Here is a 110,855-nt window from a genome sequence, read left to right as displayed (position 1 = left end):
CGACCATGACGATGTCGTTGGTCGGGATGGCCTCGATGGCCGAGCCGCCGGGGCCGCAGACTTGAGGCTGATCCAGCAAGTCGCGCACGGCCTTGTCCGCCGTCGCATCCGCCACCGCCATCGGCCCGATCATGCAGGCCGCCATAGCCGTGCAGGCCATCAATCCGAAACGCATATTCCCTCTCCCGCCGTCGCCGGAAGAGTGCGCGCCAGCGCCTGAGGCCGCAAGCGGCCTCAGCGTCGCGGTTTAGATCAGACCGGCCAGCGGCGACGACGGATCGGCATAGAGGCGCTTCTTCATGCGCCCGGCCAGATAGGATTCCCGCCCGGCGATGACCGCGTGCTTCATGGCGCTGGCCATCAGCAGGGGGTCGCGCGCCTCGGCGATGGCGGTGTTCATCAGCACGCCGTCACAGCCCAGCTCCATGGCGATGGCGGCGTCCGAGGCCGTGCCCACGCCCGCGTCGACCAGGACCGGCACCTTGGACTGCTCGACGATCAGGCGGATGTTGATCGGGTTCTGCACCCCCAGGCCCGAGCCGATCGGCGCGCCCAGCGGCATGATGGCCACGGCGCCCGCGTCCTCCAGCTTGCGCGCATAGACGGGGTCGTCGGTGCAATAGACCATGACCTCAAAGCCCTCGGCGGTCAGCAGCTTCAGCGACCGCAGGGTTTCTTCCATGTCGGGGAAGAGGGTGCGCTGGTCCGCCAGAACCTCCAGCTTGACCAGGGTCCAGCCGCCGGCCTCGCGCGCCAGACGCAGGGTCCGCACCGCGTCCTCGCCGGTGAAGCAGCCCGCCGTATTGGGCAGATAGGTGTATTTCTTGGGCTCGAGGAAGTCCGTCAGCACCGGCTGGTTCGGATCGGTCAGGTTCACCCGGCGCACCGCCACGGTGACGATCTCAGCGCCCGAAGCCTCGGCCGCCGCCGCGTTCTGGGCGTAATCGCGGTACTTGCCGGTGCCCACGATCAGGCGCGAGTTGAAGGTGCGGCCGGCGACGGTCCAGCTGTCGGTGCGGGGGGCTGTATCGGTCATGCTCCTGACCTAGCGCCGCCATGCGCCGGGGGGAAGCGCCGTTGCGGGATTTGATAAGCCCCGCTCCCCTTCCCGTTCATCCCGGCGGACGCCGGGATCCAGTGAGAACCCCACACACAGCCAGAAAGCGCCGCGCCTGTCGCCAAAGGACTGGATCCCGGCGTCCGCCGGGATGAGCGGTGTTCAAGGACGCCTCAGCCGCCGCCCACGAACTGCACCAGCTCGATCTTGTCGCCCTCGGCCAGCGCCGTTTCGCCGTGCAGCGAGCGCGGCACGATCTCCAGATTGCGCTCGACCGCCACCTTCTTGGGGTCCAGCGACAGCTCCTGAACCAGGCCCAGAATGGTCGTGGCGGCGGTGTCCCGCGCCTCGCCGTTGACTTCGATACGCAAACTGTTCGCTCCAAGGGTGCGCGCGGAGGCCGAGCCTCTCTCAAGTGGCGCGGATAATGGGGGTTCAGGTCCGAGACATCAAATCCCAGAGCCAATATCCGCAATCGACCCAAAGTGGACGTTGGTGCGCGCTTTCGCTTTCGTCATCCTCCGGCGAGCGCAGCGAGACCGGGGGACCCAGCGGCGCGCGAGAGCGCGAACCTGTCGCGCAGATGATGGTCGACAGATCGCCTTCGGCGCCGCTGGGTCCCCCGGTCTGCGCCGCGAAGAGGCGGCTTGCCGGAGGATGACGAAAAGGGAGAAAACGCCGCTCTAGGGAGCTCCGCTTTCGACCCGTTGGCGACGTTCCAGAGGTCTGCTTATGGTGTGGCGAGCTCAGGAGTTTCTACCATGCGACCTCTACTGCCCGCATTCCTCGTTGCCGCCTGTGCTCTCGGCACTGCGACTGACGCTATGGCCTGCCGGATGAGAGTGCCGCGTGCCGATGAGTTGGCTCAACGGATGATTATCGTAGCAACAGTGAGCCATGCAGAGCGTGTTGAGGCGCCCGGCTGGAACACTTGGCGGGTCGTCGCAGAGATCACGCCGGAAGTGGAACGAACCGCAAGTCGACCGACATTCGAATTCACGACCACGCTGAGCAGCGATGGGTGCGGCCAGACCCCTTTGCCGTCCTCAGGCGAGCGATGGGTTCTGTATCTGGCCCAGGCCGACACGAGTGAGATTCTGGACGCCTTTCCACTCGACTATGTGAAAAACTACGACGCGCGGCTCGCTGATGTCCGCTAGCCACCCTTAGCCGCCATTCAAGCCGCCCGCTCCAACACTCTTCTCAGCCCCATCCGCCAACCCGCCCCTGCGTCAACCTTTTCAACCACCCGCTTTGCGCCGCGCCACACCTGAGCTACAACGCGCGCTCGATTCCGCGCGGCTGCGCGCCTGTTTTGCGAGCGAATGCCCGAAACCCTGACCCTCTATGTCCTGAACGGCCCCAACCTGAACCTTCTCGGGGTTCGGGAGCCGGACATCTATGGCCATGAGACCCTGGCTGACGTCCACGCGATGTGCGAAGCGGCGGCCGACGGCGCGCGCGTGGTGTTCAAGCAATCCAATCACGAAGGCCAGTTGGTCGACTGGATCCATGAGGCGCGCCTTGAGGCCGACGCCCTGGTGATCAATCCCGCCGCCTTCACCCACACCTCGGTCGCCCTGCTGGATGCGTTGAAGACGCTCAGCGCGCCCGTCGTCGAATGCCACCTGTCGAACCCCGCCGCGCGCGAGGACTTCCGGCGTCATTCCTATGTTTCGCTGGTTGCGACCGGCGTCATTTCGGGCTTCGGCCCCCACAGCTACGAACTGGCCGTCAAGGCCGCCCTTCGGCTTGCGCGGGAACGCGCCAAGGCCGGGGCTCGTTCGCCCAAGATCTAAAGAGAGACAGAACCATGTCCGACGACAAGCACAAGAACGAAGGCATCGACGCCGGCCTGATCCGCAGCCTGGCCGACATCCTGAACGAAACCGACCTGACGGAAATCGAGGTCGAGCGCGGCGAACTGCGTATCCGCGTCGCCCGTGAAGTCACCATGACGGCGGCTGCGCCGATCCAGTACGCCGCCGCCCCGGTCGCGCACGCCGCGCCCGCCGCTGCCGCCCCGGCCTCGATGCCGTCGGACCCGGCCACCATCGTCTCGCGCAAGGGCGAAGAGGTGAAGTCGCCGATGGTCGGCACCGCCTACCTGCAGCCCTCGCCGGAAGCCCCGCAGTTCGTGAAGCCGGGCGACAAGGTCAAGAAGGGCCAGACCCTGCTGATCGTAGAAGCCATGAAGACCATGAACCCGATCCAGGCCCCGCGTGACGGCGTGGTGTCGGAAATCCTGGTGGGCGACGCCCAGCCGGTCGAGTTCGGCGAAGCTCTGGTCCTGCTGGAAGCCTGAGACCGGATATGTTCACCAAGGTCCTGATCGCCAACCGCGGCGAAATCGCCCTGCGCATCCACCGGGCGTGCAAGGAGATGGGCATCTCCACCGTCGCCGTACACTCCGAAGCCGACCGCGGCGCCATGTGGGTGCGCCTGGCCGACGAAAGCGTCTGCATCGGCCCCGCGCCGGCGGCCAAGTCCTATCTGAACATCCCGCAGATCATCGCGGCGGCGGAAATCACCGGCGCCCAAGCGATCCACCCGGGCTATGGCTTCCTGTCGGAAAACGCCCGCTTCGCCGAGATCATCGAGGCCCACGGCCTGACCTTCATCGGTCCCAAGCCTGAGCACATCCGGGTCATGGGCGACAAGATCACCGCCAAGAAGACGGTCATGGAGGCGGGCATCCCCGTCGTCCCCGGCTCTGACGGCGAAGTGGAAACCGTCGAGGCCGCCATCGAGGCGTCCAAGACCATCGGCTTCCCCCTGATCGTCAAGGCCGCCGCCGGCGGCGGCGGTCGCGGCATGAAGGTCGCCCTGACCGCTGACGATCTGGTCGAGGCCGTGCAGACGGCCCAGACCGAGGCCAAGGCCGCCTTCGGCAACGGCGCCGTCTATATGGAGCGCTACCTCCAGAAGCCGCGCCACATCGAGATCCAGGTCATCGCCGACAGCCACGGCAACGTCGTCCACCTGGGCGAACGCGACTGCTCGCTGCAACGCCGCCACCAGAAGGTGCTGGAAGAGGCCCCCTCGCCCGCCCTTTCGGCCGAGGGTCGCAAGAAGATCGGCGAGACGGTCAACAAGGCCATCGCCGCCATCGGCTACCTGGGCGTCGGCACCATCGAGTTCCTGTGGGAAGACGGCGAGTTCTTCTTCATCGAGATGAACACCCGTCTGCAGGTCGAACATCCGGTCACGGAAATGATCACGGGCGTCGATCTGGTCCGCGAACAGGTGCGCATCGCCGCCGGCCTGCCGCTGTCCTTCACCCAGGACGACATCCATTTCGAAGGCCACGCCATCGAAGTGCGGATCAACGCCGAGAACGCCGAGACCTTCACCCCGTCGCCGGGCACGATCACCGACTTCCACGCCCCTGGCGGCCTGGGCGTGCGTCTGGATAGCGCCATCTACGCCGGCTATTCGATCCCGCCCTACTACGACAGCCTGATCGGCAAGCTGATCGTCCACGGTCGCGACCGCGAGGAAGCCCTGGCCCGCCTCAAGCGTTCGCTGGGCGAGATGGTCATCGGCGGCGTCGACACCACCATCCCCCTGTTCCAGAAGCTGTTGCAGGAACCCGACATCCTGTCGGGCGACTACGACATCCACTGGCTGGAAAAATGGGCCGCCGCCCAGAAGGCCAAGGCCTAACCTCTCTTGGACGAACCCGAGTTCAGCGCCAGCAGCCCCTCCAGCGTCTTCGGACCCGAGGAGTTGCTGGCCTGCTACGCTCGCGGCGTCTTTCCGATGGCCGAGGACCGCGACGATCCGCGTGTCTTTCTGGTCGAGCCGGACCAGCGGGGCGTCGTACCGCTGGATCGCTTCCACATTCCCACGCGCCTGCGCCGCACCGTTCGGGGCCAGTCGTTTCAGGTGCGCGTCGACACGGCCTTCGCCGCCGTCCTCGACGCCTGCGCCGCCCCCATGCCGGGGCGCGAGGACACCTGGATCAATGATCCGATCCGCCGCCTCTATCTGGAGCTTCACGCACGCGGCCACGCCCACAGCCTGGAATGCTGGCAGGACGAGGTCCTGGTCGGCGGGCTCTATGGGGTGACGCTGGGCGGCGCCTTCTTCGGCGAGAGCATGTTCAGCCGGGTGCGCGATGCGTCGAAGGTCGCCCTGGTGCATCTGGTGGCGCGACTGCGGAGGGGCGGATGGAGCCTGCTGGATGCCCAGTTCCTGACCGAGCACCTCAGCCAGTTCGGCGCGGTGGAGACGCCGCAGGCGGCCTATTTGCGGCTGCTCAAGCCCGCCCTGCGTCTGACGCCTGACAAATCAGCCCTGTCCGCGCCCCTGACGGGCGCACAGGCCGTGGCCTATGCCTTACAGCCGACCACCCAGGCGTCGTAGATCGGGTGTTGCAGGCCGCTGACGGCCGGCGATGAGGCGAACATCCAGCCCTTGAAGATCTGGCGCGCCTCGGTCGGCACGGCGATGCCCCGCGGCTGAACCCCGACCTCCAGATAGGCGATGGCGTCCTCGGTCTGCTCGTCAGAGGCCGAGACCTCGCAGGCGCGGACGCTGAAGATCAGAGTCTTGTTGAAGCGAACCGGACGACCGCCGACCTCGACCTCGAACCGCATGGATTCGGCCGTCACCTTGTCGATCGCCTGGATGACGGCCACCGGCCGACGCTGACGACGGCCAGGGACAGCAGCGGGCTCGGTCGCCGGCTTGGGCGCCTCGACCTCGGCCTCAAGCGGGGCGTCTTCTTGAACGGCGGCGATCTCGGCTTCGGGCGTCACGACCACGACGGGCGTGCCGGGGGCCGTGATCGGAGCCCCTGACGAAGGCGCAGCCCCCTGCGCGGGCGCAGGCGTCGGCGTTTGCGGCGGCGTCGCCTGCGGGTTCTGTAGCGGCGTGCGGTTGGTGTCGCGCAGCAGGTCCCCGACCGGGTCCTGAACCGGCACAGCGTCCTGCGGCAGGTCCATCAGGGCGCTGGCCATGCCGGCGCCCGCGACCGTCAGTCCCGCCACGGCCACGCCGATCAGCAGGACGCGTCGTTTCATTCCGGGCTCCAGGCCTGATAGTCGCCGGTGGCGGCGGGACGCTTGCCTTCGTTGGCCAGCGAGCCCTGCGGACGCCACGCCATCGGCGTGCCCGTCAGGTTGGGCAGGTGATCCTTTTCCCAGGAACGGCGCGGCAGCGGCTTCTCGACCGGGCTCTCGTCATAGGTGTAGCGCAGCCAGCCCTGCCATTCCGGCGGAACCTTCGACGCCTCGGCATAGCCGTCATAGATGACCCAGCGGCGCTTGCGGCCGTCATAGCTGACGTTATCGCGCGACTGGTAATAGCGGTTGCCGAACTCGTCCGTGCCGACCAGCTGGCCGCGTTTGCCGACGGTGAACAGGGTGCCGATCGTGGCGCCGTTCCACCAGGTGAAGATCTTGCTCAGCACGTCGTCGAACCTACTCGAATCCCGTCGCCCAGGGAGGTCCGGCGACGCAGGCTGATCATAGAAACCACAGCCGCCCGCGTCCAGTCCGAGACCGGTTTCCGGTATCGCTGCCGGACATCAACATCTTGGGGGTAACCCGCTCAAAGCCCCCAAGATTTATTGAAACGCCTTTAGAGGCGTCGTTAATGTCGCGATCAGGACACGCGCGGAGACGTCTGATGCGCATCAAGCCCCGTTTCGCCCCGCTCGCCGCCGCCGTGGCGCTGGAGCCCCGCCTGATCGAACGCCCCGGCGTCATGACGCCGACGCTGGCGCCCGCCGACTGGTCCGACGCACGGGTTGAAGCCTGGTTGGACTGGGCCGAAGGTCTGCCGGTCGACCTGCCCCAGGACGCCGCCGCTCTGGATGAAGATCACGCCGCCTTCGTGAACGGCGCGGCCGAGCGCTGGGCGCATCGGCTCAGCGCATGGGGCCGCGCCCTGGGCCTGCTCGATAGCGCGGCCGACGCAGCAACCTTCGCCGACGAACTCACGGCTGTCCTGCTGCTGGGCCTCGCCGCACCGGGCGCGAATGGCGACCGCGCGCCCACAGCCGTCGCCTACCTGTCCCTCAGCGATCCCGGCGCCGCGCGCCGTCTGGCCGACCTGGCCGCCGCCCGAAGGGGCGAACGCCTATCCGGTCGCGCCGCCGAGGCCCTGTCCGAAGCCTTGAAGGCCGTCGCCGAGGCCGTGAACCGCTGCGAAGGCCCGCATGAGGCCTGCGCCGATCCTACCGCCAACCCGGCCCTGGCTCGCGCCGCCCTGATCGCCCGGCGTTGCGGCGCAAACGACGCCGACATCATCCGCGCCGTCGAGGGCGAAAGCCTCGCCGTCGCCCTGCCCGTCCCCGTTGCACGAACCGTGACGCCCGTCCTGGCTGCGCGCGACAACATCGCTTCGGGCGGACCCGAAGCCCTGGCCGTGGCCGAAGCCGCGCTGGAAGGCGATCTGGCCCTGGCCTTCACGCCGCACGACGCTGAAGCCCTGGCCGACGCCGGGTTGGAAGCCCGAGCGGCCCTGCAACTTCCTCAACTGGCGACCCTGAGCGGGAACGCTTTCGACGACGCCCTGGAGGACCTGACCCGCCTGCTCGTCGTCGCGCTCGAGATCGAAACCTCTGTCGCCTTCTGTCCCGACGCCGCGTCCGCCCGGCGTCGTCAGGCCGTCCGTCCCATTGCGATCGGCCTGTCGGGCCTGGCCGACTGGTCCCTAGCCAGGGACGCCGAGAACGCCACGACCCATGCCGCCTCGGTCGGCGCTCGCGTCTCGGCCGTCGCCAGCGCCGCATCCAGCGAGATCGCCGCCCGCCTTGGCCCTTGCGCCGAATGGGACGCGGTCAAGGACGAGGCCGCGCACCTGGCTCGCGAGCGCGGCCAGGACGAAACCCTGCAGTCGCGCCATGGCCGCCGCCATGCCGCCATCAGCCTGTTCGTGCGCGACGCCGACCTAGACCTGCGCCTCGGCGCCTCGCCGTTTTCGGCCACGGACCTGTTCCAGACCGAGGATGGCGAGACTGAACCTCGCCTGCGCCCCGCCCTGGCCCGCGCCATCGCCCGCGCCGGCGGCGACGTGGAGGACGCCGAACGTCAGTTGTTCGGCCGTCGCACCCTGATGGGCGCACCAGGGATCAATCATTCAGCCCTGCGCGACCTCGGTTTCACCGATGTGGAACTGGAAGCCGTCGAACTCGCCCTGAGTCAAAGCGACCAGCTTGCCGCCGCCTTTGCCCCGCCCGTGCTGGATGCGGGCTTCATCGGGGACGTTCTGGGCCTTTCGGTCGAAGAAGGCGCCGACCTTCTTCCCCGCCTGGGCTTCGACCCGTCCGCCATACAGGCGGCGCGCGCCGCAGCCTTCGGCCACGCCGATCTGTCCGACTGGAAAGCAGCCCCCGAAGTGCTGCGCGGCCTTTTGGCCGCCGACCCAGCCGCCTTCGACGCCGAACTGCGCCGTGCGATCGAACCTTTCAGCGACGCTCCCGACGTCACGCCGAAATTGGTCGACTGGCGCGCCGGACCGCTTCAAGCCGCCCGCGCCCTGGGCCAGGCCGCTCGCGACGGTCGCCGTGCCGTCGTGCTGCATCGCGCCGCTGCCCCCGCCGACTTCCACCTGGATCTGCCCGAGCCCGACACTCCTGTTCAGCGCCGCGCCGAGCCGGAGGCCAGGACAGTCGAACGGGTCGTTGAAAAGGTCATCGAGCGCGACCGCACCCGGCGCAAACTGCCCGACCGCCGCAAGGGCTATATCCAGAAGGCGGCCGTCGGCGGTCACAAGGTCTATATCCACACCGGCGAATACGAAGACGGCGAACTGGGCGAGATCTTCATCGACATGCACAAGGAAGGCGCCGCCTTCCGCAGCCTGATGAACAACTTCGCCATCGCCATCTCGATCGGCCTGCAATACGGCGTGCCGCTGGACGAGTTCGTCGATGCCTTCGTCTTCACCCGGTTCGAGCCCGCCGGGCGCGTCACCGGCAATGATTCAATCCGCTCGGCGACTTCGATCCTCGACTACATCTTCCGCGAACTGGGCGTCTCCTATCTGGAGCGACAGGAACTGGCCAACGCCGAACCCGAGAACAACCCCGACGGCCTGGGTGCGACGGCGATGAACGACGCCGAGCCTGTGCCCGCCGCCCGGTTCATCTCCAAGGGCTTCGCCCGTGGCGCGGCGCCCGACAACCTCGTCGTCGTCCCATTTGGGCGCAAGGCGGAGACACCGCGCGACTCTGCCCCGACCGAGGCTGTAGCCTGCCCGGCCTGCGGCGATTTCAGCCTGCAGAATCGCGGCGGGGGCTGGATCTGCGACACCTGCGGCGCGGCCCCGCAGATGCAGGGTTGAGACAAACCTCCATTCGGCCCGCTTCTTGCTGGGCAGAGGCAAAGCCCCGGAGTCTTCGCATGAACCGTCTCGCTATCGCACTCGTCGCCTCGCTGGTCGCCGCTACGGCCCTGCCCGCCGTAGCTCAGAACGCCTCGCAGATCAGCCGCGTCCGCGGCGGCGCCAGCTGCCCCGGCTGCAACCTGTTCCAAGGCGACTTCTCGGGCATGGAGGTGCGCGGCCTCAACCTGGCCGGCGCCCGCCTGCGTCAGGCCGACCTCAGCCTGACCGTCATGAACCGGACCCGGTTCTCGCGCGCCGATATGCGCGATGTGGAAGCCTATGGCGGCGTCTTCTCCGGTTCGAACTTCGCCGGGGCGGACCTGACCAACGCCAGCTTCGTCGGCGCCTATCTGGACGGCTCCACCATGTCCGGCGCCAAGCTCAGCGGAACCAACCTGTCGGGCGCGCAACTGGCGCGGGCGGTCGGCCTGACCCAGGGTCAACTCAACCAGGCCTGCGGCGACGATGCGACCGTCCTGCCGTCGGGCCTGCGCATTCCAGCCTGCTGAAGGTCGCCATCGTTACCGCGATTTAAGTAGGGTTATTCGGGCGATGGGCGCATCTAGGTAGCGTGATGAAACGCCCGCTCGCCCTCCTCCGTCGCCTGGTTCCCGCAGCAGCAGCCGTGTCTGGCGTGCTGGCGGCCGCCCCCGCCTTCGCCGGTGTCGTGACCCTGTCGCAGATGCAGGACCGCGACGTCGCCCGCATGGTTTCTCTGGGCGGCAGTTGCAACCGCTGCGAACTGTCAGGCCGCGACCTGTCCGGCGCCACCTTCACCGGCGCCAGCTTCACCAACGCCACCCTGGTCGGCGCCACCCTGCGCGGGGCCGAATTGGTCGGCTCGAACTTCGCCGGCAGCGACTTCAGCCGCGCCGACATGCGCGGCGTCGAAATGGTCGGCGCCAACTTCCTCGGCAGCACCTTCACCAGCGCCAACCTGACCGGCGCGGAAGCCACCGGCGCCAACCTGATCAACACCAACTTCCAGGACGCCAACCTGTCCTCGGCCGAGTTGAACGGCGTCAACTTCAATCGCGCCGTCTTGATCCGCACCAAGTTCAACAGCAGCGAGATGTTTGGCGCCACCCTGGCCAATGTCCGCGCCGTCGGCGCCGACTTCACCAGCGCCGAAATCAACGCCTCGAACCTGACCAACGGCGTGTTCGACAGGGCCTCGTTCCGCGAAGCCTCCCTGGATAGCGCGCGCCTGACCGGCGCCAGCTTCGACGGCGCCAACTTCTCGGGCGCTTCGATGAGCCGAACTGATATTCGCGGCGCCGACCTGTCCGGCGCACGCGGCCTGACCCAGGACCAGATTCATGAGGCCTGCGGCGACGGCGCGACGCGTCTGCCGGGCGGCCTGACCGTGCGGTCATGCGGCGGCGGCCGCATCCGCGTCATTCGCACGCCGCCGGCTCCTCCTGCGCCTCCCATCCCGCCGCGTCAGCGCAATCTGGTCATCGCCTCCGGCAACTAGGCGCGAACATCCAAAACAAAAAAAGGGCGGCCCGCGAAGGCCGCCCTTTTCAATTCGACTAACGGTCGCCGCCTACTTGAGCGGCAGGGCCGTGCGGATCGACAGTTCCTTCAACTGCTTGTCGGCGGCCTCGGCGGGCGCGCTCATCAGCAGGTCCTGGCCCTGCTGGTTCAGCGGGAAGGCGATGACCTCGCGGATGGCCGTCTGGTTGGCCAGCAGCATGACGATGCGGTCGATGCCGGGGGCCAGGCCGCCGTGCGGCGGAGCGCCGAAGCGGAAGGCGTTCAGCATGCCGCCGAACTGCTCCTCGACCACCGAGGCGTCGTAGCCGGCGATCTCGAAGGCCTTCAGCATGATCTCGGCCTTGTGGTTCCGGATCGCGCCCGAGCACAGCTCATAGCCGTTGCAGACGATGTCGTACTGATAGGCGCGGATGGTCAGCGGGTCCTGGGTCTCCAGGGCCTCCATCCCGCCCTGCGGCATCGAGAAGGGGTTGTGGCTGAAGTCGACCTTCTTCTCTTCTTCCGACCATTCGAACATCGGGAAGTCGACGATCCAGCAGAACTTGAACTGCTCTTCGTCGACCAGCTTCAGCTCCGTGCCCACGCGGGTGCGGGCGAGACCGGCGAACTTGGCGAAGACGGCGGGGTCGCCGGCGGTGAAGAAGGCGGCGTCGCCCTTGCCCAGACCCAAGGAAGCCATCAGGGCCTCGGTCGGCTCCTGCCCCAGGTTCTTGGCGATAGGACCGCCCCAGGCCTGCTGATCGTCCGACCAGAAGATATAGCCCAGACCCGGCTGGCCCTCGCCCTGCGCCCACGAGTTCATACGGTCGCAGAAGGCGCGTGAGCCGCCGGTCGGCGCCGGGATGGCCCAGACCGCATTCTTGGCGTCAGCGCCCAGGATCTTGGCGAACAGACCGAAACCGCCTTCGCGGAAGTGGTCCGAGACGTCCTGCATCTTGATCGGGTTACGCAGGTCCGGCTTGTCCGAGCCATACCACTTCATCGACTGGGCATAGGTCAGGCGCTCGAAGCCCTTGTGCTCGAACGTGTCACCGAAGTCGTTGGTGAAGGTGTGGACGCCGTCGATTGGGGAAACCGGCTTGCCCTCGCCGAACTCGTTGAAGACGCCGTTCATCAGCGGCTCGATGGCGGCGAAGACGTCTTCTTGCGTGACGAAGCTCATCTCGACGTCGAGCTGGTAGAATTCCAGCGAACGGTCGGCGCGCAGGTCTTCATCGCGGAAGCAGGGCGCGATCTGGAAATAGCGGTCGAAGCCCGACACCATCAGCAGTTGCTTGAACTGCTGCGGGGCCTGCGGCAGGGCGTAGAACTTGCCCGGGTGCATGCGCGACGGCACCAGGAAGTCGCGCGCACCCTCGGGCGAGGAGGCCGTCAGGATCGGGGTCTGGTACTCAAGGAAGCCCTGCTCGACCATGCGCTGGCGGATCGAGTGGATCACCTTGGAGCGCAGGACGATGTTCTTGTGCAGGGTCTCGCGACGCAGGTCGAGGAAGCGGTTCTTGAGGCGGATTTCCTCAGGATATTCCGGCTCGCCAAAGACCGGCAGCGGCAGTTCGGCGGCTTCCGACAGGACCTCGACCGACAGGACGCGCACTTCGATCTCGCCGGTCGGCAGGTTGGCGTTGGTGGTTTCGGCCGAGCGGCTGACCACTTCGCCGTCGATCTTGATGACGCTTTCGGCGCGCAGACGCTCAACGGCTTCAAAGCCCGGCGTCTCCGGGTGCAGCACCAGTTGGGTCAGGCCGTAGTGGTCGCGCAGGTCGATGAACAGCAGGCCGCCGTGGTCGCGCTTGCGGTGAACCCAGCCCGACAGGCGAACATTCGAGCCAGCATCCGTCGAACGGAGGGCGCCGCAGGTATGGGTGCGATAGGCGTGCATGATCGGATTTCGTCTGAAAACGGCTGGAGAACAGCGTGAATTAGGAGGGGCGAAAGGCCCATCATCGCCCCGGAAAGTCAAGGCTGGCGGCTAAATCCACAGCGCCGCGCGGTTGTCCACCGCAGCAAGGAACCTGCCCACAGCGCATCCAGCGGCCTCTGCTATGGTTCAATCCATGACCGCACTCGGTTCCGACATCCAGCAACTGCGCCTGCCCCTGCGGCAGGAGGAATCCCAACGCGCGGCTGATTTCGTCGTATCCGAATCCAATTCGGCGGCGACTTCGGTGCTGGCGACCTGGCCCGAGACGCCCGGTTCGGTCCTGTCAATCTTTGGCCCGCGCGGCAGCGGCAAGAGCCATCTGGCCGCCGCCTGGGTCGAGCGCACCGGCGCCGTCGCCCTGCACGGGGCCGAGGCCGCATTGGTCGATCCGCTGGAGCTTGAAGGCCAGATCGTCCTGCTGGACCGCGCCCAGGACGCCGATGACGAGAGCCTGTTCCATCTGATCAACCTGACGCAGTCGGGCGGCGGCGCCCTGCTGCTGGTGTCACGCGACCCGCCGGCGGCCTGGGCCTGCGACCTGCCCGACCTGCGTTCGCGCCTGAACGCCATCCGCACGGTCGGGATCGAGGCGCCCGACGACGCCGTGCTGGGCGCCATGCTGAAACGCGCCTTCGCCACGCGTAACATCATGCCCGGCGACGAGGTCATCGACTATCTGGCCCGCCGTATAGATCGTTCAGCCGACGCGGTTGAACGCATCGTCGATCAACTGGACGCCTATCACCGCCCGGTCACGCGGGTTCTGGCCCGTCAGGTCCTGGGCGATAGCGACGAGATGTCTGACTGATTGCGTCACATCGCGGTTGCAGCCGTCACAGGGCCGCGCGACAACAGTCAAATGACTGAAATCGCGCCCATAGCCGTCGACACCACCGGCGAGGAGGTCCCCTCCTCTCGCGCCCCGCAGTTGGAGCTGTCCGAGGCGCTGATGACCTCGCCCGAGCGCTTCATCAACCGCGAGCTGTCGTGGCTGGCCTTCAACGGGCGCGTGCTGGAAGAAGCCGCCAACGAAGGCCATCCGTTGCTGGAGCGGGTCCGTTTCCTGTCCATCTCCGCCAACAACCTGGACGAGTTCTTCATGACCCGCGTGGCGGGCCTGAAGGGACAGGTGCGCGAGCGCGTCCGCGTCGTCTCGCCGGACGGCCTGACGCCCGCCGAACAGCTGGAACAGGTCAACGCCGCCGCCGGGGGCCTGATGGCCGAGCAGCAGCGCCGCTGGCGCGTCCTGCGCAAGGAAATGGCCGCCGCCGGGATCGAGGTGGTCGAAGGCTCCAAGATCACCCGCACCGAACGCGAGCGGCTGGAACCCGAGTTCCTCAATCAGTTGTTCGCCGTTCTGACGCCGATGGCCATCGACCCGGCCCACCCCTTCCCCTTCCTGCCCAACCTCGGCTTCTCGCTGGCGCTGAAGCTGCGCCGCAACAGCGACAATCGCGTCCTCTACGCCCTGGTGCCGGTGCCGACCCAGGTGCGCCGCTTCTGGGCTCTGGCGACGGACGGCCGCTCGGCGCCGGGGCGCAAGCGCTTCGTTTCGCTGGAAAACCTGCTGCTGCTCTTCATCGACCACCTCTTCCCGGGCTGCGAGATCCTGGAAAAGGGTCTGTTCCGCCTGATCCGCGACTCGGACATTGAGATCGAGGAAGAGGCCGAGGATCTGGTCATGGAGTTCGAGGAGGCGTTGAAGCAGCGCCGCATGGGCTCGGTCGTCCGCATCAAGATCCAAGCCTCCATGCCGGAGGACCTGCGCAACTTCATCATCGCCGAACTGCACGCCCAGCCGCAGGACGTGGTTCTGGTCGAGGGGATGCTGGGACTGGCGCAGCTGGCCGAACTGATCCCCGGCGGCCACCCTGACCTGAAGTTCAAGGGCTATGAGCCCCGCTATCCCGAGCGCGTGCGCGACAACGGCGGCGACATCTTCGCAGCGGTCCGCGAAAAGGACATGCTGATCCACCACCCGTTCGAAAGCTTCGACGTGGTGGTGCAGTTCCTGCGGCAGGCGGCGCGCGATCCCAACGTCATCGCCGTCAAGCAGACCCTGTACCGCACCTCCAAGGACAGCCCCATCGTCGCCGCCCTGATCGAGGCGGCCGAAAACGGCAAGAACGTCACCGCCCTGATCGAGTTGAAGGCGCGCTTTGACGAAGAGGCCAACCTGCGCTGGGCGCGGCAGATGGAACGGGCCGGCGTCCACGTCGTCTTCGGCTTCGTGGAGTACAAGACCCACGCCAAGCTGAGCGTGGTCGTACGGCGCGAGGGCGACGCCTTGCGCACCTACTGCCACTTCGGCACCGGCAACTATCACCCGACGACGGCCAAGATTTACACCGACCTCAGCCTGTTCACCTGCAACCCTGTCCTGGGACAGGATGCGACGCGGGTGTTCAACTACATCACCGGCTATGCCGAGCCCGACGAACTGGAAGCCCTGGTCGTCTCACCGCTGAACATGAAGACCTCCCTGCTGGAGATGATCGGCAAGGAGATGTCGGCCGCCGCCAAGGGCAAGCCCGCCGCCATCTGGGCCAAGATGAACGCCCTGGTCGATCCCGAGATCATCGACGCCCTGTATCGCGCCAGCCAATGGGGCGTGCGTATCGAACTGGTCATTCGCGGAATCTGCTGTCTGCGTCCCGGCGTGCCGGGCCTGTCCGAGAACATCCGGGTCAAGTCCATCGTCGGCCGCTTCCTGGAGCACAGCCGCATCATCGCCTTCGCCAACGGCCACGACCTGCCCAGCAACAAGGCGAGGCTCTACATCTCGTCCGCCGACTGGATGCCGCGCAATCTGGACCGCCGCGTCGAGCTGATGACGCCGATCCTGAACGCCACGGTCCATGATCAGGTCCTGGATCAGATCATGGTCGCCAACCTGAAGGACGACGCCCAGAGCTGGACCCTGGCCGCGGACGGAACCTATCACCGCGTCACGCCCTCCGGTCCTGAACGTCCCTTCTCGGCTCACAAGTATTTCATGACCAATCCCAGCCTGTCGGGCCGCGGCCGCAAGGTGAAGACCCTGCCCGGCGCCCTCTCCTACGCGGGTCTCAAGGCCCGGAAGCGCCGCTGATGGGCGTCGAGGCCGAATATCCGTCGCGTCAGATCGCCGTCATCGACATCGGTTCCAACTCAGTGCGTCTCGTGCTGTACCGGTTGGAAGGCCGGGCGGTCTGGACCATGTTCAACGAGAAGGTCCTGGCCGGGCTGGGGCGTGATCTGGCCGCGACGAAGCGCCTGTCCGTGCCGGGTGTCGCCTCGGCCATGACGGCCCTGCGCCGCTTCGCCGCCGTCATCGAGGGCGTCCAGCCGGACCAGACCATCATCGCCGCCACCGCCGCCGTGCGTGAAGCCGAAGACGGCGCCGAATTCTGCGCCCGGGTTGCGGCCGAAACCGGTCTTCAGGTCCGCGTCCTCAGCGGCGAGGAAGAAGCCCGCTATTCGGCGCTAGGCGTCTTGGCTGGCGCGCCGAGATCACACGGCGTGGCCGCCGACATGGGCGGCGCCAGCCTGGAGCTGACCCGTATCGGCAACGGCGGCCGTAGCCGCCCGCTGGACAAGGGCGTGACCCTGCCGCTGGGCCCGTTCGCCCTGATCGATCCCAAGGGGTTCGAGGTTGATCGCCTACGGTCACGTATCGCCAAGCGACTGGCTCCCGTGGCCGAGGCCTACGCGACAACCGATCTGCACGCCGTTGGCGGCGCCTGGCGCAGCCTGGCTCAGATGCACATGTCCATGACCGACCATCCGCTGAGGATCGTCCACGAATACGCCATGAGCGCCGCCGACGCGCGGGATCTGGCTCGTCTGGTGGCGCGTCAGTCCAAGGCCTCGCTGGAGAAGCTGCCGGGCGTGTCCAAGCGCCGGGCCGAGACCCTGCCCTACGCCGCCCTGGTGCTGGACGGCCTCATCGACGCGCTCGGCCTGAAATCCATCACCTTCTCGGCCTGGGGCGTGCGCGAGGGCCTGCTCTACGCCGGCCTGTCGCCCGAGATGGCGGCGGTGGACCCCCTGCTGGCCGGCTGTTCGGCCTGGGGCGGCCGTCAGGGCGTGGATCCGGCCCTGCCGCGCGCGCTGGACGGCTGGCTGCAACCCGTCGTCTCGGCCATGCCCGAGGCCTTTGGCGAGGAGCGCGACGCCCTGTTGACCGCCTCGGTCTGTCGTCTGGCCGACCTCGGCGCGCGACTGCACCCGGACCACCGCGTCGATCTGGTCTTTGATCAGGTGCTGCGCTCGCCCATTCCGGGCCAGACCCATGCCGAACGCGCCTTCCTGGCCGTGGCCATGAACGCCCGCTATGGCGGCGAGGCCAAGACGCCCTCGCCGAACGTGGTGGACCGCCTGCTGCCCCTATCAGGCCAGAAGCGCGCCCGCGCCCTGGGCCTGGCCATGCGACTGGCCTGCGACCTGTCGGGACGCTCGCCGCAACTCCTGGCCAACGCCGCCGCCACCGTCGAAAAAGGCGCGCTACGCATTACAGCGGCCGAGGGTTACGCCGACATGCTGCTGGGCGAACAGACCCGCCGTCGCGCCAAGGCCCTGGCTGAGGCCATGAACCTGACCCTGAAAATCTAGAGGAACGATCCCATGCCCGTGACCGGAATCGGCGGCTTCTTCTTCCGCTCCAAGGACACCAAGGCCCTGGCTGAGTGGTATCTGACGCATCTCGGCGTCGGCGCGCCTGAGGGCGTCTGGATCTGGAACCAGCAGGCGGGACCGACGGTCTTCGCCCCGTTCAAGGAAGACAGCGACTATTTCGCCGTCGACCACCGCTGGATGCTGAATCTGCGGGTCGAGGGTCTGGACGAGCTGATTGCCTCGCTGAAAGCGGCCGGGATCGAGGTCATCACCAAGGCCGAATGGGACGCTACCCCCGAGATCGGACGCTTTGCGCGCATCCATGACCCCGAGGGCAATCCGATCGAGCTGTGGGAGCCGGCGTCGCCGCCGGCCTAGCCCCGAACTAGCCTTCGATTTCGACGACTTCGACCCGCGAGCCGTTCAGCACCAGGGCGATCTCGCCCTTCTTCAGCTTCAGGGCGTCGTCGCCGAACAGCTGACGACGCCAGCCCTTCATGGCTTCGACGTCGGCGTTGTCGTCATTGGCGATCTTTTCCAGATCGGCCACGTTGGCGATCAGCTTGGTGGCCACGCCGGCGTTGTCGCTCTTGGCCTTCAGCAGCACCTTCAGCAGTTCCACCACCGAGGGCGGGGCCGGCTGGCTGTGGGCCGGGCGTTCCAGCTTGGGCGCGTGCGCCTCCGGGTCGGCCAGGACGCGCTTCAACTCGCCAGCCAGTTCCAGACCCAGGCGCGAACCGCCGAAGCCCTTGGGCACCGAGCGCAGACGATTGAAAGCCTCGGGGTCGGTCGGGGCCTGGACGGCGATCTCGTCGATGCCCTCGTCCTTCAGGATACGGCCGCGCGGCTGATCGCGTTCCTGCGCCGCGCGCTCGCGCCAGACGGCGGTGGCGACGAAGGCGGCCAGATATTTGGCGCTGAACTTCTTGGGCTTCAGACGCTTCCACGCATTCTCGGGCGTGGTGTCATAGAGGGCCGGATCGGTCAGGGCGCCCATTTCGGACATGACCCAGTCCAGACGGCCTTCCTTCTGCAGGCGATCGCGCAGCTTGGGATAGAGCGCAGCCAGATGGGTCACGTCGCCCAGGGCATAGACCAGTTGCGCCTCGCTGAGCGGACGACGCGCCCAGTCGGTGAAGCGACTGCCCTTGTCGAGTTCCTGGCGCAGCATCTGGCGCACCAGCTGCTCATAGCTGACCTGATCGCCGAAGCCGGCGGCCATGGCCGCGACCTGGGTGTCGAACATCGGCTTGGGCATGGCGCCCAGACGGTTGAAGATTTCCACGTCCTGTCGAGCCGCGTGGAAGACCTTGATGATCGATTCGTCGCGCAGCAGGGCGAGGAAGGGCTCCAGGTCCAGATCCTCGGCCATCGGGTCGATGATCGCGGCGTCCGTGGGCGAAGCGGCCTGGATCAGGCACAGCTTGGGCCAGTAGGTCGTCTCGCGCATGAATTCGGTGTCGACTGTGATGAACGGGGCCTTGGCCAGGCGTTCGCAGAAGTCGATTAGCGCGTCATTGGTGGTGATTGGCGTCATTCCGATGCTATAGCCCCGCGCGACGCCGTCGTGGCAAGAGCGCTGCGACAGATTTTCGCCCCCGATTTCGAGCCGTGACCGATGAGCGACACCCCCGAAGCCCTGAAAAACGGCCTCACCTACGCCGATGCGGGCGTGGATATCGACGCCGGAGAAATGTTGGTCGATGCGATCAAACCCCTCGCCAAGTCGACGCGCCGCCCCGGCGCCGAGGCTTCGCTGGGCGGATTCGGCGCCCTGTTCGACCTGAAGGCCGCCGGTTTTGAAGACCCGCTGATCGTCACCACCACGGACGGCGTGGGCACCAAGCTGAAAATCGCCATCGAAACCGGCCGTCATGACGGCGTGGGCGTCGACCTGGTCGCCATGTGCGTCAACGACCTGCTGGCGCAAGGCGCCGAGCCGCTGATGTTCCTGGACTACTACGCCACGGGCAAGCTGGACGTGGACGCCGCGCGCCGCGTCGTCGCCGGCATCGCCGAGGGCTGCCGTCAGTCGGGCAGCGCCCTGGTCGGCGGCGAGACGGCCGAAATGCCGGGTATGTATTCGGGTGGCGACTATGACCTGGCCGGCTTCTCGGTCGGCGCGGTCGAGCGCGGCCAGGTCCTGCCCTATCTGGACCAGCAGAAGGCCGGCGACATCATCATCGGCCTGGCCTCCTCGGGTCCGCACTCGAACGGCTATTCGCTGATCCGCAAGGTGGTCGAGAAGTCCGGCCTGGCCTGGGGCGACGACGCCCCCTTCGCCAAGGACTGCTCGCTGGCCCAGGCCCTGATGGAGCCGACCCGCATCTATGTGAAGCCGGTCCTGCCGCTGATGAAGGCCGGCCTGATCAAGGGCGCGGCCCACATCACGGGCGGCGGTCTGATCGAAAATCCGCCGCGCTGCATCGCCGAGGGCCTGCAGGCCGCCTTCGACTGGAACGCCTGGGCCATGCCGCCCGTCTTCCAATGGCTGGGTCAGGTCGGCGGCATTTCCGACCACGAACTGCGCCGCACCTTCAACTGCGGCGTCGGCTTCATGCTGATCGTCTCGCCCGAGAACGCCGAGCCGGTCCTGGCCGCCCTGCTGAACGCGGGCGAGGACGCCTTCGTCTGCGGCCAGCTCGAAGCCGCCTGAGCGCCTCGCGCCTGAAACGACAAAGGCCCCGGTCTCGCAACCGGGGCCTTTTTCTTTGACTGAATTTCCCTGCCTCTCCCCGCCGTCATTCCGGGGCGCGTAGCGAACCCGGAACCCAGGCGGTTGAACCTTCGCCGCCCTTGCCATTTGAAGCAGACGTCTGGGCCCCGGATCGCCCCTTCGGGGCGTCCGGGGTGACCGCAGAGGAAGCACCCGTCGGGATGAGCGGGAGAATAGATTTCTTACCGAACCCCGCCGTTCTGGGTCTCGTCGTAGAACTTGGCCAGATCGACGTGCAGTTGCTCCAGCGCCTTGCGGCTCGTGTACATCATGTGCCCGCCCTCATAGTAGGTGAACTCTAGGTTCTGGCGCAGCCTGGGTTCCAGCATCATCTGGGCCAGGTCGTATTCGGTCGAGAAGAAGGGCGTGGCGGCGTCGTAATAGCCGTTCAGCGCCAACACCTTCAGATGCGGGTTGCGCCGCATGGTCGTCGCCAGGTCCACCGCCGTGTTCGGCGTGGTCTGCGGACCGCCGACCGGCGGGCGGTGGCTCCAGTTCCAATTAAAGCCCGGCAGGCCGCGCGCCGACTGACGATAGTCCATGTCGGTGCGGTAGTTCAGCGTATTGGCGATGTAGTCGTTGAAGACGCCAAAATAGGCCCCAGTGATGGCGCTGCTGGACGGGTCTTCCTCGGGCGAACCGCCCACGGCATCGGCGTCCATGCCCAGATAGCGAGTGTCCAGGCGGCCGATGGTCTCGCGGCGGTCCCGCAGCAGCTCCTTGCGGAACGGCGACAGCTCGACCCGCAGGTTGGCGTTGTCGATGAAGGTCGGCGAGACGCCGATCAGTTCGCTCATCTGCTGGGCGATCTGGGCGCGCTCGGCGTCCGAGATCATGTGGCCCTTGGCCAGGGCCGCCGCATAGGGGCCCATGGCGAAGTCGCGCGCCCGTTGGACGTGCTCCTCAACCGTAGCCGGGCGGTTCGGCACCTTGTTGTGATACCAGGCCGTCGCCGCATAGGTCGGCAGCAGGGTGATGAAGTTCTGGGCATAGCCCGGCTGGCGCACGCCATAGTTCATGATCGACGACAGCAGGATGACGCCATTCAGCGACATGCCCCGGTCTTCCAGCTGATGCGCCACAGCGCCGGTGCGCAAGGTGCCGTAGCTTTCGCCCAGCACGTATTTGGGGCTGGACCAGCGGTTGAACTTGCTCGTGTAGCGCATGATGGCGCGGGTGAAGGCGTCCGCGTCCTGATCCACGCCCCAGAAAGCCGAACCGGGCGTCTCGGCCAGCGGACGCGAATAGCCGGCGCCAACCATGTCGATGAAGACCAGATCGGTCTTGTCCAGCAGGGTCATGTCATTGGGGCCGACATTGAACGGGGCCGGACGCTCGACCACCGGATCGTCCGTCAGCACCCGCACAGGGCCAAAGGCGCCCATGTGCAGCCAGACCGTCGGCGAGCCCGGTCCGCCGTTATAGAGATAGGTCACCGGACGCCGCCCGACCGGCTGACCGTCCAGGGTGTAGGCCACATAGAACAGGCTGGCTGTCGGCATCCCCGCGTCGTCACGGATCGTCAGGGTGCCTGCCGTCGCCTTGTAGCGCATGGCGCGGCCGTGGGCGGTGATCGAATGGCTGGTCGTCACCTCCTTCTCTTCCGGCGTGGCGCGCGCCCAGTTGCGCTCAACCTGCTCGGCGTTGGCGTTGCGCAGTCGATCCGAAGCCGAACGGATCGGGCCGGAGCCGCCGCTGGATGCTTCCTGGGCCACGGCGACCATCGGCGCGGCAAGCAGCGCCGTCGCGCAGACGGCGGTAAGCAGATGACGCATTGTGAACTCCCCCTCACGCACCGGACAGCCCGGCGCCGGGACGCTAACGCCAAGCCGGTCTATCCGGCAACGGACTTTGTAACGTTGCGGGCTTGCCAAGAGACGCCGACGGCCGCATCCCTCGCCTCCTCCCCGTCCGACACGCCCGAGCCGCCCTATGCCGACCGAAACCGCCCGACCCAGGACACGCGTCGCCGTGCTGATCTCCGGCTCCGGCACCAACATGGCCTCGCTGATCGCGGCGGGTCAGGCGGCGGATGCGCCCTATGAGGTCGTGGCCGTCATCTCCAACGTCGCTGACGTGGCGGGGCTGGAAAAGGCGCGGGCCGCCGGGGTCGAGGCCCTGACCGTCGCGCACAAGCCCTTCGGCAAGGACCGCGAGGCGCATGAGCGCGCCATCGACGCCATCTTGGTCGAGCGAAACGTCGAGGTCATCGCCCTGGCCGGCTATATGCGGTTGTTGACGCCCTGGCTGGTGCAGAAGTGGGCGGGGCGCATGCTGAATATCCACCCCTCGCTGCTGCCGCTCTATCCCGGCCTGAACACCCACGCCCGCGCCATCGAGGCTGGCGACCTTGAGGCAGGCTGCACCGTCCACGTCGTCACTGAAGGCGTCGATGAAGGCCCGATCCTGGGCCAGGCGCGCGTGCCAATCCTGCCCGGCGATGACGCCGGCACCCTGGCCGAACGGGTGAAGACGGCGGAGCACAGCCTCTATCCGCAGACCCTGGCGGCCTTCGTCGCGCGCTGAGGCCGCGCCTACCTTAACGATTTTTAATGCGACAGCCTGCCGCAGGCGGGAGCAGTTTCCCCGCGAACGATCGGACCAGCTCTGTTGGGACCGCTCGCCGTTTCCACATGGGAAGACCCGATGTCCAAGACCCGCCTGATGGGCGCCGCCGGCCTGGCGCTCGCTTTTGTGCTCTCCGCCCAAGCCGCTTCGGCCCAGAACGCCCACGCGGGCCATGCAGCCGCCCCGGCTGCCGATGCGCCACAAATCCATCCCTGGGGCTTTGATCTTAATGGTCGCGACCTGGCGGTGAAGCCGGGCGACGACTTCAACGAGTACGCCAACGGAACCTATCTGCGCGACACCGAGATTCCTTCGGACAAGGCCCGCTTCGGCCCGTTCGACGTCCTGTACGAAAACGCCCAGAGCCAGTTGAAGTCGATCATCGAAACCAGCGCCGCCAACCCGACCAACGCCAATGCGCAAAAGGTCGGAGCCCTCTACGCCAGCTTCATGGACGAGGCCCGCGTCAACCAGCTGGGTGCCCAGCCGCTGGCCGCCGATCTGGCCGCCGTCCGCGCTGTCACCGACCACAGCGGCATGGCCCGCTTGATGGGCGAAAGCCACGCCGGCTTCGGCGGCTCGCTGTTCGGCGTCGACGTGTTCGAGGACCTGCAGAACCCCGACCTGAACTCGGCCTACATGGGCCAGGGCGGCCTCGGCCTGCCCGACCGCGACTACTACCTGAAGGCCGACTTCGCGCCTCAACGTGAAGCCTATGTCGCCTATGTCACCCGCGCCCTGACGGCGGCCGGCTGGTCGAACCCGGCCCAGGCCGCCGCCGACATCCTGGCCTTCGAGACCAAGGTGGCCGAGAAGCACTGGACCACGGTCGAGCGTCGCCAGATCGACAAGATCTACAACCCGGCCCCCACCGCTGATCTGGCCAAGCTGGCCCCCGGCTTTGACTGGACCGCCTTCCTGCAAGGCGCCCAGATCGCCAACGTGCCGACCATCGTCCTGATGGAAAACACCGCCATCCCGGGCATCGCCCAGGTCTTCGCCGACACCTCGCTGGACACGCTGAAGGCGTGGGAAGCCTTCCAGATCGTCGATCAGGCCGGACCCTACCTGTCCGACGCCTTCGTCGACTCGCGCTTCGAGTTCCGCGGCAAGACCCTGCGCGGTCAGCCCGAGAACCGTCCGCGCTGGAACCGCGGCGTCGCCCTGGTCGACGGCCAGCTGGGCGAGGTTCTGGGCCAGGAATACGTCCGCCTGCACTTCCCCGCTTCGTCAAAGACCCAGATGGAGGCCCTGGTCGCCAACCTCAGCGCCGCCATGACCGAGCGCCTGAAAAACCTGGACTGGATGAGCGAGCCGACGCGCGAACAGGCCCTGCTCAAGATGTCCAAGTTCGGCGTCAAGATCGGCTATGCGGACAAGTGGCGCAGCTATGATGGCCTGGAACTGTCGGCCGGCGACCTCTACGGCAACGTCGAGCGCGCCTCGGCCTTCGACTGGGCCTGGAAGCGCGGCAAGATCGGCCAGCCGGTTGATCCGCTGGAATGGGGCATGACGCCCCAGACGGTGAACGCCTACTACAACCCGCCGCGCAACGAGATCGTCTTCCCCGCCGCCATCCTGCAGCCGCCGTTCTTCGACCCGAACGCCGATCCGGCGGTCAACTATGGCGGTATCGGCGCCGTCATCGGCCACGAGATCACCCACGGCTTCGACGACCAGGGCCGCAAGTCGGACGCCAATGGCGTCCTGCGCGACTGGTGGACGCCCGAAGACGCCGCCCGCTTCGAGGCGCGCGCCAAGGTCCTGGGCGCCATCTACGACGCTCAGGAGCCCATTCCCGGCACCCACATCAACGGCGAGCTGACCATGGGCGAGAACATCGCCGATCTGGGCGGCCTGCTGATGGCGCTGGACGCCTATCACCGCAGCCTGAACGGCCAGCCGGCCCCGGTCATCGACGGCCTGACCGGCGACCAGCGCGTCTTCCTCGGCTGGGCCCAGGTCTGGCGCGAGAAGTCGCGTGAGGCGGCCCTCAAGGAGCAACTGACGACAGACCCGCACTCGCCGGGCGCCGCCCGCGCCGCCACGCCGCCGCGCAACATCGACGCCTGGTACGCGGCCTTCGGCGTCACGCCCGATCAGGCCGAGTTCATCGCCCCGGAAAGCCGCGCCCGCATCTGGTAGGCGGCGCGTCCGATAGCAGACACGAAAACGGCGTCAGCTTCGCAGCTGACGCCGTTCTTGTTTCCGGGAATGCCCGAAGGAAGTCAGTTCGGCTTCTTGGGGGTCGTCACGGCGCCTGCAACCGCACCGATCGCGGCCCCGGCGACGGTCGCGCCCGTATTGCCGCCGATGGCCTGACCAGCGACCGCACCACCAATTGCGCCCGTGGCTGCGCGTTGCTCTGTAGTGGTGCCGCAGGCGGCCAGCAGGCCCACGACGCCGATAACCGGAGCCAGTTTGAGGATCGTCTTCATGGCGGTCTTCCTTGATGGCTGAACAGGTAACAGGACCGTGAAAACGAAACGGCCCGCCTCCGGTTCCGGAGACGGGCCGTCTTTATGCTCTCGCCAGGCTGCGTCGGGTCGAAAAGGCAGAGCCTTTTGACCGCAGCCCAACCAGAAAGTCCTTAGCCAACGATGTCGGCGTCGGTGAAGAACTGGGCGATTTCGATGCCGGCGTTTTCCAGCGAGTCCGAACCGTGGACCGAGTTCTCGCCGATCGACAGGGCGAACAGCTTGCGGATGGTGCCTTCAGCGGCGTCGTTCGGGTTGGTGGCGCCCATGACTTCGCGGTACTTGGCGACGGCGCCTTCGGCTTCCAGCACCTGCACGACGACCGGCTCAGCGATCATCTGGCCGACCAGTTCGCCGTAGAAGGGACGCTCGGCGTGCACTTCGTAGAACTTCTTGGCTTGGGCTTCGGTCAGCTTGATGCGGCGCTGGGCGACGATGCGCAGGCCAGCGGTTTCGATGACGGCGTTGATCGCGCCGGTCAGGTTGCGGCGCGTGGCGTCGGGTTTGATGATCGAGAAAGTGCGTTCGGTCATGGGAAGACTCTTTGCGGTTTGGTAGTTTGAGGGTCGCGGGCTTATAGCGGCGCCCTCCCCGCTTTCCAACCGCCACCTGAACGTCAGACGCTTTCCATGCTCCAGATCACAAACCTGACGTTCAACGCCTGGGGCCGCCAGTTCCTCGACGACGCCTCCGTCAGCCTGCCGCCGGGCTCGAAAGTCGGCCTGGTGGGCCGCAACGGCATCGGCAAGTCGACCCTGTTCAAGCTGATTCTGGGTGAACTGGCCGCCAACGGCGATGAGGTCAGCCTGCCCAAGACCGCCCGCGTCGGCTCGGTGGACCAGGAACACCCCGCCACGCCCGACAGCGTGCTGGACACCATTCTGGAAGCCGACGTCGAACGTCACGAGCTGATGAATCGGCTGGAAACCGCCCCACCCGAGGAGATGGGCGAGATCTGGGCGCGTCTGATCGACATCGACGCCGACTCGGCTCCCGCCCGCGCCGGTGAAATCCTGGCCGGTCTGGGCTTCAGCCAGGAGGACCAACAGCGTCCCATGTCCGAGTTCTCGGGCGGTTGGCGGATGCGCGTGGCCCTGGCGGCCGCATTATTCGCCGAGCCCGACATGCTGCTGCTCGACGAACCGACCAACTACCTCGATCTGGAAGGCGCTCTGTGGCTGGAAAGCCGGCTGCAGAAATACCCGCACACGGCCCTGATCATCAGCCACGACCGCGAACTGCTGAACAACAGCTGCACCCACATCCTGCACCTGGCGAACCGCAAGCTGGAGCTCTACACGGGCGGTTACGACATGTTCGAGAAGGCGCGCGCCGAGAAGGCCCGCCTGCAACTGTCGGCCAAGGCCAAGCAGGACGCCGAGCGCGCCCACTTGCAGGCCTTCGTGGACCGCTTCAAGGCCAAGGCCTCCAAGGCCGCCCAGGCCCAGTCGCGCATGAAGCGTCTGGCCAAGATGGAGCCGGTCTCGACCACGATCGAGGAGCGCGTCGCCCCCTTCACCCTGCCCTCGCCGCCGCGCCCGTTGGCGCCGCCGCTGATCCGTCTGGAACGCGCCAACGTCGGCTATGAGACCGGCAAGCCCATCCTGCGCAATCTGAACCTGCGCATGGACCTGGACGACCGCATCGGCCTGCTGGGCGTCAACGGCGCCGGCAAGTCGACCTTCGCCAAGATGATCGCCGGGGCGCTGAACGTCTCCGAGGGCGAACTGCACCGCGACAAGAAGATGCGCGTGGGCTGGTTCCACCAGCATCAGATCGAGGCCATGGACCCGACCGACACCCCGCTGGAAATCATCCGCCGGGCCATGCCGGACGCCAGCGAGAGCAGCCGCCGCTCCAAGCTGGCCCAGTTCGGCCTCGGCTACGAAAAGCAGGAAACCACGGTCGAAAGCCTGTCGGGCGGCGAACGCGCCCGCCTGCTGCTGAACATGGTGGCCATGGAGGCGCCCCACGTCCTGATCCTCGACGAACCGACCAACCACCTGGACATCGACAGCCGCCGCGCCCTGCTGGACGCGCTGAACGACTACAGCGGCGCCGTCATCCTGATCACCCACGACCGCTCGCTGATGGAGTTGGTCGCCGACCGCCTGTGGCTGGCGGCCGACGGCACGGTGAAGCCCTATGACGGCGACATGGACGACTATCAGAAATTCGTCCTCGACCGCGCCAAGGCCGCAGCCGTCAAGCCCAGCCAGATCAAGCAGGAGGCCGCAGCCGCAGCCCCCTCGCAAGGCGGCAAGAAGAAGAACGACAAAAAATCAGGCCCTTCGCCCTCGACCCTACGTCATGCAGTCAAGAAGGCCGAAGAGCGCATGGCCGCCCTGGCCGCCGAGGTCGCCCGCATCGACGACGACCTGGCTAACGCCGCCGTGTCCAATCCCAAGGCCCTGGAAGGCCTGACCCGCGCCCGCGCCAAGACCCAGACCGATCTGGAAGCCGCCGAGGCTGCCTGGGTCGAGGCGGAAGAAGCTTTGGCGGCGGTGTCCTGATGACCAAGCCGATCCAGTTCAGCAAGGACGAGCGCACCGCCATCGGCGGCCGCATCCGCGACTTCTTCAACAAGGAGCTGGATCAGGACATCAGCCAGCTTCAGGCCGAAATGGTGCTGGAATTCTTCGGTGGCCAGATCGGCGGCTGGTTCTACAATCGCGGTCTGGCCGACGCCCAGGCCGTGGTCACGGCCAAGGCCGAGGACATCGCCGACGCGATCTATGCCCTGGAACGCGAAAGCGGGGCGGGTCGCTAAACCCGCCCCGCTCCAGCGTCGATTCAGATTGCGCCCGCGTCAGCCACAGCTGACGCGCGTCACGACATTGGTCTGATCGTCGTAGGTGAAGGTCACGCGGTTTTCGCGGTAATCCATCGTGGCCGCGCAGCTGCTGCACAGGACGCGGAAGATGCGGCCGCGCGGGGCGTCAGCAGGAATGGTCGAGCGATTGCGACCGACATATTCCTGATAGTCGCTGGCCTTGCAGGCCACAGGCGTCGGCTCGACGCCCGGCGCGGACTCCTGGTTCGGCGCGCAGGCCGACAGCGCCACAGCGCCCGCGAAAGCCGTCAGCATCAGCATGGTCTTCATGGCGTCTCTCCGTTTCGGCCTAGCCGCAGCTCACGCGCTCGACGATGCCGGTTTGCTGATTATAGAAAATATTCAGGCGGTAAGGCGAATAGTCTTCGGTGACGGGACAGGTAGTGCACGCCACGCGACGGTTGACCACATCTACCGGAACGGGAATCTCGCTTCTGGGTTTCCCGACCAGCCACTGAAGCTCGCCCGCCTTGCACATATCGGCATCTACGGAACGCACGCCCGGCTCGGACAGATAGTGGCGCTCGGTCGAGGAGGTGCGCGGCGCGCTCGTCGGCTGGCTGGGTCGCGCCGGCGGCGGCGAAGCGCAGGCCGAAAGGGCGATCAAGCCCATGCCTAGAATCAGGCCGCCTTTTCCCAGCGTCCTTCGTCCGTCTGTTTCCAGTAGGCCAGGTTGGCGTTGGCCGCCTTCAGCGTGCGCCAGCGCTCGCGCGCCTGTTGCAGCGCCTGTTCGTTGCGACCGTCGAAAATGATGAAGCACCGCTCGTACCCTTCCGTGGCCCCCAGCTCTGACTCATCGACGATGAACAGCGCCTGAGCACCATTCAGGTTCTCGCCTGATTCGGACAGTAGGATGGGCTGGCGGGCGGCGTGGTCCTGCGACGCCAGGCCATGCGGCAGGAAGCTGTCAGGGCGATAGGTCCACAGGTGTTCGTCGATGTCGTCGAGGCGGTGCGAGACCGCCCCGCGCACCAAGGCGCGCCAGCCCCGCTGGAGGGTCTTCTCCAGCAGGCCCGGCAGCACCTGATCCAGCGTCGAGCGCTCCAGGTGGTAGAACCAGATTTCCGGCTTTGCGTCAGACACCTGGCCCTACCCTCTGAATGCGTCGGCTCAGGCTTCGTATTTGTCAGCGACCATGCGGTCCAGCATACGCACGCCATAGCCCACAGCGCCGTCCGGCACGGTCGGGTTGCGGCTGTCCTTAACCCAGGCGGTCGAGGCGATGTCGATGTGCGCCCACGGCGTGCCGTTGGTGAAGCGTTGCAGGAACAGGGCGGCGGTGATCGAACCGCCGGCGCGACCGTTGCCGGTGTTCTTCACATCAGCGATCGGGCTGTCGATATGACGCTCATAGGCCGCCGGGATCGGCAGACGCCAGACGTTCTCGCCGACCTTGGGACCGGCGGCCAGGATGCCGTCGGCCAGGTCGTCATTGTTCGAGAAGACGCCAGCGTATTCCAGGCCCAGCGAGATGATGATGGCGCCTGTCAGTGTGGCCAGGTCGATCATGAACTTCGGCTTGAAGCGCTCCTGCGTGTACCAAAGCGCGTCGGCCAGAACGAGGCGGCCTTCGGCGTCGGTGTTCAGCACTTCGATGGTTTGACCCGACATCGAGGTGACCACGTCGCCCGGACGCTGGGCGTTGCCGTCCGGCATGTTCTCAACAAGGCCTAGCACGCCAACGACGTTCACCTTGGCCTTGCGGCCCGCCAGGGCGTGCATCAGGCCCGCCACGGCAGCGGCGCCGCCCATGTCCCACTTCATTTCTTCCATGCCGTCAGCCGGCTTCAGCGAGATGCCGCCGGTGTCGAAGCAGACGCCCTTGCCGACGAAGGCGATGGGAGCCTCGCCTTCCTTGCCGCCGTTCCACTGGATGACGGCCATCTGGCTTTCGCGCACCGAGCCCTGCCCGACGCCGAGCAGCGAGCCCATGCCCAGCTTCTCCATCTCGGCCTCGCCCAGGATCTCGACCTTGGCGCCCAGGGCCTCCAGCTCCTTCACGCGGCGCGCGAACTCGGCCGGATACAGGATGTTGGCGGGCTCTGACACCAGGTCACGCGCGAACAGCACGGCGTCCGCCACGGCCGACAGCGGGCCAAAGGCGGCTTCGGCGGCGGCCACGTCCGAGGTGACGACGCGCACGGTCGTGACCGACGGAATCTTCTCAGCCTTCTGCTTGGTCAGATATTTGGCGAAGCGGTAGGCGGCCAGGCGCACGGCGAAACCGGCGCGCGCGGCCTGTTCGGCCGACAGATGCGCGGCGTCGATGGTCAGAACTTCCGCGCCCGACAGCTTGGCGGCGTGATAGGCGGCCGCGGCAGCGGTTTCCACCGCCAGATCGTCGAACTTGTCAGCCGCACCCGCGCCGACCAGCAGGACCGCGTTAGCGTCCACGCCGGCCGGAGCCGCAACGGTCAGGTGGCTGTTGGCGGCGCCGGTGAAGCGGCTGTTCGCCATGGCCTTGGTCAGAGCGCCGGAGGCGGCGGCGTCCAGGGCCGAGCCCGTACCAGCCAGCGCGCGGCCGTCGTGAACCAGAACGGCAAGGATTTGGGCGGCGCTGGGGGAAGCGACGAACTCGATTTTCATGAAACCTACTCCAGGCCGAGGTTCTGTGCCCCGGTCGTGCTTGAATCAGACATAACGCTGCGGCTGTTTCACCGTCGCGTTGGGATGTGTATTACATGGCCCGCATCGCTCGCGGCTGCAACTCGCTCGCTCCCGAAACACTTTCTTTCACGACCATGACGCTGATTCAGGGCTATCTTTTCCGCCAGATCGGTCTGCCCGTCCTGGCGGCGTGCGCGGCGCTGGCCGGAATCGGCCTGCTGAGCCAAAGCCTCGATCAGCTCGAGGTCATCGTCGAACGCGGCCAGAGCATATGGGTCATGGCCAAACTGACCCTGCTGGCCCTGCCCCAGTTGATCGCCGTCATCCTGCCCATCGGCCTGTTCGTCGGCGCCCTGATCGCCCTGACGCGTCTGCAGCGCGAACAGGAACTTACAGCAGCCTACGCCGCCGGCGTCAGCCGCTGGTCCCTGATCCGACCCGCCATCCGCATCGCCGTCATCGTCGCCGTGGTCGCCCTGATCACCAATGTCTTCGTCCAGCCCTGGGCCCAGCGCGAGGCGCGCCGTCAGGCCTTCGCCATCCGCACCGACCTGGCCGCCCTGCTGGTCGAAGAAGGCCGCTTCGTCCAGGGGCCGGGCGGTCTGACCGTCTATGTGCAGCAGATCGAGCAGAACGGCCTGCTCAAGAACCTGTTCGTCTATCTGGACAACGGCAAGACGGTCACCACCTGGGATGCCGAAACCGCCCGCTTCGGCCGCGTCGACGGCCTGCCGGTGCTAACCATGCAGAACGGGTCGATGCAGCGCTATTCGTCGCGCGATGTGCTGAACCAACTGTCGTTCGACCAGCAGGTGTTCGATCTGTCCCCCTATACCAAGACGACCGAGCGCATCCGCTTCAAGCCGTCCGATATGTGGCTGACGGAACTGTTCGACCCGACCCCGGCTCAGTTGGAAAGCGCCGGGACCCGCGGGGAACTTCTGGCCGAGGCCCATTCGCGTCTGGCCTCGCCCCTTTATGCCCTGGCGGCGATGGCCCTGGCGCTGACGGCCATTCTGGGCGGCTCATTCAGCCGCACCGGCTACAGCGGCCGGATCGCCAAGGCGGCCGGCGTCTTCCTGGTCGTGCGCGTGATCGGCTACGGATTGGTCGCCGCCAGCGCCTGGAACGGGGCGCTAAACCTGCTGCAATATCTGCTGCCGCTCGGCGTCAGCTTCGTCGCCCTGCGCCTGCTTTTCCGTGCGCTGAAGCCGCATCGTCGGCGTGTCTGGGCGCCCTATGAGCGTTTCAAGGCGAGGTTCGCATGAGGCTCCGTCTCGGCCGCATCGAGCGCTATGTCCTGGCCCAGCAGCTTCGCGCCCTGGCGGTCGCCCTGGCCATCATTTCCGCCCTGGTGATGTTGATCGACTTTGTCGAGGTGTCGCGCGGGCTGAACTCGTCCGGCGAACTGTCGAGCGCGCGCATCTTCGGCCTGGTGCTGTTGAAATCGCCCAGCGTCATCATCCAGTTGCTGCCTTTCGTCTTCCTGTTCGGCACGCTGGCGGCCTTCGTCGGGCTGAATCGACGCAGCGAATTGATCGCCATGCGCGCGGCGGGCATTTCGGCCTGGCGCTTCGTCCTGCCCGCGGCGGGCGCCGCCCTGGTGCTGGGCGTGCTCAGTGTCACCGTCTTCGGCCCCATGGCCGCCGCCGGCGATGGCCTGTGGCAACGCGAGCGCGGCCGCATCTCGGGCTCGACGCCCGGCTCCGACGCGCAACAGGCCGTCTGGCTACGCGAAGGCGACGCCGCGCGTCAGATGATCATTCGCGGCGCACGGCAGGACCCCGCCAGCGGCCGCCTGCTGGACGCCAGCTTCTTCATCTACACGACGACCCCGGACGGGCGGCGCAGCTTCACCGAGCGGATCGACGCGGCCACGGCCTCGCTGACCGCCGGACGCTGGCGCTTGACCGAGGCCACCGGCGCCCAGACCGGCCAGCGCGCAGTGCGCTACGCCACCCTGGATCTGCCCTCGAACCTGGCGGACAAGGAGGCCTTCCAGCGCTTCGCACGGCCCCAGTCAACGCCCTTCTGGTCGCTGCCGAACCAGATCCAGCGGATCGAGGACGCCGGTTTCGCCTCCACCGCCTATCGTCTGCGCCTGCAACAACTGCTGGCCACGCCGCTGATGTTCGCCGCCATGTCGATTCTGGCCGCCGCCTTCTCGCTGCGCCTGATGCGTCTGGGGGACCTGGCCCGGATGACCGTGGCCGCCGTGGTGCTGGGGTTCGCCTTCTTCTTCGTGAACCAGTTTTCGTCGGCCATGGGCTCGGCCGAGGTGGTGCCGCCCTTCCTGGCGGCCTGGCTGCCGCCTGTCTTGACGGCGCTCGCCGCCTTTACCTTGCTGTTCTATACCGAAGACGGCTAATCGGACGGTTTCCGGTCGCCCGGCAATGAGTGGATTCCGCATGAGTGATCGCCGCACATCCCGAGAGGGAGCCCTGCGCGCCCGGCTCCTGGCCGGTGCAGCCGTGATCGCGTGCATGCCTGCCCTGCCCGCGCTGGCCCAGGACGGAGCGTCTGCTGCGGCGACGGCCCCGATTCCAACCGCCGCCCTCCAGGCCGCCAACGCACCCGGCCCAGACGGCCTGACGCCCGGCAGTCTCTACGTGAACGCCGACGCCGCCAGCCGTGAAGGCGATGTCGTAACCGCCAGCGGGACGCCCGACGACCGCGTCTATGCCCGGACGCGTGACCACAGCATCCGCGCCGAAACTGTCACCTATGATCTGAAAAGCGGCGTCGCTACCGCCGCCGGTCATGCCGAACTGGCCGCGCCCGACGGCACGGTGGTTCACGCCAGCCGCATTGAACTGGATTCCGACTTCAAGGCCGGCGTGGCCACCGACCTGGCCATGCGCCTCGCCAACGGCGCCAGCCTGATGGCGGCGACCGCCGTTCGCCGCTCTGAGAATGTCAGCGAGTTGAACCGCGTCATCTTCACGCCCTGCCCGATCTGCGACGTCAACGGCCCCAAGCAGCCCAGCATTTCGATCCAGGCCGACAAGGCGGTTCAGGACCAGGATCTGCGCGCCATCCTGTATCGCAACGCCGTCTTCCGCGTCGGCGGCGTGCCGATCTTCTACCTGCCGGTTTTCGCTCACCCCGATCCCAGCGTGGACCGGGCCTCGGGCTTCCTGACCCCCTTCCTGGATTATGACGAAGGGCGCGGCGGGTCGGTCGAGATCCCCTATCTTCACGTCGTATCACCCTCGGAAGACTGGCTGATCAGTCCGCAGATCAACACCGAGGTCGCCCCCCTGCTGAACCTGCAATGGCGCCGGCGCTTCGACAGCGGCACGATCGTCGTGCGCGGCGGCTATACCTACGGGCGCAACTTCGGCGACTTCGATCAGGACGGCGACGGCGCCGCCGAAAGCAATGTCCGCTTCGGCGACCGCACAAATCGCAGCTACCTGCTGGCCCACGGCAAGTTCGACCTGGAAGGACCCTGGCGCTGGGGCTTCACCGCCGAACGCACCTCGGACAAGACCCTGTTCGACCGCTACAACGTGCGAGACACCTATCAGGACAATGGTCTCTACTATGGCGACCGCCGTCGCCTGATCAGCCAGCTCTACGCCGAACGTCAGACCCAAAGATCCTATCTGTCGATCGCAGCCTTCTCGATGCAAAGCCTGCGGGTCGCGCGCTTCGATCCGGTGACGCCGGCGCTGAACGTGTTCGAGGACGACAAGACCCTGCCTCTGGTCGCGCCGCTGATCGATGCGCGGTGGGAACCTGAAGGCCCCGTCTTCGGGGGTCGCCTGCGTCTTCGCGGCTCGGCCGTAGCCCTGACTCGCGACGCCTATGTCGGTTCACCGACCCTGTCGCCCGAGTTGATCCCTCCCGGCGCGACCGACGGCCTGCCCGGCGTCGACAGCCGCCGCATCAGCGGCCAGGTCGACTGGCGTCGCACGATCATCTCGCCCATGGGCCTGCGTTGGGAGCCCTTCGTCGACGCTCGTGTCGATGTCTATTCGGTGGATGATCTGCCGCTGATGATGGGCGTCGATTCGGACGTCTTCACGCGTGGTCGCGCCAGCGCCGGCGTGGACGTCAGCTACCCCCTCTATCGCCGCCTCAGCGCCACTTCGGATCTGATCCTGGAGCCTATGGCTCAACTATCAGCCTCGACCGACGCCGACCTTGATCCGCGCATCCCCAACGAGGACAGTCAGACGCTGGAGTTGGACCACAGCTCTCTGTTCCGCATGGATCGTTTTCCCGGCTACGACCTGATGGAAGGCGGCCTGCGCTTCACCGCCGGCGCCCGCGCCACCCTGCGTTGGGACGACAAGCGCTCCGCCAGCCTGTTCATCGGCCGCAGCATTCGCGCCGACGACCAAGACGAGTTCCTGACCCCGATCCCGGACGATCCCACGCGCCTATATGATCCCTCCGGTCTGGCCGACCGCACGTCCGACTGGGTGGTTCAGGCGACCTTCTCGCCGTCCGACCGCATTCGCGGATGGTTCCACGCCACGATCGACCCCAATGGCGAGATCCGTCGCGGCGAGACCACGGTCGACGGCCGCTGGGGCCGCCGCAACCTGGCCAGCCTCAGCTACATCGTCGATCGCTCAAATCCCGTGTCCGGCCCGTTGAACCGCAACTACGAGTTCGTCCAGTTGTCCGGCGAGCAGTTCATCTATGGCAACTGGGGCGTGGCCGTGAACGGCATCGCCGATCTGGAACGCGACATCATCACACGTTCGGAAATCGGCCTGCTGTTCGACGACGACTGCTTCCGGGTCGAGCTGGGATGGCGTCGTGACAACACTCGCGTCCGGCCGACTGGCCCCTCCGAGGGCGTCTATATTCGTCTTAACCTCGCCACTTTTGGAGGTTCAGGCTATGAATGAAGTGATATGCGCTAAGCATGGCGTGCAGGGGCGTGCGCCCTCCCTGGTCCAGCGTCGTCGATGACGCTGCTGGATCGGACCGAGACCGCTTTAGGGAATCAGGACTGACGATGGGTTTGATGCGTTATACGACGGGCGTGGCCATGGCCGCCCTCATCGCCGGTTCGGCTGTCGGTCAGTCCGCCGCGCAGACGACGCCCGCCCAACCGGCCTCGGCCGCGGGAACCCTCAATCCGGCGGCAGAGGACGCGCCCCAACGCGCGACCGCAGCGCCGCAGTTCCGTCTGGCCGACGGCATCATCGCCACGGTCAACGACCGCATCATCACCGGCTACGACCTGCGCCAACGCATGCTGGTCATCATGGCCATGTCTCAGATTCAGCCCACCGAAGAAAACATCGCCGCCATTCAGCAGCAAGCGCTCAACGATCTGATCGAGAAACACCTTCAGGACGCCGAGATCGCCAAGTTCGAGTCGCTGAAGATCAGCGATCAGGAGGTCGATCAGGAGATTGCCGGCATGGCCCGCGAGGCCGGCACGACTCCGCAGAACTACATGGCCTTCCTGGAACAGGGCGGCATCCGCCCTCAGCCCTTCCGCGAACAGCTGCGCACCGAGATCGGCTGGCGCGACCTGGTCGGCGGACGTTTCCGCGACCGCGCCAAGGTCAGCCGCACCCAGGTCGATCAGGCCATGCGCCAACTGACCGAGGCCGCCACCAAGCCCCAGTATCTGGTCGGCGAGATCTATCTTGAAGCCAGCCGTGTCGGCGGCATGCAGGAAGCCTTGAACGGCGCGCGCCAACTGGTGCAACAGATGGTCCAGGGCGCGCCCTTCATGGCCGTCGCCCGTCAGTTCTCGGCCGCCCCGTCAGCGGCGCGCGGCGGCGACGCCGGATGGGTGGTCCAGGGCACGATCCAGCCGGCGCTGGAAACCGCGATGGAGTCCCTCGCTGTCGGCCAGTTGTCGAACCCCATCCCCGTCGATGGCGGCGTCTACATCCTCTACATGCGAGACAAGCGCTCCGGTGCGGCCACCAGCCTGGTTCAGATGAAGCAGGTCATGATCGAGTTGCCGGAAACCGCCACGGAAGCCGAAGTCACCGCTGCGACCCAGCGCCTGGAAGCCCTGCGCGGCAGCCTGACCTGCGACAACATCCTGGAACGCGCCCGTGCCGAGCAAGGCATGCTGGGCGCCGACCTGGGCGAAAGCGACGTGGCCAACCTGCTGCCGCAGTTCCAACAGGTCGCCCGTTCGGCCGAGATCGGCTCGGTCAGCAGCGCCGTGCGCAGCCCGCTGGGCGTTCACCTGCTGGCCGTTTGCGGTCGCCGCCTCGGCGGCCCCGAGGCCCCCTCGGCCCAACAGGTCGAATCCCGCCTGCAGAATCAGAACTACGCCATGCTGGGCCGCCGCTATCTGCGCGACCTACGGGCCGACGCTCTGATCGAGATCAAGCAGTAATGACCGTCCGGCCGCTCATCGTCACGATGGGCGACCCCGCCGGCGTGGGGCCGGAGATCATCGCGCGCGCCTGGTCCGTCCTGGCCACGCGGCCCGGCCCCCTGGCCCCCGTCGTTCCCTTCGCCGTCATCGGCGACGCTGACGTCCTGGCCGCTCATGGCGCGCCGGTCGAACAGGTCTTCAGCCCGTCCGACGCCGCCGCCGTCTTTGGCCGCGCCATCCCGGTCCTGCACGCACCGGCCCCCGCGCCGGTGACGCCGGGCCAGCCCGATCCCCTGAACGCCCCCGCCGTGGCCGACTGGATCGAGCGGGCGGTCGGCCTGAATCTCTCGGGCGAGGCCTGCGGGATCGTGACGGCCCCCATCGCCAAGGCGCCCATGTATGCGTCCGGCTTCCGCTTCCCTGGCCACACCGAGTTCATCGCTGAACTGACTGCCGACATGCCCTTTAATGGCACGCGCGGCCCGGTCATGATGCTGACCGCCAAGGACCTGCGCGCCTGTCTGGTGACGATCCACGTCCCTATTGATCAACTGCCGGAGTTGATCACGGCCGACCGCGTCATGCGCGTCGCCCGCGTCGTTCATGAGTCGATGAAGCGCGATTTCGGCATTGCGGCCCCTCGTCTGGCCCTGGCCGCCCTGAACCCCCACGCGGGCGAAGGCGGCTCCATCGGCCTGCAGGAGGTCGAGGTGCTACGTCCCGCCGCCGCCGCCCTGCGCGCCGAGGGGCTCAACATCACCGATCCCCTGCCCGCCGACACCCTGTTCCACGAGGAGGCGCGCGCCCGATACGACGCGACGGTCTGCCTCTATCACGACCAGGCCCTGATCCCGGTCAAGACGCTGGACTTCTGGGGCGGGGTCAACGCCACGCTCGGTCTGCCCATCGTCCGCACCTCGCCCGATCACGGCACCGGCTTCGACATCGCCGGCAAGGGGATCGCCCGCGCCGACAGCTTCATCGCCGCCCTGCGTCTGGCTTCAGAGATGGCGGCGGCGCGCGCCACGCGCTAAGGCGTCCGTATGACGGACCTTCCTTCCCTTCGCGAAACGCTCGACGCCCACGGCCTGCTGGCCAAAAAGAGCTTCGGCCAGCACTTCCTGCTGGACCTCAATGTGACGCGCAAGATCGTCCGCTACGCCGGCCCCTTCGACGGCCGCGCCGTGATCGAGGTCGGCCCCGGCCCGGGCGGCCTGACCCGCGCCATCCTGGAAAGCGACGCCGGCAAGGTGGTGCTGGTCGAGAAGGACCCCCGCTTCATCCCCCTGCTCAGCGAACTGGACGACGGCTCCGGCCGCCTGACCATCGTCGAGGGCGACGCCCTGAACGTGCGCGAGAACCAGTTGGTCGAGGGTCCGGCCCATCTGGTGTCCAACCTGCCCTACAATGTCGGCACGCCGTTGCTGATCAAGTGGCTGACCGGTCCCTGGCAGCCCTGCGCCCTCACCCTGATGTTCCAGAAGGAAGTGGCCGAGCGCATCGTCGCCGCCCCCGGCGATGATGCCTATGGCCGTCTGGCCGTCATTACCCAGGCCGTGGCCGAGGCCCGCATCGTCATGCACCTGCCCGCCGCCGCCTTCACCCCGCCGCCCAAGGTGGCCTCGGCGGTCGTGCATGTGGTGCCGCTGGCTGACCGCCCGTCGCCGGAACGGCTGAAGAAGCTGGAACGCGTCACCGCCGCCGCCTTCGGCCAGCGCCGCAAGATGCTGCGCTCCAGCCTGAAACAGCTCGGCGGGGCCGCCCTGTGCGAGGCCGCCGGCATCGAGCCCGACGCCCGCGCCGAAGTCATCGACATCGCCGGCTTCCTCCGCCTGGCCGACGCCCTGAAGTGACCGCCGCAATGCCTGTTGAAATCGACCCCTTCCGCGCTATCAGCGTCAGCCGCCTGGCCCATGAGTTGAAGGCCCAGGGCCGCTCCATCATCCACATGGAGTTCGGCCAGCCCTCGACCGGCGCCCCCGCCGCCGCCATCGCCCAGGCGCACCGCATTCTCGACAGCGAGCCCGGCGGCTACTGGGAAAGTCCGGGCCTGCGCGCCCGCATCGCCAAGCTTTACGACGACCGCTACGGCGTCACCGTCGATCCCGAGCGAGTGGTCATGACCGCCGGCGCCTCCCCCGCCCTGGTGCTGGCCCTGATGATGCGCTTCCAGCCCGGTGACCGAGTGGCCATCGCCCGCCCCGGCTATGTCGCCTATCGCAACACGCTGAAGGCCCTGCACATGGAGCCGGTCGAGATCGACTGCGGCCCCGAGGTGCGGTTCCAGTTGACGGCCGAGGCCCTGCGCGCCCTCGATCCCGCCCCCGCCGGCGTCATCATCGCCAGCCCCGCAAACCCCACCGGCACCATCATCCCCGAGGACGAACTAAAGGCCATCGCCGAGGTCTGCCGCGAACGGAACATCTCGGTCATCTCGGACGAGATCTACCACGGCCTGTCCTACACCGGCCCGACGCCATCGATGCTGCAGTTCGAGCCGAACGCCTTGATCGTCAACAGCTTCTCCAAATACTGGAGCATGGCCGGCTGGCGTCTGGGCTGGCTGATCCTGCCCGAGGCCGAGGTGGCCCAAGCCCGCGCCCGCGTCGGCAACATGTTCCTGACGCCCGCCACGCTCAGCCAGCACGCCGGCCTGATCGCCATGGACGAGGAGGAGGAGTTGGAGGCCAATATCGACGTCTACCGCGCCAACCGCACCCTGATGCTAGACGCCCTGCCGGCCATGGGCCTGCGCTCCATCGCCCCGCCGGACGGCGCCTTCTACATCTACGCCGACATCGGCCACCTGACCGACGACAGCATCGGCTTCTGCGAGGCCCTGTTGCGCGAAACCGGCGTGGCGACCGCCCCAGGCGTCGACTTCGACCCGGTCAACGGCCACCGCTTCATCCGCTTCAGCTTCGCCGTCTCGACGCCCCAGGTCGAGGACGCCCTGAGCCGCATCAAGCCCTTCTTCGCGGCGCGAACGGCGGCTGCCGAGGAACCCCTCAGCGCCTAGGGACGTTCGACAAGCCCCGAAACCGTCGGAGCTTTCATGCTGAAATCGCGTCTCGCTGCCTCCGCCGCCCTGCCCTTCGCCCTGGTCGCCCTGACCGCCTGCGGATCACCCGCCGAGACGCCAAAGCCCGAACAGCCATCCGCTGTCACGACGGCTCCCGCCCTGACGCGAGAGGCCATCGAGGCGGCGGTGTTCGAGGCCACCCCTTCGGCAGCCAACAGCCCGACGACTCCTGCCACACCCGACCCCGCCATCGCCCGCGCCCAGATCCTGCTGGACCGCGCCAACTTCTCGCCCGGCGTCATCGACGGCCTGGGCGGCGACAATACGCGCCAGGCCATCGCCGCGTTTGAAAAGGCCGCCGGCCTGCCCGAGGACGGCGTTCTGGACGCCGAGGTCTTCCGCCGCCTAACCGCCGCCGACACTGGCAAGGTCATGGCCGACTACACCATCGCCGCCGCCGATCTGGCTGGGCCGTTTGTTGGTCAACTCCCGCCCGATCTCCAGGCCATGTCGAAGCTGGCCACCGTCGGCTACGCGACGCCGCTGGAAGCCCTGGCCGAGAAGTTCCACATGACCGAGGGTCTGCTGCGCGCCCTCAATCCCGGCGTCAACTTCGGCAAGGCGGGCCAGACCATCATCGTCGCCGCCGTCGCCCAGACCGACCTGACCGGCGACGTGGCCCGCATCGTGGTGGACAAGACCGAACGCTCGGTCCGCGCCTATGACGCCAATGACAAGTTGCTGGCCTTCTATCCGGCCACCATCGGTAGTTCGGCCCGCCCCGCGCCCTCCGGCGACCTCACCGTCGTCGGCGTCGCGCCCGAGCCCAACTACACCTATGACCCCGACCGGGTCAGCTATGATCGGGGCGACCGCAAGGTCATCGTGCCGCCGGGACCGAACAATCCGGTTGGCTCGGTGTGGATCGACCTGTCGCGCGACACCTATGGCATCCACGGCACGCCGGACCCGTCAAAAGTCGGCAAGACCTTCTCCAGCGGCTGCGTGCGCCTGACCAACTGGGACGCCGAACAACTGGCGTCGCGGGTCAAACCCGGCGTGCGAGTGGTCTTCCGCTAGGCGGTCAGACCACTTCCTTCATCAGGGCGCTCTTGTAGGCGTCGACCCACAGGTTGCGGTGACGGCGGCTGCGCTCGGCGTGATAGATGTGGGCCAACTCGGCGTAGGAGCGGTCGAAGTCCTCGTTGACCAGGACGTAGTCGAACTCGTCGCAGTGTTCGATCTCGCCCTTGGCGTTGGCGACGCGGCGTTCGATCACGTCCTCGGCGTCCTGCGAGCGCGTCACCAGACGGCGGCGCAGTTCTTCCAGGCTGGGCGGCATGACGAAGACGCGCACGGCGTCGCCGGGGCATTTCTCGGCCACGTCGCGGGCGCCCTGCCAGTCGATGTCGAACAGGACGTCGCGGCCCTCGGCCAGGGCGCGGTCCACGGGCGCCCGCGGCGAGCCATAGCGGTTACCGTGCACGTCGGCCCATTCCAGGAAGGCATCGCCGTCGATCAGGCGCTGGAACTCCTCGTGGGTGACGAAGTGATAGTCGCGGCCGTCCACCTCGCCGGGACGGATGCCGCGCGTGGTCATCGACACCGACAACTCCAACCCCTTGTGGTCGGCCATCAGGCGGCGGCACAGCGACGTCTTCCCGGCCCCCGACGGACTGGCCACGATCAGCAGGACGCCACGGCGGGGGGTGCGGTTATTCGACATTCTGAACTTGTTCTCGAAGCTGCTCGATGACGGCCTTCAGTTCGAGGCCGATTCCGGTGAGCGGCGTGGTAGCGGATTTCGAGCAGAGCGTGTTCGCTTCACGCATGAATTCCTGCATCAGGAAGTCGAGTTTTCGCCCGGCGGGGGGTTGCTGCAACAGTGTGCGGGCTGAATCGACGTGGGCGGTCAGGCGATCCAGTTCCTCTCGCACGTCGGCCTTGGTCGCCAGGGCGGCGGCTTCAAGGAAAATCCGCTCGTCCAGACCCGGCGCGTCGGGGGCCAGTTCGCTGATCCGGCGGGTGAAGCGTTCGCGGATCGCCTCCGTCTGACTTGAGGCCTCCAGCTCGGCGCGCGCGACCAGGGCCTCGATCGTCCCGACGAAGTCGTGGATGACCGGCGTCAGCTGCTCGCCCTCGCGCTGACGCGACTGCTTCAGCGCGTCCAGCGCCTGTTCGATGGTGACGGCGATAGCGGCTTCGACCGCGGCCTGGCCTTCAGGGTCCTCGACCGCCTCGGCCACCTCGATGACGCCGCGCAGGGCCAACAGACCGTCGGCCGAGGGCGGAACCGCCCCCTCCTCCGCCAACTGGTTCGCCAGCTTCAGATAGGTCGCCAGCACCGCCTCATTGACGCGCGGGGCGGGCTCATTGCCCTCGGCCCGCTTGGCTTGAACGCCCAGCGTCACCTGACCCCGGTTCAGACGCGCCTGCGCCGTCGCCTTGGTCAGCCGTTCCAGATTCTCGAAGCCGCCCGGCCCGCGATAGCGGACCTCCAGCGAGCGCCCGTTGACCGAGCGCGCCTCAACCGTCCAGGTCCAGCCGTCCAGCGCCCCGTCGGCCCGGCCGAATCCGGTCATGCCCGAAATCCTGCTCATTGCGGAACCGCCGTCGGCACGGAGATGACCTTGGCGCCCGGCGGGATGACCACGGGCGAGGCCGCCGACTCGCCCATCGGCGTCGCCGCCGCGCCGGGAACCGAGGCGGCCTGGCCCGGCGGCGGACCCGCCTTGCGTCGTTCGATCTCGCGCCAGCGCGCCACGTTCAGCAGGTGCTCGGGATAGGTCCGGGCGAAAACATGTCCGCCGGTGCCATCAGCGACGAAGAAGACATATTCCGAACGCGGCGGGTTCAGCACCGCCTTCAGCGCCTCCTCGCCTGGATTGGCGATGGGCGTCGGCGGCAGGCCGTCGATCAGATAGGTGTTCCACGGCGTCTGGGCGCGCAGTTCCGAGGCGCGGATGCCCCGGCCCAGCGGACGGCCCTTGGTCACGCCATAGACGATGGTCGGATCGCTCTCCAGCCGCATCCCCAGCCGCAGTCGGTTGGTGAAAACCGCCGCCACCTCGGGCCGTTCCGAGGCCAGACCCGTCTCCTTCTCGACGATGGAGGCCAGGACCATGGCTTCTTCCGGCGTCGTGACGATGGTGTTGGGCGAGCGCGAGGCCCACAGGGCGGCCAGCTTGGTCTTGGCGGCGCGCTGCATCCGCGCCACGACCGAGGCGCGGGTCTCGCCGCGCGCTACCTCATAGGTGTCAGGCCACAGGGTGCCTTCGGCGGGGACCTCGACCTCGCCGGTCAGGACCGGCTGCTTCATCAGGATGTCGACCGCCTGGGCCGAGGACCAGCCCTCCGGCAGGGTCACGTAGTGACGCACCGCCTTGCCGTCGACTAACAGGCCGACCACGGTGGATAGGGAGGCGCCCGAGGGCACCTCATACTCGCCCGCGCGGATCTTGCGATCGGCGCCGCTCAGGCTGACGGCGGCGCGGAACAAGTCGGTCGAACGGATCACGCCCGCCGATTTCAGGCTCGCCGCAATCGCCGGCACGCCCGCGCCGGCCGGAAGGGTGACGACCGTCGCTTCACCCTCGACCGCCTTCGGTCCCGGTCCCCAATAGACCGCCCACAAGGCGATCAGGGCCGCGACCACGAACAGGCCCAACGTCCCGGCGGCGGTGATCAGACCGACGCCGAGGCTGGATTTGGGTGCTCCGCCGCCCCGCTTCGGCACGCGATTCTTGGGGATGCGAACCTTCGGGGTGCGGCGCGACGGAGCCTTGGCCAAATCAGTCGACCTTCTTGAAGATCACGGCCGCATTGGTGCCGCCGAAGCCGAAGCTGTTGGACATGGCGACATCGATCTTCATCGGCTTGCCCTTGTGCGGGACCAGGTCGATGGCCGTCTCGTGCTCGGGGTCGTCCAGGTTGATGGTCGGCGGGGCGACCTGATCGCGGATGGCCAGGACGGAGAAGATGCTCTCGATGGCCCCGGCGGCGCCCAGCAGGTGGCCCGTCATCGACTTGGTCGAGGACACCGCGACGTCCTTGGCGTGATCGCCCACCAAACGCTCGATGGCGCGCAGTTCGATCCAGTCGGCCATGGTCGAGGTGCCGTGGGCGTTGACGTAGTCAAGGTCCGACGGCTCCATCCCGGCGCGCTTCAGCGCCATCTTCATGGCCCGCAGCCCACCATCGCCGTCTTCCGACGGAGCGGTGATATGATAGGCGTCGCCGCTCATGCCGTAGCCCACGACCTCGGCATAGATCTTGGCGCCGCGCGCCTTGGCGTGCTCGTATTCCTCCAGCACCATGATGCCGGCGCCCTCGCCCATGATGAAGCCGGCGTGGCCGCGATCATAGGGACGCGAGGCCTTTTCAGGTGTGTCGTTGTAGGCGGTGCACAGGGCCTTGCAGGCCAGGAAGCCGGCGATGCCGATCGGCACGACCGAGCTCTCAGCGCCGCCCGCCACCATGACCTCGGCGTCGCCCAGGGCGATCATGCGGGCCGCATCGCCGATGGCGTGGGCGCCGGTGGCGCAGGCGGTGACGACCGAGTGGTTCGGCCCCTTCAGGCCGTGGCGGATCGAGATCTGGCCCGAGGCCAGATTGATCAGGGCCGAAGGGATGAAAAAGGGGCTGACGCGGCGGACGCCCTGTTCCTTCAGCACGATGGCCGTGTCGGCGATGGGGCCCAGGCCGCCAATACCGGAGCCGACCATGACGCCGGTGGCTTCCTTGTCGTCCTCGGTTTCCGGCTTCCAGTTCGCGTCGGCCAGGGCCTCGTCGGCGGCGGCGATGGCGTAGAGGATGAAGTCGTCGACGCGCTTGCGGTCCTTGGCCGACATCACCTGATCGGGATCGAAGACGCCCGGTTGGTCCGGCGCGCCGCGCCCGCGGCCGTCCACGGACGGCACTTCACCGGCGATGGTGCAGCCATAGCCCTCGGTGTCGAAGCAGGTGATCGGACCGATGCCCGAGCGGCCCTCGACGATGCCTTTCCAGACGTGTTCCACGCCCGTGCCGAGCGGAGTGACAAGGCCGAGGCCCGTGATGACGACGCGGCGCATGGTTCGCGCTCCTTGGACTGCAGAATCGTGACCAAAAACAATAATGGCCGCCGGACGGTCCCGCTAGGGGCCCGCCACGGCGGCCATCACTTAGGAAGTGCGACGGATCGCAGCTGGATTAACCAGCCAGCTTCTCGTCGATGAACTTCACAGCGTCGCCGACGGTCTGGATGTGCTCAGCGGCGTCATCCGGGATCTCGACGTCGAATTCTTCTTCAAAGGCCATGACCAGTTCGACGTTGTCGAGCGAGTCGGCGCCCAGGTCGTCGATGAAGGAAGCCTTTTCCGTGACCTTGTCCGGATCGGCGTCCAGGTGGTCGATAACGATCTTGCGGACGCGTTCGAGGGTGTCGGACATGAGTGTCTCTCTGCCTGTTTGTTGGTCGCCGTGAAGGCGGGGTCTCAGTGTTCGCCGTGTCACGGCAGCCCCTTGGAAGCAAGACCCTAAGGGACTCACCGCCGCGAAGCGTTCCCGCCCTTTAGCACAGCCATCGGGGCGGGAAATAGATTGTTGCGCGTCGTGATCGCGACGCGCAACGCCTTAGATCATCGCCATGCCGCCGTTCACGTGCAGGGTTTGCCCCGTCACATAGGCGGCTTCGTCCGACGCCAGATAGACGGCGGCGGCGGCGATTTCGTCGCCCGTGCCCAGACGGCCCGACGGAATCTTGGTCAGGATAGCCTCGCGCTGCTGATCGTTCAGCACGTCGGTCATCGGCGAAGCGATGAAACCCGGCGCGATGCAATTCACCGTGATGCCGCGCGAACCGACTTCCTGAGCCAGGGACTTCGAGAAGCCGATCATGCCGGCCTTGGACGCCGAATAGTTGGTCTGGCCCGGGTTGCCGGTCACGCCGACCACCGAGGTCACGCCGATGATGCGGCCCGAACGACGCTTCATCATCCCCTTCACCGCGGCGCGGGTCAGGCGGAAATAGCTCTCCAGGTTGATCTGGATGACGGACTGGAAGTCCTCGTCCTTCATCCGCATCAGCAGGCCGTCCTTGGTGATGCCGGCGTTGGCGACCAGGATGTCCAGCGGACCGCCGGCGGCTTCCTCGGCGCGCGCAACCAGGCCGTCGACCGATTCCGGGTCCGACAGGTTGGCGGCGGCGAAGAAGGCGCGCTCACCCAGTTCCTTGGCCAGATCCGCCAGCACCGCTTCACGCGTGCCCGACAGCACCACGGTCGCGCCCTGAGCGTGCAGCGAGCGCGCGATGGCCCCGCCGATGCCGCCGGTCGCGCCGGTCACCAGGGCGATCTTTCCCGAAAGGTTGAACATTGAAATCTCCTCTTCCTTCTCCCCTTGCGGGAGAAGGTGGCCCGAAGGGCCGGATGAGGGGTCGCACAGACCCCGCCATTATAAATAAATCACGAGAGGCTTTGCCGGACCCGTCCGTGAAACCCCTCATCCGTCTCGCTACGCGATCCACCTTCTCCCGCAAGGGGAGAAGGATCAAAGGCTTTTCGCGAACGCTTCCAGGTCTTCCGGCGTGTTCAGCGCCAGGCTCTCGGCGTCCGGCGCGATGCGCTTGGCCATGCCGGTCAGGACCTTGCCCGAGCCGATCTCGGCAAAGCGGGTCACCCCGCCTTCCGTGGCCATCCACTCCATGCTCTCGCGCCAGCGCACGCGGCCCGTGACCTGCTCGACCAGCAGGCGGCGGATCACCTCGGCGTCCGTTTCCGGGCGCGCCGTGACGTTGGCCACCACGGCGACCGACGGCGCGATGATCTTCGCATCCGCCAGGGCGTCAGCCATCTCGTCGGCGGCGGGCTGCATCAGCGGGCAATGGAAGGGCGCCGAGACGTTCAGCGGAATGGCGCGCGCGCCCAGTTCCTTGGCCTTCTCGATGGCGCGGTCCACGGCGGCCTTGTCGCCCGAGATGACGACGTTGCCGTTGTTGTTGTCGTTGGCGACGACGCAGACGCCGACTTCCGAGCCGGCCTTGGCCGCTGCTTCGGCCAGAGCCAGATCCGTCTTCGGACCGATCAGCGAGGCCATCGCGCCCTTGCCCACCGGCACGGCGCGCTGCATGGCCTGACCGCGCAGTTTCAGCAGGCGAGCCGTGTCCGACAGGCTGATCGCCCCGACCGCCGCCAGAGCCGAATACTCGCCCAGCGAGTGACCGGCGACGAAGCCGGCCTTGGTCACGTCCACGCCGAACTCGGCCTTCAGCACCCGCGCCGCCGCGACCGACACGGCCATCAGGGCCGGCTGGGCGTTCTCGGTCAGGGTCAGCTGGTCTTCGGGGCCTTCGCGCATCAGGTCGAACAGCTTCTGGTTCAGCGCGTCGTCGACCTCGGAAAAGACGTCGCGGGCGCTGGCGAAGGCCTCGGCGAGAGCGGCGCCCATGCCGACGCTCTGGCTGCCCTGACCGGGGAAGAGAAGCGCGAGGGTCATAGAGGAACGATCCGTGGTCCGTTGATTCAAGGGGCCGAGGGGTAGGCGAAACCCTCCCCTACGGCAAGCAGGCGCTGACAGCGGATGTCAGAACAGCCCCAACAGCTCCTTGCCCGCCAGCACGGCGAACAGGACAGCGGCCGCCGCCAGCAGGGCGTTCGACAGCCCGCGACTGCGCCATTTCCTCGGCACGCGGTCGCTGTTCAGCAACCACAGCAGCGTCCCCGCCAGGAAGGGCATGAACAGGCTGCCCAGCACGCCGTAAGCCACGATCAGCCCGAACGGCCGGTCGATGAACAGCAGGGCCATGGGCGGGAAGGTCAACCACAGGGCATAGCCACGAAAGGCCCGGCTGCGATCACCACGCACAGCCTCGTCGCCCGCCCTGCCCCGAACATGGGCGGTGAAGTCGGCGAACATCAGGCTCACGCCCTGCCAGACACCCAGCAGGCTGGAGAAGCTGGTGGCCCAGAAGCCGACCAGGAAGAGGATGGAGATCGGTCGCCCGAACCGCTCGCGCAGCACCTGATCCAGGTCCAGCAGCCCCCGGTCTCCGCCCTGCAAGGCGATGCCCGCCGCGTGCAGCAGTTCCGCCCCGACGATCAACATGGCCACCACAAAGACGCCCGTGACCAGATAGGCCACCCGGTTGTCCAGCCGCATCACCGACATCCAGCCCGGCCCATGCCAGCCCTTGGCGTTCAGCCAATAGCCATAGGCCGCCATGGTGATGGTCCCGCCCACCCCGCCGATCAGGCCCAGGGTATAGAAGACAGACCCCTGCGGCAGGCTCGGCCACAGGCCGGTCAGCAGGGCCGGAATATCCGGCGTCACGATCACGGCCAGACCCACCACGGTGACGAACATCACGCCCACACAGGCCGTCATCACCTTCTCGAACAAGCCGTATCCGCCGAACCAGACGAAGGTCAGCCCGACGACGCCGCTCAGCATCCCCCAGGCCTTCAGGTCCAGCACCGGGAACAGCGTCGCCAGCGGCAGGGCCGTCGCCGTCATGGCCGCCGCGCCATAGACGAAGCCCCAGATGACGACATAGAGGCCGAAATAGAGCCCGGCCCAGTTCAGCCGCCCGCCGATGGCGCCGGGCAACAGACCCCGCCCCAGACTCGACCAGCCGTCAAAAATGCTGCGCTCGCTGGCCAGGGTCCATCGCCCTATCGCCTCGGCCAGGGCGATCTTCAGCACCGTGCCGATGATGGCCGCCCACAAAAGGGCGTAGCCAAAGCGCGAACCCGCGATCAGGGTCGCCACCAGATCCCCCGCCCCCACGCCGGTCGCCGCCACGACGATGCCCGGCCCGATCAGGGACCAGCGCCTTTTCAGGGCGGCGTTCGGCTCGGTCGAGGTCATGCGGCGTCTCCGATCAGGCAAAAACCCTCCCCTGCTTCGGCCCTGCTTGGCAATGCAGGCCAGCCAGCCATGCTCTGTCCTTGCTCTGGCGGGCTTTTTCGCCTATACGCGCCGCCTTTCCAGGGCTTCGGTCCTGTTGCGGAACGCCAAAGGGTTCGGGAAGTCATCCCGGCCGCCGCTTCAGGAGCCATCGTGGGATTGGACTTTAACCCGGTCCGTCGCGCGCCGACGCCCACAAGGGAGACTACCGCATGGCTCTTTACGAGCACACGGTCATGACGCGCCAGGATATCTCGGCGCAACAGGCCGAAGCGCTGAACGACACCATCAAGGCTCTGATCGAAGAAGGCGGCGGTTCCGTCGCCAAGATCGAGTACTGGGGTCTGCGCAACCTGACCTACCGGGTCAAGAAGAACCGCAAGGCTCACTATTCCCTGCTCGCCATCGACGCCCCGGCTGCCGCCGTGGCCGAAGTCGAGCGTCAGCTGTCGCTGAATGAAGACGTCCTGCGTTGGCTGACCGTCCGCGTCGAGGAACTCGACCTGGAACTGTCGCCCCTGCTGGCCCGTCGTGAACGTGAGCGCGATCGCGATCGCCCCGCGCGCACCGACGAAGCTGCGGCTTCGGAATAAGGAACCGGATCATGACCGACACCACCGCTCCCATCCCGGGCGCCCCGGCCGGCTCCGGCTCGGCCGGCCGTCGTCCCTTCTACCGTCGCCGCAAGGTCTGCCCGTTCTCGGGCGCCAATGCGCCGAAGATCGACTACAAGGACGTGAAGCTGCTGCAGCGTTACGTTTCCGAACGCGGCAAGATCGTGCCTTCGCGCATCACCGCCGTTTCCGCCAAGAAGCAACGCGAACTGGCCAAGGCCATCAAGCGCGCTCGCTACCTGGCCCTCCTGCCGTACGTGGTGAAGTAAGATGAAGGTCGTTCTGCTGGAACGCGTCGAGAACCTCGGCGCCATCGGCGACGTCGTCACCGTCAAGGACGGCTTCGCTCGTAACTACCTGCTGCCGCGCGACAAGGCTCGTCGCGCGACCTCGGCCAACCTCAAAGCGTTCGAACTCGACCGCGCCGCCATCGAGCAGCGCAACGAGAAGAACAAGGCCGAAGCACAGAAGGTCGCCGACAAGATCGACGGCCAGACCTATGTGATGATCCGTCAGGCCGGTGAAACCGGACACCTGTACGGTTCGGTCGCCGGTCGCGACGTGGCTGAAGTCATTCAGTCCGAAGGCGGCAAGGTCGAGCGTTCGCAAGTCGTGCTGAACGTCGCGATCAAGGCCCTGGGCGTCCACGAAGTGCCGGTTCGCCTGCACCCGGAAGTCCGCGCCACGGTCAAGATCAACATCGCTCGTTCGGCCGAAGAAGCCGAGCGTCAAGCGAAGGGCGAGGATGTCATCCGCGCCCAGTTCGACGACGAGCGTAACGCCGCCGAACAAGCCGCCCAGGAACTGATCGAAGGCGGCGCTGGTCAACAAGAAGGCTTCGGCGACGAAGCCTGATCTGTCGACTGACGGTATCGATCAAGGGGCGCGTCCTTCGGGACGCGCCCCTTTCTCTTGGCCGAAATGTTTAGTTTTTCTGCATATCAGGCGACATATTCTCGATATTCCGCGCCGTTTTCGCACCGCAATATCGTCACAGCTCATCCCCTTGATGGGCGGGAGATGACGATGCGAATGCGCTTTTACGCCGACATACATCGCCCGGTCGTTCGACCGCCGCGATGTCCAGCCCGCCGCTGATCGCCTTTCCGCCGGTCCGCCGCCGGCCATGACTACCCAGACAATCGACGCAGTCTCACGACGCCGCCCGACGGCGTCGCCCAATCCCGCGCGTCCAATCAGAAAAGCTGACCTCTCGAGATGACCTTCGCCTATCGTTCCAGTCTATTCCTCGCCGCATCCGGGGCCGCTCTGCTGATCGCCGGCGCCGCTTCCGCCCAGGAGGCGCCGGCCGACACCACCGCCATCGACGACATCGTCGTCACCGGCAGTCGCGTGCCCAGCCGCTCGCGCCTCGACACACTGGCCCCCGTCGACGTCGTGACCGCTGAGACCCTGTCCACGCGCGGCACCACTGAGTTTGCCGCAGCCCTGGCCCAGACCGTTCCGTCGCTGACCTTCGCGCGCCCCTCGGTCGTGGACGGCACCGACTCCATCCGCCCGGCCACCCTGCGCGGCCTGTCGCCTGACCAGACCCTGGTGCTGCTCAACGGCACGCGCCGCCACGCCTCGGCCCTGGTCAACGTCAACGGCTCGATCGGTCGCGGCTCGGCTGCGGTCGATCTGAACGCCATCCCGACCGGCGCCCTCGACCGCGTCGAGGTGCTGCGCGACGGCGCCTCAGCGCAATACGGCTCGGACGCCATCGCCGGGGTCATCAACCTGCGCCTCAAGGAAGCCCGTGAGGGCGGCGGCGCCAGCGTCACCTATGGTCAGTATTTCACCACGGTCGAAACCGCGCGCGGCGAGCGCGACGAAACCGACGGCCGCACGGTCACCGCCTCGGCCTGGCAAGGCCTCGGCCTGGGCTCCGACGGCTTCCTGACCCTGTCCGCCGAGTATCTGAACCGCGAGCCGACCAACCGGTCAGACTATGATCCGCGCGTCACCCCGACCGCTATTACCGCCCGCGCCGGCGACCCCAAGGTCGAGCAGTGGACCGTCTTCGCCAACGCCGGCAAGCCGTTGAACGCCGATTGGAAGGCCTATGGCTGGGCCGGCTATCAGCACCGCGACAGCGAAAGCGCCGCCTTCCCCCGCCTCCAGAACAACACCAACAACGTCGTCAGCATCTATCCCAACGGCTTCCTGCCCAAGATCGCCGTCAACTCGCAGGACCTGTCGCTGGCGGGCGGCGTGAAGGGCGAAATCGCCGGATGGAGCGCCGACTTCAGCCTGGTCTATGGCCGCAACGCCCTGGACTTCCGCACCGAGGACTCGCTGAACGCCACCTATGGCGCAGCTTCCCCGACCAGCTTCGATTCCGGTGGTCTGACCTATGACCAGTTGGTCTTCGGCGCTGACTTCGCCCGCCAGTTCGAGGTCGGCCTCAGCGGCCCGCTGAACTTCGCCTGGGGTCTGGAAGCGCGCCGCGAGGGCTACAAGATCGACGCCGGTCAGCCCGAATCCTGGAACCGTGGCCCGCTGGGCGCCAACACTGCCCTGGCCGGCGGCGCGCAAGGCTTCGTCGGCTTCCAGCCGTCCAACGAAGTGGACGAAGACCGCGACGCGGTCGCCCTCTACGCCGACGTGGAAATCCCGCTGACCGACAAGTTCACCGTCGAGGGCGCCCTGCGGGTCGAGGACTATTCGGACTTCGGCGATGCCCAGACCGGCAAGCTGGCGGCCCGCTACGACTTCAGCCCCAACTTCGCCCTGCGCGGCTCGGTCTCGACCGGCTTCCGCGCCCCGTCGCTGCAACAGAGCTTCTTCACCTCGACCTCCTCGGTGATCCAGAACGGCGCCGTGGTCGAAACCGGCACCTTCCCGGCCACCAGCCAGGTCGCCACGGTCCTTGGCGCACGGGCCCTGAAACCCGAGACCTCGACCAACTACAGCCTCGGCGCCGTCGTCCGTCTGGGGAACTTCGACCTGACGGTGGACGCCTACAGCATCAAGATCGAAGATCAGATCGCTCTGTCGGAACTGATCAACCGCAGCTTCTCGACCGATGTCGCCGCCCTGCTGGACCCTCTGGGCGTTCAGGCCGCCCGCTTCTTCCTGAACGGGGTAACGACCGAGACCAAGGGTGTGGACATCGTCGGCCGCTATCGCCTGCGGACCGAGACGGCGGGGAACTGGGACTTCACCGTCGCCGCCAACGTCAACGACGTCAGCGTGTCGAAATGGCCGACCTCGACCTCGGTGCTGAACCCGGCGCCGACCCTGTTCTCGCGCCAACGTATCCTGACCATCGAGGAAGGCACGCCGGATACAAAGGTCTCGACCTCGGCCGACTGGAGCCTGGGCCGCTGGGGCGCGACGGCGCGGGCGACCTACTACGCCGACGTGCTGCAACCCGGATCGACGGCGGCCAGCGACTATTCGACCGGGGCCAAGACCACGGTCGACCTGGAAGGCCGCTTCCAGGTCACGGATCGGATCGGCGTCGCTGTGGGCGTGGACAACGTCTTCGACGAATACCCGGACTTCGTCCCCGAGACGCTGAACAGCAACGGCGTTCTGGGCTTCCCCTACTACTCTCCGTTCGGCTTCAACGGCCGCTACGGCTACGCCCGCCTGAGCGTGAAGTGGTGACGGCGGCAGGAGCCAGGCGCGAGGGAGCTCTTCCCTCCGCTTCGCGCCGGGCCCTGCTGGTTGGGGGCGGCGTGGCGGCTGCGGCGGCGACCGCCGTAGCCGCTGCGTCCCGTCCCGCCGAGGCGGCGGTGCAAGTCGGCGACGAGAGCACGCTCAGCCCCTGGGGCGCTCGCCCCAAGGGGCCGCCCGAGCCGCTGCCGCGCGGCGTCGATCTGCCCGCTGCTCCGCGCACCTACACCGAGGTCAGCAGCTATCACGCCCATGTCTATTTCAACGAGGACACGGCCTATCGCGCGGCCCAGCTGCGCGACTGGGTCATCCATCGCTTCAAGGTCGAACTAGGCGAGTGGAACGAGGGACCGCGCGGCCCCCACACCACGCCCTCCTTCTACTTTGGCTTCGCCAATGATCAGGTCCCGACGGTCATCCCCTGGCTGATGCTGAACCATCTGGGCCTGAAGATCCTGATCCATCCCAACACCGACGACCCCTACGCCGACCACCTGATCAACGCCCTGTGGATCGGCGAGACCCAGCCGGTGAACGCCTTCCGCATGGCGCGCTCGGCCAAGGCGTCGGGCGGCGACATCGAGCGGATCTATCCCAACACCCTGCCGACGGTCCCGCTGGAAACCTGACCGCGTTCGTCGGCCATTGTTCCGCCACGGATGTGGAGCCAAGCTGGGCCGTTCCAAACGGAGGGGTCCGTATGACGAAGGCCGCGCTCATTCTCGCTCTCGCCGCCAGCCTATGGGCCAGCAGCGCCAGCGCCATGACGGTTCAGGAATTCCTGACCTCGGCCAACCGCATCCCGCGCAACCCGACCGCCCTGCTGCGGTCAGATACGCGACGGCTGATGGACGAGGTGAAGCAGGCCTTCTCGACCGTTCGCAGCGACCAGACGGCGGCTCAGGCCGCAGGGCGCCGCTCGGCCACCTGTATGCCCGAAAAGGTGAGCCTGTCCGCCGATGCCCTTTTGGCGCGCTTCAACGCCATCCCGGCGGCGCGCCGCAACATCAGCGTGACCCAGGCCGTGCGTGAGTGGATGGCGGCAGAGCATCCCTGCCCGATTTGATCTAACAGCCTTGCGCAGCCCGCTGTCCCGGCACATCTAGCGGTCATGTTCCGTGCCCCTGCATTGTGCGCCGTGCTTGCCGGCGTTGTGATAGCCTTCGCCATCCCTCATCCGGTCATGGCGGCGGACATGACCGTGCAGCAGTTCCTGAACCTTGGCGCCCATGTGCCCCGCAATCGCGTCGCAGCCATGCTGCGTCCCGAGACGCGGCGCCTGATCGGAGAGGTCACCGACGCCGTCAGCACGGTCAAGGCGGAACAGGCCCAGGCCGTCTCCTCGGGTCGTCGTCCTGCCCACTGCATCCCCCCGTCCGGCACCGGCATCACGCCGGAAAGCCTGGTCGTGCGCTTTGAGTCCCTGCCGCAGGCACAGCGGAGCCTGACTGTCACCCAGGCCGTCCGTAGCTGGATGGTCGAGCGCTACCCCTGCCCCAACTGATCCGCCGCCACTGATCAGACAGCGCTTTTCCGGACGGTCCACAGACGCGCAGCGATGGTCCACGGACAAGGCGGCGCCCGTATCTGACGCAGACCGTGCTTAGGGCTATGCCTATTTCAATGAACGCCTTTGCTCCCATGCCCTACGGAAACGATCAGGTCTCCGTCTCGTCCATGCCCCACAACCTGGAGGCGGAGCAGGCGCTGCTAGGCTCGCTGATGTTCGACAACGCCGTGTTCGAGCGCCTGTCGGACCGTCTGCGCGGCTCGCATATGTACGAGCCCTTCCACCAGCGGCTGTTCGAGGCGATCGAGGACCACATCCGTCAGGGCCTGCTGGCCGAGCCCACCATCCTGATGGAGCGGTTCAAGCAGGACCCGGCCTTCCATGAGTTCGGCGGCCTACGCTACCTCGCCGATCTGGTCGATCGCGCGCCCCCGGCGGCCAATGCGCCCGACTACGCCCGCGTCATCTATGACCTGGCCCTGCGCCGCGACCTGATCCGCATCGGCGGCGAGATGATCAAGGAGGCGCCCAACCCGGACACGCCCGCCGACGAACAGATCGAACAGGCCGAACAGACCCTCTATTCGCTGGCCGAGACGGGCAAGCCGTCCTCGGGCTTCGTCAACTTCTCCACCGCCCTGGCCGGGGCCGTCGAAATGGCGGGCGAGGCCTATCAGCGCGAGGGCAAGCTGGCCGGTCTGGCTACCGGGTTGAACGATCTGGACCGCAAGCTGGGCGGGCTGCACCCGTCCGACCTTCTGATCCTCGCCGGTCGTCCGTCGATGGGTAAGACCGCGCTGGCCACCAACATGGCCTTCAACGTGGCCCGCGCCTATCAGTGGGAGCCGACGCCCGAAGGCCGCAAGACGGTCAATGGCGGGGTCGTCGCCTTCTACTCGCTGGAAATGAGCGCCGAACAGTTGGCCATGCGTATTCTGGCCGACGCCTCCGGCGTGTCCTCGGACAAGCTGCGCAAGGGCGAGATCGACGCCTCGGACTTTGGCAAGCTGCGCGACGCGGCGGTCGAGATCGGCGAGAGCCCCCTCTATATCGACGCCACCGGCGGCATCTCCATTTCCAAGCTGGCGGCGCGCGCACGACGCCTGAAGCGGATGGAGCACGGCCTCGACCTCATCATCGTCGACTACCTGCAACTGGTGACGACGGGCGAAGGCGGCGGTCAGAAGAACCGCGTGCAGGAAGTGTCCGAGATCACTGGCGGCCTGAAGGCCCTGGCCAAGGAGCTGGGCGTGCCAATCATCGCCCTGTCGCAGCTGTCGCGTCAGGTCGAGCAGCGCGAAGACAAGCGCCCGCAACTGTCCGACCTGCGTGAATCCGGCTCGATCGAGCAAGACGCCGACTGCGTCATGTTCGTCTATCGTGAAAGCTATTACCTGGGTCGCGCCGAGCCACGCGAAGGCTCCGAAGAACACCTGCAATGGCAGCAGGACATGGACCGCCTGCAGGGTCAGGCCGAGGTCGTCATCGGCAAGCAGCGTCACGGCCCTATCGGCATCGTCAAGCTGGCCTTCGACGCGGACACCGTCCGCTTCGGCAACCTGGCCCATGACGACCGCTACGGCAGCGCCTTTGCGGATATTCCCGAGTAATTCGGCTCAAGGGTCGTGGCGCCGCATGAATCTTGCGGCATAAGGGCCTCATGTCCCTCCCCGCCTCCCTCACCGTCGATCTCGGCGCCCTTGCGCGCAATTTCCACACCCTGCAGGGCATGATCGGCGTGCCGGTCAATCCGGTCGTCAAGGCGGACGGCTATGGATTGGGGGCCGCTGCGGTGGCCAAGCGGCTGATGGCCGAAGGGGCGCGGACCTTCTTTGTCGCGCGGGCGGCCGAGGGCGTGCTGCTGCGCGAGGCCATTGGGCCAGAGCCGGTCATCTATGTGCTGGACGGCTGCCATGGCTCGTCGGCAGCCATGATCAAGGCGGCGAACCTGCGCCCCGTGCTGAACCAGCCCGGTCAGATCGCGGCCTGGACGGCGGCGGGCGGCGGCGCTTGCGGTCTGCAACTGGACACCGGCATGAACCGGCTGGGTTTCCGCGTCGAGGATGCGCCCGAGCCGTTCGAGGGGCTGGAGCTGGTCATGACACACCTGGCCTGCGCCGATGAACCCGCCCATCCACTGAACCGCATCCAGCGCGACGCCTATGCGGCGGCGGTTGGCCGCTATCCCGACGTGACGCGCTCCTTCGCCAACTCGGGCGGCTGTTTCCTGGGCCCTGACTTCGCCTTTGACGTGGCGCGCCCCGGCATCTGCCTGTTCGGCGGCGGACCGGAGGGCAAACCCGACAGCCGCATCGCGCCGGTGGCGACGCTGAACGCCCAGATCATGCAGGTGCGCGACGTGCCGGCGGGCGAGACGGTCGGCTATTCGCAAGGCTATCGCGCCGAGGCGCCGATCCGGGTGGCGACCTGCGGAACCGGCTATGCCGACGGGGTCATGCGCAGCAACAGCCCGCGCGGTCAGGTCTGGGTGGCGGGCGAGCTTCGCCCCATCCTCGGCCGGGTGTCGATGGACGTGCTGGCGGTGGACGTCACCGGCCTGGATGTGGCGGCCGGCGACACGGTCGAGATCTTCGGCGCCAACCGTCTGGTGGACGACGCGGCGACGGCGGCGGGAACCATCAGCTACGAAATGCTGACCTCGATCACGCCGCGCGTCCCGCGCCTCTACGTCGGCTAGATTAGCTCAGAGCCATTGCGCTCACGCCGATCGCGCCCACCACGAAGCTGGCGACCACGGCGGCGGCGATAGCGCTGACGACCATCCACAGCACGATGGCCGAGATGACGACGACGGCCGTGTAGCCCAGGGCCTTGTCCTGCGGCGCCTTCATCACGGTCGGCAGGCCCAGATACAGCAGATAGAAGCCGTAGAGGCCCAGCAGGCCGCCCAGCCAGGCCAGGACCGGAAACAGGTTGAAGATCGACGCGACCCAGGCCGCCGTCATCGAATAGACAGCCACCTTCATCGACTGAACCTTGTCCTTGGTCCCGTTGAAGGTCGGGGCCAAGGCGTCGATGATCAGGCCCAGCACGAAGACCGACAGCAGCGACAGGCCCCAGGTGACGATGGCGCCCAACAGGCCGCCCACCATCGGAGTCCGCATCACCGAGCCGAAGATGGAGATTGGGAACAGTTGGCCGCCAATCAGGCCGGCCACCGGGCCGATCGCCGCCAGGATCATGGCGTAGCGAGCGAAGAGGCTGCGCGTCGTGGCGTATTCGGCCTCGATGACCGGCCATTCCAGCTTGGGCCGCATCAGGATGTTCTGCACGCGGGCGACGAGGCCCGGATCGATGGCGGGCGGGTTGGGTGCGGTCATGAAGGCCTCGGTGGGGGGTGAGTCGTAACGACGCTATAGCTTGGCAGGATGACGGGCATATGAGGGTCAATGCAACCCGCGCGTCACCCTGCGTCAGGGTCGGTCGCACCCTCACGCATGCCCCCTCGCCCACGCCGCGATTCCTGCTAGGTCAGGGTCATGGCGCGCGATACCCTTCTCTATGTCTGTCAGTCCTGCGGCGCGGTTCATTCCAAATGGGCGGGGCAATGCTCGGCCTGTGGCGAGTGGAACTGCCTGTCCGAGGAGTCGAAATCGGCCCCGCCGGGCGCGATGAAGCCCGCCTCGACGGCGCGCGGACGCGGGCTTCAGTTCGAGACCCTGCAGTCCGACACGCCAGAGCCGCCGCGCATCGTCACCGGCGTGACCGAGTTCGACCGCGTCTGCGGCGGCGGCGTGGTGCCGGGCTCGGCCATCCTGCTGGGCGGCGACCCCGGCGTGGGCAAGTCCACCCTGCTGCTGGAGGTCACGGCCAAGGCGGCCCGCAACGGCGCCCGCGTGGCCTATATCTCGGGCGAAGAAGCCATCGAACAGATCCGCGCGCGCGCCAAGCGCATGGGGGTGGCCGACGCCGCTGTGTCTCTCGCCTCGGCCACGGCCCTGCGCGAAATCCTGACGACGCTGAAGCGCGACAAGTTCGACATCGTCATCATCGACTCCATCCAGACCCTGTGGTCCGACGCCCACGAGGCCGGGCCGGGCTCGGTCACCCAGGTCCGCGCCTGCGCCGCCGAACTGGTGCGGCTGGCCAAGGACGGCGGCCCGGCCATCGTCCTGGTGGGCCATGTCACCAAGGACGGACAGATCGCCGGCCCGCGCGTGGTCGAGCACATGGTCGACGCCGTCCTCAGCTTCGAGGGCGAGCGCGGCTACCCCTTCCGCATCCTGCGCGCCGGCAAGAACCGTTTCGGCGCCACCGACGAGATCGGCGTCTTCGAGATGAGCGACGTCGGCCTACGCGAAGTCACCAATCCCTCCGCCCTCTTCCTGGGCGAAGGCAAGGAGCGCGCGCCGGGCGCCGCCGTCTTCGCGGGCATCGAGGGGTCTCGTCCTGTTCTGGTTGAAATCCAGGCCCTTGTCGCACCTTCTGCATACGGCACGCCAAGACGCGCCGTCGTGGGTTGGGACAATGGCCGCCTGGCCATGCTGCTGGCTGTGCTGGAGGCGCGCTGCGGGCTCGGCTTCGGGGACAAGGACGTCTATCTGAACGTGGCGGGAGGTCTGCGGATCAATGAACCCGCCGCCGACCTGGCCGCCGCCGCCGCCCTCATATCCTCGGCCCTCGACATGCCCCTGCCGCAGGGCTGCGTCGTCTTTGGCGAAATCGGCCTGTCGGGCGAGGTCCGCGCCGTCAATCGCGCCGAGGCCCGTCTGAGAGAGGCCAAGAAACTGGGCTTCGACCGCGCCCTCGCCCCGTCCCAGGCCAAGGACAAGGTCAAGAAGGGCGACGTGGCCGTCACCGCCGCCGGACTGTTGACCGAGGTGGTCGAGCGAATCTCCCAAAACCGCTATTGAGGCGGCCTCTGTTCCTTCAGCGATTGCAGCGCGCGTGACCGGCTACGACGTCTTCGTCATCCTTGTGCTTCTGGCCTCCGGCGCCGCCGGCTGGTTCCGGGGCGGCGTGCGCGAACTGACGGCCTTCTTCAGCTTCTTCCTGGCGGGCCTTCTGGCCCTGATCACCCTGCCCTGGACGGCGCCGTTCGGGCGTTCCCTGGTCGACCCCGACTGGGCCGGTTCAGTGCTGGCCGTAGGGCTGACGTTTCTGATTCTCTATTTCGGCCTGCGCTTCCTCGGTTCGGCCATTTCCAAGGGCGCGCGCGGCAACGCCCTGGGCGCTTTCGATCAGACCTTCGGCCTAGCCCTGGGAGCCGTGCGGGCCCTGGCCCTGGTCGGCGCGGTGCACCTGATCATCATGGGCGTCATGTCCGACAATCCCCCGCGCTGGCTGACCGGCGCGGCCCTTTCGCCCGTCAGCGAAGGCTCGGCCAAGGCCATTCAGGTCGTCCTGCCGACGCTCGGAAAGGGCGCGGACGCCTTGACGCCGGTCGTCGGTTCTTCCGTCCGCGAAGGGTTTTCCGATCAATGAGCCTTGCCCTCGACGCAATGGCGGCCTACGTGCGCGGCGCCGCCGCCTGAGTTATCCTGTCCCGGTCATCGGAGCCTGACGATGCGCCACCATATCGCCGATCCCATCGTTCACCGCGAACACTGGCGCGAGCCGGAGGACGACCAGCTGCGGCTGGAGTGCGGCGTTTGCGGAGTCTGGGGCGCGCCCGAGAACGAGGCCTCGTCGATCGTGGCGCTGGGCCTGCACGCCCTGCAGCATCGCGGCCAGGAAGCCTGCGGCATCGCCAGCGTCTTTGAAGACCGCTTCTACACCGAGCGCCATCAGGGCCTCGTCGGCGAGGCCTTCGGCAACGCCGAGCTGACCACCCGCCTGCCCGGCGGCGCCGCGGTCGGCCACACCCGCTACTCCACCGCCGGCGGCAGCTTCCTGCGCAACATCCAGCCGATGTTCGCCGATCTGGACCAGGGCGGCATCGCCATCGCCCACAACGGCAACCTGACGAATTTCAAATACCTGCACGGCCAACTGGTCTCGGAAGGCGCGATCTTCCAGTCGACCTCGGACTCCGAGGCCATCCTTCACCTGATCGCCCGCAGCCGTAAGGCCAAGATCGTCGAGCGCTTCATCGACGCCCTGGGCCGGATCGAGGGCGGCTACGCCCTGGTGGCCCAGACCCGCTACAAGATGATCGGCGCGCGCGACCCGCTGGGCATCCGTCCGCTGGTCCTGGGCAAGGTCGGCGAGGCCTGGGTTCTGGCGTCCGAGACCTGCGCCCTGGACACCATCGGCGCCACCTTCATCCGCGACATTGAGCATGGCGAAGTCGTCGTCATCGACGAGGACGGCCTGACCTCGATCAAGCCCTTCCCGGCCCGCGCCGCCCGCCCCTGCCTGTTCGAGTATGTCTATTTCGCCCGCCCCGACAGCGTGGTGAACGGCCGCTCGGTCTATAATGTCCGCAAGGAAATGGGCCGCCGCCTGGCGCGCGAGTTCGCGGTCGAGGCCGACATCGTCGTGCCGGTGCCGGACTCCGGCGTGCCTGCAGCTCTGGGCTATGCTCAGGAAAGCGGCATCCCCTACGAAGTCGGCATCATCCGCAGCCACTATCTGGGCCGCACCTTCATCCAGCCCAGCCAGGGCGCCCGGCAGAAGGGCGTGCGCATGAAGCACAGCCCCAACCGCTCTGCGCTGGAAGGCAAGCGCGTCGTGCTGATCGACGACTCGATCGTGCGCGGCACCACCTCGCTGAAGCTGGTGCGCGCCGTGCGCGCAGCAGGCGCCAAGGAGGTCCACCTGCGCTCGGCCAGCCCGCAGATCCTCTTCCCCGACTTCTACGGCATCGACATGCCCGAGCGGACGCAGCTGATGGCCGCCACCCATACGATGGACGAGATGCGCGCCATTCTGGAGGTCGACTCGCTCGGCTTCCTGTCCATCGACGGCCTCTACGACGCCCTGGGCGCCGGACCGCGCGACGCCGCCAATCCGCAGTTCACGGACCACTACTTCACCGGCGACTATCCGACCCGGCTACTGGACCGCGAAATCGCCGAGGGCGGTCGTGATGCGAAGGGCGGGCAACTTTCCCTGCTGGTGACCGCTTAAGGCGGTATGATCCAGCTCGGCTACTTCACGCTCGACACCCCCGACATCGAAAAGGCCCGCGCCTTCTACGCGGGTCTGTTCGGCTGGACCTACGACGAAGTCGCTTCGCACCCGACCTACGCTCACGTCAGCGGGTCTGATCCCGCCTTGGGCATCACCAAGGGCGAGCACCGGGCCTTTCCTCACCTCTACTTCCGCGTCGACGACATTCACGTGACCTGCGCCCGTGTGAGGGAGTTGGGCGGGCACGCCGCCATGCCGGCGCAAAGCCCGTCCGGCCTGTCTGTCGTCGTCGCCGACGACCAGGGCGTCAGCTTCAGCCTATGGCAGCCCGCGCCTGGGTATTGAAGCGAGGCTGAGCCTTTCGCCCGACGGCGGGTCGCGCTATCAGCGCAGCATGTCCGAACACGCTTCCCTTCCCCTCGCCAACCGTATCGCCCTGGTCGTCGGCGCCTCGCGCGGCATCGGCTATGAAACCGCCCTGGCCCTGGCCAAGGCCGGCGCCCACGTCGTGGCGACCGCCCGCACCCAGGGCGGACTGGAAGAACTGGACGACGCCATCTTCGCCGCCACCGGCCAGCACGCCACCCTGGTCCCGTTCGACCTGGTGGACGGCGGCGCCATCGACCGTCTGGGCGGTGCCCTGTTCGAGCGCTTCGGCAAGCTGGACATCTGGGTTCAGGCGGCGGCGACCATGGGCCCCTCGGGTCTCACGCCGGTCGCCCACGCCGAGCCGCGCGAGTTCGCCAAGATCGAGAAGATCAACTTCACCGGCGTCTATCGCCTGATCCGCTCGCTGGAGCCGCTGCTGCGCGCCTCCGACGCCGGGCGCGCGGTCTATCTGACCTCCAGCGTCGCGACCAACCCGCGCGCCTTCTGGGGCATGTATGCGGCGACCAAGGCCGGCGCCGAGGCCCTGGTCAAATGCTGGGCCGACGAAATCGAGAGCACCCTGGTCCGCGCCGCCATCGTCGATCCGGGCCGGATGCGCACCCAGTTGCGCGCCCAGGCTTTTCCAGGTGAAGATCCCGAGGTCCTGCCTCACCCTTCGGAGATCGGTCCCCTGATGGTCGAACTGACCCGTCCTGACCTCACCCCGCCCCTGACCGTCAGCTTCAAGGATTGGAAGCAGGGTCTGTCGGCGGAATCCGCCGCCTAAGGTCCCATGTCGATCCAGTCGCCGGGGAGCCGACTTTCAGGACCGACGACACAAACCGTTCGCACAACGGCAGACCGGACTGCGCGCTCCGGCCCGGTGACGCGCGCGACGCCCTATGCGGATATTCTGGCCTTCGCCGCCTCAGTGCTGGTGGTTCTGATCTACTCGCAGTCATGGGCCGCGCCGATGACCGGCTATGGCCAGCGCTCGTCCGACTTCCTGCTCAACTTCTTCTATCCCGCCTATGCCCTGGCGGTGGGATTGGTTCTGACTCGCCCCGGTACGGCCTTGCAGGCCCTGTCCCGGTCGCCCTTGCTGCTGGCGCTGCTGGCCTTGGCGGCGCTGTCCTTCGTGTGGTCGATCAACCCGGACGTCACCCTGAGACGCGTGATGGCCCTGCTGTTCACAACCCTGGGCGGGGTCGCCCTGGCCGCGCGCTGGCGCTGGACGACGCTGACCGAGATCTTCGCCACAGCCATGGCCATCATGATGGTCGCCTCGCTTCTTCTGGCCGTCCTGCTGCCCGACATGGGCCGGATGCAAACCATCTTCCCCGGCGCATGGCGAGGCCTCTGGCTCGAGAAGAACTCTCTGGGCGAGAATATGGGCCTGGCCGCCATCTTCATGGTCGCCGCCGCCATCATGGTCCCCAAGCGTCGAAGACTGTGGTTGGTGTGCGCGGCCATAGCCGCAGCGCTGGTGGTGATGTCCACGTCGAAGACCGGCCTTGTAGTGCTGATCCTCGCCATGGCCAGCATGGTCTTCGTCGCCCTGGTGAAGGCCGGACGCGTGCGCGCGATCCTGGGCACCTGGATCACGGTCGTCGTCATCTGCGCCGCCCTGGTCGTCATTGCGACCCGCAGCGACCTGCTATTCGAGTTGCTTGGCAAGGACGCCACACTGACGGGCCGGACCGAAATTTGGTCCGGCATCCTGCGTCAGGTCGAACATCGCCCGTGGACCGGCTTCGGCTATGGCGCGGTCTGGACCGACAACTCGCCGGGCGGACCGCAGTCCTGGATCGCCTATGAGGCCCGTTTCTCCGCCGCCCACGCGCACAGCGGCTGGCTGGAGGTCTATCTCAGTCTTGGCATTCCCGGCCTGATCCTGCTGGCTGCCTGGATGGTCGAAATGTGGGCGCGATCGTTCTGGGCCGCCTACACACGCCTGTCCGGCTGGCTGCTGGTCCCCATGATGACGGCCTATACCCTGACCATGCTGACCGAGAGCATCACCATGAACTGGCACAGCCTGCGGTGGGTGCTGTTCGTGACCCTGGCCCTGAAGGCGGTGATCGGCGACCAGGACGCCCCGGCCAAGGTCGTCGCTCCCTTCGCCCGCACACGACGACCGCGACCGCTCTAGCCGCTAACGACGATCTCGGCCGTCATGGCTGCATGGAACCGACAGGCATAGGCGACGGTCCCCGCCGTCCGCATGACGGCTGTCCCGGTCGCGCCAGGCGGCAAATCCACATCGAAGGCACGGTTTCGCGCCGTGGCCGAATGGCGGAACAGGTCGCGATTGACCCAGGCCACCGTATCGCCGACGCGCACGCCCTCCGGAGACGGTCCGAACTTCATCTTGTCGATGACGACGGCGTGGGTCCGGGGGGCGGCGACCGCAGGGAGCGCCGGAGCGACCGCCAGCGCCCCCGCAGTCATCAGAAGCATGCGCCGGGAAAGCCGCTCCGATCCGGGTTCAGGGCAACGTTCAGGGGAAGTCATGGGCCAGGTGCTCGGCATGGGCCTGATGCTGCTGGAACAGTTCCAGCCCGGTCTGCAGCAGCGACTTCAGCTCGGCGTTGTCGGCGTCGGGGATCAGGGTCTTGCGCAGGGCCTCATCGACGGTGCGGTGATAGGTGACCTCGTTGTCGACATAGGCCTTGTCGAAGGCTGCGCCCGACAAGCCGGCCAGGCGTTGCCGCGTGGCCGCCGCCGCGTCGGTCAGCGAGGTGCTGGTGGGGTTGACTTCGGGGGTGACGTGCAGACGGGTGACCAGAGCGATGGCCTGTTCGTTCACCGCCGCGTGGTCGCGCTCCATGGTTTCGGCGAAAGCGCGGACCTCAGGGTTTGTGGACTTCTGCAGCGCCTGTTTGGCGGCCTCGATGTCCAGTTGCCCGGCGGTATAGGCGATGTGGGCGATCTGCGGGTCGGTCGGTCCGGCGTTCTGGGCCATGGCGGGCGCCAGCGGAGCGAAGATCAGGACGCCGGCCAGAAGAAGGGCTTTCGACATGGGGGTTCTTCCTTTGCTGCGACGGCTTGACCGCCATCGCCTCAGCATTGGACTTCAGGCAGATGGAAAGGTTCCCGGCGCTAGCCGCCCTTCCTGCTCCATCCGGCTCAGCACCGCCTCGGTGATGCGCGCGCAGCGGGCGCCGAGGAAGGGAAAGACGCCGACCATGGTTGCCCCCAGTTGAGCGTCCAGGGCCTGACGCAGCAGGCGGCGCGCGCGATGCAGCCGGGTCTTCACCGTCTCGGGCTTGAGTTGCAGGTGGGCGGCGGTCTCCTCGATGCTGCACTCCTCGATGTCGCGCAGGATGAAGACCATGCGGAAGGGCGCCGGCAGGTCGTCCACGGCGCGTTCGATCAGGCTGCGTATCTGCATCCGCGCCGCGTCGATCTCGGGACTGCCGCCGCCGAAGGGATTGGCGCCAAAGGCATTGGGGAAAGGAATGACCTCGGCCTGCTGGCTTTGCTCAATGACATCCAGATCGACCATCGGGCGGCGCTTTCGCACCCGGTCGCGGGCTTCGTTGAGGACGATGCGGGTCAGCCAGGTCATGATCCCCGCCTCGCCGCGAAAGCCGCCGATGGCGGCAAAGGCGCGGGCATAGGCTTCTTGCAGCACATCCTCGGCCTCGGCGTCGTCGCGGACCACGCCGCGGGCGATGCGAAACAGGCGCTGATTGCCCTGCTGCATGATGGCGCGAAACGCCTCGCGGTCGCCGACCTGGGCCAGACGTACCAGATCGATTTGATCCAGCACGGCGTAGTCGTTCGGTTTTCGCAGACTCATGACGCGCTCCATCCGCAGGCTTGGACGCACGGTGGGGCCGCAAGGTTCCCGAAAAGACCCCGACCAGAAGAAGGGGCGAGCCGTCGTCACCGACCGCTCGCCCCTAAACCTTCCCGGCCGCTCGAGGGCGACCTACTTCTTCGGCGCGTGCTTCTGGCCGGTGCGGATACGGCCCGAACGCGACACCTGACGGGCGCCGCCGCGGGCGCCCTTCTGGACGGCCACGCTCTGACCGGCCTTCTTGCTCGCGCCTGCCTTGAGCCCGCCAAGAGCCTTGACCTTGGGCTTGATGCCCGACTTCTTCTGTTCCAGCGCCTTGCCCGGCAGGTTGGACAGAGCCTCGGCGGCCTTCTCGGCCTTCAGCACCTTGCGCGGCGCGGTCTTGGCGTCGCCCTTGTAGCGTTCTGGACCGGACTTGGCGCCGCCCTCGGCATAGGGGTTCGACGTGCTGCTGGACTTGACCGTCAGCCGGATCGGCGTGCCGGGCAGGTCGAAGCTCTCGCGCAGGCTGTTCACCAGATAGCGCTGATAGTGCTCGGGCATGTCAGAGGCGCGGCTGGCCATCAGGACGAAGGTCGGCGGACGGGCCTTGGTCTGAGCCATGTACTTCGGCTTCACGCGCTTGCCATTGACGGCGGGCGGCGGGTGCCTCTGGGTGGCCATGGACAGCCAGGTGTTCAGGTCCTTGGTCTTGACCTTCACCGACCAGGTTTCATAGGCCTTGATGATGGCCGGCATCAGCCGCTCGACGCCACGACCATTGTGCGACGACAGGGCGACGAAGGGCGAACCTTTCAACTGCGGCAGCTTGTCCTCGGCCAGGCGCTTCAGCTCGGCCATCTTGGACTGGGGTTCTTCCTCCAGGTCCCACTTGGACGCCACATAGACCAGGGCGCGACCTTCGCGCTCGACCAGGTCGGCCAGTTGCAGGTCCTGGGTATCGAAGGCGTCGTCCTTGTCCATCACCAGCACGACCACCTCAGCGAAGGTGATGGCGCGGATGGTGTCGGCGACCGACAGCTTTTCCAGCTTCTCCTGGACTCGAGCCTTGCGACGCATCCCGGCGGTATCAACGAAGCGGATCGCCTTGCCTTCGTATTCCCAGTCGACCGAGATAGAGTCGCGGGTGATGCCGGCCTCGGGGCCGGTCAACAGGCGGTCTTCGCCCAGCATACGATTGATCAGGGTCGACTTACCCGCATTGGGGCGGCCGATGATGGCGATTCGGATCGGCTTGTCCGGCTCGTCGATCTCTTCGACGAAGATGTCAGCCGAGGCCTCGACCAGCGCCTGATACAGGTCGGCCATGCCCTCGCCGTGCTCGGCCGAGATGGCGACCGGCTCGCCGAAGCCCAGAGCGTGGGCTTCGCCGACGCCGCCGCCGCTTTCGCGGCTTTCGGACTTGTTGGCCAGCAAGATGATCGGCTTGTGCACCTTGCGCAGACGCTCGGCGAAGATGCGGTCCAGCGACGTCACGCCATCGCGGGCGTCCATCATGAACATGACGACTTCGGCGTCATCCAGCGCGGCCTCGGTCTGCTCGCGCATCCGGGCTTCCAGGCTGTCGTCGGTGACGTCTTCGTAGCCGGCCGTGTCGATCAGCGTCAGATCCATGTCGCCGATATTGCCGTCGGCATAGCGACGGTCACGGGTCACGCCCGGGCGATCATCGACAAGCGCCAAACGCTTGCCGACGAGTCGGTTGAACAGTGTCGACTTGCCCACATTGGGCCGGCCGACGATGGCGACTTTTAGAGCCATGTCGGCTTTCTAACTCAAATCAAAGAAAAGATCAGCGGATGCTGACCAGTTGGCCCTTGTCCGTGAGGACGTAAAGGGCGCCGTTGTAGGCGGCTGGAGCGATGAAGGCCGCCCCGCCCAGCTTCAGGCTGGATTGCTGCGCGCCGGTCTTCGGGTCAAAGGCCACGACCTCGCCGTCCGAATTCACCAGCACCAGACGGTTGGAGGCCAGGATGGGGCCCGACCACACAGGACGGACCGTCTTGCCGCCGAAGCCCAGAACGCCGCCTTCCTTGCGGACACGACCCTCATTCAGGTCGCGCGTCCAGTAGACCTGGCCGCTATCGCGGTTGACGACGGTCAGTTCACCGGCCTTGGACACCACATAGACCACGTCGCCGACCGGCAGGGGCGCATTGACGCCCGCGACCGGCAGGGACCATTTCGCTTGGCCCGAACGGATGTCCATCGACTGAAGGACGCCCGACTGGCTGACAGCATAGACAAAGCCGCGGCTGATGACCGGCCGCCCGGCGATATCGCGGATCTCGGACAGGGCGCTGGTGCGGCTGGTGCGCGACAGGACCTCCTGCCAGACGGGCTGGCCATTCGAGGCGCGCAGCGCCACCAGTTCGCCCGAGGAGAAGGGCGCGATGACCGTGTCGCCGCTGACCGCCGGGCTGGAGGCGCGCATGACGCGCGCCGGCTCGGTGATGCCGCGATAGGACCAGTCCTGACGTCCTGTATTGACGTTGAAAGCCACCAGTTGGTTGTCGACGTCGATGACATAGACGCGCTGACCGGCGACCGTCGGTGCGCCGTGGATCGGCAGATCAACCGACGACTTCCACAGTTCAGCCCCCGTGGCGGCGTCCAGCGCCGTCATGGTGCGATAGCCGGAGGAGACAAAGACCTTGCCGCCGCCGACGGCTACGCCGCCGCCGAAACCGCCGCCGGCCGCGCCGCCGCCGAAGCCGATGCCCAGGATGCGCGAGCCGCGATCGTGCTCATCGACCTTGACGTTGGCCTTCCACAGGACCGCGCCGGTGCCCGCGTCCACAGCCGTCACGCCAGCCTCGCCGTCCAGCACGAAGATCTTGCCGCCGTCTGCGACGACCGGGGCCATGACCTGACGGGTGCGGCTGGAGCCGGCGCCGATGTCGCGCCGCCAGGCGATCGAGAACTCCGGCGCAGCGATGACATGCTCCACCGAGTTGTCAGCGTTGCCGCCCGGCTGGGTCCAGGCGGTCGCCGCCTGGGGCCCCGGCAGGAAGAAGTCACGGCCGGACAGAGCCGCCGACGGCGCCAGTTGCTGCTCGAACTCCAGGATCGAAATGCGCTGCCCTTCGGTCGCCTTGGCGACGTCTTCCTTCTGGCCGCCCAGGCCGAAAGGCAGGGCGTTGCGCACGGTGCCGCAGGACGCGACGGTCATGGCCAGACCGCACAACAGGGCGACTTTCAGCGTTCGGTTCATGCAGGGCGTCCTGAAAGCGTCGATTACGGGCGAACGGCGGCAGGCGCCGCGTCGGCTTGTGCGGGAGCAGCGGCAGCGGACGGCGCGGCAGCCGGAGCCGGCAGGGCGACGGCGGCGCGAACGATGGCGGCCAGGCCGGCGGCCGTGCCCGAATCAATCGCCTGAACGCCGGCCTGGGCGCGCTGACGGACGTCGTCCGGCACATCCTGGCCCAGTTGCAGCTGGACAAAGGCCTGACGCGCTTCGGCGGTCTTGCCGTGCTGCAGTTGCGCCATGGCCAGGGCTTCCTGAGCGAAGGCGTGCAGCGGGCGCTTGTCCTCAGCCAGGGGCTCAAGACGCTTCTGAATGTCTTCCAGCGAGGCCGTGTCCATCAGCAGGAAGGCGGCCTTGATAGCGGCGGCGTCGGCGATGATCGGATCGCCGGCGGCCTTGGCTGCGTCGTCGAACAGCTTGACCGCGTCCTGGGTCTTGTTCGCCGTCACGGCGATTCCGGCCTGTTGCATCAGGGCCAGGGCCTTATAGGCGCCGTTGCCCGACTTGGCGGCTTCGGCGAAGGCGGCGTCGGCGCCCGACGGGTTGTTGGCCTGGAGGGCCTCCATGCCGCGATCATAGGCGGCCGAGGCCTTGTCGGCCTGATTGGTCACGTAGCTCTGCCAGCCCCACCAGCCCAGGGCGGCGACCAGGGCGACGACCAGCAGGCCGGCTCCGATCGGCAGCCAGGTGCGGGCCATACGCTTGTATCGATCGGAGCGAAGCTCCTCCTCGACCTGTTCGAAGACATCAACCACGAAACGTCGCCCCAAAAACCGCTGCCAAGACTGGTCGCTAAACCGGCGCGACCCTAGAGGGTCGTCGTCCCGCCCGCAACGCAGGCGTTCATGCCGTGACCCGAAATTTCAGCAGTAGGTCGCGACTTCGTCAGGAAAACGGCGCTCAGATTTCCTGAGACAGTTTCACAACCCCAGCCGCCAGCAAGGCGACCAGCACCCCGGCCGTAGCCCAGAACAACTGCATTCCGCCCATGGAGCTCATGTCGAACCCGCTTAGGCCCAGTCGATCCAGCAAGGACTGAACCGCCTGAGCGCCGTCCACGCCCGCCATGCTGAGCCCCTGCGCGACAGGTTGAGAGCCCGTCGATGCGGACGCCGACGATTCAGTGAAGTTGAAGTTGACGTTCAGGACCTCGCGCACGGCGATGACGCCGCCGATCAGGCCCGCTCCGGACAGGGCCACCGTGCGGAAGCGAGAGGTTTTCGACAGTTTCGCCGCCACGCCGGCCTCGAACTGGGCCGAATCGGCAAAGGCCGGGGCGCGTGCGAACAGGCGCTCGATGGCAGGGTCGAACTCATCAGCCGACATGGGACGCGCTCCCGTGAGCAACCGGTTCCGACTGGAGCCGGGCCCGAAGTTTATCCAGACCACGCTTGACATGAGATTTCACCGTTCCAAGCGGCAAATTAATGGCGGCCGCAATTTCGGGATGGGACAGGCCCGCCCCGTGACACAGGGAGACGCACAGCCGTTCCGGCTCGGTCAGGCCCTTCATCGCCTCGTCCAGATCCATGCGCCCGGCGCTATCGACATTGGGCGCGACCTCATCGTTCTCGACCTCGGCGACATAGCGGGCGTCCTTCGAGCGACGCTTCAGATAGATGCGAGCCGCGATCCGCTTGATCCAGGCGCCGAAGGTCCCCTCGCCGCGAAACTCGGCGCACTTCTCGAACGCCAGCAGAAAGGCGTCCTGGGCCACGTCGTCGGCCAGGGCGGGTTGCGCCCCCATCCGACGCAGCAGACCGCGCACCGCCGAGCTGTGGCGACGCACCAGTTCCCCGAACTCGCGACGTCCGCCCGCCGCCGACAGGGCGGCGAGCTCGACATCGTGCAGATCGCGTAAAGGCTTGGCCATGACGGTCTCCCCTCCCCGTCGCCCTCAGCCCTTGTTCTTGTTGAAGAAACTCAGGACGATGAAGGCCAGACCGATCGTGCCGGGGATCGCGGCGATGCCGACCAGCGGATAGAAGGCGTCCATCTCGGCGAAGCTGACCGCGTAGCCAAAGAGAGCGAACCCGAGGCTGACCGCCAGAAGGATGACGCCGACGCGCAGGTCGCGAGACGCCGTCGCTGGCGCCTTGATGTTTTCCTTGCTCAGCGCGTCAATGACTTCTGGCGGCAGCGGCTGCCCCTTCTCGATGGCCGAGCGCAGGGTCGCCTGCATCTCTTTACGCTCCCTGCTCTTCAGCCAAACCGGCACGAGCACGATCGCGCCGATCATGATGAACAATGCGATGGGAATGAATTCTTCCATGGGTTTCGCCCCTTCTTGAAATATGGAGCCGAGCGTGACGCTGCAGCCTTCTGATCACAAGAGGCGCTGATCGCGCCGATCAGATGCAGGATCGCGCATGAACTCTTTGTAAGGCGCGCTTTTCCGATCCGGCCGGCGTTTCAGACCCAAGGCATGACCGCGATTTAACAGGCGCTGCCGTAACTGTGTGCGCTTTGCGCCGTCTTGTTCCCTTGCCCGGCTTCGCCGGAACCCAGGGAGCCACCGCCATGATGATCGCCAGCCTCGCCCTCGCCCTATCGGCCGCCGTCTCGCCCGCGCAGGAACTGAGGGTCCAGGTCTCCGATCTGGACTTCCGCCGTCCAGAGCAAGCCAGGGTCTTTATCCAGCGCGTCGATGCGGCCGCCGACGCATTCTGCGACCAGCACCGGGCCGTCGTCACGCCGCTCAGCCTGCGCGGGACAGAGGTCTGCGAGACGGAGATGCGTCGCTTCGCCATCAACCGCCTGGACCGCGAGCGCTGGACCGCCGCCCACCGCGCCGCCCTGGAGCTGCGTCGGGCGCGCTGACGTCACCACAGCGTGACTCGACAAGCTGTTCCGCCCGGTCAAGCGTCGGTCGATAAACGACCGGAGGCCAAATGACCCGCATCATCTATCGCATCGTCCCCCACGACGGGGGCTGGGCCTATAAGCTGGGCGACAGCTTCTCCGAGACCTTCGCCACCCACGACGCCGCGCGCGCCGCCGCTGTCGCCGTCTCGCGCGAGCAGCAGGTGCCGGACCGCACCTCGTGGATCGAGTTCGAGGACACGTCTGGCCAGTGGATCACCGAGCGCGCAGACGGCCACGACCGCCCGGAAACCGCCGTCGAGGATTAGGCGCCGAAAGCCTCGGCGTAGCGTTCGGGCTTGAAGCCGACCAGCGTCCGCCCGTCGCCCAGGTCCAGCACCGGCCGCTTGATCATCGACGGCTGGGCCAGCATCAGGGCGACGGCCTTGTCGGCGTTCAGGTCGGCCTTGTCGGCGTCCGACAACTTGCGGAAGGTGGTCCCGGCGCGGTTCAGCACCGTCTCCCAGCCATGCTCGGCGATCCAGCGTTCAAGATCCGCCCTGTTCGCGCCCGCGACCTTATAGTCATGAAAGGCGTAGTCCACGCCGTTTTCATCCAGCCAGACGCGCGCCTTCTTCATCGTGTCACAGGCCTTGATGCCGTGCAGGGTGATGGTCATGGGGCGCTCCTCGCGTGGTGAGGTGCGCGATCTGACATCGGGAGGCGAAGGGGTCAAATTCCGGTTTCGCGTTAGCGCAAAATCGGTCTCGACGATCTCGGCAAAGTGGCCATCCAGAGGCCAAGGCAGCCGATAGATAGCGTCAAAGCGTAATCTGCAAGCCAGGGCGCAAGCAGCCACGGATACATCGAAGGCTGCAAGAAATAGCCCCAAAATTCGCCACCCTGGCTGCCACCGAACCTATGGAAGAGCTCCAAAACCAACCAACAGATCGGCGCAACCGCAAGGATCATCACGAAGGCATAGCCGATGAGAGTTCCTCGACCGCGGAGAACAAAGGCAGCGACACTCACGATGATAAGAAAGAGCCTGATGATGTGAAAACCGTCGTCCGTGGCGATGCTCATCTTCCACGCCGTCGGCAATAGAGGAGGATGATCGGAAAACGAGGCGATAAAGCCAAGGAAGGCCGCAAAGAAGGCCACGCCCCCAATGGCCGCGATGCGGTGAACAGCTTTGAAAACGGCCATTCGCAACGCTAACATACCGTAGGTTTTCGACCTAGATCGCCTCAGCGAATTGAGGAGCAACGCCCATGAAGCTCTACGCCCACCCTTTCTCGTCCTACTGCCAGAAGGCGTTGATCGCGCTTTATGAGAACGATACCCCGTTCGAGTTCAGGCTGCTGGAGGGCGAGGCCGCCTTCGCTGAGCTGACGGCGCTGTGGCCGGTTCGCAAGTTTCCGGTCTTGCAGGACGGGGACCACACGGTCGTCGAGGCCACGGCCATCATCGAGCATCTGGCCGTGCATCATCCCGGCCCGGCGCGCCTGATTCCTGACGATACGGCCGCCGCCGTCGAGGTGCGGATGATGGACCGGGTGTTCGACCACTATGTCTCAAGCCCGCAGCAGAAGCTGGTGGCCGACGTCCTGCGGCCCGAGGGCGACCGCGATCCCTATGGCGTGGCTGAGGCCAGGCGGATGCTGGACACCGCCTACGCCTGGCTGGACCAACGACTGGCGGGGCGGGAATGGGCGACCGATCACGGCTTCAGCCTGGCCGACTGCGCCGCCGCGCCCGCGCTGTTCTACGCCGACTGGTCGCACCCCATTGATGATCGCTTCGCGACGCTGAAGGCCTATCGCGCCCGGCTGCTCGCTCGGCCGTCGATGGCGCGGGCGGTGGACGAGGCCCGGCCCTACCGCGCCTACTTCCCTCTGGGCGCACCCGACCGCGATTAGGCGGCCTTCTGACTCCACAGGTCCAGATCCGCCTCGCGCCCGATCAGGGCCAGGCCCGAGGCGATGGATTCGAACTCGCCGCCCGTCTCGATGCGGTCGGCGCCGAAGCGGCGGATGAAGATGTCGCGCACCGCCGGCACGAACGAGGTGCCGCCGGTCAGGAAGACGCGGTCGATCTGGGTTCCGTCCAGACCCGACTGGGCCATGGCCTCGTCGACGGCGGCCTCCATGGAATGAAGCTCGGGGGCGATCCAGCCTTCGAAGTCCGTGCGCTTGACCGGCTTCTCGATCCGCACCGAACCGGCGATAAAGGAGAAGACGGCCTCTTCGTCGCGCGACAGGGCCTCCTTCAGGCCCGAGACAGCGCGATAGAGGGCATAGCCGTGGTTGTCGTCCAGCACTTCGATCAGGCGCTCGATCTTCTCCGGCTCCAACGCTGTCGAGGCCAGGCCGCGAATGTCGCGCATGTCCTTGGAGGCCCGCAGCAGGGCCAGTTGGTCCCAGCGTGCGAAGGCGCTGTAGTAGCGCTGGGGGATCGGCAGGCGGTTGTCGAAGGCCCGATACAGGCTGCCCTTGCCCAGTTCCGGCGACACCAGCTGGTCGATGATCCGATAGTCGAAGGCGTCGCCCGCCACGCCCACGCCCGACCGCGCCAGCGGTGTGGACTTCAGCGCCCCGTCGGCCCGCTCGAACCGCACGACGGAAAAGTCGCTGGTGCCGCCGCCGAAGTCGGCGACCAGGACATTGGCGTCCTGCTTCAGCTCGCGCGCAAAGAAGAAGGCCGCGCCGACCGGCTCATAGGCGTAGCGAATGTCGGTGAAGCCCAGGCGCGCGAACGCCGCCTCATACCGCTCCAACGCCAGGGCCTCGTTGGGATTGCCCCCGGCGAAGGTGACAGGCCGCCCGACGATGATGCGCGGCGGCAGGTCGTCCATCGCCCCGTCCGCGTGGTGCTTCAGCCGCAGCAGGAAGGCCGACAGCAGATCCTCGAAGCGATAGCGGCGGTTGTCGATGCGCGTCTCGGTAAAGGCGGCGCTGGCGGCGAAGGTCTTGAACGACTGGATGAAGCGCGTCTCCAGCGGGTCCTCGACATAGGCGTCGATGGCCCAGGGGCCGGCCTCGATGACCCGCTCGGGCGAACCGCCGTCGCGCGCCTCGTGCAGTTGGAAGCTGAGCGCCGAGCGGAAGGCGAACAGGTCCTTCTCCTCGACCTGGAACCGCACCAGGGTCGCGGGGCCGTCGCCATGGGCCAGCGACACCACCGTATTGGTCGTGCCGAAGTCGATGCCGATGGTGGCGGGCGTCGCGGACGTCATGGGAAAACCTGCGGGGAGAGGGGCCGGGGTTCCTAGCCCCCTGCCCGTCCACGTCAAGGGCAAGCGTGCCGAGCGTGGAAATGGAGGCCCGCCTGCTCCACAGTGTGCCGATGCGCGATTCGTCCCCTTCGGCCCCCAGCTTCTATGAGTTCTTCGCCGGCGGCGGCATGGTGCGCGCCGGTCTGGGGCCTGCCTGGACCTGCCTGTTCGCCAATGATTTCGACGCCAAGAAGGGCTTCTCCTATCAGGCCAACTGGGGCACGGACGGCGAACTGACGGTGGGCGACATCCGCGCGCTGGACGCGGCGCAGTTGCCGGGGACCGCCGACATGATGTGGGGCTCCTTTCCCTGTCAGGACCTGTCGCTGGCGGGCGCTGGAGCGGGGCTGAAGGGCGAGCGGTCCGGCACCTTCTACGCCTTCTGGGACCTGATCCACGGCCTGATCGCCGACGGCCGCGCGCCGCGCATGGTGGCGGTCGAGAACGTCTGCGGCGCCCTGACGTCGCATGGCGGCAAGGACTTCGAAGCCATCTGCCGCACCTTCGCCGAGGCCGGGTATCGCTATGGCGCCCTGGTGATCAACGCCGACCTGTTCGTGCCCCAGTCGCGCCCGCGCCTGTTCGTCATCGGCGTCCATGCCGAGGTCGAGGTCGCGCCCGACCTGCTGTCGCCGGAACCGATCGAGCCCTTCCACACCCGCGCCTTGCGCCGTGCGGTCGGCGCCCTGCCCCAGGATGTGCGCGAGCACCTGCTGTGGTGGAACGTGCCGACGCCGGAGCGCCGCCTCACCACCTTCGCCGACATCATCGAGGACCGCCCGACCAGCGTCGCCTGGCACACCCAGGCCGAGACCAGGAAGCTGCTCGACATGATGTCGCCGGTCCATCTGGCCAAGGTCGCCGCGGCCAAGCGCGCCGGGCGCCGCATGGTCGGCGGCGTCTATCGCCGGACCCGCTTGGATGAGACCGGCGCCAAGGTGCAACGCGCTGAGGTCCGCTTTGACGACGTGGCGGGCTGCCTGCGCACCCCCTCCGGCGGCTCCAGCCGCCAGGTCATTCTGGTGGTCGAGGGACGTCGTATCCGCTCGCGTCTGATCTCGGCGCGCGAGACGGCGCGGCTGATGGGGTTGAAGGACAGCTATGTCCTGCCCCGGCAATACAGCGACGCCTATCACCTGACCGGCGACGGGGTCGCGGCCCCGGTGGTGCGGCACCTGGCCGAGCACGTCTTTGAGCCGCTCGCTCTGGGCATTGGCGCCGCTGTCGACGGCCTTCAAGCCGCCTGACCCCCATCCGTTTGTAGAGACGGCTGATCGCGGACGCGCGGCGTGCAGGCGCCGCGCCTATTCGCATGTTTGATGCGCGCCCTGCGCCTTGTCGCCCCGCCCGGTCAGCGCCCGCGCAGAGGGCAAATGCAAGGCCGCCGCGAAGCTTCGCCGCATTTCCGTCCAATTGCAAAGGAACCCAAGGTCGCACCATTGGTTAACAGGGTCTTAATGCGCCGCTTACACTTATCGAAATTCCCGTGCCGGATGAATGCAGTCGTTACCGTGAACCAAACAGACTAAAACTACCTGATCATTTAGGATCGTAAGAGATGGTTGAAAATCGTCATTTCTACAATCGTCATGATGACTTTGGCGAAACGCCAAATGCAACAATCATTGTTGCTGGCGGTGCAGGATTTCTTGGATCGCACCTGTGCACTCGATTGATCGAAAATGGACACTACGTCATCTGTGTCGATAACTTCCACACCGGAAGACCACAGAACGTTGCGCACCTGGAATCCTCTGGACGGTTTTCCCTTCTCAACCACGACATCAACACGCCGCTCCCGAGCGACCTTCCCAAGGTCGATCAAATATACAATCTCGCCTGTCCGGCATCACCGGTTCATTATCAGTATGATCGCGTCAAGACGGCGCTGACATGCTCACTGGGCACGCTCAATCTTCTGAACAGGGCGGCGGTAGACAGAGCACGTTTCTTCCAGGCCTCGACATCAGAGATCTACGGCGATCCCGAAGTTCATCCTCAGACCGAAAACTACCGGGGAAACGTCAACACGGTCGGCCCCCGCTCCTGCTATGACGAGGGAAAACGGTTCGCCGAGACCCTCGTTACGGACTTCGGCGCCCAGCATGGGTTGACGACGCGGATCGTGCGCATCTTCAACACCTATGGCCCGCGCATGCACCCCGACGACGGGCGCGTGGTCTCCAACTTCATCGTCCAGGCCCTGATGGGCGAAGACATCACCATCTACGGCAGCGGCGAACAGACCCGCTCCTTCTGCTTCGTCGATGATCTGGTCGAAGGCTTCATCCGTCTGATGAACGCCGGCGAAGATATCGACGGCCCGATCAATATCGGCAACCCGAACGAAACCACCGTCAAGCAACTGGCCGAACAGATTCTGGCGATGGCCAAATCACGGTCCAAGATCGTCTACCATCCGCTTCCGGTGGACGATCCCCGTCGACGCAAACCCGACATTTCGCGCGCCCTGGCGCGGCTGAACTGGTCGCCGCAGGTGCCGCTGCACGACGGGCTCTCCCGAACCATCGCTTACTTCACCGAAGAAATGAAAAACAGCGGGCGAAGCTCGACCAGCGCGCTCGCATCCTGAGAACGAAGAAACCCACGACCGAGAAGACGACAGAACACGAATGTAAGACGACGACTTAACACGGATATTCTGGGCGGGACATTCGATGCAAACCTACGACAGCGGCCTTCCAACCCTTCTCGTGTGGCTGTTCGCCATATCCCAGATTCTCTACCTGGGCTGCTTCATGCTGGAGATGTATTTCCGCACGCTCAAAGTGAACAGCGTGGACATGGACGACCCCCTGCCCGCGACCGAGGCCGAACTGCCCTTTATTGTTCTGCTCTACCCGGTCCTGCGCGAGCTTGAGCGGACGATGGAGACAACCTTCACCTCCCTGGCCAAGCTCGACTATCCGCGCAGCCGGTATCGGGTCGTGGCCATTCCCAACGCCAATGACGCCGAGACCATCGCCAGCCTGCAACGGCTGACGAAGGCCTTTCCCTTCGTCGAGATCCTGGAGGTGCCCGCCACCACTGACCCGCGCTGGGACGTGGTGTGGAACGCCTGGGACGCCAACCCCAAGGCCTATTGGTGGCACAACGGCAAGCGCGCGGGGTCCAAGGACCTGCCGCCCAAGAAGACACGTCAGTTGATCTATGCCCTCTATCAGGTCGCCGAAACGCATCGCGACAAGACCAATCTCACGATCGACTACATCGACGCCGACAGCTGCCCTCCGGCCGACCACTTCAAGGCCGCCGCCATCGGCCTGCAGAAATATGACGTGCTTCAGGCGCGCAACGTCGCCGGCAATCTGAACGCCAGCCTGGCCGCCGCCTTCCATGCCTTCGACCACATGACCTGGGACGGCGCCAAATACGGCCACCTCTCGGACCCCAAGCAACCCTTCTGGGTGCTGGGCAAGGGACTGTTCTTCAAGGTCGACGATCTGATCGCCCTGGGCGGCTTCCACCCCTGGATCACCATCGAGGACCCCGAGGTTGGCGAACGGTTCTGGAAAAACGGCAAAACGCTGGGCATCATCGACAGCTCATTGATCGAAGAAGTGCCTGAGACCTTCAGCGAAGGCGTCACGCAAAGGAAGCGCTGGGTCGCCGGCTTCTTCCAGAGCCTGGGTTCGCCGCTCAAGGAAATGGATTTCACCTTCGGCGAACGCGTCCGCGCCTGGATGAACTTCCTGCCCTGCATGTCGCTGTGGGTGAACACCCTGGGCATCCCGCTGGGCATCTGGGCGGCGTGGCGGTTCTTCACCGGCGACAGCGCCCTGCCCCTGTGGCTGGTGGTGCTGTCGGTGTTCAACATTATCGCCTTCACCATGCTGATCGTGGGCCTCTACATGCGGACCTGGACGCGCACCGGACTGGTGCTGGAGCGCACGACCGATCGCATCGGCTACATGCTGATGGTCAATCCGGTGTTCGTCATGATCTGGTGGTGCGTCTGGATCATTCCGCTGACGCTCGGCTTCGTCATGTACCTGAAGGACAGCGGCCAGGTCTGGCAACGCACAGAAAAGATCGACGCCAACAATACGCTCGTGCGGTCCAAACTGGATCAATACGGCGTCCTCCGTCACGACCATTGAGCGGGTGCGGTCATGGACAAGCATATTCTGATCACGGGCGGCGCTGGCTTCATCGGCTCGCATCTGGTCGACGCCATGCTGGCGCGCGGCTATCGCGTCAGCGTGCTCGACAGCCTGTCTCCACAGGTCCACGGCGACGGCGAGATGGACGCTGACGGCTGGCCCATCTACCTCGACCCTCGCCCGCGCCGCATCAGGGGCGACATCCTGGACGAAGGCGTGTTCGAGGCCGCACTGGACGGCGTGACCCACCTGGCTCACCTCGCTGCCTCGGTCGGGGTCGGCCAGAGCATGACCAATATCGTCGACTATACGCGCAACAACGTCATGGCCGCCGCCGTAATGCTGGAGGTGCTGTCGCAGAAGCCGCACAAGGTTGAACGGATCGCCGTGGCCTCGTCCATGTCGATCTATGGCGAGGGCGACTACGTCCGCCCCTCGACCCACACCCACGTCACCGCCGATGTTCGACCCCACGCCCAGCTTGAGGCGCGCCAGTGGGAGATCATGATCGACGGCGAGGAGTTGGAACCCGTCCCCACGGCGGAAGACAAGCTGTTGCAGCCCAACTCCATCTACGCCGTCAACAAACGCGACCACGAGGAGATGTTCCTCTCGGTCGGGCGGGCGCTTCAAATCCCGACCGTCGCCCTGCGTCTGTTCAACGCCTATGGCTCGCGCCAGGCGCTCAGCAATCCCTACACCGGGGTCGCCGCCATCTTCATCTCACGCCTGTTGAACGACCAACCCCCGTTGGTGTTCGAGGACGGCCGCCAGATGCGCGATTTCGTTCACGTCCAGGACGTGGCCCGTGCCTTCGCCACCGTTCTGGACAGCCAGCAGGAGAGCTGGGACGTGTTCAACGTCGGCAGCGGCACCCCGATCTCGGTCAATGAGATCGCCGGCGTCCTGGCCCGTCTGCTGGGCAAGAACATCGCCCCTGAGGTGCTCAACAAATACCGCGTCGGCGACATCCGACATTGCTTCGGCGACATCTCCAAGATTGAGCGCGCCTATGGCTTCAGGCCTGAACGCGACATGGACACCGGCATGGAGGAACTGATCGCCTGGGTGTCGCGGACAAAGGCGCCGGTCGACCGCAGCGCTGAATGCCTGGCCGAGCTGGCGAGAGGAAAATTGGTCGTCTGAAAGTATTAACCAAAATGATCCAGCTTAGCTGAAGCGCCTTCCTCGGCGTCGCCGGCAAGGCGGCGCGATCGATACTATCGTTAGGGAATGTTCATGACCGACCAACCGCGTCGCCTAGCATCGAAGACCTCGTTCGCCGCCGCCCTGATCGCACTCGGCGCGACCGGATGGGCCGGAACCGCCGCGGCGCAGAGCGACGTGACGGTTTTCGCCGGCGGCAAGCTGGATGTCGCGGACTCCGCCTACGTCGGCGCCACAGTCGGCCTGCCCGGCCCGGTCGACGGCAAGGGCTGGGCCGTGCGCGGCGTGGTCTATACTGGCGGCTACGACTACCAGAACGGCCCGGTCACGATCGACGCGGACTTCACCGGGGCTCAGGCGGAAATGGTCTATCGCTTCGGGACGGGCCCGACCTGGGGCAGCGTGGGCCTGGGCTATCGCTACGTCGACACCGACCTCAGCCCCGGCGACCCCGGCAACCGCCGCGACGGCGGCCAGGGCGAGATGATGGTCAGCGTCGACGGCGGTCATGTGTCTGGTCCGTGGCGCGTCGATTGGTATGGCGCCTATGGCTTCCAGTTGGACGACTACGACGCACAGGCCAGCCTGACGCACACGGTGGGGTCTTCGGGTCGCGTGCGGGCAGGCGTCGAGATCGGCGCCGACGGCGATTCCAACTACAGCGCCTACCGCATCGGCCCGGTGCTGGGCGTGAAGGTCGGCGAACAGGCGGAATTCCAGATCTCGGCCGGTTTCAGCGACGGGGACGACCGGGATTCCGACGGCTATGTCCGCGTCGGCTTCTATCGCAGTTTCTAGTTCGGGATGGAGCCGCTGGCCCGTTAAACTGCGGCGCTTATCAGAACACTCTCAAGCTTGACCTTGACGGTCAGCCCAATGACGACTGCATTCCCGCCCTAAAATCACCCACCAGCAATCGTTAACTCCGCATTATCTTCGGAGGCCTAACGAATAGCGCTTGTTCTTCTCCGTAGCTTGAGAAGGTTGAGCGCAGTATGCTGACGCTTCCGTCACGACGGTCCATATTGACCGGCCTTGCGCTGGTCCCGGCCTTGTCCGTTACGCCCCACGGGGTCTGGGCCAGGCCCGAGGGGGAAGGCGCCGCCCTGCCCGATGCATCCGCTTCCGTTCCGTCCCTGTCCCGCGCCGCTCGCAGCGGCGGCCGCTATTTCGGCGCCGCCGCTCGCGCCGAACATCTGCGTCAGGACAAGGCTCTGCGCGCCGCCGTGCTGCGCGACTGCGAGGTCCTGACCCCCGAGATCCATCTGAAATGGAATTCTCTGGAATGGCGCAAGGGCCAGTTCAACTTCGCCCCGGTCGATGATCTTCTGGCCTTCTCCGATGAAAACGGCCTGCGGGTGCGCGGCCACACCCTGCTATGGGACCAAAGCACGCCCGACTGGGCCAAGCGTGAAATGCTCGCGCAGCGCGACTGGCGGCTGATGTCCGAGCACTTCTCTCGCGTGCTGGGCCGCTATGGCTCGCGCATCGACGAATGGGACGTGATCAACGAGCCCATCGACACCGAGGCCGGCGCGCGCAACCTGCGCCGCAACACCTTCTTCCGCGCCTTTGGCCCCACCTACATCGAACGGGCGATGGAAGAGGCCCGGTCCCACGCCCCCAACGCCCATCTGGTCATCAACGACTATGGCTTCGAATACGGCAACCCGGTCGACAAGGCGCGCCGCCAGGCCTTCGTCGCCCTGGCGCGCCGTCTGCGCGCCGCCGACGTCCCACTGGACGGCGTCGGGGTTCAGGCCCACCTCGACCTGTCCAAAGGCCCGATCGACACGGCTGGCCTACAGGACATGACCAAGGCCCTGATCGACCTGGGCCTGGACATCACCGTGACCGAACTGGACGTCAAGGAGACGGACGCCGCCCATACGACCGCCGCCCGCGATCAGAAGGTGGCGGACGAGACACGACGTTATCTTGACGTCATGCTCGCCTTCCCCGAGGTGCGCGGGGTCGTGACCTGGGGCCTGACCGACAAGTTTTCCTGGCTGACCGAGCATGGCGACACGCGCGTTCTCGCTGCCCGCGGCGCAAATCGGGGCCTGCCCTATGATGAGGCCTACAGCCCCAAGCCGATGTATTGGACCCTGGCGGACAGCCTCGGCGCCAGCGCCTGAGCGGGCGAGGTTGAAAACGTTCGTTTTCACAATGAGGCGCCACCGCTAGACATTCCCTGATTTTTCGCGGCAGGAACACGCACCCTTTGTGCGCGGCCGGCGTTAGGGTGGAGAATGCTGGGGGACGGGATTGCGAACACTCGCCAAGACAATCGATCTGGTCGCAGCGTTCGACGCCTCGCCCAACCCTTACATGCTGCTGGACGCCCAGCTTCGCTATGCAGGCATGAACCAGGCCTATCTGGACGTCACCCATCGCCGCCGTGAGGATCTGCTGGGCCAGCCGGTGATGCAGGCGTTCGACGCCGGACCGGGCGAGGAAGCGCCTGAGAACGCCAAACAACTGGCGGCGTCGTTCGAGAAGGTTCTGGCGACGGGACAGCCGGACAATCTGGCCGTGCTGCACTACCCGATCCCGATCGAGCAGGACGACGGCTCGATCCTGTATGATGACCGCTATTGGAGTTGCACCCACACACCGATCAAGGACGCGTCCGGCCAGGTCACCCATATCCTGCAGCACACTAGCGACATCACCGAGCTGGAGCGGCTGCGCCGTCAGGTCGGGCGGCTGAGGCCAGAAGACTCCTCTTCAGCGCTAGACAGCCTGATCGGCGGCGGCATGTTCCGTCGCGCCCTGAGCGTGCAGGCCGACAATCGGCGGCTGGAAACGGAACGGCGGCAACTGCTGGACATGTTCATGCAGACGCCGGGCTTTGTCGCGGTGTTGAACGGCCCGCAGCACGTGATCCAGTTGCACAACGGCGCCTATGGCCAGTTGATCGGCCACCGCGATGTGGTCGGCAAACCCATTCGCGAGGCCCTGCCGGAACTGGCGGGTCAGGGCTATTACGACTTCCTCGACGAGGTGCTGGCAACGGGCGAGCCCTTCCAGGGACGCCAGAGCCCGGTGCAACTGCAGCAGACGCCCAACGGCCTGCTGGCGACCCGCTACCTCAACTTCATCTACCAGCCGATCCGCAACGACGGCGGCGAGATCGTCGGCGTCTTCGTTCAGGGGCATGACGTCACCGACACGGTCATGGCCGCCGAACGTCAGAAGCTGATGATCGACGAACTGAACCACCGCGTGAAGAACACCCTGGCCACGGTCCAGTCGATCGCCATGCAGACCGCGCGCTCGCATGAGGACCCGCGTTCCTTCGCCGAGACCTTCCAGTCGCGCATCCTGTCGCTGTCGCACACCCACGACCTGCTGACCCGCAGCCACTGGGAGGGCGCGGACCTGCGCGAGGTTCTGGAGCACGAAACCACGGCCCACGGCCTGCACCGCCTGACCCTGAACGGGCCGAACGTGGCGTTGGACCCGGCCATGGCCGTGTCGCTGGGGATGATCTTCCACGAACTGGCCACCAACGCCGCCAAGTATGGCGCCCTGTCGCCGGGCGAGGGACGCGTGCTGGTCGACTGGTCCGTGGCGGACCTGAACAATCCGCATCTCGGCATTGTCTGGCGCGAGACCGGCGGGCCTTCAGTCGCTCCACCGGAACGGCGGGGCTTCGGCAGCCGTTTGATCGAGCGAAACGTAAGACATGATCTGGCAGGCACGGTGCAGATGCATTACCGCGATGACGGCTTCACCGCCGAGATCACCATTCCCTTGACCAAGGAAGCCGCATGACCAGAGCTTTGCAGGGCCGTCGCGTTCTGGTGATCGAAGACGAGTCCCTGGTGGCCATGTTGCTGGAGACCATCCTGGACGACATGGGTTGCGCCGTGGTCGGGCCGGAATCCAATATCGACGACGGCCTGTTGGCCGTCACGACCGAAGGGGCGCTGGACGCCGCCCTGCTGGACGTCAACGTGGCGGGCCGCGAGGTCTTTCCCGTGGCCGAGGCGCTAAAGGCGCGGGGCGTGCCCTTCGTCTTCTCGACAGGCTATGGCGAGGCAGGTCTGCCCGAGCACTGGCGCGGCCACCCGACCATCCAGAAGCCCTTTACCGAAGGCGCCATTCGCGACGCCCTGATGCGCGCCATGAACATCAGCCTGGCTTGATGTCCTTTAACACGGCGCGCGCGGCATTGTGCCCCGGCGCGCCGGTGACGCCGCCGCCGGGATGGGCGCCCGATCCGCACAGATAGAGGCCCGCCACCGGCATCCGGTGATCCGCATGACCCAGAACCGGCCGGGCGCTGAACAGCTGATCCAGCGTTAGCCGCCCGTGGAAGATGTCGCCGCCGATCAGGCCGAAGCGCCGCTCCAGATCGCGTGGCCCCAGCGCCAGCCGCCCGACTACCGAGGCCTTGAACCCCGGCGCATGGGCCTCGACCGTCTCGATCATCAGGTCGGCCACCGTGTCGCGATGCTCGTCCGCCAGATCGGGCGAAACATGCTGACAGAACAGGCTGGCGACGTGCTGTCCCTTCGGGGCCAGGCTGTCGTCCAGGGTCGAGGGGATCAGCATCTCGACGATCGGCTTGGACGACCAACCGTTCAGCCGCGCCTCGGCGTGGGCGCGGTCCATATAGGCCAGGGTCGGCGCGATGATGATGCCCGCCGTCAGGTGATCGCCCGCCCCCGGCAAGGCGGTGAAGCGCGGCAGCTCGGACAGGGCCACATTCATGCGGAAGGTGCCCGAGCCCGAGGCGTAGCGGCTCATCCGCTCGGTGAAGTCCGCCGGGACCACGGCGGGATCAACCAGCCGGTCGAACAGCAGGCGCGGGTGCAGGTTCGAGACGACGGCGCGGGCGCGGATCATGTCGCCCGTCTCGGTCACGGCGCCGACCGCCCTGCCCTTTTCGGTCAGAACCTCGGCGACCGGCGCATCCAGACGCACCTCGACGCCCTGCTCGGCGCAGGCGGCGGCCATGGCCTGGGTGATAGCGCCCATGCCGCCGATGGCGTGCCCCCAGGCCCCCTTCTTGCCGTTCACCTCGCCGAAGACGTGGTGCAGCAGGACATAGGCCGAACCGGGGGTATAGGGGCTGGCGTAGTTGCCGACGACGCTGTCGAAGCCGAACAGGGCCTTGATCGGATCGCTCTCGAACCAGCCGTCCAGCCAGTCGCCCGCCGACTTGGCGAACAGGTCCAGCAAGTCGCGCTGCGTCGCCAGATCCAGCCCCGCGACCCGCCGCCCCAGAGAGGCCGCCTTCAGCATTTCCGGCAGGGCCGCCAGCCAGCCGCCTTCGACCACGTTCGGCGGGGTGGTCAGGATCAGGTCGCGCAGGATGGCGGCGACCGTCTCCAGCCGCGCCTCATAGTCGGGCAGGCGCTCGGCGTCGCGGGTCGAGAACTTGGCCACCTCGGCCTGGGTCCGCCCCTCGCCGGTGAGCAGGTAGCGGCCGTCGTCAAAGGGCAGAAAGTTGGCCGCGCGGCGCTCGACCACCCGCAGGCCGTGGCGGGGCAGTTCCATTTCGGCGATGACGCGCGGGTTCAGCAGGCTGACGGTGTAGCTGGCGGTCGAGTTGCGGAAACCGGGATGGAACTCCTCGGTCACCGCCGCCCCGCCGACAACGCCGCGCCTTTCCAGCACCGTGACCTTCAGCCCGGCGCGCGCCAGATAGAAGGCGCAGACTAGGCCGTTGTGCCCGCCGCCCAGGATGACGACGTCCGTCTGTGATTGCGTCATCCTGATCGCCCCCGATTCCAGAAGCCGACGCTAACATCAGACGCGGCGCGGGGTGAACCATCCGTCCGACGTGCGCTGCACAGATCCAGCCACGGCCAGAACCGCCAGAGTCTGTTCGATACGATCTTCCATCCGCCGTCCGCGACGACCGCCAAATCGGGCCGCCAGGGCGCGCGGGCCGACCGGCACGCCTTCTTGCCGTAAGGCGTGCAGCAGGGCCGAGGCCATCGCCCCCGGCGCCTCGGGCAAGGACGGCAGGCTGGCCGAAACATCGAGCGTCGCTTCGATCTGCACCGCACGACGCGAGGTCTTCACGCGCCCGGCCTGGAAGTCGGGACGCAGGAACCGCACCTCGCCACGCGCCTCCTCGACGGCGCGCTCGCGGTTCAGGGCGACCAGACGCGCCACCACCTCCTGCGCCGACAGGTCGGCCGGCCAGCCGTAGGCCGCCATGACCGCCGCATCGAGGCGCCGATGCAGATGGTCCAGCAGGCCGATGCAGCCCGCGTCGTGAATCACGCGCTCGGCCTCGGTCAGGGGCGCGCCAGCCACCAGCCGCGCCCGCGCGTTGTAGAGGCCGGTCATGGTCAGGAAATCATGCTGCGCCATGACCTTGGTTCGCAATCCGTCGATCTCGTCGGCCAGGATCTCGATCTCAGCCCTGGCTCGCCCTGACAAATCTGGAAAGGGGAAGGCGTCGAAACAGGCGCCCTTCACATAGACGGCGTCGCCGTCATAGACGCCGATCCGCGCCGAGTTGACCACAAACCACTGCTGATGCAGACGCGAGGACAGGACGCCCAGAATGGCCGCGTCGTCGCTGGCGACCACCACCAGCTTGTTGTCCGGCAGGATGTCCGCGTCCAGAAACCGGAACCAGCGGTGTTTGGCCGTCTCGACGGTGGCGATGAAGCGGCCCAGCCCTTCCAGCGCCGGACGCAGCTCGCGGCGCGGTTCGCCGAAAATCCACCAGTTGTCGCGATAGGAGGCCCGGTTGTTGCGGTCCCGCTCGGGCTTCACCGTTTCCAGCACGTGCTGAAAAATAGCCGGGTGCCGCCGCCTTGCCTCGCCCTCCTCCCAGCCGAACAGGTCGATGACGTTCACGCCGCGCGGACGGTCCGCTAGATCGCGCCCGTTGCGATAGGCTCGGATCGGCGAGACCGCCTCCGGCTCCGACGCCGACAACAGGGCCGCCGCCCGATCCGGCGCGACGATGAAGCCCGCCCCCATCAGTTGCACCCCGCGCATGGCCAAGGCGGCGTTGGCTTTCAGCGGCACGGCGTCAGACACTGGCGCACTGACTGACAAGTCCGCCGAGATCGTCCCCCTCTCCTCGCTAAAGACGATTTCCGGCGCGTCGGTATGCAGCCCCGTTTCGGCTGCCACGCTTAGCAACCGCCCCTGCCCGTCCGGCTCTCCGCGCTCGGCCACGGTCATGGCGATGCGGACGGCGGCGCGATCCCCGCCCTTGATCCAGGGGTGGTCGGGAATAGCGAAGGTCAGCCGCATCGGCGGCTCGCCCTTCAGGTGATGCTCCAGCACCCGGCGAGAAAAGGTCTGGGTGATCGAGTTGGTGGTGATGAAGCCGAACCGGCGCAGGCTGGACCCCTTGGCCGTCAGGATATCCGCCGCCCGGTCCCACCAGGCCGTGACCAGATCGGCCGAGCGGAACCGCCCCTGCCGCACCTGCCACAGGGCGTCGACATAGCCGTCGCCCAGCTCGCGCCTCAGGTCCTTGCCGCCAATGAAGGGCGGGTTGCCGATGATGAAGTGGACGTCCGGCCACGGCGTCGGACGCGGGTCGATCAGACGAACGACCTCGCGCTCGTCAGCCTTCGCATCAAAAAGCGTCGGCGCGGCGCCCTCCCTCTGCCGAGGCCGCGCACGCATAACCGGTCGCCCCGCCGCATCGCGCACCAGTTCCTCGCGCGTCCAGGACAGCAAGGCGTCCGTCTGACGAATGCGCTCGAAATTGCGCAGGATCGGCTCGGACGGCTTGGCCTCGCCATAGACCCGGAAATGCCATTGCAGATAGCCGATCCACATCACCATCTCGGCGATCCAGGCGGCGTAGGCGTTCTTCTCCAGCCCCCAAAACTGCTCGGGACTGACCGTATGGCCGTCCAGCGCCAGCGAGCCCTGCGCCTCCCCCATCTCGGCCAGAACCGCCAGGACCTCGCCTTCCAGCTCCTTCATCATGCCCATGGCGACATAGAGGAAATTGCCCGTCCCGCAGGCGGGGTCGAGGACGCGAATACGGCACAGATCGCGATGGAAGTCGCGCACCATCCGCCGCGCGCCCTTGTGATCGCCCGCCATGAACAGGCCGATGGCGCTGGCCTCGGCCGCCTCCCAGTCGGCGCGCAGCGGCTCCATCAGCGTCGGCTCGACCAGACGTTCAACATAGGCGCGCGGCGTATAGTGGGCGCCCAGTTCCGCCCGCTCGTCCGGGGCCAGAGCCTGTTCCAGAAGGGCGCCGAAAATGGCCGGCTCGACCGAGGCCCAGTCGCGCCGGGCGGCGGCGATCAGAGCCTCCAGCTCGTCCTCGGTGATCGGCAGGGCGGCGACGTGGCGGAACAGGCCGCCGTTGAAGCGGCGCAGGGTCTGGCGAATGGCTGAACAGTGCCCGCCCTGATCCATCCGCCGAAAGAAGTCGCCCGCGCCCAGATGAAACTGATCCGCCTGACCGCGATAGCTTTCCAGAAAGCGGCGGAAGCCCCTGTCCTCTATCAGGCCGACGCTGTCGGCGAACATGGCGAAGATGCATTGCATGACGAACAGGGCCGTCTGATTGGCGCGCGCCGCCCTCGTCACGGCATCGGGCCGCCCGGACGGTCCCGCCGGCGCCCGCGCACCGATGGAGCGGACCAGCCAGGCCAGCCGTCCGGCGATGTCGGTCGTCACCTCGGCCACGCGAGCGGCGGGGTCGAGACTCATCGGGTCGGACCAGACGCGCCTCAGCCGATCCCGCACCGCCTCATCGCGCAGATGGGCCATCTCGATGCGATAGCGGGCGCGGTCGGGAAACGGGACATAGGCCTTGCCCTGTCGCCCGAAGTCCGACCACAGCTCGATGGCCCGGCCCACATCGACGACGACGATGAAGGGCGGCCACTCGTCCAGGGCCTTGGCGTAGTTCTCGGCCTGACGCTTGGCGTGCGCATCAGGGTTTCCAGCGCGTTGGACGGCCCCGGCGCCGCCTTGCGTCCGCGCCCGCCGAACAGGGCCAGTTGCGGCTGCGGGTCCAGCGCCCCGCCCGCCCCGCGCTTGCCCGACTGCTTGGCCTCCAGCACGAAGGCGCCGCGTCGGTAGCAGTCGATATAGCCGGGATGACTGCCGCCGTCCTCATGCAGGAACTTCACCGGCCGCTCGAAACAGTAGTCGAGGTCGCCGGTCCGCTCGTCGTCTGGCGCCGCCACGCCGATCAGGCGGCACAACTGGGCGACGAAGGTCTGGTAGTGGGCGCGTTCGCTGATCGGCGCCTCGGACCAGCGGCGAATGAAGTCGTCTGCATCCATGGATTGTCGGCCTCCCCGCCAACAACCCTAGATTAGAATAACGTCGAAATACAACCTTTAGGTGATTGCGCCGCCCAGGTAGCGGCGATGCAGGAGTGGCGCGCCGAGCCAGTAGCAGAGCTCGGCCGGGCGGGTGATGTCCCAGACGGCGAGGTCGGCGGCCTTGCCGGGCTCGATGGTTCCGGCCTCGTCCGGCAACCCCAGGGCGCGGGCGGCGTGGCGGGTGGCGCCGGCGATGGCTTCTTCCGGGGTCAGGCGGAACTGGACGCAGGCCAGGTTCAGCGCCGCCGTCATCGAGGCGACGGGCGAGGTGCCGGGGTTGCAGTCGGTCGCCACGGCCATGCGCACGCCGTGCTGGCGCAACAGGGCGACGGGCGGCGCCTTGGTCTCGCGCAGCATCAGGAAGGCGCCGGGCAGCAGGACCGCCACCACGCCCGCCTCGGCCATGGCCTGAACGCCCGGCTCGGTCGTGTGCTCGATATGGTCGGCAGACAGGGCGTGATAGCGGGCGGCCAGGGCCGCGCCGCCGCCGTCGGACAATTGGTCAGCGTGCAGCTTGACCGGCAGGCCCAGGGCCTCGGCCCTGTCGAACAGGCGGGCGACCTCGTCCGTGGTGAAGGCGATGGGCTCGCAATAGGCGTCGACGGCGTCGACCAGACCCTCGGCGTGGGCAGCGGGCAGGATTTCATCCACAGCCTTGTCCACATAGGCGGCGCGGTCGGCTTTGTGCTCGGGCGGGACGGCGTGCAGGCCCAGGTAGGAGGTGCGGACCCGCACCCCGGCCTCGCGCCCGATGCGACGGGCGACGCGCAGCATCTTCAGCTCGCTGTCGTGATCCAGACCATAGCCGGACTTGATCTCGACCGTGGTGACTCCCGTGGCCTTCAGCCCCGCCAGACGCTTGCAGGCCGAGGCGTAGAGGTCGTCCTCGCTGGCTGCGCGCGTCGCCTTGACCGAGGAGACAATGCCGCCCCCGGCACGGGCGATCTCTTCATAGGTAGCGCCCTCCAGCCGCCGCTCGAACTCGCCCGAACGGTCGCCGCCGAAGACCAGATGGGTGTGGCAGTCGATCAGCCCGGGCGTGACCCAGCGGCCGCCCAGACGGTCGGTTTCCACAGCCTTGTGCACAGGCAGGTCCGCGCGCGGCCCGACCCAGGCGATGCGCCCGTCCTGGATCAGGATGGCGGCGTCCTCGATCGCGCCATAGGGGGCGCCGTCCTCGGTCATGGCGGCGACGTGGCAGTCGGTGATGAGGCGGTCAGCGAGGATCATTGGCGCTCTTCCGCCTCCAAACGATCAGCGGTTCTGCGCATGCGCGCCGCCATCTCGGGATCAACGATTTCGGACGGATAGAATGCTGAAAGAGCCCAGCCGCCCCAGAACCAGCCATCGAATTTGTGTGTGGGGCGAACCCGCTGGGCGAAGACGATGGTCAGCCCCTCATCGGCACGGCCGCAGTCTTCAGGCCAATCTTTCAGTCGGCGGGGCGGCGTCAAACCATCGATCACGGTGATACGATGATACGTGCTCATGTAGCCGCCGGAGACCGGCACCGCCCGCGCGAGGTAGATGCTGTCAGCGGTAGATGCCAGGCGACGCTGGAGCTCAAGGGTCTGCTCGAGCGTGCGATTGACGGCTTCACAGGCTCCCGCGGGGGAAGCAGATACAGCAAGGCCCGCTACCGAAGCCACTAACAGCATCCTCATCGGCTCTGGATCCCCGCAAGCAGTTCACAGAACCAGCGCCCGACGGTCAGGGAACCAAGGTCCCCGACTTCCAGCGAGGGGTCGTATTCGGTCAGGTCGACGGCGCGCACCTTGGGGCAGGCGCCGATGGCGCGGGCGGCGTCGAAGAAGTCGTGGACCGAGACGCCGCCGGGGCGGGCGCCGGGGCTGGCGGGCCACTGGCTGCGGTCGATGACGTCGATGTCGAAGTCGACGTAGATGACCTCGCACAGCGACGACAGGCGCTCCAGTTCCTCGACCACCACGGCGGCCAGGCCGCGCTGGCGGCACTCGCGGGCGGTGCGGACGCTGATGCCGGCGGCCTCTGCTTTCTCATGGGCGCGGCGGGTGTTGGCGAAGGGGGCGAGGCCAACCTGGCTGATGCGATGACCGTCCATGCCGTCGTCCAGCAGGGCCTGGATCGGATTGCCGTTGGTCAGGCCCTGGTCCGTGTCGCGCAGGTCGAAATGGGCGTCCAGGGTCAGAACGCCGACGCGGTCCAGACCGAGGGCATGGACGCCAGGTCGGGTGATGGCGTTGTTGCCGCCGACAAGAATGGTCAGGGCGCGATGGGCCTGCGCCGCCACCGCGTCGCGCACGGGCTCAAAGGCGTCGAAGGGCGAGACGGCCTTCAGCGCCACGTCCCCGGCGTCATGGACCAGAACGTCCAGCTCCAGCCCGGTCTCGACGTCATAGGTGGACAGGCGCGGCAGGACGGCGCGCAGGGTCTTGGGGCCGAGGTCGCAGCGGCCCGGCGTCAGAGAGCGTTCGTTCAGCGGCGCCCCGATCAGGGCGACCGGGGCGTCGGGATGGTTCCCCACCAGATCGCCGACAGAGCGCCAGCCGAGGGCTTCAGACGGTTGGCTCATCGGGGTCATCCTTTGGTCGGAGAGAAACGGGCGACCAGATCATAGGCCGCGCCGGGGAAGGTCTGCCACGCCCAGGTCACGCCCTGACCGTCGCGCCAGGTGCGGCGCTCCAGCCGGAGGCAGGGCGCGCCGTCGGACAGGCCGAGGTGGGTCGCCGTCTCATGGTCGGCGCCGACGGCGGAAATGCGGTGCTCGGCCTCGGTCCAGGGCATATGGGCCAGCAGCCAGCCGCCGGGCGGCTGGGTGGTGAAGTCGGCGGCCTCGGCCTCGGGCGCGGCGCTCAGGGCGATCAGGCGGCGCTCGAAGACAAAGGGAAGATCGTCGGCCAGATGCAGGGTTTCCAGCTCGATCACGCGCTGGCCCAGCCCCTCGTCGGCGCGAGCGGGACGGACGATGCGGCCCAGCAGGCGATGGGAATAGGCCAGCCCCCTGCCCTCCACCTCGGACTGGATGTCGGGGATGGCGACAAGCGCCGACGAATGCACCGGCGGATGGGCCACCACCGTTCCGGCGCGACGGCGGCGCACCACCAGGGCCCGCGCCGACAGGTCGGTCATGGCCCGCGACACCGTCATGCGGGCGCAGCCGTATTCGGCCATCAGCTCGGCCTCGGTCGGGATACGGAAACCCGGCCGCCATTCGCCCGAGGCGATGCGGCGTTCGATATCGCCGGCGATCCGTCGATGAAGCGGCTCATGATCCATGAATCGAAACTGCCTCTTGCACGCGATAATGTCTAGACATAACACTGAGCCCAAGACACGACGGCGACCGACGCCGCATGGAGGATTCGATGGCCACCCCCAACACCCGCATCATCCGTAGCCCGCACGGCTCTGAAAAGACCGCCAAGACCTGGGCCGCCGAGGCCGCCATGCGGATGCTGATGAACAACCTCGACCCCGACGTGGCCGAGCGCCCCGAGGACCTGGTCGTCTATGGCGGCATCGGCAAGGCGGCCCGCAACTGGCAGGCCTTCGACACCATCGTCGAGCAGTTGCAAAAGCTGGAAGCCGACGAGACCCTGCTGGTCCAGTCGGGCAAGCCGGTGGGCGTCTTCCGCACCCACGCCGACGCCCCGCGCGTCCTGATCGCCAACTCCAACCTGGTGCCCAAGTGGGCGACCTGGGACCACTTCAACGAGCTCGATAAGAAGGGTCTGGCCATGTACGGCCAGATGACCGCTGGCTCGTGGATCTACATCGGCACCCAGGGCATCGTTCAAGGCACCTATGAGACCTTCATGGAGGCGGGTCGCCAGCACTATGGCGGCGACTGGTCGGGCAAGTGGATCCTGACGGCGGGCCTCGGCGGCATGGGCGGCGCGCAACCTCTGGCCGCGACCATGGCCGGCGCGTCCTGCATCACCATCGAGTGCCAGCGCAGCCGCATCGAGTTCCGCCTGCGCACCCGCTACGTCGACGTCATGGCCGAAACGCTGGACGAAGCCCTGGCCCTGCTGGAGCAGTCGTTCAAGGACAAGAAAGCCTTGTCGATCGGGCTCTTGGGCAACGCGGCTGACCTTTTGCCTGAAATAGTCAAGCGCGGCGTTCGCCCCGATCTGGTGACCGATCAGACCAGCGCCCACGATCCCGTCAACGGCTACCTGCCCTCCGGCTGGACCGTCGCCGAGTGGGAAGAAAAGCGCGTCAGCGACCCCGCAGCGGTCGAGGCCGCCGCGCGCAAATCCATGGCCGTCCACGTTCAGGCCATGCTCGACTTCCACGCCATGGGCATCCCCACGGTCGACTATGGCAACAACATCCGTCAGGTCGCCTTTGATGAAGGCGTGACCAACGCCTTCGACTTCCCCGGCTTCGTGCCCGCCTATATCCGCCCGCTGTTCTGCCGCGGCATCGGCCCGTTCCGCTGGGCCGCCCTGTCGGGTGATCCCGAGGACATCCGTAAGACGGATGCGGCGATGAAGAAGCTCTTCCCCGACAACGCCGGCCTGCACCGCTGGCTGGATATGGCGGGCGAGCGTATCGCCTTCCAGGGTCTGCCGGCGCGCATCTGCTGGATCGGTCTGGGCGACCGTCATCGCGCGGGCCTGATGTTCAACGAAATGGTGGCCTCGGGCGAGCTTTCCGCCCCCATCGTCATCGGCCGCGACCATCTGGACTCTGGCTCCGTCGCCAGCCCGAACCGCGAGACCGAGGCCATGATGGACGGCTCGGACGCCGTGTCCGACTGGCCGTTGCTGAACGCCCTGCTGAACACGGCCTCGGGTGCCTCGTGGGTGTCGCTGCACCACGGCGGCGGGGTCGGCATGGGCTACAGCCAGCACTCGGGCGTCGTCATCGTCGCCGACGGCACCGAGGAAGCCGCCAAGCGTCTGGAGCGCGTGCTGTGGAACGACCCGGCCACCGGCGTCATGCGCCACGCCGACGCCGGATACGAAATCGCCAAGGACGCCGCGCGCGAACATGGCCTGAACCTGCCCTCGCTGGACCTGTAAGCCTATGACCACCACGATTGAAATCGGCGCCGCGCCGCTCACCCTCGCCCAGCTTCGCTCGGTCCTGAACGGGCCGGTTAAGGTCAGCCTGACCGACGCCGCCTGGGCCAATGTCGAGAAGGGCGCGGCGGTCGTCGCCGCCATCCTGGCCGAGGGCCGCACGGTCTATGGCATCAACACCGGCTTTGGCCTGCTGGCCAACACCAGCATTGCGGCGGAAGATCTTGAAACTCTTCAGAAGAACCTGGTGCTCAGCCACGCCTGCGGCGTGGGCGCGCCGCTGGACGAGAACGTCACCCGCCTGCTGATGGTGCTGAAGATCGCCAGCCTGTCCAAGGGCGCCTCGGGCGTTCGGCGGCACACGCTGGAGACCCTGATCGGCATGGTCAACGCCGGGGTCCTGCCGCTGATCCCGTCCAAGGGTTCGGTCGGCGCCTCGGGCGACCTGGCCCCGCTGGCCCACATGTCTTGCGTCCTGATCGGCGTCGGCGAGGCCCGCTATCAGGGTCAGGTGCTGGACGCCGTTTCGGCCCTGGCCAAGGCCGGGCTGAAACCCGTCGTCCTGGGTCCGAAGGAAGGTCTGGCCCTGCTGAACGGCACCCAGTGCTCGACGGCCCTGGCCCTGGCCGGCCTGTTCGCCACCGAGGACGTCTTCGCCGCCGGCATGGCGGCCGGCGCCCTGTCGGTCGACGCCCTGCTGGGTTCGGACGCGCCGTTCGATCACCGCATCCACGCCCTGCGCGGTCAACCGGGACAGATCGACGTGGCCCGTCGTCTGCGCGAATTGCTGACCGGCAGCGCCATCCGCGACAGCCACCGCCACGACTGCGCCAAGGTCCAGGACCCCTACTCGCTGCGCTGCCAGCCGCAGGTCATGGGCGCGACCCTGGATGTCCTGCGCAACGCCGCCGCCATGCTGGAGCGTGAAGCCAACGCCGTGACCGACAATCCGCTGGTCTTCATCGAGGACGGCGATGTCATCTCGGGCGGCAACTTCCACGCAGAACCCGTTGCCTATGCAGCAGATCAGATCGCCATGGTTCTGTGCGAGATCGGCAATATCAGTGAGCGCCGCACCTCCATCCTGGTCGATCCCAAGATGACCGACCTGCCCGCCTTCCTGGTCAAGGACAGCGGCGTGAACTCGGGCTTCATGATCGCCCAGGTGACGGCGGCGGCCCTGGTGGCCGAGAACCGCATGGTCGCCCACCCCTGCGTCATCGACACCGTGCCGACCAGCGCCAATCAGGAAGACCATGTGTCGATGGCCACCCACGGCGCGCGCCGCCTGCTGGACATGGCCGCCAATACGGCGACCGTGGTGGGCATCGAACTGCTGGCCGCAGCCCAGGGCATCGACTTCCGTCGTCCGCTGACCTCGTCGCCGGAACTGGAGCAGACCTACGCCATCGTGCGCGAGGCGGCCCCGGCCTATGATCAGGACCGCTACTTCGCGCCGGACATCGCACGGGCCACGGATGCGGTGCGGGCCGGTCGTTACCGCGCCTTCGCCGGCGACCTGCTGCCCTCGGCCTAGATCTCGGCCAAGCCCCGCACATGGACGACATCAAGCACTGGTCGAAGGTGGAGTATCTCCACCAGAGCGTGACCAACCCGAACATCCATGTGCGGGGTCAGCACTCCTATTACAGCGACGCCTGGACCGGCGATTTCCAGTCCAGCGTCGTGCGTTACCTCTATGGCGACGCCTACAGTCTGGCCGCGTGGGAATCCCAGTGGCCGGTCGATCAACTGCATATCGGCGACTATGTCTGCATCGGCGCCGAGGCCGTCATCCTGATGGGCGGCAACCATACCCACCGCACCGACTGGTTCAGCCTCTACCCCTTCATGGAGGTCATCGGCGACGCCTATGTCGGCAAGGGCGACACGCGCATCGAGGACGGCGCCTGGATCGGGATGCGAGCCATGATCATGCCCGGCGTCACCATCGGCGAAGGCGCCGTGGTCGCCTCTGGCGCCATCGTCACGCGCGACGTGGAACCCTACACCATCGTCGCGGGCAATCCGGCCAAGCCGGTACGGACGCGGTTCGACGCCGAGACGACGGCCCTGCTGCTGTCCTTGCGCATCTACGACTGGCCCGAGGCCAAGTTCGAGGCGCTGCGCCCCCTGCTGACGGCCTCGGACCCGCAGGCCTTGCGCGAGGCCGTCGCCGCCTTTGATCGCGACAACTGACGGCGTGGACCCTATCGGTCATTCGTGCGCTTCAGATGCGAAGGCGTCAGGATCGGATGGATGACGATGAAGGCGACGACGGCGACAATCGCGACGATAGGCCTGGCGGTCCTGCTCGGCGGCGGCTGGATGCTGTGGCGCTCGACCTCAATCGCCCACGGCCCCGCTCCCAGCGGCCCTTCGATCCATGTGGAGGTGGTGGCCCCGATCGAGCCGGAACTGGCGCCCAGCCCCATTCTGGCGGTGGGCGAACTTAGCGACGGTTATGAGCATGACCCGGAGCGGATGCTGCCGCCGGCGCCCTACGGCGCGGATGAGACTGCGCTGGACAGCGCCTGGGTCGAACCGACCGCGCCCCTGGCCCTGCCGTCCGTGGTGGTGATCAGCGAGCCGGCGCCCGCACCCGCGCCGCGGGTCGTGCGACTGGACCCCGACGACTACAGCTTCGGCTTCGACCGCCCCTTGCCGGAAGCCGTCGCGGAGACGGCCCCGATCGCTCCGACCGGGGCCGCCGCCGACATCAACGGCGCGAGGTGACGCTGAGGGTGTAGTCGCCCTCTTCCGCCGAGCCGAGCGTGTTGGCGCGGATCGAATAGGTCCCCGGACGCAGGGTCTGGACGATCTGGGCGCTGGTGCCGCCGCCGCTGTCGTCGTCGGTCGCGAGAGAGTCGCCGTCGCACTGAGGGCCCTCATAGAGGCCCAGATAGGCGTCGAAGTCCCCGGAATCGAGACGGACCGCCACGCTGCCCGCCCGCGCGATCGTCAGAGCGTAGCAGTCGTAAAAAGAACCGTCGTCGGCGCGGCGGTCGCTGAACTCCAGACGGCCCGAACGGCTTTCGCCGACCGCGATCGGCAGGACCTGGGTGGTCGGACGGATGCGCTCGCCCGCCGAGACGCGCAGCTCGTAACGGCCGGTCTCACCCTCGCTCAGGGTGTTGGCCTTGATGATCCACAGACCGCCGCTGGAGGCGAAACGCACCTGGGAGTTGGTGCCCATGTCGGGGCCGTCATCGTTGGACACCGAGGTGTCGTCGCAATCCGCGCCAGCCCCTGCCGACAGGAAGGTGTCGAAGTCAGACGAACTAAGCGTGACCGTATAGGCCTCGTCCGGGTTGGTCTGAATGACGTAGCAACGGTAGTGCGAGCCGTCGCCCATGCGGGCGTCTTTGGCGCTGAAATTGCCCTGAATGGTCTGGCCGGGGCGGATGGTGCTCTGGGCCGAAGCGGCGCCGGCGACCGCCAGGGCCGAGGCCAGGACCGTTGTCATCAAAAGAGTGCGCATAGAGGGGGAGTCTCCGTGGATGTTCCGAACCAGCGCCCTAAAGCGAGCGCCTAAACAGTTGATTTATTTTACACTTAGCAAGGGAACGCGTTTCAGGGCCGCCACGCTGGCGGCGTTGGTGCAAAAACAGACGGTCCGCAGTTGCCGGATCACCGTCTGGAAATGGGCGATCACCGCCTCGGTGGATTCCGTCGCGGCCTGAATGACGCCCGAAGCCATGCCGACCACATCGGCGCCCAGGCGAACAGCCTTGGCCACATCGACGCCGTCGCGGACCCCGCCCGAGCCGATGATCAGGGCGTCGGGCAAGGCGTTGCGGGCCTCGGCGATGGCGCGGGCGCTGGGGATGCCCCAGGCGGCGAAGGCGGCGGCGTGGGCCTTGTCCGCCGGATCGGTCGCGCGCTCGCCCTCGATCAGGCCCCAGTTGGCGCCCCCAGCCCCGGCCACGTCCACGCCCGCCGCCCCCATGGCGATCAGGCGCTGGGCGGTGACGGCCGATATGCCCGCCCCCGTCTCCTTGACGATGACTGGCGCGTCCAGATCACGGATCAAGGCCTGAAGCGCCGCGCCCACGCCCCACCAGTCGCGGTCGCCCTCGGGCTGACAGGCTTCCTGCAGGGGATTCAGATGCACCACCAGGGCGTCCGCCCCGATCATGTCCAGCGCCCGCTTGGCCTCGTCCAGCCCGAACCCGCGTGTCAGTTGGGCCGCGCCGATATTGGCCAAAATGGGCGTGTCCGGCGCCCGGTCACGCAGGGCGCGGTCCAGCCCGCCGCTGGCCCCGCCTTCGATGGCGGCGCGCTGCGAGCCGACCGCCAGGGCGATGCCCAGATGCTGAGCCGCCTCGGCCAGACGGGCATTGATGGCCTCGGCCCTTGCGGGACCGCCAGTCATGGCGCTGATCAGGAGGGGCGCCTGCAGACGCCGCCCCAGGAAGTCGGCGCCCAGGTCGATCTTGGCGTGGTCCAGATCCGGCAAGGCTTCATGGACGAAACGCCAGTCGTCGAAGCCCGACGACTGGGCGTGACGCCCGCCGCCGGACAGCACCACGTCCAGGTGCTGATCCTTGCGGCCCAGGATCAGGTCGTCGCTCATCGCGCCCTCCCCATCGGCCGTCAGGGCTGGCGCTCGACCGTCAGCACATAGTCGCCGGTCGAAGCGGCGGCGAAACTGCGGGCGCGCACGACATAGGTTCCGTCGCGCGGCGCGGTCCAGTCCAGGCGGGCATGGGTATCCGACAGGCTGTCGTCGTCCTCTTCCAGGCTGCGGAAGTCGCCGTCCTTGTCCTCGCCCACCTCGACCACGGCATCGAATGCGGCGGAGATCATGGTGAAGCGTAGCTTCTCGTCCGCCTTGGCCTTGAAGGTGTAGGCGTCGAAGGAAACCCCGTCGTCATTCATGGCGTCGGCCTCGGACAGGCTCCCGCGCGCGGTCGAGCCGACCAGCAGGCTGCCCGGCCCCGGTTCCGGCCCACGGTCAGCGAACTCCAGCGAATACAGCCCCTTGCCGCTGCTGGAATAGGGCAGAGCGCGAAGCACATAGTCGCCGTCTTCCGGCAGGGTGAAGGTCAGGCGGGCGTCCGTGCCCTGACGCAGGCCGTCGTCGTCGGAGGCCAGTTCCTCGAACTCCTCGCCGGCTTTGGCGACCTGCAGCAGGGCGTCGAAATCGCCCGAGCGCATGATGGCCTGGACGCGCTGGCCTTCGGTGCCCGTGAAGGCGTAGCCGTCATAGAGCCGCCCCTGATCGTCGGTCGCGCCGCCTTCCTTCAGGTCGCCCTGCACCGTCTCGCCAAAGCTGAGTGCGGTCGGCGGCGGCGGCGGGGCCACCTCCTCGATCTTCAGGTCATAGCTACCCGTGGCGTCCGAGAAGCCGCGCGCCTCAATCAGATAGTCGCCGTCTTCGGGCAGGACGAAGGTCAGGCGGGCGTTCAACTCGCCGCCGCTGTCGTCATCGGTGGCCAGGCTGTTGTGATTGACGTCGAATAGCTCGAGATAACTATCGAAATCGTCGGCCTTCAAGCTGATGGCTACGCGCTGACCCGCGCGGCCGGTGAAACGGTAGAGATCGGCGGAAGAGCCGGAATCGCTCTTGGGAGTGTCTTCGCTCAACCGGCCGCTGACTTCCTCGCCGATCGCGATGCTGCGCGCCTCGGGGGCCGGGGGGCCCTGCTCCAGCGTCAGACGGTAGTCGCCCTCGCTGTCGCCGCTGACCGAAGTCGTCTGGATGACGTATTCGCCAGCCTGGGGCGCGGTGAAGACAAGGTAGGAGTTCAGCCCCTTGCCGTCGCCGTCGTCATTTTGAGCCGCCTGTACGAAGGAGCCGCCGACGATCCGCCCGACCCGGACCACCGGATCGAAGTCGTCGGATTCCAGCAAGATCGCCACCCGATCGCCGGCGTTCGCCCGGAAGGCATAGGCGTCGAACGTCTTGCCGTCTTCGTCCTCGGCGTCACCGCTGGTCAGACGGCCGTTCGCATAGTCGCCGACAGAGATGCGGCCGGGCCGCGGCTGGCGCGGCGCCACGCGCTCGCTGAGCGCCAGGGTGTAGGCCCCGGTCTCCAGCCCGGAGAAGGGCCGCGCGCGCACGATATAGACGCCGTCGCTTTCCGGCGTGAAGCGAAGGCGGGCGTTCATGCCGCTGCCGGCGCCGTCATCATCGGAAGCGAGCGGCTCGCCCGTGGTGCGACCCTCGGCATAGACCGCCAGATAGGCGTCGAAGTCACTGCTGCGCAGTTCAGCCTGCAGCCGCTGGCCGGCGCGGAGTTGAACGCGATAGTCGTCGTAGCGATAGGCCTCGTTTCCGCGCGTGCGGGCGTCGCCTTCCTCAAGCCGTCCGCGAACCTCGGCGCCTATGCGGATGTCGGTCGCCGCCGATGCCGAGGATTGGGCGGAAACGGAGCCGGACGACAGCAGGGCGATAGCGCTGACGGCCCCGAACAGGGCCCCGAACTGAGAATGACGCATGAAAACCTCTTTGCTGGCGCTATCATAGACGCCGAACCGTAGCGGCTGTAAATCGCGGCCACGCTTTCCAGTTCCCGACGAATGGAGCCGATTATGGCTGACGAACCCGCACGCGCCTCGCTGATCGACGGCAAGGCCTTCTCGCTGACCCTGGTCGAGCGCGTCGCCGCCGCCGCCGCGCGGCTGGAAACGACCCACGGGGTCAAGCCGGGCCTGGCCGTGGTCATCGTCGGCGAGGACCCCGCCAGCCAGATCTACGTCCGCAACAAGGGCGAGACGACGCAGAAGGCCGGGATGCGCTCCGACACCCACCGCCTGCCCGACACGACGACCCAGGAGGAGCTGCTGGCCCTGATCGCGGCGCTGAACGCCGACGCGGGCATCCACGGCATCCTGGTGCAACTGCCCCTGCCCAAGCATATCGATTCGGCCGCCGTCCTCGGCGCCATCGACCCGGACAAGGACGTGGACGGCTTCCACGTCGTCAACGTCGGGCGCCTGGCGGTCGGCCTGCCGGGCATGATCCCCTGCACCCCCCTGGGCAGCCTGATGATGCTGAAAGACCAGTTGGGCGACCTGTCGGGCCTGAACGCCGTCATCGTCGGCCGCTCGAACATCGTGGGCAAGCCGATGGCGCAACTGCTGCTGGGCGAAAGCTGCACCGTCACCGTGGCCCACTCGCGCACCCGCGACCTGCCCGCCCTGTGCCGCACCGCCGACATCCTGGTGGCTGCTGTCGGTCGTCCCGAGATGATCAAGGGCGACTGGATCAAGCCCGGCGCCACCGTCATCGACGTGGGCATCAACCGCGTCCCCTCCAAGGACCCGGTCAAGGCCGCCGAGGGCAAGACCCGCGTCGTCGGCGACGTGGACTTTGCCGAAGCGGTCGAGGTTGCGGGCCGCATCACCCCCGTTCCGGGCGGCGTCGGCCCCATGACCATCGCCTGCCTGCTGGCCAACACCTACACCGCCGCCTGTCGCGCGGCGGGCGTGGAGCCGGAAGATCTGAACAGCTGAGGCGCCCCCCTGAGATCAAGCTAAAAATCCAGCCTTGAAGCGGAGCCTTTCCGCTCCGATAGTCTTTACCGGATCAGCGGTCATTGTGATCGCCGGAGGAGCTTCATGGCTGGATTCTCGCCCCGTCTCGCGGCTGTCGCCGCCGTCGTCGTCCTGACCCCCGCCGTGGGAGCCTGCGGCTACAACACCATTCCGACCAAGCAGGAACGGGCCGAGGCGGCTTGGGCCGACGTCCAGAGCCAGTATCAGCGCCGCTCGGACCTGGTGCCGAACCTGGTCGCCACTGTTCAGGGCGCGGCCATTCAGGAACGCACCACCCTGACCCAGGTGATCGAGGCCCGCGCCAAGGCCACCAGCGTCAACATCGACGCCTCCAACCTCGATAACGCCGCCGCCTTCCAGCAATATCAACAGGCCCAGGGCGAGCTGTCGTCGGCCCTGTCGCGGCTGCTGGTGACGGTCGAGGCCTATCCCCAGCTTCAGGCCAATCAGAACTTCCTGACCCTGCAGTCGCAGTTGGAAGGCACGGAAAACCGCATCGCCGTGGCGCGCCGCGACTACAACGAGGCCGTGCGCGACTACAACACCACCCTGCGCACCTTCCCGAGCGTGATCTGGGCCAAGACCCTGCATGGCGGATCGAAGCCCATGCAGTTGTTCACCGCCACCGCCGAGGCTCAGAGCGCCCCGACGGTGAACTTCAACCTCGGCGTTCCAGGCGCTCAACCCGGCGGCGGCGCGCCCGCGACGGCTCCGGGCGCCGCGCCCGGTTCGACGCCCCCCGCCGCTGCTCCGGCTCCGGCGGCCTGATCAGATCGGCATGACCCCTTCCGCCCTCATCATGAGGGACAGGCGCGCGCCGGGAGTGATCCCGGCGCTGCTGCTCGGCCTCGCCCTGTGGGTAACGGCCCTGCCCGCCCTGGCCGCCGAGATCCAGTTCCCCGCGCTAACGGGGCGGGTGGTCGATGACGCCCAACTTCTGAGCCCGGAACAGGAACAGGCCCTGACCGGCAAGCTGGCCACGCTGGAACAGCAGACCGGCGATCAGTTGGTGGTCGTCACCCTGCCCTCGCTACAGGATCAGGAAATCGAGGACTTCGGCTATCAACTGGGTCGTCACTGGGGCATCGGACAGAAGGAAAACGACGGCGGCGCGCTGCTGATCGTCGCGCCGAACGAACGCAAGGTGCGCATCGAGGTCGGCTATGGCCTGGAGGGCGTGCTGACCGACGCCTATTCCTCCATGATCATTCGCAACGACATCCTGCCGGCCTTCCGTACCGGCGACTATGCGGCGGGCATCATCGCCGGGACCGACGCCATCATCGTGCAACTGACCGCCGATCCGGCCGAGGCCCAGGCCCGCGCCGCCGAAGCGAAAAGCGCGGCCACCGAGCGCGAAAAGCCGATCCTGCCCGCCCTGATCATCTTCCTGATCTTCTTCTTCCTGTTCATCAGCCTGGTGGGTGCTGCTGCGGGCGGCAAACGGCGTCGCGGCGGCGGCTTCGGCGGCGGCGGCGCCTCGGGGGGATGGTGATGCAGTTCACTCAGCAAGATCACGCCCGCGTCGCCGAGGCCATCGCCCGCGCCGAGGAAAACACCTCGGGCGAGATCTTCTGCGTCGTGGCGCGGCAGGTGTCCTCCTATCGCGACGTCAGCCTGGCCTGGGCGGCGGCGGCGGCCCTGTTGCTGCCCCTGGCCCTGATCCCTCTGGGCTTCGGCGCGCACTGGCTGCCCAATCTGAGCAACCTGGGCAGCGCCGACTGGCAGGCGGCCCACGCCGCCGCGCGCGAGGTCGAGATCGGACAGGCCCTGGCCGCCTACGCCCTGGTGCAAGCGGCCGTCTTCCTCGGCGTCTTTCTGCTGACCCTGATCCCGGTCGTGCGGCGGTGGCTGACGCCCGCTCCCCTGCGCCGCACCCGCGTCCGACGTGCGGCTATGCAGCAGTTCCTGGCCCACGGCCTGCACGTGACCCAGGCGCGGACCGGGGTGCTGATCTTCGCCGCCTTGGCCGATCATCAGGTCGAGGTCATCGCCGACGAGGGCATCCACGCCTGCGTCAGCCCCGAGGTCTGGGCCGACGCCGTCGCCGCCCTGACTTCCGCCCTGCGCCGCGACCAACCGGTCGAAGGCATGCAGCAGGCCATCGCCCTGTGCGGTCAGGTTCTGGCGGAACGGTTTCCGCCCCGGCCCGCTGATACCAACGAGGTCCCCGACCGTCTGGTTGTCATCTAGACCGGCTAGACAGGCGGCGGGATCGACCGCGCCGACAAGGACCCATGCCCAGACTCGTCACCTACAATGTGCACCGCTGCGTCGGCGTCGACCGCAAGCTGGACGTGGCCCGCATCGCCGCCGTCATCGCCGAGCTGGAACCGGATATCGTCTGCCTGCAGGAACTGGACGTCGGCCGCGCCCGCACCAACGGCGTCGATCAGGCCCACGCCATAGCCGAGCGCCTGTCGATGGGCTTCCGCTTCCATCCGGCCATGACCATCGAGGCCGAGCTTTATGGCGACGCCATCCTGACGGCGCGGCCCGAGCGCCTGATTCGCGCCGCCGCCCTACCGACCCTGCCGAATCTGCGGGGGCTGGAGCCGCGCGGCGCCCTGTGGTCGGCTATCGACTTCGACGGGGTGATCCTCAATGTTTTCAACACCCATCTGGGCCTGGTGCCGCGTGAACAGAGACTACAGGCGGCGGCTCTGGTCGGACAGGACTGGCTGGGTGATCCGGCCTGCATCGGGCCGACCATCCTGACCGGCGACTTCAACGCCACCTCGATCACCCGCCCCTATCACGCCCTGACCCGGCGGCTGACCGACGCCCAGCGCGAACTGGGGCTGAAGCCTTCGGTGAAGACCTTCCCGTCCAGCTTCCCCGCCATCCGTATCGACCACTGCTTCGTCAGCCCCGAAATCCGGGTGACGGGCGCCATGACCCCCCTGCACCCGCTGGCGCGCACGGCTTCGGACCACCTGCCCCTGGCCATCGACTTCGAGTTTCAGACTCCCGCCTGAGGCCCTGTCAGCTTGGGCCGATGCGAGCGGTTCAACCGCTTCCACGGCCGCCAGGCATCCATTGAGGAAGCCGGATCGCCCAGTTGCCACTCGGCGATCATCCGCTCGACCGCCGACGGCGGCGTCGAGCCTAGCAGGGTCATCCGGTCCGAGCCGAAGGTCAGAACCGCCTGCCCGACCGAGCCCATGATGGCCTCGGCCTGCGCGAAGTCCTCGCCCGAGACGCCGATGAAGTGACCGATGGAACGCTGGCGAAAACGGCGAACCACTTCACGCCCAGCCTCGGTCGTCGGCTCGGCGGCCACGTCGCACTCGGTGTCTAGGCCCTGGGATCTGTTGTTCAGATTGGTCGAGCCGATGCGCAGCAGCCGGTCGTCGATAATCGACATCTTGGCATGGACGATGATGCGCTCGCCCTCGATCGTGCGGGGGCTGAAAGCGAAGAAGCGGTTGTAGCGATCGGCCTGCTCCAGCCGATACAGGACCTCGGCGCGGGCCGTGTCCATCGTCAGGCCGTCGAACCAACTGGGGCTGCGTCCGGTCGAGACCAGGACAATCTCCGGCCCATCTGGCTCGGCCAGCCGTTCGGCCAGGGCGGCGGCGATGACGGGAGAGGTGAAATACTGGTTCTCAAGATAGATCAGACGCTTCGCCCGGCGGATGGCCGCCAGATGCAGGGCCTCGTTCTCACGCACCTCGGGTCGTCCACGCACGCGCGGCTCCGTGCGGGCGATCCCCACCGGCACGTCGGTCAGGGCCGGCTCGACGCCATCGGGCCAAGGGTCGTCATCGGTTTCATCCGGCGCGGTGCGCTCCCAGGTGGCCCGGAACCAGCGCTCGCGCGCCAGATCGCCCAGGGCACGGGCCGCCGCCCCGTCCATGACGCTCATCACCTCATGCCGAGGGGCGCTGAACACGCCCGAGGGCTGGCAACGGCGAGGATCGTTGTCCAGATGCTCTGCCGTGTCCCAACGATCCGTTGCGATGTCGCCGCCGCCGCAGAAGGCCACCTTGTCGTCGATGATGATCACCTTCTGATGGTGACAGGCGCCCAGTATGCCAGGCTTATCGAGGCGGAACTCGACCGTGCGCTTCCTGAACCACCGCTGCGCCCGATGCGGATAGAAGCCCTGAGAGGCGGCGATCAGCAGCGGCGACTTCCAGATCAGCAGCCGCACATCCAGATCCGGCTTTTCGCGCACCAGCATTCGCAGTTGATGGCCGATCTCGCCACGATGGTCGGTCAATGGAGACTCGGGGTCCAGCCGTGTCCGCGGATCGAACTGCCAGCCCAGAACGACGATCGACTTCTTCGCCTTGCGTAACGACGACGCGAGCGCGTCGAAATAGGCGTTGTTCTCCATCAAGGGCGTAAAGCGGTCCGCCGTGGCCACGCGCCAGCAGTCGCGCCCCGGTTCGAGCAGGCTGCCGTCATAGGTGTCGCCCGGTTGATGCATTCCGCCATAGCTGTCTGATTCGCGTGACGATCCGCTACACGCCCGTTGATACAGTGACGCTCCAGCAGTTTTCGTTCCACGAATCCTACTCAATGGTGACGCTTCACAATGAGGCCCCATTCTGTCATGATGGGCGTATGCAAATGCTGCTGGATATGCTGGCTGGCCTGATTGCGATGCTCGCTGCGGCGGCGTTGTCGCAATTCGGCGTCGATTTGCATGCTCCGCGCCATTCCGAACGCGAAATTCAGCGCGTGCAGGACTGCAAGGAAGCGCCTGCCTCGACCATCGCGGTCGCGCCCCCCAGCGACTGCTGAACGGACGATCGCCAGGCGATCATCCCCGCTCTTCCCATGAAATCCCCTGCCGCCAGCCTTTGCGCGACCGGATCAAGCCGTTAGGGTCCAATCTCCGCGCGCCCTCGCCGCGTATCCGGCGAATAGTGAACGAGATCGACGCCCCATGAAGTCCAGCCATCGGCCGCCGCTCAACCTGACCGACCCGGAACCCGGCGAAGGTCTCGAAGAATCCGCCCCCATCATGGGCGCAGACGACGAACGCTTGAACGAGACGCCCGTCGAATTCGACGCAGAGCTTTCGCTGCCGCCCGCGCCTGACAAGCCCATGTCCGAACGTCGCCGCCGCCGCCTGCTGGAAGAACAACGCCTGGCCGATGAACGCGCCGCCGCCCTGCTTCAGGCCGAAAACGCCCCGGACCTGCCGCCTCTGGCCGTGTCCGCCGATGCGCCGCCCGCCGTCGTCGAGGACGCTGCGCCTCCAGCCTCCGTTGCGTCTCGCCGCGCCCCCGCGCTGAAGTCCGGCGGCAACGCCTATCTGATCGCCGGTCTGGCCTCAGCCCTGTGGATCGGCGGCGTCGCCTCCTGGTTCGCCTATGAGTTCGGGTCGGGCGCCGTAGCGTTGGAGCCCCTGCGTCTGGCCGTCTACGCCCTGATCGCCCTGGCCCCGGCCGGTCTGGCGATCATGCTGGCGCACGCCGTGCGTCAAGGCGCCAGCCTGGCGCTGGAAACCCGCCGCGCCCGCGACATGGCCGAGGCCCTGGTCGGGCCGACCGCCCTGGCCGCCCACCAGACCGGACAGGTGCTGACCAGCCTGCGTGGCGACATCGATCAGGCGGCCCTGGCCGCCGAACGCGCCCGCAACGACATGGCCCTGCTGCGCGAGGCCCTTGCCCAGGAAACCGTCCGCCTGAACGAGGCCGCCGAAAGTGCGGGCCGCACCGCCCGTCGCCTGACCGATCAACTTGGCCGCGAACGTGAGCAGATGGGCGCCCTCGGCGTGCAACTTGACAGCCAGGCCACCGGCGTCGTCGACGCCGTCGAGCGCCAGTCGCGCATGGTGGTGGACGCCTCCGACCTGGCCCAGACCCAACTGCGCGAAGCCGAGGCCGCGTTGGCCGCCCGCGCCGCCGACCTCGCCGCCGCCGCCAACGAGGCTCAGGACGCCGCCCGCGCCGCCGCCGACGACCTGGCCCGCCAGACCCTGCGCCTGGAAACCGCCGGAACCGGTGTGGCCGAACAGATCCAGTCCGTCGAGGAAGGCCTGAGCCAGCAACGCGCCTCTTTGGTCACCGCCGCCTACGCCCTGCGCACCGATCAGGAAGACTTCTCGGCTCAGATCGAGAGCCAGCGCGCCCAGTTCACCGAGCAGTTATCCCTGACCCGCACCGCCGCCGGCGAACTGAACCAGACAACCGGCGACGTCAGCGACGCCCTGAAGGCTCAGGTCGAGGCCGTGACCGATCAGTTCCGCGCCCTGGTGGACCTGTCGCAGCGCGAGGCCGACGGCTTCGACCACGCCACAAAGCTGGCGTTGGACCGCTTCGAGGCCCTGGCCGCCGAGGCCCGCGACCTTCTGGTCGAGGAGACCCGCCGCGCCTTGTCCGCCCTGCAGGCCACCGCCGAGGACCAGCGCGCCGCCGCCGCCGCCGCCATCGAACAGGCCCAGATCCGCGCCGACCGCCTGGGCGAATCCCTCTTCGACGCCGCCCAGAAGGCCGACGAAGCCGCCGAGGCCCGCATCGACGGCGCCCGCAAGATCGTCAATCAGACCGCCGACATGGTGGATCTGACCGGCGAGAAGGTCGTCGAGCGGCTGGAAGGCACCCTGGAACGCATGACCGCAGCCCTGACCCAGGTCGAACATGCCGTCGCCGAAATGGACGCGCGCGCCGATCGCCTGCCCCAGGAGGCCGCCGCCCGTGTGGACGCCGTGCGCGCCTCGGTCGAGCACGGCCTGGCCGCCCTGTCCGCCGCCTCGAAAAAGGCCGCCGAGGACACCGAGGCTCTGGAAACCGGCTTCCAAGATCGCGTGCGCCGCAACTACGAAATGCTGACCGAGGCCGTCCGCGTCATGGGCGTGGTGTCGGGCGACACCCCCGCCAGCCGTCGCCGCGAGCCCCTGTTGAGCGCCGCCGCCCCAGAAACGCCCCGATACAAGCCGCGCGCCGTTGAACCCAAGCCTGAACCCAAGGCCGCGGACGACCGCGGATTCGGCCTGCGCGGACGCCTGCGGCTGGAGCCAACCGAGGATGCGCCGCCCCCGCCCGCCAAGGACGAGCCGCTGGACTGGAACGATCTGGGCGAGACAGTCGCGGGCCACGAAGCGCCGCTGGAACTGGATGCTCCCGTGCCCGCCGCTGTGGCCGCGCCCGTGGACGCCGCCGCCCTGGCCAACCGTGTCACGGCCGCCATCCGCCGCATGGGGGTCGATCCCAACGCCCTTCTGCCGCGCGCCCGCATCGAGGAAGCCGCCCGCGCCCTGGCCCTGCAGGAACCGGATCGCGCCCGCCAGATCGTGCGCCGGGTTGCGCCTGCCGCCGTGCGCAGCGTCTCACGCCGCATTCTGGCCGACGCCGAATTGCGCGCCGACGCGGACGCCTATGTCCGCGCCTTCGGGCTGGAAATGCAGGACCATGCGCGTCGGGGCGACGCCCATGACGTCCAAGCTCGTCTGGCCACGGACGAAGGCCGCGCCTTCATGCTGCTGGACGCCGCCATCGGCGATCTGGGCTAGGGCCTGCCGCAAAGCTGTCGTATTTCACCCCAGCGGGCTTGACCTTCCGCCGGGTTTGACCGCACCGTTCCGGCCGCCGTCGCGTTAGTGTCACACAGGGTGGATTCCTTGCAGGATATGGAAACCGGGCTTCGCCCCGATCGACGTCCCGCCATCGCCATCTGCGCCTGGGACCCGAACTTCACCGCCTGGGACCCGGTCGAAGACCTGTCTGGCGATCCGTGGAACCCGGTCGGCGCCCGCACCCTGCCTGTGCCCGGCTCGAGTTCGACCGAAGCCCTGGCCGCGCAACTCAGCGCCATGATCGCCAGCGGCGAATGCGGGGCTCTGCTGCTGGTCGGCCGCACCGCCCACCCCGGTGCCTTCCGTCTTCAGATGCGGGCGGAGAACCGCTGCCTCGACCGCAGCGACCGTCTGGACCACACTGGGCCCGGAGTCGTGCGCGCCACCGCCCCCACCGCCGAGATCGTTCGCGACCTCGCCGCGGCGGGCCTGAGCGCCCTGGCCGCTTCGGACGCCGAAGAGGACGCCGGCAGCTATATCCTGTATCGCATCCTGAACGACCTGCCGGACGGCGCGGCTTCCCCCGCCATCGGCCTGATCCGCGCGCCCTCCGATGCGCCCAGCGCCAAGGTGCAGGCGGCAGTCAAGACGGCGGCCTCGGTCATTGCGCGCCACCTGGCGCCCCTGCCCCGCTCCAGCGCCGCCTGACCCTCAAGACGTGGCCCTCTAGGCCTGGGCTTTCGACAGCCGCGACTGGAGAACCAGACCGACCAGCCCGCCTGTGAACGCCAACCCGGCCATCGCCAGATAGCCTTTGAGGCCGAAGGCGTCATACAGCGGCCCCGAGGCCGCGGTCGCCAGTCCGATCAGCACCCCGGCCGACACCACGGAACTCAGCGTCTGGGCCGCCGTGTGATTGTCCGGCGGAGACAGGCGTTCGACGATCTGCACCCCGGCCAGATAGGTGGCGGCGAAGCTCAGCGCATGCAGGGTCTGAAGAGGCCAAAGCGCCCAGAGCGGAGGCGCGAACGCCATCAGGGTCCAGCGCAGGACCGCCGCGCCAGCGCCAACCAACAGCATAAGCCACGGCCCGATGCCGGCGCGTCGCCGCCACGGCTCGACCACCCACATGAAGCCGATCTCGACCACGACGGAAAAGGCCCACAGCAGGCCGGTCATGCTCT

Annotated in this window: 110 protein-coding genes (2 of these 110 cut by a window edge); 63 read left to right on the top strand and 47 right to left on the bottom strand. The window is 67.1% G+C overall.

The genetic code is table 11. From position 1 onward, the window contains the following. The 3 genes from CQ039_RS04450 to thiS form a co-directional block, all read right to left on the bottom strand. A protein-coding gene (locus tag CQ039_RS04450; RefSeq protein ID WP_105563994.1) for a hypothetical protein crosses the window boundary here: on the bottom strand, positions 1-175 show its 5' end (the start). 1,520 nt of this gene lie to the left of the window's left edge; only the first 175 of its 1,695 coding nucleotides appear in the window; its start codon is at positions 173-175; its stop codon lies beyond the left edge, outside the window. Between the two features lie 72 nt (positions 176-247). After that, entirely contained in the window at positions 248-1,036 is a 789-nt protein-coding gene (locus CQ039_RS04445; protein WP_105563993.1) for a thiazole synthase, read from the bottom strand. A gap of 194 nt (positions 1,037-1,230) precedes the next feature. Next, positions 1,231-1,428, bottom strand: coding sequence for a sulfur carrier protein ThiS (gene thiS, locus CQ039_RS04440; protein WP_003165397.1), 198 nt, complete (start codon positions 1,426-1,428; stop codon positions 1,231-1,233). A gap of 390 nt (positions 1,429-1,818) precedes the next feature. Between thiS and CQ039_RS04435 the strand changes: the two genes are divergently transcribed. The 5 genes from CQ039_RS04435 (at position 1,819) to aat (ending at position 5,425) form a co-directional block, all read left to right on the top strand. After that, on the top strand, positions 1,819-2,217 hold the full coding sequence (locus CQ039_RS04435; protein ID WP_105563992.1) for a hypothetical protein: 399 nt from the start codon (positions 1,819-1,821) through the stop codon (positions 2,215-2,217). A gap of 165 nt (positions 2,218-2,382) precedes the next feature. Continuing rightward, positions 2,383-2,856, top strand: coding sequence for a type II 3-dehydroquinate dehydratase (aroQ, locus tag CQ039_RS04430; protein ID WP_105563991.1), 474 nt, complete (start codon positions 2,383-2,385; stop codon positions 2,854-2,856). Positions 2,857-2,870: 14 nt separating this feature from the next. Then, positions 2,871-3,362 carry an acetyl-CoA carboxylase biotin carboxyl carrier protein gene (accB, locus tag CQ039_RS04425; protein WP_105563990.1) on the top strand — a complete coding sequence of 164 codons (492 nt, stop codon included), beginning with the start codon at positions 2,871-2,873 and terminating at the stop codon, positions 3,360-3,362. A gap of 8 nt (positions 3,363-3,370) precedes the next feature. Beyond that, positions 3,371-4,723: an acetyl-CoA carboxylase biotin carboxylase subunit gene (accC, locus tag CQ039_RS04420; RefSeq protein WP_105563989.1), complete on the top strand. Its 1,353-nt coding sequence runs from the start codon at positions 3,371-3,373 to the stop codon at positions 4,721-4,723. A gap of 6 nt (positions 4,724-4,729) precedes the next feature. Continuing rightward, the gene (gene aat / locus CQ039_RS04415; RefSeq protein ID WP_105563988.1) at positions 4,730-5,425 is read left to right on the top strand and encodes a leucyl/phenylalanyl-tRNA--protein transferase; all 696 of its coding nucleotides are present in this window, start codon (positions 4,730-4,732) and stop codon (positions 5,423-5,425) included. Here aat and CQ039_RS04410 read toward each other — a convergent pair. After that, positions 5,392-6,084 (bottom strand): DUF2155 domain-containing protein, encoded by a 693-nt coding sequence (locus CQ039_RS04410; RefSeq protein ID WP_105563987.1) that lies wholly within the window; start codon positions 6,082-6,084, stop codon positions 5,392-5,394. The genes aat and CQ039_RS04410 overlap by 34 nt on opposite strands. Further along, positions 6,081-6,473 carry an NADH:ubiquinone oxidoreductase subunit NDUFA12 gene (locus CQ039_RS04405; RefSeq protein WP_199183558.1) on the bottom strand — a complete coding sequence of 131 codons (393 nt, stop codon included), beginning with the start codon at positions 6,471-6,473 and terminating at the stop codon, positions 6,081-6,083. Before CQ039_RS04405 ends, CQ039_RS04410 begins: the two co-directional genes overlap by 4 nt. 218 nt (positions 6,474-6,691) lie before the next feature. Here CQ039_RS04405 and CQ039_RS04400 point away from each other — a divergent pair, with 218 nt between their 5' ends. From CQ039_RS04400 to CQ039_RS04390, 3 genes are all read left to right on the top strand, one after another. After that, positions 6,692-9,352, top strand: coding sequence for a TSCPD domain-containing protein (locus CQ039_RS04400; RefSeq protein ID WP_105563985.1), 2,661 nt, complete (start codon positions 6,692-6,694; stop codon positions 9,350-9,352). Positions 9,353-9,411: 59 nt separating this feature from the next. Beyond that, positions 9,412-9,903: a pentapeptide repeat-containing protein gene (locus CQ039_RS04395; RefSeq protein WP_105563984.1), complete on the top strand. Its 492-nt coding sequence runs from the start codon at positions 9,412-9,414 to the stop codon at positions 9,901-9,903. Positions 9,904-9,968: 65 nt separating this feature from the next. Continuing rightward, the gene (locus CQ039_RS04390) at positions 9,969-10,871 is read left to right on the top strand and encodes a pentapeptide repeat-containing protein (RefSeq protein WP_105563983.1); all 903 of its coding nucleotides are present in this window, start codon (positions 9,969-9,971) and stop codon (positions 10,869-10,871) included. A 72-nt stretch (positions 10,872-10,943) separates the two neighbouring features. Here the strand turns inward: CQ039_RS04390 and aspS are convergent, their stop codons facing one another. Continuing rightward, entirely contained in the window at positions 10,944-12,773 is a 1,830-nt protein-coding gene (gene aspS / locus CQ039_RS04385; RefSeq protein WP_105563982.1) for an aspartate--tRNA ligase, read from the bottom strand. A 175-nt stretch (positions 12,774-12,948) separates the two neighbouring features. Between aspS and CQ039_RS04380 the strand changes: the two genes are divergently transcribed. Genes CQ039_RS04380 through CQ039_RS04365 form a run of 4 tightly spaced genes read left to right on the top strand, consistent with a single transcriptional unit; the run spans position 12,949 to position 17,789 of the window. Then, positions 12,949-13,623, top strand: a complete 675-nt coding sequence (locus CQ039_RS04380; protein WP_105564038.1) for a DnaA ATPase domain-containing protein — start codon at positions 12,949-12,951, stop codon at positions 13,621-13,623. A gap of 51 nt (positions 13,624-13,674) precedes the next feature. After that, positions 13,675-15,906, top strand: coding sequence for an RNA degradosome polyphosphate kinase (locus CQ039_RS04375; protein WP_105564037.1), 2,232 nt, complete (start codon positions 13,675-13,677; stop codon positions 15,904-15,906). Continuing rightward, positions 15,906-17,408: a Ppx/GppA phosphatase family protein gene (locus CQ039_RS04370; protein WP_105563981.1), complete on the top strand. Its 1,503-nt coding sequence runs from the start codon at positions 15,906-15,908 to the stop codon at positions 17,406-17,408. Before CQ039_RS04375 ends, CQ039_RS04370 begins: the two co-directional genes overlap by 1 nt. Before the next feature lie 12 nt (positions 17,409-17,420). Next, a complete protein-coding gene (locus CQ039_RS04365) occupies positions 17,421-17,789 on the top strand; it encodes a VOC family protein (RefSeq protein WP_105563980.1) in 369 nt (122 codons plus the stop codon). 7 nt (positions 17,790-17,796) lie between these two features. Here the strand turns inward: CQ039_RS04365 and rnd are convergent, their stop codons facing one another. Further along, a complete protein-coding gene (gene rnd, locus CQ039_RS04360) occupies positions 17,797-18,948 on the bottom strand; it encodes a ribonuclease D (protein WP_105563979.1) in 1,152 nt (383 codons plus the stop codon). A gap of 81 nt (positions 18,949-19,029) precedes the next feature. On the opposite strand from rnd, the gene purM reads away from it, so the two are divergent. Next, positions 19,030-20,067, top strand: a complete 1,038-nt coding sequence (purM, locus tag CQ039_RS04355; RefSeq protein WP_105563978.1) for a phosphoribosylformylglycinamidine cyclo-ligase — start codon at positions 19,030-19,032, stop codon at positions 20,065-20,067. Between the two features lie 242 nt (positions 20,068-20,309). On the opposite strand, the gene CQ039_RS04350 is transcribed toward purM, so the two are convergent. Further along, positions 20,310-21,902, bottom strand: a complete 1,593-nt coding sequence (locus CQ039_RS04350; RefSeq protein WP_105563977.1) for a S10 family peptidase — start codon at positions 21,900-21,902, stop codon at positions 20,310-20,312. Between the two features lie 157 nt (positions 21,903-22,059). Here CQ039_RS04350 and purN point away from each other — a divergent pair, with 157 nt between their 5' ends. Both purN and CQ039_RS04340 read left to right on the top strand, forming a co-directional pair. Continuing rightward, on the top strand, positions 22,060-22,653 hold the full coding sequence (purN, locus tag CQ039_RS04345; RefSeq protein WP_105563976.1) for a phosphoribosylglycinamide formyltransferase: 594 nt from the start codon (positions 22,060-22,062) through the stop codon (positions 22,651-22,653). 120 nt (positions 22,654-22,773) lie between these two features. Beyond that, the gene (locus tag CQ039_RS04340) at positions 22,774-24,840 is read left to right on the top strand and encodes a M13 family metallopeptidase (RefSeq protein WP_105563975.1); all 2,067 of its coding nucleotides are present in this window, start codon (positions 22,774-22,776) and stop codon (positions 24,838-24,840) included. A gap of 83 nt (positions 24,841-24,923) precedes the next feature. Here the strand turns inward: CQ039_RS04340 and CQ039_RS04335 are convergent, their stop codons facing one another. Both CQ039_RS04335 and ndk read right to left on the bottom strand, forming a co-directional pair. Continuing rightward, positions 24,924-25,133: a glycine zipper 2TM domain-containing protein gene (locus CQ039_RS04335; protein ID WP_105563974.1), complete on the bottom strand. Its 210-nt coding sequence runs from the start codon at positions 25,131-25,133 to the stop codon at positions 24,924-24,926. A gap of 152 nt (positions 25,134-25,285) precedes the next feature. After that, the gene (ndk, locus tag CQ039_RS04330) at positions 25,286-25,705 is read right to left on the bottom strand and encodes a nucleoside-diphosphate kinase (RefSeq protein WP_105563973.1); all 420 of its coding nucleotides are present in this window, start codon (positions 25,703-25,705) and stop codon (positions 25,286-25,288) included. 96 nt (positions 25,706-25,801) lie between these two features. On the opposite strand from ndk, the gene CQ039_RS04325 reads away from it, so the two are divergent. Together CQ039_RS04325 and CQ039_RS04320 are read left to right on the top strand one after the other, a co-directional pair. Further along, complete coding sequence (locus CQ039_RS04325; protein ID WP_105563972.1) at positions 25,802-27,685, top strand: ABC-F family ATP-binding cassette domain-containing protein; 1,884 nt, start codon at positions 25,802-25,804, stop codon at positions 27,683-27,685. Then, a complete protein-coding gene (locus tag CQ039_RS04320; protein WP_105563971.1) occupies positions 27,685-27,942 on the top strand; it encodes a DUF2164 domain-containing protein in 258 nt (85 codons plus the stop codon). The genes CQ039_RS04325 and CQ039_RS04320 overlap by 1 nt, the downstream gene beginning before the upstream one ends. Positions 27,943-27,981: 39 nt before the next feature. Here CQ039_RS04320 and CQ039_RS04315 read toward each other — a convergent pair whose 3' ends face one another. Genes CQ039_RS04315 through CQ039_RS04300 form a run of 4 tightly spaced genes read right to left on the bottom strand, consistent with a single transcriptional unit; the run spans position 27,982 to position 30,591 of the window. Next, on the bottom strand, positions 27,982-28,275 hold the full coding sequence (locus CQ039_RS04315; RefSeq protein WP_105563970.1) for a hemolysin: 294 nt from the start codon (positions 28,273-28,275) through the stop codon (positions 27,982-27,984). A 19-nt stretch (positions 28,276-28,294) separates the two neighbouring features. Beyond that, entirely contained in the window at positions 28,295-28,618 is a 324-nt protein-coding gene (locus CQ039_RS16800) for a hypothetical protein (protein WP_233190260.1), read from the bottom strand. 8 nt (positions 28,619-28,626) lie between these two features. Continuing rightward, positions 28,627-29,088, bottom strand: coding sequence for a DNA polymerase III subunit chi (locus tag CQ039_RS04305; RefSeq protein ID WP_105563969.1), 462 nt, complete (start codon positions 29,086-29,088; stop codon positions 28,627-28,629). A gap of 27 nt (positions 29,089-29,115) precedes the next feature. Beyond that, positions 29,116-30,591, bottom strand: coding sequence for a leucyl aminopeptidase (locus CQ039_RS04300; protein WP_105563968.1), 1,476 nt, complete (start codon positions 30,589-30,591; stop codon positions 29,116-29,118). A 155-nt stretch (positions 30,592-30,746) separates the two neighbouring features. Between CQ039_RS04300 and CQ039_RS04295 the strand changes: the two genes are divergently transcribed. The 8 genes from CQ039_RS04295 to CQ039_RS04260 all read left to right on the top strand — a co-directional run bounded on the left by CQ039_RS04295 (position 30,747) and on the right by CQ039_RS04260 (position 41,024). Continuing rightward, positions 30,747-31,880, top strand: coding sequence for an LptF/LptG family permease (locus CQ039_RS04295; protein WP_105564035.1), 1,134 nt, complete (start codon positions 30,747-30,749; stop codon positions 31,878-31,880). Beyond that, positions 31,877-32,980, top strand: a complete 1,104-nt coding sequence (gene lptG, locus CQ039_RS04290; protein ID WP_105563967.1) for an LPS export ABC transporter permease LptG — start codon at positions 31,877-31,879, stop codon at positions 32,978-32,980. Before CQ039_RS04295 ends, lptG begins: the two co-directional genes overlap by 4 nt. A gap of 115 nt (positions 32,981-33,095) precedes the next feature. Next, complete coding sequence (locus tag CQ039_RS04285; RefSeq protein WP_233190259.1) at positions 33,096-35,477, top strand: LPS-assembly protein LptD; 2,382 nt, start codon at positions 33,096-33,098, stop codon at positions 35,475-35,477. Positions 35,478-35,587: 110 nt separating this feature from the next. Continuing rightward, positions 35,588-36,940 carry a peptidylprolyl isomerase gene (locus CQ039_RS04280; protein WP_199183559.1) on the top strand — a complete coding sequence of 451 codons (1,353 nt, stop codon included), beginning with the start codon at positions 35,588-35,590 and terminating at the stop codon, positions 36,938-36,940. Further along, entirely contained in the window at positions 36,940-37,956 is a 1,017-nt protein-coding gene (gene pdxA / locus CQ039_RS04275; protein WP_105563965.1) for a 4-hydroxythreonine-4-phosphate dehydrogenase PdxA, read from the top strand. Before CQ039_RS04280 ends, pdxA begins: the two co-directional genes overlap by 1 nt. 9 nt (positions 37,957-37,965) lie before the next feature. Next, a complete protein-coding gene (gene rsmA / locus CQ039_RS04270) occupies positions 37,966-38,775 on the top strand; it encodes a 16S rRNA (adenine(1518)-N(6)/adenine(1519)-N(6))-dimethyltransferase RsmA (RefSeq protein WP_105563964.1) in 810 nt (269 codons plus the stop codon). A gap of 8 nt (positions 38,776-38,783) precedes the next feature. Next, positions 38,784-39,941: a pyridoxal phosphate-dependent aminotransferase gene (locus tag CQ039_RS04265; RefSeq protein WP_105714855.1), complete on the top strand. Its 1,158-nt coding sequence runs from the start codon at positions 38,784-38,786 to the stop codon at positions 39,939-39,941. A 36-nt stretch (positions 39,942-39,977) separates the two neighbouring features. Beyond that, complete coding sequence (locus CQ039_RS04260) at positions 39,978-41,024, top strand: L,D-transpeptidase (protein WP_105564343.1); 1,047 nt, start codon at positions 39,978-39,980, stop codon at positions 41,022-41,024. Between the two features lie 4 nt (positions 41,025-41,028). On the opposite strand, the gene gmk is transcribed toward CQ039_RS04260, so the two are convergent. The 8 genes from gmk to CQ039_RS04220 all read right to left on the bottom strand — a co-directional run bounded on the left by gmk (position 41,029) and on the right by CQ039_RS04220 (position 48,788). Beyond that, positions 41,029-41,670 (bottom strand): guanylate kinase, encoded by a 642-nt coding sequence (gene gmk / locus CQ039_RS04255; protein ID WP_105564342.1) that lies wholly within the window; start codon positions 41,668-41,670, stop codon positions 41,029-41,031. After that, positions 41,660-42,544, bottom strand: a complete 885-nt coding sequence (locus CQ039_RS04250; protein ID WP_105564341.1) for a YicC/YloC family endoribonuclease — start codon at positions 42,542-42,544, stop codon at positions 41,660-41,662. Before CQ039_RS04250 ends, gmk begins: the two co-directional genes overlap by 11 nt. Beyond that, positions 42,541-43,734, bottom strand: a complete 1,194-nt coding sequence (gene mltG / locus CQ039_RS04245; RefSeq protein ID WP_105564340.1) for an endolytic transglycosylase MltG — start codon at positions 43,732-43,734, stop codon at positions 42,541-42,543. The genes CQ039_RS04250 and mltG overlap by 4 nt, the downstream gene beginning before the upstream one ends. Position 43,735: 1 nt before the next feature. Next, positions 43,736-45,016 carry a beta-ketoacyl-ACP synthase II gene (gene fabF / locus CQ039_RS04240; RefSeq protein WP_105564339.1) on the bottom strand — a complete coding sequence of 427 codons (1,281 nt, stop codon included), beginning with the start codon at positions 45,014-45,016 and terminating at the stop codon, positions 43,736-43,738. Between the two features lie 118 nt (positions 45,017-45,134). Then, the gene (locus CQ039_RS04235; protein ID WP_105564338.1) at positions 45,135-45,374 is read right to left on the bottom strand and encodes an acyl carrier protein; all 240 of its coding nucleotides are present in this window, start codon (positions 45,372-45,374) and stop codon (positions 45,135-45,137) included. Between the two features lie 183 nt (positions 45,375-45,557). Further along, entirely contained in the window at positions 45,558-46,298 is a 741-nt protein-coding gene (fabG, locus tag CQ039_RS04230; protein ID WP_105564337.1) for a 3-oxoacyl-[acyl-carrier-protein] reductase, read from the bottom strand. Positions 46,299-46,472: 174 nt separating this feature from the next. Beyond that, positions 46,473-47,417, bottom strand: coding sequence for an ACP S-malonyltransferase (fabD, locus tag CQ039_RS04225; RefSeq protein WP_105564336.1), 945 nt, complete (start codon positions 47,415-47,417; stop codon positions 46,473-46,475). 87 nt (positions 47,418-47,504) lie between these two features. Beyond that, positions 47,505-48,788, bottom strand: coding sequence for an Nramp family divalent metal transporter (locus tag CQ039_RS04220; RefSeq protein ID WP_105564335.1), 1,284 nt, complete (start codon positions 48,786-48,788; stop codon positions 47,505-47,507). A gap of 251 nt (positions 48,789-49,039) precedes the next feature. Between CQ039_RS04220 and rpsF the strand changes: the two genes are divergently transcribed. From rpsF to alr, 9 genes are all read left to right on the top strand, one after another. Continuing rightward, positions 49,040-49,420 carry a 30S ribosomal protein S6 gene (rpsF, locus tag CQ039_RS04215; RefSeq protein ID WP_105564334.1) on the top strand — a complete coding sequence of 127 codons (381 nt, stop codon included), beginning with the start codon at positions 49,040-49,042 and terminating at the stop codon, positions 49,418-49,420. 11 nt (positions 49,421-49,431) lie between these two features. After that, entirely contained in the window at positions 49,432-49,710 is a 279-nt protein-coding gene (gene rpsR, locus CQ039_RS04210; RefSeq protein WP_105564333.1) for a 30S ribosomal protein S18, read from the top strand. Between the two features lies 1 nt (position 49,711). Further along, positions 49,712-50,296, top strand: coding sequence for a 50S ribosomal protein L9 (gene rplI / locus CQ039_RS04205; protein WP_105564332.1), 585 nt, complete (start codon positions 49,712-49,714; stop codon positions 50,294-50,296). A 363-nt stretch (positions 50,297-50,659) separates the two neighbouring features. Beyond that, positions 50,660-53,056, top strand: a complete 2,397-nt coding sequence (locus CQ039_RS04200) for a TonB-dependent siderophore receptor (RefSeq protein WP_105564331.1) — start codon at positions 50,660-50,662, stop codon at positions 53,054-53,056. A gap of 71 nt (positions 53,057-53,127) precedes the next feature. Beyond that, a complete protein-coding gene (locus tag CQ039_RS04195) occupies positions 53,128-53,694 on the top strand; it encodes a DOPA 4,5-dioxygenase family protein (protein WP_199183560.1) in 567 nt (188 codons plus the stop codon). Positions 53,695-53,765: 71 nt separating this feature from the next. Further along, positions 53,766-54,131: a hypothetical protein gene (locus tag CQ039_RS04190; RefSeq protein WP_105564329.1), complete on the top strand. Its 366-nt coding sequence runs from the start codon at positions 53,766-53,768 to the stop codon at positions 54,129-54,131. A gap of 129 nt (positions 54,132-54,260) precedes the next feature. Continuing rightward, positions 54,261-54,569, top strand: a complete 309-nt coding sequence (locus CQ039_RS04185; protein ID WP_233190298.1) for a hypothetical protein — start codon at positions 54,261-54,263, stop codon at positions 54,567-54,569. Positions 54,570-54,688: 119 nt separating this feature from the next. After that, complete coding sequence (locus CQ039_RS04180) at positions 54,689-56,185, top strand: replicative DNA helicase (RefSeq protein WP_105564328.1); 1,497 nt, start codon at positions 54,689-54,691, stop codon at positions 56,183-56,185. Positions 56,186-56,235: 50 nt separating this feature from the next. Continuing rightward, entirely contained in the window at positions 56,236-57,273 is a 1,038-nt protein-coding gene (gene alr / locus CQ039_RS04175; RefSeq protein WP_105564327.1) for an alanine racemase, read from the top strand. 1 nt (position 57,274) lies between these two features. On the opposite strand, the gene CQ039_RS04170 is transcribed toward alr, so the two are convergent. Then, positions 57,275-57,916, bottom strand: coding sequence for a Yip1 family protein (locus tag CQ039_RS04170; RefSeq protein WP_105564326.1), 642 nt, complete (start codon positions 57,914-57,916; stop codon positions 57,275-57,277). A 159-nt stretch (positions 57,917-58,075) separates the two neighbouring features. On the opposite strand from CQ039_RS04170, the gene radA reads away from it, so the two are divergent. From radA to CQ039_RS04140, 6 genes are all read left to right on the top strand, one after another. After that, complete coding sequence (radA, locus tag CQ039_RS04165; RefSeq protein ID WP_105564325.1) at positions 58,076-59,449, top strand: DNA repair protein RadA; 1,374 nt, start codon at positions 58,076-58,078, stop codon at positions 59,447-59,449. 34 nt (positions 59,450-59,483) lie between these two features. Then, positions 59,484-60,020: a CvpA family protein gene (locus CQ039_RS04160; RefSeq protein WP_105564324.1), complete on the top strand. Its 537-nt coding sequence runs from the start codon at positions 59,484-59,486 to the stop codon at positions 60,018-60,020. An 81-nt stretch (positions 60,021-60,101) separates the two neighbouring features. Further along, on the top strand, positions 60,102-61,607 hold the full coding sequence (purF, locus tag CQ039_RS04155) for an amidophosphoribosyltransferase (RefSeq protein ID WP_105564323.1): 1,506 nt from the start codon (positions 60,102-60,104) through the stop codon (positions 61,605-61,607). Positions 61,608-61,613: 6 nt separating this feature from the next. Further along, positions 61,614-61,955 (top strand): VOC family protein, encoded by a 342-nt coding sequence (locus tag CQ039_RS04150; RefSeq protein WP_105564322.1) that lies wholly within the window; start codon positions 61,614-61,616, stop codon positions 61,953-61,955. Positions 61,956-62,004: 49 nt separating this feature from the next. Beyond that, entirely contained in the window at positions 62,005-62,766 is a 762-nt protein-coding gene (locus CQ039_RS04145; protein ID WP_105564321.1) for an SDR family NAD(P)-dependent oxidoreductase, read from the top strand. Positions 62,767-62,862: 96 nt separating this feature from the next. Further along, the gene (locus CQ039_RS04140) at positions 62,863-64,131 is read left to right on the top strand and encodes an O-antigen ligase (protein ID WP_233190297.1); all 1,269 of its coding nucleotides are present in this window, start codon (positions 62,863-62,865) and stop codon (positions 64,129-64,131) included. On the opposite strand, the gene CQ039_RS04135 is transcribed toward CQ039_RS04140, so the two are convergent. The 9 genes from CQ039_RS04135 to CQ039_RS04095 form a co-directional block, all read right to left on the bottom strand. Then, positions 64,128-64,439, bottom strand: coding sequence for a plasmid stabilization protein (locus CQ039_RS04135; protein WP_199183561.1), 312 nt, complete (start codon positions 64,437-64,439; stop codon positions 64,128-64,130). The genes CQ039_RS04140 and CQ039_RS04135 overlap by 4 nt on opposite strands. Positions 64,440-64,479: 40 nt before the next feature. Continuing rightward, a complete protein-coding gene (locus CQ039_RS04130; RefSeq protein WP_105564319.1) occupies positions 64,480-65,001 on the bottom strand; it encodes a DUF4142 domain-containing protein in 522 nt (173 codons plus the stop codon). Positions 65,002-65,055: 54 nt separating this feature from the next. After that, complete coding sequence (locus CQ039_RS04125; protein ID WP_105564347.1) at positions 65,056-65,784, bottom strand: RNA polymerase sigma factor; 729 nt, start codon at positions 65,782-65,784, stop codon at positions 65,056-65,058. 132 nt (positions 65,785-65,916) lie between these two features. Then, entirely contained in the window at positions 65,917-67,545 is a 1,629-nt protein-coding gene (gene der / locus CQ039_RS04120; RefSeq protein WP_105564318.1) for a ribosome biogenesis GTPase Der, read from the bottom strand. Positions 67,546-67,576: 31 nt separating this feature from the next. After that, a complete protein-coding gene (locus CQ039_RS04115) occupies positions 67,577-68,998 on the bottom strand; it encodes a PQQ-like beta-propeller repeat protein (RefSeq protein WP_105564317.1) in 1,422 nt (473 codons plus the stop codon). A 23-nt stretch (positions 68,999-69,021) separates the two neighbouring features. Then, complete coding sequence (locus CQ039_RS04110; protein ID WP_105564346.1) at positions 69,022-69,786, bottom strand: tetratricopeptide repeat protein; 765 nt, start codon at positions 69,784-69,786, stop codon at positions 69,022-69,024. 145 nt (positions 69,787-69,931) lie between these two features. Continuing rightward, positions 69,932-70,357 (bottom strand): hypothetical protein, encoded by a 426-nt coding sequence (locus CQ039_RS04105; protein ID WP_105564316.1) that lies wholly within the window; start codon positions 70,355-70,357, stop codon positions 69,932-69,934. Beyond that, positions 70,347-70,904 (bottom strand): RNA polymerase sigma factor, encoded by a 558-nt coding sequence (locus tag CQ039_RS04100; protein ID WP_105564315.1) that lies wholly within the window; start codon positions 70,902-70,904, stop codon positions 70,347-70,349. The genes CQ039_RS04105 and CQ039_RS04100 overlap by 11 nt, the downstream gene beginning before the upstream one ends. Before the next feature lie 24 nt (positions 70,905-70,928). Further along, positions 70,929-71,303, bottom strand: coding sequence for a DUF6249 domain-containing protein (locus CQ039_RS04095; protein WP_105564314.1), 375 nt, complete (start codon positions 71,301-71,303; stop codon positions 70,929-70,931). Between the two features lie 248 nt (positions 71,304-71,551). On the opposite strand from CQ039_RS04095, the gene CQ039_RS04090 reads away from it, so the two are divergent. Both CQ039_RS04090 and CQ039_RS04085 read left to right on the top strand, forming a co-directional pair. Then, positions 71,552-71,851: a UrcA family protein gene (locus CQ039_RS04090; protein WP_105564313.1), complete on the top strand. Its 300-nt coding sequence runs from the start codon at positions 71,552-71,554 to the stop codon at positions 71,849-71,851. A 71-nt stretch (positions 71,852-71,922) separates the two neighbouring features. Then, the gene (locus tag CQ039_RS04085) at positions 71,923-72,162 is read left to right on the top strand and encodes a DUF2188 domain-containing protein (RefSeq protein WP_105564312.1); all 240 of its coding nucleotides are present in this window, start codon (positions 71,923-71,925) and stop codon (positions 72,160-72,162) included. Here the strand turns inward: CQ039_RS04085 and CQ039_RS04080 are convergent. After that, a complete protein-coding gene (locus tag CQ039_RS04080) occupies positions 72,159-72,512 on the bottom strand; it encodes an ArsC family reductase (RefSeq protein ID WP_105564311.1) in 354 nt (117 codons plus the stop codon). The genes CQ039_RS04085 and CQ039_RS04080 overlap by 4 nt on opposite strands. Positions 72,513-72,583: 71 nt before the next feature. Continuing rightward, positions 72,584-73,042 carry a hypothetical protein gene (locus CQ039_RS04075; RefSeq protein ID WP_146112101.1) on the bottom strand — a complete coding sequence of 153 codons (459 nt, stop codon included), beginning with the start codon at positions 73,040-73,042 and terminating at the stop codon, positions 72,584-72,586. A gap of 65 nt (positions 73,043-73,107) precedes the next feature. On the opposite strand from CQ039_RS04075, the gene CQ039_RS04070 reads away from it, so the two are divergent. Next, positions 73,108-73,755, top strand: coding sequence for a glutathione S-transferase family protein (locus CQ039_RS04070; RefSeq protein ID WP_105564309.1), 648 nt, complete (start codon positions 73,108-73,110; stop codon positions 73,753-73,755). Here CQ039_RS04070 and CQ039_RS04065 read toward each other — a convergent pair. After that, positions 73,752-75,071 carry an Hsp70 family protein gene (locus CQ039_RS04065; RefSeq protein WP_105564308.1) on the bottom strand — a complete coding sequence of 440 codons (1,320 nt, stop codon included), beginning with the start codon at positions 75,069-75,071 and terminating at the stop codon, positions 73,752-73,754. The genes CQ039_RS04070 and CQ039_RS04065 overlap by 4 nt on opposite strands. Before the next feature lie 110 nt (positions 75,072-75,181). Between CQ039_RS04065 and CQ039_RS04060 the strand changes: the two genes are divergently transcribed. From CQ039_RS04060 to CQ039_RS04025, 8 genes are all read left to right on the top strand, one after another. Further along, positions 75,182-76,357, top strand: coding sequence for a DNA cytosine methyltransferase (locus CQ039_RS04060; RefSeq protein WP_105564307.1), 1,176 nt, complete (start codon positions 75,182-75,184; stop codon positions 76,355-76,357). Between the two features lie 311 nt (positions 76,358-76,668). Further along, entirely contained in the window at positions 76,669-77,703 is a 1,035-nt protein-coding gene (locus tag CQ039_RS04055) for a UDP-glucuronic acid decarboxylase family protein (RefSeq protein WP_105564306.1), read from the top strand. Positions 77,704-77,788: 85 nt separating this feature from the next. Continuing rightward, positions 77,789-79,231: a glycosyltransferase family 2 protein gene (locus tag CQ039_RS04050; protein WP_105564305.1), complete on the top strand. Its 1,443-nt coding sequence runs from the start codon at positions 77,789-77,791 to the stop codon at positions 79,229-79,231. 12 nt (positions 79,232-79,243) lie between these two features. Then, positions 79,244-80,380 (top strand): NAD-dependent epimerase/dehydratase family protein, encoded by a 1,137-nt coding sequence (locus CQ039_RS04045; protein WP_105564304.1) that lies wholly within the window; start codon positions 79,244-79,246, stop codon positions 80,378-80,380. A 93-nt stretch (positions 80,381-80,473) separates the two neighbouring features. After that, the gene (gene bcsS, locus CQ039_RS04040) at positions 80,474-81,199 is read left to right on the top strand and encodes a cellulose biosynthesis protein BcsS (protein ID WP_158256013.1); all 726 of its coding nucleotides are present in this window, start codon (positions 80,474-80,476) and stop codon (positions 81,197-81,199) included. A 227-nt stretch (positions 81,200-81,426) separates the two neighbouring features. Further along, on the top strand, positions 81,427-82,539 hold the full coding sequence (locus tag CQ039_RS04035; protein WP_158256012.1) for an endo-1,4-beta-xylanase: 1,113 nt from the start codon (positions 81,427-81,429) through the stop codon (positions 82,537-82,539). Between the two features lie 130 nt (positions 82,540-82,669). Further along, a complete protein-coding gene (locus CQ039_RS04030) occupies positions 82,670-84,181 on the top strand; it encodes an HWE histidine kinase domain-containing protein (RefSeq protein WP_233190295.1) in 1,512 nt (503 codons plus the stop codon). Continuing rightward, positions 84,178-84,555 (top strand): response regulator, encoded by a 378-nt coding sequence (locus tag CQ039_RS04025; protein ID WP_105564301.1) that lies wholly within the window; start codon positions 84,178-84,180, stop codon positions 84,553-84,555. Before CQ039_RS04030 ends, CQ039_RS04025 begins: the two co-directional genes overlap by 4 nt. Here CQ039_RS04025 and CQ039_RS04020 read toward each other — a convergent pair. From CQ039_RS04020 to CQ039_RS03995, 7 genes are all read right to left on the bottom strand, one after another. Next, a complete protein-coding gene (locus tag CQ039_RS04020; RefSeq protein ID WP_105564300.1) occupies positions 84,542-86,128 on the bottom strand; it encodes an NAD(P)/FAD-dependent oxidoreductase in 1,587 nt (528 codons plus the stop codon). The two genes, CQ039_RS04025 and CQ039_RS04020, sit on opposite strands and share 14 nt — an antisense overlap. A gap of 36 nt (positions 86,129-86,164) precedes the next feature. Further along, a complete protein-coding gene (locus tag CQ039_RS04015; RefSeq protein ID WP_369831546.1) occupies positions 86,165-88,882 on the bottom strand; it encodes a class I SAM-dependent DNA methyltransferase in 2,718 nt (905 codons plus the stop codon). Positions 88,883-89,085: 203 nt separating this feature from the next. Then, entirely contained in the window at positions 89,086-89,646 is a 561-nt protein-coding gene (locus CQ039_RS16960) for a type IIL restriction-modification enzyme MmeI (protein ID WP_369831541.1), read from the bottom strand. Between the two features lie 57 nt (positions 89,647-89,703). Further along, a complete protein-coding gene (gene hutI, locus CQ039_RS04010; protein ID WP_369831545.1) occupies positions 89,704-90,915 on the bottom strand; it encodes an imidazolonepropionase in 1,212 nt (403 codons plus the stop codon). Then, positions 90,915-91,346: a hypothetical protein gene (locus tag CQ039_RS04005; protein ID WP_105690006.1), complete on the bottom strand. Its 432-nt coding sequence runs from the start codon at positions 91,344-91,346 to the stop codon at positions 90,915-90,917. Before CQ039_RS04005 ends, hutI begins: the two co-directional genes overlap by 1 nt. A gap of 2 nt (positions 91,347-91,348) precedes the next feature. Beyond that, positions 91,349-92,239 carry an agmatinase family protein gene (locus CQ039_RS04000; protein ID WP_233190293.1) on the bottom strand — a complete coding sequence of 297 codons (891 nt, stop codon included), beginning with the start codon at positions 92,237-92,239 and terminating at the stop codon, positions 91,349-91,351. 5 nt (positions 92,240-92,244) lie between these two features. Further along, a complete protein-coding gene (locus CQ039_RS03995; RefSeq protein WP_105564296.1) occupies positions 92,245-92,943 on the bottom strand; it encodes a UTRA domain-containing protein in 699 nt (232 codons plus the stop codon). An 89-nt stretch (positions 92,944-93,032) separates the two neighbouring features. Here CQ039_RS03995 and hutU point away from each other — a divergent pair, with 89 nt between their 5' ends. From hutU to CQ039_RS03975, 4 genes are read left to right on the top strand one after another with little or no spacing between them, the layout of a single operon-like run. Next, complete coding sequence (gene hutU / locus CQ039_RS03990) at positions 93,033-94,697, top strand: urocanate hydratase (protein ID WP_105564344.1); 1,665 nt, start codon at positions 93,033-93,035, stop codon at positions 94,695-94,697. 4 nt (positions 94,698-94,701) lie between these two features. Beyond that, the gene (gene hutH / locus CQ039_RS03985) at positions 94,702-96,234 is read left to right on the top strand and encodes a histidine ammonia-lyase (RefSeq protein WP_105564295.1); all 1,533 of its coding nucleotides are present in this window, start codon (positions 94,702-94,704) and stop codon (positions 96,232-96,234) included. 20 nt (positions 96,235-96,254) lie between these two features. Next, on the top strand, positions 96,255-96,896 hold the full coding sequence (locus CQ039_RS16955) for a CatB-related O-acetyltransferase (protein ID WP_105564294.1): 642 nt from the start codon (positions 96,255-96,257) through the stop codon (positions 96,894-96,896). Positions 96,897-96,956: 60 nt separating this feature from the next. Further along, positions 96,957-97,433: a hypothetical protein gene (locus tag CQ039_RS03975; RefSeq protein WP_105564293.1), complete on the top strand. Its 477-nt coding sequence runs from the start codon at positions 96,957-96,959 to the stop codon at positions 97,431-97,433. On the opposite strand, the gene CQ039_RS03970 is transcribed toward CQ039_RS03975, so the two are convergent. The 3 genes from CQ039_RS03970 to CQ039_RS03960 form a co-directional block, all read right to left on the bottom strand. Continuing rightward, on the bottom strand, positions 97,417-98,178 hold the full coding sequence (locus tag CQ039_RS03970; RefSeq protein WP_105564292.1) for a peptidase: 762 nt from the start codon (positions 98,176-98,178) through the stop codon (positions 97,417-97,419). The two genes, CQ039_RS03975 and CQ039_RS03970, sit on opposite strands and share 17 nt — an antisense overlap. 63 nt (positions 98,179-98,241) lie before the next feature. After that, positions 98,242-99,273 carry a type 2 isopentenyl-diphosphate Delta-isomerase gene (fni, locus tag CQ039_RS03965; RefSeq protein ID WP_105568010.1) on the bottom strand — a complete coding sequence of 344 codons (1,032 nt, stop codon included), beginning with the start codon at positions 99,271-99,273 and terminating at the stop codon, positions 98,242-98,244. Between the two features lie 20 nt (positions 99,274-99,293). Continuing rightward, the gene (locus CQ039_RS03960) at positions 99,294-101,141 is read right to left on the bottom strand and encodes a PPC domain-containing protein (RefSeq protein WP_105565012.1); all 1,848 of its coding nucleotides are present in this window, start codon (positions 101,139-101,141) and stop codon (positions 99,294-99,296) included. A gap of 93 nt (positions 101,142-101,234) precedes the next feature. Here CQ039_RS03960 and folD point away from each other — a divergent pair, with 93 nt between their 5' ends. From folD to CQ039_RS03935, 5 genes are all read left to right on the top strand, one after another. Beyond that, positions 101,235-102,158 carry a bifunctional methylenetetrahydrofolate dehydrogenase/methenyltetrahydrofolate cyclohydrolase FolD gene (gene folD, locus CQ039_RS03955; RefSeq protein WP_105565013.1) on the top strand — a complete coding sequence of 308 codons (924 nt, stop codon included), beginning with the start codon at positions 101,235-101,237 and terminating at the stop codon, positions 102,156-102,158. Between the two features lie 105 nt (positions 102,159-102,263). Further along, the gene (locus CQ039_RS03950) at positions 102,264-102,968 is read left to right on the top strand and encodes a LemA family protein (protein WP_105565014.1); all 705 of its coding nucleotides are present in this window, start codon (positions 102,264-102,266) and stop codon (positions 102,966-102,968) included. 55 nt (positions 102,969-103,023) lie between these two features. Then, entirely contained in the window at positions 103,024-103,695 is a 672-nt protein-coding gene (locus CQ039_RS03945) for a YgcG family protein (protein ID WP_369831540.1), read from the top strand. After that, the gene (locus CQ039_RS03940) at positions 103,695-104,393 is read left to right on the top strand and encodes a TPM domain-containing protein (protein ID WP_233190205.1); all 699 of its coding nucleotides are present in this window, start codon (positions 103,695-103,697) and stop codon (positions 104,391-104,393) included. Before CQ039_RS03945 ends, CQ039_RS03940 begins: the two co-directional genes overlap by 1 nt. Before the next feature lie 44 nt (positions 104,394-104,437). Then, positions 104,438-105,178 (top strand): endonuclease/exonuclease/phosphatase family protein, encoded by a 741-nt coding sequence (locus CQ039_RS03935; RefSeq protein ID WP_105563250.1) that lies wholly within the window; start codon positions 104,438-104,440, stop codon positions 105,176-105,178. Here CQ039_RS03935 and CQ039_RS03930 read toward each other — a convergent pair. Further along, complete coding sequence (locus CQ039_RS03930; protein ID WP_105563251.1) at positions 105,163-106,635, bottom strand: phospholipase D-like domain-containing protein; 1,473 nt, start codon at positions 106,633-106,635, stop codon at positions 105,163-105,165. The two genes, CQ039_RS03935 and CQ039_RS03930, sit on opposite strands and share 16 nt — an antisense overlap. A gap of 137 nt (positions 106,636-106,772) precedes the next feature. On the opposite strand from CQ039_RS03930, the gene CQ039_RS03925 reads away from it, so the two are divergent. From CQ039_RS03925 to CQ039_RS03915, 3 genes are all read left to right on the top strand, one after another. Further along, the gene (locus tag CQ039_RS03925) at positions 106,773-106,952 is read left to right on the top strand and encodes a hypothetical protein (protein ID WP_105563252.1); all 180 of its coding nucleotides are present in this window, start codon (positions 106,773-106,775) and stop codon (positions 106,950-106,952) included. Between the two features lie 145 nt (positions 106,953-107,097). Continuing rightward, positions 107,098-109,668, top strand: coding sequence for a tipN (locus CQ039_RS03920; RefSeq protein ID WP_105563253.1), 2,571 nt, complete (start codon positions 107,098-107,100; stop codon positions 109,666-109,668). 117 nt (positions 109,669-109,785) lie between these two features. Next, a complete protein-coding gene (locus CQ039_RS03915) occupies positions 109,786-110,379 on the top strand; it encodes a hypothetical protein (RefSeq protein WP_105563254.1) in 594 nt (197 codons plus the stop codon). A gap of 18 nt (positions 110,380-110,397) precedes the next feature. Here CQ039_RS03915 and CQ039_RS03910 read toward each other — a convergent pair whose 3' ends face one another. Continuing rightward, on the bottom strand, positions 110,398-110,855 hold the end of the coding sequence (locus CQ039_RS03910) for an MFS transporter (RefSeq protein ID WP_105563255.1). The gene runs 709 nt beyond the window's last position; the window shows 458 of its 1,167 coding nt (coding positions 710-1,167); its start codon lies beyond the right edge, outside the window; it ends in the stop codon at positions 110,398-110,400.

Source organism: Brevundimonas sp. MYb52, from assembly GCF_002979535.1.
Lineage (GTDB): Bacteria > Pseudomonadota > Alphaproteobacteria > Caulobacterales > Caulobacteraceae > Brevundimonas.
This window is presented reverse-complemented; position numbering and strand designations above follow the sequence as displayed.

What these genes read in the sequence shown, in the direction of transcription:
- CQ039_RS04085 (WP_105564312.1), top strand. Translation starts at nt 71,923, where the DNA reads ATGACCCGCATCATCTATCGCATCGTCCCCCACGACGGGGGCTGGGCC.
- CQ039_RS04000 (WP_233190293.1), bottom strand. Translation starts at nt 92,239, where the DNA reads ATGAGCCAACCGTCTGAAGCCCTCGGCTGGCGCTCTGTCGGCGATCTG.
- CQ039_RS04220 (WP_105564335.1), bottom strand. Translation starts at nt 48,788, where the DNA reads ATGACCTCGACCGAGCCGAACGCCGCCCTGAAAAGGCGCTGGTCCCTG.
- CQ039_RS04115 (WP_105564317.1), bottom strand. Translation starts at nt 68,998, where the DNA reads ATGAACCGAACGCTGAAAGTCGCCCTGTTGTGCGGTCTGGCCATGACC.
- CQ039_RS03940 (WP_233190205.1), top strand. Translation starts at nt 103,695, where the DNA reads ATGCAGTTCACTCAGCAAGATCACGCCCGCGTCGCCGAGGCCATCGCC.
- gmk (WP_105564342.1), bottom strand. Translation starts at nt 41,670, where the DNA reads ATGTCGAATAACCGCACCCCCCGCCGTGGCGTCCTGCTGATCGTGGCC.
- CQ039_RS04400 (WP_105563985.1), top strand. Translation starts at nt 6,692, where the DNA reads ATGCGCATCAAGCCCCGTTTCGCCCCGCTCGCCGCCGCCGTGGCGCTG.
- CQ039_RS04390 (WP_105563983.1), top strand. Translation starts at nt 9,969, where the DNA reads ATGAAACGCCCGCTCGCCCTCCTCCGTCGCCTGGTTCCCGCAGCAGCA.
- rpsF (WP_105564334.1), top strand. Translation starts at nt 49,040, where the DNA reads ATGGCTCTTTACGAGCACACGGTCATGACGCGCCAGGATATCTCGGCG.
- CQ039_RS04145 (WP_105564321.1), top strand. Translation starts at nt 62,005, where the DNA reads ATGTCCGAACACGCTTCCCTTCCCCTCGCCAACCGTATCGCCCTGGTC.
- rplI (WP_105564332.1), top strand. Translation starts at nt 49,712, where the DNA reads ATGAAGGTCGTTCTGCTGGAACGCGTCGAGAACCTCGGCGCCATCGGC.
- radA (WP_105564325.1), top strand. Translation starts at nt 58,076, where the DNA reads ATGGCGCGCGATACCCTTCTCTATGTCTGTCAGTCCTGCGGCGCGGTT.
- CQ039_RS04130 (WP_105564319.1), bottom strand. Translation starts at nt 65,001, where the DNA reads ATGTCGAAAGCCCTTCTTCTGGCCGGCGTCCTGATCTTCGCTCCGCTG.
- CQ039_RS04135 (WP_199183561.1), bottom strand. Translation starts at nt 64,439, where the DNA reads ATGCTTCTGATGACTGCGGGGGCGCTGGCGGTCGCTCCGGCGCTCCCT.
- CQ039_RS04055 (WP_105564306.1), top strand. Translation starts at nt 76,669, where the DNA reads ATGGTTGAAAATCGTCATTTCTACAATCGTCATGATGACTTTGGCGAA.
- CQ039_RS04295 (WP_105564035.1), top strand. Translation starts at nt 30,747, where the DNA reads ATGACGCTGATTCAGGGCTATCTTTTCCGCCAGATCGGTCTGCCCGTC.
- CQ039_RS04380 (WP_105564038.1), top strand. Translation starts at nt 12,949, where the DNA reads ATGACCGCACTCGGTTCCGACATCCAGCAACTGCGCCTGCCCCTGCGG.
- CQ039_RS04410 (WP_105563987.1), bottom strand. Translation starts at nt 6,084, where the DNA reads ATGAAACGACGCGTCCTGCTGATCGGCGTGGCCGTGGCGGGACTGACG.
- CQ039_RS03960 (WP_105565012.1), bottom strand. Translation starts at nt 101,141, where the DNA reads ATGCGTCATTCTCAGTTCGGGGCCCTGTTCGGGGCCGTCAGCGCTATC.
- CQ039_RS04340 (WP_105563975.1), top strand. Translation starts at nt 22,774, where the DNA reads ATGTCCAAGACCCGCCTGATGGGCGCCGCCGGCCTGGCGCTCGCTTTT.
- CQ039_RS04315 (WP_105563970.1), bottom strand. Translation starts at nt 28,275, where the DNA reads ATGAAGACCATGCTGATGCTGACGGCTTTCGCGGGCGCTGTGGCGCTG.
- CQ039_RS03995 (WP_105564296.1), bottom strand. Translation starts at nt 92,943, where the DNA reads ATGGATCATGAGCCGCTTCATCGACGGATCGCCGGCGATATCGAACGC.
- CQ039_RS03970 (WP_105564292.1), bottom strand. Translation starts at nt 98,178, where the DNA reads ATGCGCACTCTTTTGATGACAACGGTCCTGGCCTCGGCCCTGGCGGTC.
- CQ039_RS04280 (WP_199183559.1), top strand. Translation starts at nt 35,588, where the DNA reads ATGGGTTTGATGCGTTATACGACGGGCGTGGCCATGGCCGCCCTCATC.
- CQ039_RS04045 (WP_105564304.1), top strand. Translation starts at nt 79,244, where the DNA reads ATGGACAAGCATATTCTGATCACGGGCGGCGCTGGCTTCATCGGCTCG.
- CQ039_RS04250 (WP_105564341.1), bottom strand. Translation starts at nt 42,544, where the DNA reads ATGAGCAGGATTTCGGGCATGACCGGATTCGGCCGGGCCGACGGGGCG.
- CQ039_RS16800 (WP_233190260.1), bottom strand. Translation starts at nt 28,618, where the DNA reads ATGGGCTTGATCGCCCTTTCGGCCTGCGCTTCGCCGCCGCCGGCGCGA.
- CQ039_RS04100 (WP_105564315.1), bottom strand. Translation starts at nt 70,904, where the DNA reads ATGGCCAAGCCTTTACGCGATCTGCACGATGTCGAGCTCGCCGCCCTG.
- CQ039_RS04285 (WP_233190259.1), top strand. Translation starts at nt 33,096, where the DNA reads ATGCCTGCCCTGCCCGCGCTGGCCCAGGACGGAGCGTCTGCTGCGGCG.
- fni (WP_105568010.1), bottom strand. Translation starts at nt 99,273, where the DNA reads ATGAGCGACGACCTGATCCTGGGCCGCAAGGATCAGCACCTGGACGTG.
- CQ039_RS03925 (WP_105563252.1), top strand. Translation starts at nt 106,773, where the DNA reads ATGCAAATGCTGCTGGATATGCTGGCTGGCCTGATTGCGATGCTCGCT.
- CQ039_RS04395 (WP_105563984.1), top strand. Translation starts at nt 9,412, where the DNA reads ATGAACCGTCTCGCTATCGCACTCGTCGCCTCGCTGGTCGCCGCTACG.
- CQ039_RS04020 (WP_105564300.1), bottom strand. Translation starts at nt 86,128, where the DNA reads ATGACGCAATCACAGACGGACGTCGTCATCCTGGGCGGCGGGCACAAC.
- hutU (WP_105564344.1), top strand. Translation starts at nt 93,033, where the DNA reads ATGGCCACCCCCAACACCCGCATCATCCGTAGCCCGCACGGCTCTGAA.
- CQ039_RS03950 (WP_105565014.1), top strand. Translation starts at nt 102,264, where the DNA reads ATGGCTGGATTCTCGCCCCGTCTCGCGGCTGTCGCCGCCGTCGTCGTC.
- rsmA (WP_105563964.1), top strand. Translation starts at nt 37,966, where the DNA reads ATGACGGACCTTCCTTCCCTTCGCGAAACGCTCGACGCCCACGGCCTG.
- accC (WP_105563989.1), top strand. Translation starts at nt 3,371, where the DNA reads ATGTTCACCAAGGTCCTGATCGCCAACCGCGGCGAAATCGCCCTGCGC.
- CQ039_RS04070 (WP_105564309.1), top strand. Translation starts at nt 73,108, where the DNA reads ATGAAGCTCTACGCCCACCCTTTCTCGTCCTACTGCCAGAAGGCGTTG.
- CQ039_RS04300 (WP_105563968.1), bottom strand. Translation starts at nt 30,591, where the DNA reads ATGAAAATCGAGTTCGTCGCTTCCCCCAGCGCCGCCCAAATCCTTGCC.
- CQ039_RS04080 (WP_105564311.1), bottom strand. Translation starts at nt 72,512, where the DNA reads ATGACCATCACCCTGCACGGCATCAAGGCCTGTGACACGATGAAGAAG.
- pdxA (WP_105563965.1), top strand. Translation starts at nt 36,940, where the DNA reads ATGACCGTCCGGCCGCTCATCGTCACGATGGGCGACCCCGCCGGCGTG.
- fabG (WP_105564337.1), bottom strand. Translation starts at nt 46,298, where the DNA reads ATGTTCAACCTTTCGGGAAAGATCGCCCTGGTGACCGGCGCGACCGGC.
- CQ039_RS04025 (WP_105564301.1), top strand. Translation starts at nt 84,178, where the DNA reads ATGACCAGAGCTTTGCAGGGCCGTCGCGTTCTGGTGATCGAAGACGAG.
- fabF (WP_105564339.1), bottom strand. Translation starts at nt 45,016, where the DNA reads ATGCGCCGCGTCGTCATCACGGGCCTCGGCCTTGTCACTCCGCTCGGC.
- CQ039_RS04375 (WP_105564037.1), top strand. Translation starts at nt 13,675, where the DNA reads ATGACTGAAATCGCGCCCATAGCCGTCGACACCACCGGCGAGGAGGTC.
- CQ039_RS04065 (WP_105564308.1), bottom strand. Translation starts at nt 75,071, where the DNA reads ATGACGTCCGCGACGCCCGCCACCATCGGCATCGACTTCGGCACGACC.
- CQ039_RS04170 (WP_105564326.1), bottom strand. Translation starts at nt 57,916, where the DNA reads ATGACCGCACCCAACCCGCCCGCCATCGATCCGGGCCTCGTCGCCCGC.
- purF (WP_105564323.1), top strand. Translation starts at nt 60,102, where the DNA reads ATGCGCCACCATATCGCCGATCCCATCGTTCACCGCGAACACTGGCGC.
- accB (WP_105563990.1), top strand. Translation starts at nt 2,871, where the DNA reads ATGTCCGACGACAAGCACAAGAACGAAGGCATCGACGCCGGCCTGATC.
- CQ039_RS03975 (WP_105564293.1), top strand. Translation starts at nt 96,957, where the DNA reads ATGACGATGAAGGCGACGACGGCGACAATCGCGACGATAGGCCTGGCG.
- CQ039_RS03930 (WP_105563251.1), bottom strand. Translation starts at nt 106,635, where the DNA reads ATGCATCAACCGGGCGACACCTATGACGGCAGCCTGCTCGAACCGGGG.
- folD (WP_105565013.1), top strand. Translation starts at nt 101,235, where the DNA reads ATGGCTGACGAACCCGCACGCGCCTCGCTGATCGACGGCAAGGCCTTC.
- CQ039_RS04105 (WP_105564316.1), bottom strand. Translation starts at nt 70,357, where the DNA reads ATGTCGGCTGATGAGTTCGACCCTGCCATCGAGCGCCTGTTCGCACGC.
- CQ039_RS04060 (WP_105564307.1), top strand. Translation starts at nt 75,182, where the DNA reads ATGCGCGATTCGTCCCCTTCGGCCCCCAGCTTCTATGAGTTCTTCGCC.
- lptG (WP_105563967.1), top strand. Translation starts at nt 31,877, where the DNA reads ATGAGGCTCCGTCTCGGCCGCATCGAGCGCTATGTCCTGGCCCAGCAG.
- CQ039_RS04005 (WP_105690006.1), bottom strand. Translation starts at nt 91,346, where the DNA reads ATGCTGTTAGTGGCTTCGGTAGCGGGCCTTGCTGTATCTGCTTCCCCC.
- CQ039_RS04435 (WP_105563992.1), top strand. Translation starts at nt 1,819, where the DNA reads ATGCGACCTCTACTGCCCGCATTCCTCGTTGCCGCCTGTGCTCTCGGC.
- CQ039_RS04095 (WP_105564314.1), bottom strand. Translation starts at nt 71,303, where the DNA reads ATGGAAGAATTCATTCCCATCGCATTGTTCATCATGATCGGCGCGATC.
- CQ039_RS04075 (WP_146112101.1), bottom strand. Translation starts at nt 73,042, where the DNA reads ATGGCCGTTTTCAAAGCTGTTCACCGCATCGCGGCCATTGGGGGCGTG.
- CQ039_RS16955 (WP_105564294.1), top strand. Translation starts at nt 96,255, where the DNA reads ATGGACGACATCAAGCACTGGTCGAAGGTGGAGTATCTCCACCAGAGC.
- CQ039_RS04265 (WP_105714855.1), top strand. Translation starts at nt 38,784, where the DNA reads ATGCCTGTTGAAATCGACCCCTTCCGCGCTATCAGCGTCAGCCGCCTG.
- CQ039_RS03920 (WP_105563253.1), top strand. Translation starts at nt 107,098, where the DNA reads ATGAAGTCCAGCCATCGGCCGCCGCTCAACCTGACCGACCCGGAACCC.
- purM (WP_105563978.1), top strand. Translation starts at nt 19,030, where the DNA reads ATGAGCGACACCCCCGAAGCCCTGAAAAACGGCCTCACCTACGCCGAT.
- CQ039_RS04320 (WP_105563971.1), top strand. Translation starts at nt 27,685, where the DNA reads ATGACCAAGCCGATCCAGTTCAGCAAGGACGAGCGCACCGCCATCGGC.
- ndk (WP_105563973.1), bottom strand. Translation starts at nt 25,705, where the DNA reads ATGACCGAACGCACTTTCTCGATCATCAAACCCGACGCCACGCGCCGC.
- CQ039_RS04335 (WP_105563974.1), bottom strand. Translation starts at nt 25,133, where the DNA reads ATGAAGACGATCCTCAAACTGGCTCCGGTTATCGGCGTCGTGGGCCTG.
- CQ039_RS04260 (WP_105564343.1), top strand. Translation starts at nt 39,978, where the DNA reads ATGCTGAAATCGCGTCTCGCTGCCTCCGCCGCCCTGCCCTTCGCCCTG.
- CQ039_RS03915 (WP_105563254.1), top strand. Translation starts at nt 109,786, where the DNA reads ATGGAAACCGGGCTTCGCCCCGATCGACGTCCCGCCATCGCCATCTGC.
- CQ039_RS04445 (WP_105563993.1), bottom strand. Translation starts at nt 1,036, where the DNA reads ATGACCGATACAGCCCCCCGCACCGACAGCTGGACCGTCGCCGGCCGC.
- CQ039_RS04125 (WP_105564347.1), bottom strand. Translation starts at nt 65,784, where the DNA reads ATGAGTCTGCGAAAACCGAACGACTACGCCGTGCTGGATCAAATCGAT.
- rpsR (WP_105564333.1), top strand. Translation starts at nt 49,432, where the DNA reads ATGACCGACACCACCGCTCCCATCCCGGGCGCCCCGGCCGGCTCCGGC.
- bcsS (WP_158256013.1), top strand. Translation starts at nt 80,474, where the DNA reads ATGACCGACCAACCGCGTCGCCTAGCATCGAAGACCTCGTTCGCCGCC.
- CQ039_RS04235 (WP_105564338.1), bottom strand. Translation starts at nt 45,374, where the DNA reads ATGTCCGACACCCTCGAACGCGTCCGCAAGATCGTTATCGACCACCTG.
- CQ039_RS04200 (WP_105564331.1), top strand. Translation starts at nt 50,660, where the DNA reads ATGACCTTCGCCTATCGTTCCAGTCTATTCCTCGCCGCATCCGGGGCC.
- CQ039_RS04180 (WP_105564328.1), top strand. Translation starts at nt 54,689, where the DNA reads ATGAACGCCTTTGCTCCCATGCCCTACGGAAACGATCAGGTCTCCGTC.
- CQ039_RS04090 (WP_105564313.1), top strand. Translation starts at nt 71,552, where the DNA reads ATGATGATCGCCAGCCTCGCCCTCGCCCTATCGGCCGCCGTCTCGCCC.
- hutH (WP_105564295.1), top strand. Translation starts at nt 94,702, where the DNA reads ATGACCACCACGATTGAAATCGGCGCCGCGCCGCTCACCCTCGCCCAG.
- purN (WP_105563976.1), top strand. Translation starts at nt 22,060, where the DNA reads ATGCCGACCGAAACCGCCCGACCCAGGACACGCGTCGCCGTGCTGATC.
- aspS (WP_105563982.1), bottom strand. Translation starts at nt 12,773, where the DNA reads ATGCACGCCTATCGCACCCATACCTGCGGCGCCCTCCGTTCGACGGAT.
- CQ039_RS04190 (WP_105564329.1), top strand. Translation starts at nt 53,766, where the DNA reads ATGACGAAGGCCGCGCTCATTCTCGCTCTCGCCGCCAGCCTATGGGCC.
- CQ039_RS04015 (WP_369831546.1), bottom strand. Translation starts at nt 88,882, where the DNA reads ATGTTCGCCGACAGCGTCGGCCTGATAGAGGACAGGGGCTTCCGCCGC.
- CQ039_RS03935 (WP_105563250.1), top strand. Translation starts at nt 104,438, where the DNA reads ATGCCCAGACTCGTCACCTACAATGTGCACCGCTGCGTCGGCGTCGAC.
- CQ039_RS16960 (WP_369831541.1), bottom strand. Translation starts at nt 89,646, where the DNA reads ATGGATGCAGACGACTTCATTCGCCGCTGGTCCGAGGCGCCGATCAGC.
- der (WP_105564318.1), bottom strand. Translation starts at nt 67,545, where the DNA reads ATGGCTCTAAAAGTCGCCATCGTCGGCCGGCCCAATGTGGGCAAGTCG.
- alr (WP_105564327.1), top strand. Translation starts at nt 56,236, where the DNA reads ATGTCCCTCCCCGCCTCCCTCACCGTCGATCTCGGCGCCCTTGCGCGC.
- CQ039_RS04150 (WP_105564322.1), top strand. Translation starts at nt 61,614, where the DNA reads ATGATCCAGCTCGGCTACTTCACGCTCGACACCCCCGACATCGAAAAG.
- CQ039_RS04050 (WP_105564305.1), top strand. Translation starts at nt 77,789, where the DNA reads ATGCAAACCTACGACAGCGGCCTTCCAACCCTTCTCGTGTGGCTGTTC.
- CQ039_RS04185 (WP_233190298.1), top strand. Translation starts at nt 54,261, where the DNA reads ATGACCGTGCAGCAGTTCCTGAACCTTGGCGCCCATGTGCCCCGCAAT.
- CQ039_RS04365 (WP_105563980.1), top strand. Translation starts at nt 17,421, where the DNA reads ATGCCCGTGACCGGAATCGGCGGCTTCTTCTTCCGCTCCAAGGACACC.
- CQ039_RS04350 (WP_105563977.1), bottom strand. Translation starts at nt 21,902, where the DNA reads ATGCGTCATCTGCTTACCGCCGTCTGCGCGACGGCGCTGCTTGCCGCG.
- CQ039_RS04370 (WP_105563981.1), top strand. Translation starts at nt 15,906, where the DNA reads ATGGGCGTCGAGGCCGAATATCCGTCGCGTCAGATCGCCGTCATCGAC.
- aroQ (WP_105563991.1), top strand. Translation starts at nt 2,383, where the DNA reads ATGCCCGAAACCCTGACCCTCTATGTCCTGAACGGCCCCAACCTGAAC.
- fabD (WP_105564336.1), bottom strand. Translation starts at nt 47,417, where the DNA reads ATGACCCTCGCGCTTCTCTTCCCCGGTCAGGGCAGCCAGAGCGTCGGC.
- CQ039_RS04325 (WP_105563972.1), top strand. Translation starts at nt 25,802, where the DNA reads ATGCTCCAGATCACAAACCTGACGTTCAACGCCTGGGGCCGCCAGTTC.
- rnd (WP_105563979.1), bottom strand. Translation starts at nt 18,948, where the DNA reads ATGACGCCAATCACCACCAATGACGCGCTAATCGACTTCTGCGAACGC.